Origin of the sequence: Niallia endozanthoxylica (assembly GCF_008710145.1) — a bacterium.
In the GTDB taxonomy this organism is placed as follows: Bacteria; Bacillota; Bacilli; order Bacillales; family Cytobacillaceae; genus Bacillus_BD; species Bacillus_BD endozanthoxylica.
The window spans coordinates 1-115,343 of record NZ_VYKL01000005.1 but is presented as its reverse complement, the minus strand read 5'-3'; the positions used below and the strand labels follow the sequence as shown (position 1 = coordinate 115,343).

The window sequence follows — 115,343 nt, the reverse complement described above, 5'->3', positions numbered from 1 at the left end:
CACTTAGGATGAAGGAGCAGTCTTCCAACGCAAAAAAGTTAGCTGAAGCGCTTCGCAGTCATTCATTAGTAAAGCATGTCTATTATCCCTTTGAGCACGGGGAAAATGGGTTTGGTGCCATCGTTACGATTGAACTTCAGGAAACGGTTGACATTAATGAATTTTTCCGCGGGTTATCATGGGTAAAAATTGCGCCAACGTTGGCAGGGGTTCAAACCATTGTCACTCATCCTTTAACCACTTCACACAGGGCGTTGCCAAAGGAAGCGCAGGAAGAACTGGGGATAACGATGGGACTCGTCCGTATCTCTGTTGGAATTGAAGCGGCTGATGATATTATTAATATATTTACACAGGCATTGGGAAAAGCTTAATAAACACATAAATTTGTCACTTGAAACTAAGGAGAAATCCTTAGTTTTTTTCTATTCGAAAAAGGTCTGAACTCGTCTCAGCCTCAAGACCTACTTGAAAATACATTTCGAGTTCGTTATAGGAAGTTCGTGAAAAAGGTAAGATGTAATCAAGAAAGGAGGCAACAAAACATGAAAAAATTTGGGTTGCTTTTAGCTGGAGGTATCGCAGCAATTGTGTTACTGCATAATATTGGACCGATGGTAGGGTTGGTGATTAGTTTAGCGATTTTCTACTTTGTCGTCAAACAATTTTTAAAAACAGATTCTATCTTAATGAAAATTGGCTGGGGTATTCTTGGATTCGTTGCTTTAATGGCATCAGCCTCAAATGTCCCTGCTATTCTAGGAATTGCAGCTGCATATGTGCTATACGTTGTATATAAAAATTGGAATAAACCAAAAGACATCATTGAAGAAAGTGATGACCCATTTGTCAATTTCGAAAAGCAATGGTCACAGTTAAATAAATATTAAACAAAACAGACTCTGATGCTTTAATCAGACAGTATCCATTCCTATCCAATTGTAAAACAACTATAATTAAAGGAGAGAATAAAAAATGGCAAATTTATTTACCCGTTTTAAAAATACGATTATGGCAGATTTACATGAAGCGATTGATCATAAGGAGCAAAAAAATCCAATCGCGTTGTTAAATCATTATTTACGTCAATGTGAGCAGGAAACTGAAAAGGTCCGTAAGCTTTTGGAAAGACAGTATCGCTTAAAAGACGAATTTAACCGTGAATATCAACATGCCGCTGAGATGGCATCTAAACGTAAACATCAAGCAGAAGTTGCTTCCCAGGCAGGTGAAATGGAATTATACCAATTTGCTTCCAATGAACAGCAGCATTTTGAGGAGCGTGCAGCCCGCATACATGACTTGATGGTTCAAGCAAATACTCAGCTTTCAGACTTAGAGCAAAAATATGAGCTAATGAAGCACAAGCTTAAGGATATGAATATCCGCCGTCTAGAATTAATGGGAAGGGAAAATGTAACGCGTGCCCAGCACAAAATGAATCAGGTTCTTGATAATCAAGCGTATTCTACTAACTCCTATTCTCGTTTTCAGGAAATCGAAACATACCTTGATCGCTTAGAGCAAGATGTGAATCGTTCGTACTATCAAAACACAATCGATGAAAGAATTGCTCAATTAGAAAAGCAAAATCAGGCATTGAAGCTAGATAAAGAAGAAACAAGTTCAATTTCATAATGGAAACTGTTATGCTAAAAAGGCGCAGGCTTCTGCGCCTTTTTAGGAATAGAATGGCTCATTTAAAGATTTTATGAAAAGCGTTCTTCGCTTTTCTATTTGTCTAGTTGCGGCTCCTAGGGACTCGGATCATAAGCCAATCACTTCGGAAGGCAAAGAGCGCCTTCTGTCAGTGCTTGTCTTATGCCTGTCGTCCCTGGACAGTCGCCTCCACATTTCATTTTTCCTATCATAACAAGAAGGGAGGAATACGGTTTGCTGCAAAAATTAAAAAGTGACTATCTCAGCTGGATTGTCTTAATTGGTGCCTTTTTTGTTTTATTAGATGTATTTTTCTTTAACCGTGGTTTAATTTTCTCCCTTATTGTTGCGATAGGAATGGTGTATATCGGGAGAAAAAGGACGCCGAAAAAGACCGGTACACTTCTTTTTTGGGCAGGAATTTTTCTGCTTTTTGTGAATGTCATTAATATGATGGCCGTTAAGTTTTTCCTGCTCGCACTGCTTTGTTTTCTTATTTTTCAGTATGCGAATCGAAAGCAGAAGCTGAACACAATCATTCCGATGATTCATGAACAAAATGAAGATGCCGGCTTTCATGGTCAAACGATTATAAAGGAACAGACGCTCTTTCAAAACCGCTTATTTGGCCATCAACAAACACCTGATCATGTGTATGAATGGCATGACGTGAATATACAGTGTGGTGTGGGTGATAGTTTGATTGATCTAAGCAATACGGTTTTGCCTAAAGGCGAGTCCATCATCTTTATCCGAAACATTATGGGGAAAGTAACGGTTCTCATTCCATATGATGTAGAGGTAAGTATTCAACATTCGGTTCTTTTTGGATCAGCGAGGATTTTAGATTTCTACGAAACCTCTTTAATTAATCGTTTAATAAAAGTGGAAACGGGTAATTATGAACAAACAGACCAGAAGGTGAAAATCTTCACTTCAATGATGATTGGTGATATTGAGGTGAAACGTGTATGAGTATCATTTTACGACATGTTCTCATCGGTACATGCCTGTCCTTATTGATTTTTATCTTTGTGGCGGGTGAAACCTTTACTGTTTTTCCACTATTAAACTTAAGTGATCTTTGGGAAAAAGAAGTCTTGGATATTCCCTATATATTATTTGTTCCAAGCGTCAGCATGGTGATTGGTATTGTATTTGGTACTTTTTCAGGGCTTTTTTGGAAAAAGCAGCTGCAGTCTATTGATGAAAAGCTCCATCTGATTGAGGAAGGAAGACCATTAGAAAAGGAACGTTCTGCATCTTCAGCTGAATTAGCATCCATAACAAAGCGGATGAGTAAAATTCAAAAACAAATGGCCGAACAGGCAAAAGTATCACAAAGGTTAGCAACTGAGGCTGCAGAAGAGCAGGAAAGCCGAATTCAAGAAATTATTTCTCAGGAACGCAACCGCCTTGCCCGTGAATTGCATGATTCGGTCAGCCAGCAGCTGTTTGGCGCTTCGATGCTGATGTCTGCCATTAATGAAGGAAAGACAAACGAGGATGACCGTGAAACAAAGCAGCTGAAAATAGTAGAGGAAATGATTCATCAATCACAGCTCGAGATGAGGGCTTTGCTTCTGCATTTACGTCCTGTGGCATTAAAAGGAAAATCGCTTCAGGAAGGAATAGAAGAACTACTTATTGAATTAACTCAAAAAGTGAGTATGAACATAAAATGGAAAATAGAAGATTTTACAGTAGAAAAGGGTGTTGAGGACCACTTATTTCGAATTTTACAAGAATCCGTTTCCAATACGCTTCGCCATGCAAAAGCCAGTGGCCTTGAGGTACTGCTGATTCGAAGAGATGGATTTATTATTTTAAGAGTGTCTGATGATGGTATTGGGTTCGATATTGATGAAGACAAGGCTGGCTCCTACGGTTTGCAGAATATGCATGACCGGGCTGTTGAAATTGGAGGCAATTTAAAAATCGTCTCGTTAAAACAGAAAGGGACTCGACTTGAAGTCAAAATTCCTGTAATTGAAGGTGAGGATAATGATTAGAGTATTGTTTGTGGATGATCATGAAATGGTAAGGATTGGAGTTTCATCCTATTTGGCTGCCCAGCCTGATATGGAAGTGGTTGGGGAAGCGGATAATGGAAAAACAGCGATTGAACTGGCACTCTCTCTTAAACCGGATATTATCTTAATGGATTTAGTGATGAAGGAAATGGACGGAATAGAGGCAACAAGGCAGATTATTGCCAAATGGCCGGAAGCGAAAGTTATTATTGTTACAAGTTTTTTAGATGACGAAAAGGTTTATCCTGCCCTTGAAGCAGGTGCTACAAGCTATATGCTGAAAACATCTAAAGCAAGTGAGATTGCTAATGCTGTCCGCTCTACATACAGTGGTCAATCCATTCTAGAACCAGAAGTAACCGGGAAAATGATGATGAAAATGCGGCAGAAAAATCACTATGAACCTCATGAGGATTTAACAAGCAGGGAAATGGAAATTCTTCTCCTCATGACGGAAGGGAAAAGTAACCAAGAAATTGCAGACGAGCTTTTTATCGCTTTAAAAACTGTCAAGACCCATGTAAGTAATATTCTCAGCAAACTTCAAGTACAGGACCGGACACAAGCTGTCATCTATGCGTTTAAACATTCTCTTGTTAAATAAAGGGCTGCCATTAGGGCAGTCTTTTTTATTCATTGGCTATGTTTATTTCTCACGGATGGTTCAAAAATCTTATCAACATGATTCGTTAATATAGCCTACTAATTAAAATCCATTGAAATTTTCTATAGATTATGTCTCATTTTTGAATACAATTTGGCATATTTGTGAACATGTGAACAAATGTAGAAAAGTGTGACGAACCTCACAAATTTTTTAAGGAGAAAACCATTAATATATAAACATAAAGAAAATATTGTGATTAAGTGAGCAAATTAAATAGGAGGTTGTAACAATGAATAAGAAATTAGTGATGATTGGTAACGGTATGGCAGGAATTAGAACATTAGAGGAGCTTCTAAAACTAGCTCCAAATACGTATGAAATAACTGTATTTGGGAAAGAACCTCATCCGAATTATAACCGGATTCAATTATCTACTGTTCTTCAAGGTGATACAACCATTAATGATATTATTATGAATGATTGGAACTGGTATAGTGACAACGGCATTACGCTTTATACCAATGAAGAAGTTGTGAAAATAGATACAGTAAATAAACAAGTAGTTTCAGATCAAGGGCGGGTAAGTCATTATGATGAATTAATTATTGCTACTGGTTCAAACTCATTTATATTGCCAATCCCTGGTGCAGAAAAATTAGGTGTTACTGGTTTCCGTGATATTAAGGATTGCGAAACAATGATTGAAACAGCCAAAATACATAAGAAAGCTGTTGTTATTGGCGGAGGATTATTGGGTCTTGAAGCAGCTCGCGGCTTATTAAATCTTGGCATGGAAGTGGATGTTGTTCATTTAATGCCCTATTTAATGGAAAGACAGCTAGATCCTGTTGCTTCAAAGATGCTTGAAAAAGAGCTGGAAGCACAAGGCATGAATTTCCTAATGGAAAAAGCAACAGCTGAAATACTTGGTGATGAACGAGTAACAGGACTTCGCTTTCAGGATGGCACGACTGTATCAGCAGACCTGGTTGTCATGGCGGTCGGGATTAAACCAAACGTTAGTCTCGCAAAAGAAAGTGGGATAAGGGTTAACCGCGGAATCATGGTAAATGATTTTATGGAAACAAGTGTGGCAAATGTGTATGCAGTAGGAGAATGTGCTGAGCATCGTGAAATCGTCTACGGATTAGTTGCACCATTATATGAACAAGGAAAGGTACTGGCCGAATTCTTGGCAGGGAAAATGCCTGAGCCATACCAAGGTTCTGTTGTTGGCACACAATTAAAGGTAGCTGGCGTTGATTTATTTTCAGCTGGTGAAATTATGGATGACGACTCAACAAAGGCAATTAAAGTCCATAATGAATTTGACGGCGTGTACAAAAAAGTATTAATTCGGGATAATCATATCGCAGGTGTCGTTCTTTATGGTGATACAAAGGACAGCACCCGATTATTCCGTATGCTGAATAAAAAAGAAGATATCAGCGGCTTAACAAGTGTTTCTATTCTGTCCTCAGGCTGTGAAGGGCATGCATCCAACGATGTAGCGACAATGGCTGATGATGATCTTGTCTGTGGCTGTAATGGCGTTTCAAAGGGTACGATTGTCAATGCCATTCAAGCGAATGGCCTAACAACAGTGGAAGAAGTGGGAAGCTGTACAAATGCAGGCCGTTCCTGCGGGCGCTGTAAGTCGCTTATTTCTGATATTTTAGCTTATACGCTTGGTGATAATTATGATAAATCTGCGAAGAAAGCCGGCATTTGCGGCTGTACACATTTAAGCAGAGATGAAGTAGTGGCTGAAATCAAAGAAAAAGGCTTAACAAGCGTCAAAGAAGTAATGAATGTTCTAGGCTGGAGAAATGACGAAGGCTGCTCCAAATGCCGTCCGGCCATTAACTATTATCTTGGAATGATAAATATTGAAAATCATCAGGATGATCGTGATTCTCGTCTTGTTAATGAGAAGATGCATGCTAATATTCAAAAAGATGGCACGTATACTGTCGTTCCAAGAATGTATGGCGGTGTCACAAGTGCGAAGGATTTGAAAACAATTGCTGAAGCAGCAGAAAAGTATGATGTGCCGCTAGTAAAATTAACAGGCGGTCAGCGAATTGGTTTATTTGGAGTGAAGAAGGAAGACCTTCCAAATATTTGGGCAGACCTTGGAATGCCTTCAGGATATGCATACGGTAAAACACTTAGAACAGTCAAAACATGTGTTGGTGCGAAATTCTGCCGTTATGGTACACAGGATTCAATGGGACTAGGTATTGAATTGGAGAAGAAGTTCGAACGCTTGGACACACCGCATAAGGTGAAAATGGGTGTATCCGGTTGTCCACGTAACTGTGCAGAAGCAGGAATTAAAGATATCGGCTTTGTCGGCGTTGACGGCGGATGGGAAATATATGTCGGCGGTAATGGAGGAACGGACCTTCGTGCTGGTGATTTACTAGGCAAGGTGGAGACGGAAGCAGAAGTAATGGAACTTACTGGTGCTTACCTGCAATACTATCGCGAAACGGCAGAGTACTTAGAGCGTACATCTAAATGGCTTGAACGTGTAGGGCTGGACCATATCAAAGAAGTGCTGGCTGATGGAGACACACGAAAAGCATTAAATGAGCGTATGGATAAAACACTCCAACGATATATTGAACCATGGCAAGAAGCGATTCAAAGCAAAGAAATTTTAGACAAGTATTACTCAAAGCAGGAAGTGGCTGTTCCGGTAAGATAATAATCGAAGTGAAAGAATGACAAAATATAAGTAATAAGGTGGACAAAAGACTATGACGAATAAAATTGAACTAGCAAATTATTCCACTCTTCCAGAAAGAATAGGTCAGGTATTCTCAATTGCTGGAAAGGAAATTGTTCTTTTTAAACTAACAAATGGTGATGTGCGTGCGATTGAAAACCGCAGTCCGCATCCAAAGGGCGGTACGCTCTCAGACGGTTTAGTAAGTGGAGAATATGTATTCTGCCCTATATATGACTGGAAAATCTCGCTTAAGGATGGACAGGTTCAAGCACCTGATACTGGTCAGGTAAACGTTTATCCTTTAGAAGTTTCTGATGACAAAGTTTATATTATTGTATAATGTAAAAGGAGTATAAAAGAGTAGTGCCTGACACCACAAAAAGACAGTTGTCTTTTTGTGGTGTCAGGCACCTTTGTATCATTGTTTTTGGAAGGATGACCGTATATGAACAAAGGAAAAGTGTTTTTAGTTGGCGCAGGACCGGGAGATATCGGGTTAATTACGGTAAAAGGGTTAGATGCGATTAAACAGGCAGAGGTTATTTTATATGACCGTCTGGCAAATCCGAAATTATTAGATTTCGCGCCATTTGGCTGTGAACTTATCTATTGCGGCAAACTGCCTGATCGTCATACATTAAGGCAGGAAGGGATTAATAGCCTTTTAGTCGATAAAGCATTGGAAGGAAAAAGGGTTGTCCGTTTAAAAGGAGGCGATCCCGGTGTTTTTGGACGTGTGGGTGAAGAAGCTGAGGCCTTAGCGAACGCAGGCATTGAATTTGAAATGGTTCCGGGGATATCTTCGGGAATGGCTGCACCGCTTTATGCCGGGATTCCAGTTACGCATAGACAATTTGGTGAAACGTTTGCAGTGGTGACCGCTCACGATCAATCAAAAGAGGGGAAGCCTGTTCTTGATTGGAAAGCACTCGCCAGCGGAATTGATACCATTGCTTTTTATATGGGAGTAAAAAACCTTCCTTATATTTGCCAATGCTTGATAGAGCATGGCAAATCACCGGAGACCCCAGTTATTCTTATTCAATGGGGTACTTTTAGCAGACAAAAGACATTAGAAGGAACGCTGGAAACAATCGCAGAATTAGCAGAAAAGCAGAAATTTAGCAATCCTGCGATTACGCTTGTTGGAGAAATTGTTTCATTGCGTAATAAAATTAACTGGTTTGAGAAAAAGCCGTTATTTGGACGTCAAATATTACTTGCTAGAACAGGCTTTCAATCAAGTGGACTAGCACAGGCCTTGACAGAACAAGGGGCAGATGTGGTTGAATTTCCTAAATGGAAAAATGCAGAAATACCTGTAAACTATGATATTTTAGAAAAACTTGCTCATTACGAAGAAATCTTGTTTACTTCGGTTGAAAGTGTAGAAGAGTTTTTTCAGCTTTTGAAGAAGGAACAAATCGATATTCGCAGTTTATCGGCTGATATATATGGATTATCAAAGAAAACGGCCACCGCCTTGCAGGAGCGCGGTTTACTGGCTGATATCACCGATCATCTCTTTCAAAAAGAAACTCTTCTTGTTGTAGGTGACAGCCGGGTGGCCCATAAATATAGAAATTGTGATTTGTTAATCACAAGTGAAAAAGTAGTGGATGCGGCGTATTTACCGATTTTACAAAGAATACTTACCGAGGCTAGACCAGATAGTATCGTATTCCCAAGTGCGCAATCCGTCAAAATGTTTTTCGAAGAGGAATTGGTTGTACAGCTTTTTCCAGAGGAATTCCTGAAGGATGTAAAGGTCATTTGCATGGGAGAAAAGTCGGCTATGGCAGCACAGTTTTACGGAGCAGAGCCGAATGCAACAGCAGAAACACCGACACGAGAAGCTTTAATAGATACCATCAAAGGTTTGTCCATAAATGGATAAAAATCGCAGGTGATTAGATGAATTACTATCCAATTTATCTCAATTTGATGGATAAAAGGGCTGTAGTAATTGGTGGAGGAAAGGTGGCTGAACGGAAGATACAAGGACTGATGGAAGCAAGAGCTTTAATCACAGTTGTCAGTCCTGAGCTGACAGAGAAACTTCATCAATACTATAAGGCTGGCAATATTACCTGGAAGAAAAAGACCTTTTCTGCTGAAGACATTAAGGACGCTTTTTTAATTATTGCAGCTGCAAATGATCCTGAAGTAAGTTTTGCTGTGAAAAAGGCAGCTGCACCAAACCAATTATTGAATCTTGCCGATAATCCGGAGGAATCAAACTTTATTCTTCCATCTGTATATAAGCAAGGGAAGCTGAGCATGACAGTCTCTACTTCTGGTGCAAGCCCGACCCTTGCAAAAAAGATTAAACAGAATCTTGCCAGTCAATATGGCCCGGAATACAGGGATTATGTAGATTTTTTATATGATTGCCGGAAATGGATTCTACAGGAAATAACGGATTCAAAATTAAAAAAGTACTTATTATCGGCTATTACTGAACGAGAATTTGTAACAAGCACAAACCGACAAAAGGACTTCAAGGATTTGTTGGATAAGTGGAACCAATCATAAAACGGTGCCTGACACCCTAAAAGGACAATGGTCTTTTTAGGGTGTCAGGCACCGTTTTTATTAATATCCTGAGAACTTGTCTCATATGCTGTAAAGAATACAAGTTTGAACTTATAAGTCTGCACTCTTACAAACAGGTGTAGTGTATTTCATATTTTGGAGTCAGATTAAAGGAGCGTTATATGAATTCATTTTTTAAAGGAACTCTTTTACTAATTGCTGCAGCCTGTATCGGGGAAGTTGTAGAATTTATTATTAATATGGTATTGGCAAGGGAGCTTGGTGAAAAAGGACTCGGTATGTATATGGCTATCCTTCCAACTGTATTTTTAATTGTGCTTCTCGCCAGCTTTGAAATGCCTGTCTCTATTTCAAAGTTTATTGCTGAACGGGACCAAAGAATTCATCACAGTATGTTAAGTCATGTCCTTAAATGGACCATTATTATGACTGCTATTCTAATGGTAGTGGTGTCAATCGTTCTTCCATTCATTCCTGCTTTTGATCAATATCACCCCATTTTCAGGTGGTTGGTCCTGATTCTCGTTCCCATTATTTCATTTACTTCGATTGCCAGAGGTTATTTTATGGGAAAATCTGATATGGGGAAGATTGCCCTTGCTAATTTTCTGCGTAAGTTAGTGCAGCTTCTCTTGCTAGTCTATTTATTCCATCTATTCGATTTTGAACTCAGTTCCGCAGTGCTTATTGCCTTTTGTACACTTGTCGGCAGTGACTTGGTTGTATTTTTATATTTGTTTCACGTCTTCATGATTCAATATAATTATATGAAAAAACAGCCTTCTAAAAGGCTGCATAGTAAAGTGGTTATGAAAAATTTAATGGAAGTTTCGGTTCCAACAACTGCCTTACGGGTATTTCATGCTTTTACTTCTGCATTGGAGCCGTTCTTAATTACAGGGGCGCTCTTTTATGCGGGTGTCAGTAAGGGTTTAGCGACAGAGCAGTTTGGAATGGTAGCAGGGATTGCGATGGTCATTGGTTCTTTTCCTACGTTCATTTCACATTCATTAATGATTATGCTAATTCCAACGATCTCTAAGGCAAATGCAGAGAGAAATATCTTCTATCTGCAAAAGCTGCTAAAGCAGGTCATGCTTGGGACTTTTGCCTATGGAATTCCAGCTGTTCTAATATGTTACTTTTTTGCCGAAGAATTAACTACTACATTCTTCCACTCTGAAGGTTCTGCACGATATTTGCAGTTGTTATGGCCATGCTTTCTCTTCCGTTTTTTTATCATGCCGCTTCAGGCTTATTTAATTGGTCTCGGACTCATGAAGGAAGCATTTCTTCATGCGGTTTGGGCAACGATAACAGCGTTTGTGATTATCTATTTTCTTGGCTCGAAAGAAAGTTTCCAAATGGATGGCGTCATCATTGGTATTAATGCTGAAGCGATTTTATTGATGCTGCTGCATTATGTAGCTGTTTGTAAGAAAATTGGCGTTTCCGTCTTCATGCTGCCGCTTAATCGGGTCAAATCTTCATGAAAATTTATTTTCTAAGCAGGAAGGAACGAAGGGTATTCTGTCTAATATAAAATATAAGCTAGACAAAAGACCAGTTTAGGAGGCGAAAATATTAATCCGATGCTTACCCAGCCTGTTGTCGATTCTGTTAAAGAGATAACTTTTGATGAAATTGTTCGTGAATACGGATTAAGTGTTTTTAGATATTTATACTCAATCGTTGGACATAGGGAGTTAGCAGAGGATTTGTATCAAGAAGTTTTACTTTCAGCCTATATGGGCTTTTCAGCTTTACAAGACAAAGCAAAAGTAAAAAGCTGGTTATGTAAAATTGCTATGAATAAATGCCGTGATTATTGGCGGAAAGAAATGTCAGCTAAAACGTTTTGGGAAGAAAAGGTTCATTTGTATTGTAAACTTGAATTTTATGAGCCTCCAGCTCCAGAGGAAAGATTGCTCCGCAAATATGCAAAAGAAGAACTTGTAAAGGCAGTTTGCGAGCTGCCGGAACGATATCGGGAGCCGCTTTTTTTATTTTATTTCAGCGGAAGATCATTGGCAGAAATTAGTGAATATACGAGGCTTCCGTTATCGACTGTAAAGACAAGAATGAAACGGGCAAAAGACCAGCTGCGAAATAAAGTCAATAGTTTACTATAAGCACACCACCTATCGATCTTTGACAGGTGGTTCTTTTTCTCTTAGTATTTTCCAATATTTTATAAACCTTCAAAGTTTGGTATGATTGGATAAAACAGTTATGAACAAAAAAGGAGTACGAATATGGAAAATAAGAAATATTGCCGGGAGTCATTGGCTGTTAAAACAAGTCTTGTTTCACCTCCGGATACAAACATACATGGAACCATGTTTGGCGGAAAACTGATGGCGTACATTGACGACATAGCTGCAATAGCCGCTATGCGCCATGCTCGAAAGTCTTGCGTGACTGCATCTAGTGATTCAGTTGATTTTCTTCATCCAATAAATGAAGGGAATTCAGTTTGTTTAGAAGCTTATGTTACATACACGGGACGAACATCTATGGAAGTGTTTGTAAAGGTAGTATCAGAAAACATACTTACTGGTGAGCGGCATGTGTGTGCCATTTCTTTTTTAACATTTGTTGCTTTAGATGAAAATGGAAAACCTACTGAAGTTCCACAAGTTGTTCCCCAAACGGAAGAAGAAAAGCTTTTACACGAGACCGCAAAGGAACGTCAGGAAATTCGTAAAAAGCGAAGAAAAGACAGTGCAGAACGTGCGAAGATATTTGGATCATCATATCCTTGGTAATTAAATAAGACCAATAAAAAGGGAATCCTTTATTGGTCTTATTTTCTATTCGTTTTTCCCTTCTGTACGAGAAATAGCCGTTTGATTTTCTTTTAATAAATCACGTATTTCAGCTAATAATTCTTCCGTTTTATTAATGACAGCAGCAGCTTCGGCCGTCTCTTCCTTTTTCTTAAAGCGGCTTAAGAAACGGATAAAAAGGAAAATGGAAAGAGAAATGATTAAAAAATCAACAACTGTTTGTAAAAATGCCCCATATTTAATCGTGGCATCCAAGAAGGTATATTCTTGTTTTGAAAAATCTATCCCCCCTAGTAAAATACCCACTAAGGGCATGATTAAGTCGTTTACTAGTGAAGTGACAATTTTCCCGAAGGCGCCGCCAATAATAACCCCAACGGCTAAATCTAATACATTTCCCTTTAACGCGAATTTTTTGAACTCAGACCACATATCATGAATCTCCTTTTTCTAAAGTAGTATTATCATTGATGGAATAAGCCTGTGATGTGTAATAAATTTCTACAGATATCACAGGCTTCTTATAGGCAATCGTTTGATTATCTGCTGAGGTTCATTGGTTCTGAAATATTTCCAGTTAGTACTTAATTGTAAATGAATTGAAGTTTTCAGATGCTTCACTTTCAGTTATTTTCATATCACTGATTTTAGAAAAGGGGTTTCCAATACGAAGTTCCTCTACAAAAGGATCAAGCTGGTCCTTACTCCCTACAGCTGTAATTTCAACTGAACCGTCCGCTAAATTTTTTGCCCAACCTGTTACCCCATATTGGACAGCTTTCATTTGTGAAAAGTAACGATAGCCTACGCCCTGTACTTTTCCAGATACAATAATATGCAACTGGATCATTCTTACCCCTCCGGTTTACTTTTACGCTCTTACTATTATCCTCCCATAGATCGACATATCTTGCAATATATTGCTTGTTTTTTTCCTATTATAATAATAGAAATGAATAAATCGCTTAAAAAGCCCAGTTACCGTTTCTAAATACAGCTTCTGTTTTTCCATCAGTCGTAATGCCATCAATATTCATTTGTTCTGAACCAATCATAAAATCAACATGTGTGATACTGTGGTTTAAGCCATTCTCCTGCAATTCTTCCTGTGACATGGTTTTCCCGCCTTCAAGACAAAAAGCATAGGCGCTGCCGATGGCCAAATGGTTCGAAGCATTTTCATCAAATAATGTATTAAAAAATAGGATATTTGATTCTGAAATAGGTGAGTGATAAGGAACAAGCGCCACTTCTCCTAAGTAATGGGACCCTTCATCAGTAGCGACAAGCTGTTTTAGAATCTCTTCCCCTTCTTTTGCTTTCACGTCAATAATTTTTCCATTCTCAAAGGTCAGCGTAAATTCATCAATAATGTTTCCGCCATAGCTTAATGGTTTAGTACTTGAAACCGTACCATTCACACCTGTTTTGACCGGAACGGTAAATACCTCTTCTGTCGGCATATTCGCCATAAATTCAAAGCCTTTTTCATTAATGCTTCCAGCTCCGCACCATATATGTTTTTCAGGAAGCTCAATGGTTAAATCGGTTCCAGGCGCAGTATAGTGAAGTTTCTTGTATTTTTTGGCATTTAGATAGTCTACTTTTGTATGTAATGTTTCATCATGGTGTTTCCAGGCAGCAATAGGGTCTTCTGTATCAGCCCGTACGGTTCTAAAGATGGCATCCCAAAGTTTTTCCACTCTTGTTTCCTCAGGTTCATTCGGGAATACCATATCTGCCCAGCCTTGGGACGGTGCAGCAATAACAGTCCAACTGATTTTATCTGATTGAACGTATTGACGGTACTGTTTAAGGGCTGTTCCGGCAGCCTTTTGGTAATTAGCGATTCTTTCCGGGTTCACACCTTTTAATAAGGCAGGACTGGAAGATAGGATGGACATGAAAGCTGCTCCGCTTTCAGCAAGTGCTGTCTGCTCTTTAGCACGAAATTCTGGATATTCTAAGAAAACCTCATTCGGTGCCATGTCATATTTTAATCTGGATATAACATCATCGCTCCAATTGACAATGACATCCTTTGCCCCGGTTTCATATGCCTTTTTAACAATCAATCGTACAAATTCTCTAGAATCTAAATTGGCATTGATGACAAGTGTCTGTCCTTTTTGGATATTAACACCAACTTTAACTGCCAGTTCTGCATACTTTTCTAACTTTTGTTGGAATTCACTCATCTAATCCAGCTCCCTTACTATTAATATGGTTACCTTCATTGTAGCCTTTCTACTCTCTAAAATAAAATAAGAAGGCTAACGAATAACAGAAAAAAGACTGAACGGTTAAACCAATCAGTCTATAGACAGTCTATTAAGCTTCGCTGTCATCAGAGTACGAAGCTACAACAGCAGCCATTGCTTTCGCACTAATGATAAGGCTTTTTTCATTGATATCAAATTTGGGATGATGGTGCGGGTACGCTTCACCTGACTCAGGAATAGCACCGACATAGAAGAAACATCCTGGTACTTTTTGAAGGTAGTAAGCAAAATCTTCAGAAGGCGGCTGCGGCGGTGTTTCTAATACGGATTCGACTTCTGGTATGGCTGCTTGTTCAAGCGCTTTCCGTACATGTTCAGTTACTTCCGGATCATTATAGAGGACAGGATAGTCATTGTGATATTCAAATATAGATTTTACACCATATGATTTTTCCAGCCCTTCCGAAAACGCGCGCACCTCTGTTTCTACGAGTTCTCGAGTCTCAGGAGACATGGTTCGAACATCCCCTTCGATGGTAACGGAATCTTTAATGACATTAAATGAACCTTTTCCATCAAAATTACCAATTGTAATCGAAGCCATATCAAATGGGTTGATACGGCGGCTGACGATGGTTTGTAAATTCATGACGAAGGAACAGGCTGCCACGATCGCATCATTTGCTAAATGCGGTGATGATCCATGCCCGCCTCTGCCTTGAACAACTAATTTAAAATAGGATCTTCCTGTTTGCGTATTCCCGCTTCTGTAATAAATATGACCGGTTTTCATATTGCTCATGACGTGAATGCCAATGATTGCATCAACGCCATTAAGAACACCTGCTTTAATCATCCCAATTGCCCCGCCGGGAGGAGTTTCTTCTGCTGGTTGATGAATCACTCGAACCGTCCCTTTTAATTGCTCTTTGTACTCAGCTAATGTTTCAGCTAACACCAACATATAGGCGGTATGTCCATCATGACCGCAGGCATGCATCACGCCTTCGTTTTTTGAGGCAAATGGCAGCCCTGTTTCTTCTTTAATGGGTAAGGCGTCAAAATCAGCTCGTATCGCAATCGTTTTTCCTGGCTTCGAACCTTTAATGGTTACAACGATGCCACGCTCTCCACCAAAGTTTGTCTCAACTGAATCAACAGGGACCTCTTTATAAAAGTCGGCAATATATTTTGCTGTTTCTTCTTCTTGAAAGGAAAGTTCCGGATGTTCATGAAGATAGCGGCGAATGTCAATAATCCGGTCTTTTTTTTCATCAATTTTTTTCATTAATTCATCTAATAACATCATTGGACACTCCCTGCTTTTATTCGGAATGAATTCTAATGACTAGGCTCTGGCTCTCTTTGACTAGAAGTTGGGGTCCGTCGTTGTCCTGAAACCTCTTTCGTTTTTATTTTTCCTTCATCTCTAGGAACCATCATCATAATGGAAAGTATCGAAAGAATGCCGAATATTACATTAGTAATAATCCCAGCTGTTGCAGCTGTTTCTAGGCTTGCAATGGTAGAAATTGAACTATATATCGTAGCTGAAATGGCAACCCCGAATGCCCCGCCAAGTGAACTTGCCATTTTGTAAATCCCGGCAGCTTCTCCAACCTTGTTTGAAGGTGCATTAGATACTGATGTATCTGTCGACGGAGTGGCATAAATTCCTAGTCCAAGACCAAATAAAGCAAACCCGATAAAAACAACAACGGTATAAGCAAAGTCAGCTAAGAAAGTCAATCCCATCATGGCTACACCAACCGTTGCAATGAGAGCGCCCCAAATCATCGGTGATTTCGCACCTGCTTTTTGTAAAATTTTCTCTCCAACACGAATCATGGCTAACACGGCGACTAAATAACCTAACGATAACATTCCTGATTGAAATGCATTAAATCCTCTGCCAACTTGGACATAAGTGTTTGCCACAACAAGAGTACCCGCAATCGCGTTTAACAAAAAATTAGAGAAAGTGGCACCAGAATAGGGTTTATTTTTAAATAAAGAAAAGTCAATAAGGACAATTTCTTTGCTTTTTTCCACTTTGAAGAAAACAATTGCTCCAATAATTGTCACAACGGCAAGGGCGATTGTAATCAAGCTTGTCCAGCCTAAATCCGCACCGAAATTAATAAAGATATTTAATGCGAGCATGGTGATGATGAATATAACTAAACCAGCGTAATCGAATTTAAAAGCACCAGTAGATTCGCCTTTACTCTCCGGAGTATCTTTAATCAGCCATATACCGAGTAAAGAGAAGATAATGGAAAAGATGAAAATCCATTTCCATCCTAAATAAGTGGCAATCGCACCACCTGCAAAGGAAGCAACGCCTGATCCACCCCAAGACCCAATAGACCAGAAACTAAGGGCTCGCTGACGTTCGGCGCCTTCAAAATAAGCCTTCATTAAAGCAATGGTTGCAGGCATAATACATGCTGCTGAAAGCCCTTGAATGACACGGCCGATGATGAGCAGTACCGATCCTTGTGCTAAGACAAGGCAAAGAGAGCCGATAATACTTAAGATTAATCCGATATTTGTCATTTTTTTTCGGCCAATTTTATCTGCTAATCCGCCGGCAGCCACGATAAACATTCCTGAGAATAACGCCGTTAAACTTATTGCAATATTTAAGGTGCCAAGTGAAATTCCTAAATCCTTCTGAACCGCAGGAACAACATTGACCATTGCTTGAGCAAAGAGCCAAAATGTGATAACCCCGAACACAATACCAGTAATCATCTTATTCGTACCTTTATAATTTGTTGTTTCCATCGTTAGCCTCCAAGTTGATGAATTAGGTAATAAATTGTGTTAATATTTATCAGTTATCCATGTGATAAAACGACTTATTAAAAGTGTTTGAATAATACTTACCTACTATTCCTAGGAATCTTTGGAGTAACTGAATCCATTGCGGTCATATGTTATACTTTAATTTCATTCAGCATTTATCTTCCACTTTTAAAGTTAATGGATGGATACAAAAAGCTCTCCGATTCATTGGAGGTTCAAACCCCTGCTGAATAAAATTAAGCCTCCGGCGGATGTCTCGGATTTTTATCGAGCGAGCTCGATAAAAATCCGGACACAAATTCGAGGGGCGAATTTGATTTTACTGGAAATTTGAAAGGATGTTTTAACAATGGCAAAAAGTGTGGTAATTGCTGAAAAACCTTCTGTTGCACGTGATATTGCACGAGTACTAAATTGTAATAAAAAAGGCAATGGTTATCTTGAAGGTGATAAATATATCGTTACGTGGGCGCTGGGACACCTCGTTACACTTGCTGACCCGGAAAGCTATGATGTGAAATATAAAACATGGAAATTAGAAGATCTTCCTATGCTGCCGGAGCATTTGAAGTTGACAGTTATTAAGCAGACAGGAAAACAGTTTCAATCCGTGAAAAGCCAGCTGATTAGAAAGGATGTCAATGAAATTATTGTGGCTACGGACGCAGGCAGAGAGGGAGAATTAGTCGCACGCTGGATTATTGATAAAGCAAAGGTTACGAAACCGATTAAACGGCTTTGGATTTCCTCTGTAACCGATAAAGCGATTAAAGACGGATTTAGAAGCTTGAAGCCTGGTAAAGCCTATGATAATTTATATGCCTCAGCTGTCGCTCGTTCAGAAGCTGACTGGTATATTGGTCTTAATGCAACACGTGCATTAACGACCCGCTTTAATGCCCAGTTAAACTGCGGTCGTGTCCAAACACCGACTCTTGCTATTATTGCCGCACGCGAGGAAGAAATCAAACATTTTAAGGCTCAGAATTATTATGGCATTGAAGCTCAAACAACGGACAAATTAAAGCTGACCTGGCAGGATGCAAAGGGTAACAGCCGCAGCTTTGATAAGGAGAAAATCGAGAACAAGGTTAAAAAACTGGGCAAACAAAATGCTGTTGTTACGGAAATTGAGAAAAAGGCTAAGAAGTCTTTTTCTCCAGGTCTTTATGACTTAACAGAGCTGCAGCGGGATGCGAATAAAATTTTTGGTTATTCAGCAAAGGAAACGTTAAACATTATGCAAAAGCTGTACGAGCAGCATAAAGTGTTAACCTATCCACGTACGGATTCCCGTTATCTCTCTTCTGACATTGTTGGAACGCTTCCAGAGCGTTTGAAAGCGTGCGGAGCAGGAGAATATCGTCCGTTAGCTAATAAAATCTTAAAAAAGCCGATAAAAACTTCAAAAGCCTTCGTTGATGACAGCAAAGTGTCAGATCACCATGCCATTATCCCGACAGAAGGTTATGTAAACTTTTCAGCCTTTACTGATAAAGAGCGTAAAATTTATGACTTGGTTGTAAAAAGATTTTTGGCTGTGTTATTTCCGCCTTTTGAATATGAGCAATTAACGCTTCGTGCAAAAATTGGAGATGAGAACTTTGTTGCAAGAGGCAAAACGATTCTATCAGCCGGATGGAAAGAGGTTTATGATAATCGCTTTGAGGATGAAGATTCGGTAGACGATTTGAAAGAACAGATTTTACCCCATATTGAAAAGGGAGATCTATTAACCATTCAACTAATCGCACAAACAACGGGTCAAACAAAGCCGCCGGCACATTTTAATGAGGCGACATTACTTTCTGCAATGGAAAACCCTGTGAAGTATATGGAAGCAGGGGATAAACAATTAGCTGATACGTTAAAATCAACCGGCGGATTAGGTACGGTTGCTACCCGTGCAGATATTATTGAAAAGCTATTCAATTCGTTCTTAATCGAAAAGCGCGGCAAAGATATTCATATAACTTCTAAAGGGCGCCAATTATTAGATCTAGTACCTGAAGAACTGAAATCTCCTGCACTCACTGCCCAGTGGGAACAGAAGCTTGAACAGATTGCTTATGGAAAGTTAAAAAAAGAAGTATTTATTGGTCAAATGAAAAACTATACAAAAGAAATCGTTGCTGAAATAAAATCCAGCAATAAAAAATACAAACATGATAACATTTCAACTAAAAATTGCCCAGATTGTGGAAAACCAATGCTTGAAGTGAACGGTAAAAAAGGGAAAATGCTCGTATGTCAAGACCGTGAATGCGGGCACCGTAAAAACGTCTCACGTGTCACAAATGCAAGATGTCCACAATGCCACAAAAAATTAGAACTTCGCGGTGAAGGGGAAGGGCAAATCTTTGCATGTAAATGCGGGCATCGTGAAAAACTATCTGCTTTCCAGGCGCGCCGTGAAAAGGACTCTCGTGGAAAAGTAGATAAACGTACGGTACAAAAGTATTTAAAAAACCAGCAGAAAAATGAAGAACCTTTAAATAATGCTTTAGCAGAGGCATTAAAGGGATTAAAGTTTGATTAACAAATAAAAAAGACGAGTCCTGCACTGCTGGTCAGCAGAGAAGGACTCGTCCTTTTTAGATATATAATTTCAGGTTTATTTTGCGTTATTGAGTTTCTTCAGGATCTAACCGGTTTTTAAAGGCTTCTTGAGTAACAATAAGCTCTTCGTCTTCTTGAGCTTCTGTTGTATGTCTTTCAACTAGGTGTTCTGGAAATTTTCCAGGATGATTTTTCTTTTTGTGATCAAAACTTTTGCCGCGTCCCATTATTGCACACTCCTTTCTGATTCTTCGATAGTTTTTGTTGGTAAAACAATATTTATTCTATTGAAAATGAAGGGAGGATGATAAAAGTTTAAATCGTGAAATTTTTCACAAAAAGTCCATAGATTTTTTAACTCCAACATTATATAATAAAAATGTTCAAATATTCACATGATAAATGTTTGAACCCCTCCCCCTAATTATTAGTTGAATAGAAAACAACCCTAAGGTGATGCTCTTGCCCCAAGAGCATCATTTTTTTTATACTCTTCAATTAAAATCATGATTAATTCTGCAAAATCTAAAATAGCTTTACATTTTTTCTATCAATTTTAAAAAGTATCTAAAGAAGTTTCAAGTTTTGTCGAAATAAATAGTAACGATAATAGTATGAGATAGGTGAGATAGATGGATTTAGCTACAATAGTTGGAATTATATTAGGAATCATTGCAATCGGGGTTGGGATGGTATTAAAGGGAGTAGCTATATCTGCGTTGGCTAATCCGGCCGCGTTCCTGATTATCATTTTGGGAACCATTGCATCAGTTGTCATCGCCTTTCCGATGGCAGAAATAAAAAGAATTCCCAAGTTGTTTGGAATTCTTTTTACTGAGAAAAAGACAGCTAGTTACACCGATTTAATTCAGTCGTTTTCTGATTTAGCCCAACTGGCTAGAAAGGAAGGGCTGCTCGCTCTTGAGACAAAGATAAATGAGGTGGACGACCCCTTCTTAAAAAATGGATTATCACTTGCAGTTGACGGTCAATCAGCTGATTATATCCGTGATGTGCTGACGGAGGAAATAGAAGCAATGGAGGAAAGGCATGAATCCGGAGCTTTAATATTTTCTCAGGCAGGGACATATGCCCCTACTCTTGGCGTATTAGGAGCTGTAATAGGCTTGATTGCCGCGCTAGGAAATATGAAAGATACGGATGCATTAGGTCATGCCATTGCTGCAGCCTTTATTGCAACCATGATTGGGATTTTCACCGGATATGTGTTATGGCACCCATTTTCCAATAAATTAAAAAGAAAGTCAAAAATTGAGTCACAGCAAAAATATATGATGATTGAGGGGATTTTATCTATTTTGGAAGGAGAGGCGCCAAGAGTCATAGAACAAAAGCTGGCTTCCTATCTTCCTGCAGGTGAAAGAAGAAAATTTCTTGAAGGCAGTGTGAATAATAATGAGCAGACGTAAAAAAAAGAAAAAAAAAGGCGAGGAACATATTGATGAATCGTGGCTTCTTCCATACTCTGATTTACAAACCTTGCTAGTCGCTTTATTTATTGTTCTATTTGCAAGCAGTACAGTTAGTGAGCAAAAGCTCATCGTTTTTTCTCAAGCTTTTAGCAGTGAATTGTTAACCGGAGGTACAGGAGTTTTCGACTATCCTGGTCCAATTCCTACTAAGGATCGGGGCTTAACCGAAGTAGATGATAAAAATCAATCTCAGGAGCAAGTTCCAGAGGACGTGGAGGAAACAGATGAACAACGAGCTGAACATGAGCGACTGGAGGCCATTCAAGATAAAGTTAATTCCTATATAGAAGAAAATGGGCTGGGAGAGCAGTTAGACACTTCATTAACCGTAGCTGGGTTATCTGTTAGAATTAGAGATAATGTTCTCTTTGACTCAGGAGTTGCAGAAGTCCGAGCAGAAAATATTAGTATCGCCAATGAAATTTCGAAATTATTGGAGATGGACGTGCCAAGAAGTGTAATTGTAAGCGGCCATACAGACAATGTACCAATCAAAAATGCTCGCTTTGATTCAAACTGGGAACTAAGCGTTATGCGAGCTGTTAATTTTATGAAGCTAATGCTGGAAAATCCAAACCTTAATCCGCAGCTATTTAGTGCAAAAGGATATGGAGAGTTCCAGCCTATTGCAGCAAATGATACAGCAGAAGGCAGAGCTCAAAATAGGCGTGTTGAAATATTAATCCTGCCAAGAAGCGATGAAACTATTCAATGATGAAAGAGAGGGTGCTGAATCCTCTCTTTCATCTTAGGTCATTTTATGTTTAATGCTGGTTTTTGAATTTAATAAATTCTAAGTAAAGAGAGAAATCCTTCTTCGTTATTCCCTGATTTATGGCTTCAGTAAATAGTTCAATCCATTCCTCGTCTAAGTGGTTCACTTCTTTTTTTGAATGTTGATTTTCCTCAAGTAAATCTTCTACCGTTGTACCTAAAGAGTTAGCAAGCTTTGAAAGAATAAACAGGGATGGGTTCTGTTGAATTCCTCTTTCAATATAGCTTAAGTATGATTTAGAAATACCAGCTTTCAATGAAAGTTCATTTATAGAATATCCTCTTAATTTTCGTAACTGTTTAATTCTATTCCGCATCATGAATATTTCTCCTAATCAATAAATGAAAGAATGTCTATTTATACATTATAAAGAACGATTGGTTCAATAAAAAGTACAATCCATAAAAATCATACATTGTGACTAGGTGATAAAAGAGCATTTAGTATAAAGAATAAAAATGACAGAATAGAGACCTATTATAAAAGTAGTATGATATTATGAGTGGGAAAACAGCAGATTACACATCATAACAACTTCATAGTTAGGAGTAAAGATTCAGTTTGGTTCGATTATATTGATTTTTTAAAAAATTGGCAATAAAATTAAAAGTACATGACAAATAGTGACAGTTTTTATTGATGTGATAAGTTAAAATAAAAAACACAAACCAGAAAATTTTGCTCGGAAAATGCAGAGTGTAATAGGTGGATTATATCTAAGATGGTTACCATGCAATCAAAGCTGTTTGGGAGGCTATTAATGTGAGCGAGGGGAAGGAACAGAACACAAAATACGACATCGAGTGGATCCAACTGATGACAGAAGCAAAAAGTCTAGGTATTGATATTGAAGAAATTAGGGATTTCTTACATAATCAAATACATAGATAGTCTATAGTTTTATAATAGGAAATCCGCCGTTTATATTAATGGTTTAGTGTTTCTCCACTGAGAAACGCTTTTTTTTATATATTTTATCCCACTCCTACTGCCTGTATAAGGTCCATTTGTGGAATCACAGACTGTGGGCTTTAACTAAACCATCAGTGGGGAATGAAGAAAACCCCAACTGATAGAAGTTTCACTGTACCAGCAGGGGAATAAACTCCTTGATGTTCTTATTGCTTCAGGAAATAAGAACATCAAGGAGTTTATGGTTATTTAAAGTCTATTCATGCTGACCAGAAAGATTAAAGCTATCCAAGCTTATTTCTTCTGACTTTCTTTCCATTTGTTGTATTCGAGGAAATCACGGAACTGCTCTTTTGATACACCTGATTCCATTGCCTCTTGAACAAGCTTCATCCATTCTGAATCCAATTCGTCCTTTTTAGGCTGTTCAAGGATTAGACTGTCTACAGGCACCCCAAGTACTGTGGAAATCTTTTCTAAAAATTGTATAGAAGGATTTGTTTGTAAATTTCGTTCAAGAGAACTTAAGTAGGACTTTGCTACTCCTGCTTTGAGAGCGAGTTCCGATAATGATATTTTCTTTTCCTGCCGAATTTTTTTTACGCGATCACCAATCATTTAATTCACTCACTTTATTGTATTGTCTAGTTAATATCACTGTAGAATGTTTTTGTAAACCTCTTACAAAAGGTGAGGTTAAGCAAACGCTTGCATTCTCCATTGTCTATATTAATATAATAACAGAAACAGACAATTTGTTCTATATAAAGAACGAACTATATAATCTAAATTACTATTTACTCACATTTTGCCATATTTTAAGGCGAAATAGTAGTCTAAATTTAGAAGTTTTTTTTATTTGGATAGAATAATGTAATAAAAATACATGAAAAGATAGTATTTCTTCTATTTAAACTAATTTATATGAAACGTTTGGTTTTTGCAAGATGCCTTGAAAATCACTACAATGAATGTAGAATAATGAGTAGTTTACCGAATGGAAGAGAGGATATATAAATGATTATTTTAAAATCAGAGAGAGAAATTGAAAAAATGAAGAAGGCTGGTGAAATCCTAGCTTCTGTACATAAGCAGTTGGCAAAAATGATTAAACCAGGAGTGACTACATGGGAAATTGAAGAATTTGTAGATAAATATTTAAAAAGACAAGGAGCTGCGCCTGAACAAAAAGGATATAGAGGTTATCAATATGCTACATGTGCCAGCATTAACGATGAAATTTGTCATGGATTTCCTAGAAAAGAGCCACTAAAAACAGGTGATATTGTGACAATTGATATGGTTGTGAATTTCAATGGTGCGCTGGCGGATTCAGCTTGGTCCTATGCAGTTGGACAAGTATCTGAAGAGAACCAAAAATTATTGGATGTAACAAAAAAAGCACTTTATATTGGAATAGAGCAGGCAAAGGTCGGTAATCGAATCGGTGACATCGGACATGCCATTCAAACCTATGTAGAGGGTGAGGGTTTTTCTGTTGTACGTGATTTCATTGGTCATGGAATTGGCAATGTTATTCATGAAAAACCAGACGTTCCACACTACGGTCTTCCAGGAAAAGGTCCTCGTATTAAAGAGGGGATGGTGTTCACAATCGAACCAATGGTCAATATTGGAACTTATAGAATGAAGATGGATAATAATGGGTGGACATCAAGGACAGAAGATGGAAAGAATTCTGCACAATATGAGCATACCATTGCTATTACAAAAAATGGTCCAATGATTATAACGAATCAAGATTAAGCTTCCTATCATGGATTCACCCATGAGGAATGAATCCTCATGGGTGAATCAAAAGTTTATCCCACTCTTAACGGGCAGTAAGACCCCCACCTCAAGATTCTGAGTATAGAAAAGAAGATAGGTGGGGGATCAACTGCCCGTAAAGGTCCGATTGGTTCAACTAACCATCAGTGGGGGATGAAGAAAACCCCCACTGATGGAAGTTTCACTTTATCTTATTGCTTTCTTAAACTGCCAAGTTCTTCAACAATCGCTTGCATTTCATTTGGACTAAAGGAGTTTTTCTTCATCACTAATTCATAAATTTCCTTTAGCTCTTCATACATATTCTCGTCAAAATGGGAAGGCTTAATAGCTCCAAAATTTAGTACATTTAATTTTTCTTTTATTTTCTCGATCATATACTCCACATTTTCAACTGACTTTTCTGCTAAGTTCATAGTACTCATCCTCTCGTTTTATCTTTGCCATACATACTGTATAAGTATAGGTACTGATGTTTGCTAATAGAGCAACGGCAAGGATAATCTTTCTTTTCATCTTTCCATGTTCATATAAAAATGTCAATAATATTAAAACGGTGAAGAGAGATTATTCGGTACTAAAATAGGTTTGAACATGTCAATTATGATAAAGTAGTGAGTAATAAAAAATGGAAAGGAGAGGAAAGAATAGTATGATACGTGTGTTATTTGTTTGTCTGGGGAATATTTGCAGGTCACCAATGGCAGAGGCATTGTTCCGTGATCTTGTTAAAAAGGAGGGGCTTGCGGATATAATTAAAATTGACTCTGCTGGAACAGGAGATTGGCATATCGGCAATCCTCCTCATCAAGGTACAAGAGAAATTCTTAAGAAATATCAAATATCTGATGAAGGATTAAAGGCCCGCCAAATGACGAGTGCTGATTTAACCTTTGATTATATTATTGGAATGGATTCTGAGAATATCAAGAACATAAAAAAGCTAGGTACTTTACCTTCAAATGTCAAGGTCAAACGTCTCCTTGATTTTGTAGTGAATAAACAAGAGATGGACGTTCCGGATCCTTATTACAGTGGTAATTTTGAGGAAGTGTATGAACTTGTAAAAGAAGGCACAGAAAACCTTTTAATGGAAATAAAGAAAGACTTACAGGAAAAAGGAGTAATCAAATGAGCAGCTCTAAGTTTTGGAAAGGTGTCATCATTGGTGCTGTTGCTGGCGGAGTCATTAGTTTATTGGATCGGGCAACAAGAGACTCTGTGTTGGAGAACTGTCATAAAGTTACCGGGAAGGTATCTCATTATGTGAAACATCCCGGAGAAGTAGTTGAATATGTCAAAGAATCTACTGGTAAAATACGTTCAACGATTGAAGAGGTTGGGGAAGAGGTATCTTTTATTGCTGAAAAAATTGAGGAGCTCAGAGAGATTACTCCACAGGTTGTAGATGTAGTAATGGATACGAAAGAGGCGTTTGTTGATAAAGAAAATGATTTGGAAAGGGAAAGATAGGCTGATCCAACTTTCCCTTTGATAGGAAGGAGGTATGAAAAAATAATGACATTGGTAAAGCATATATATAGAAACCTAATGGACGATGATGTTTTTGGTATTGCTGCACAATTATCATACTTTTTTCTGCTTTCATTATTCCCGCTTCTTATTTTTTTGATGACCTTATTTCCTTACATACCCGTTACCCAAGAAGATTTGCTTAATCTGTTTCGTGACTTTGCTCCTAGCGGGACGATGGAATTAATAGAATCCAATTTAAATCAAGTGTCACAAAAAAATGGTGCCCTTTTATCATTTGGGATTATTGGAACAGTATGGTCTGCATCAAATGGAATCAATGCGATTGTCAAGGCATTTAACAAGGCGTATGGAGTAAAGGAAGGGCGATCCTTTCTTAGGGCGAGATTTATGTCAATCATCTTAACCTTTGCTATGATTTTGGTGATCGTGGTAGCGCTTATTCTTCCTGTATTTGGGAAACATATCGGTACGTTTCTTTTCGCACAATTAGAGTTGTCAGCTCAATTTATTGCTGTCTGGAATGCTTTGCGCTGGTTGGTTAGTTCGATTATTATTTTTGTCATATTTATTGGGTTATATTGGCTTGCTCCAAGTAAGAAGTTTGCTTGCAGAAGTGCTATTCCTGGGGCGGCATTTGCTACCATTGGCTGGATTTTAACTTCATTTGCCTTTTCCTACTATGTGAGTAATTTTGGCAATTACTCGGCTACCTATGGCAGTATCGGTGCCATTATTGTATTAATGGTATGGTTTTATATTTCGGGAATTATTATTATTATCGGCGGAGAGGTAAATGCTTTTTTCAGCAATCGTGTAAAGGATTGTTAAACTTCCTCCAATTCCCTATAGTATTTCTTCTATTGCTGTTAAAAATAGAACAGGGGAACCTTATTACCCAGTATCATTTAGGAGGCATAACCATGACTAAACATACAAAAAAAGATGGCAGTACAAAGCAGCAAAAAAGTAAAAATCAATCAACTAAAAAATCATCCAGCTCAGCTAACGGTTCAAATGGATATCACTAAAACAAAAGGTCTGGAATTTTCCAGACCTTTTTACTTAGATGCTCTAGTGTCCATGGAAGACATAGGCACGTGGTGATTATGAATATAGATGTTCTGCTCTACTATTTAAATCGCAATAATCTTAAGCCGTTTAATATGACTAGAATGGTACTTCCTTCATGGCCGATGACACCCAATGGCAGATTGACAGCCTGTAAAAAGTTAGATGAAATGAGCAGCATGATAACACTGATAGAGAAGATGACATTCTGTTTGACAATTTTGTTCATTCTTTGTGAAAGGCGAATGGCTTCTGAAATTCGCGGCAAATCATTTTTCATCAGTACAATGTCCGCCGTCTCAAGAGCAACATCGGTTCCGCCGCCCATCGCAATTCCAACATTAGCTGTGGCAAGTGCAGGAGCATCATTAATCCCGTCACCAACCATGGCAACATTTCCATACTTTTCTTTTAATTTTTTGACATGCTCTACTTTATTTTCAGGCAGACATTCTGCAATGTATTCATCTACATGACATTCAGCGGAAATCGCTTGTGCCGTGCTTGAACTGTCACCGGTTAACATGATGGTATAAATCCCTTGTGCTTTTAATTGGTCAATTGCTTTTTTCGTTTCTTCACGAACATTATCTTTTAAAGCGATTATCCCAGCCAGCTTATTTCCCTTTTGGACATAGACAATCGTTTTTCCTTCTGATTCCAGCTTTTTTATCGTTTGCTCCATATCTTGATTAATAGTAGCATCTTCAACAAATCCTGCTTTACCAATCTTCCACTCCTCACTATGAATGACTGCTTTCACTCCCCATCCGGGTACATCTTCAATGCCGTCAGGGTGAAGGAGGTCTAATGTTAGTTTTTCCTTCGCATACTTAACGATGGCGCTTGCGAGAGGATGATTGGAATGACTTTCAATTGAGGCGGCAATAAGCAACACTTCTTTTTCATCAAGTCCCTTATTGATAACAAAGTCCGTTACTTCAGGTTTTCCTTTTGTTAATGTTCCTGTCTTATCAAAAGCAATTGCCTTAATATGATTTAAATTTTCTAAATGAATTCCGCCTTTAAAAAGAATTCCATGTCTGGCTCCATTTGAAATGGCTGCTAAGGTCGCAGGCATAATAGAAGATACAAGTGCGCACGGTGAAGCGACTACAAGCAATACCATTGCACGGTAGAAGGTTTCATTCCAGCTCCAACCTAGTAAGAAGTGAGGAAGAAACATCATTAATAAGACTGTTGCCAGTACAATTTTTACATAATTCCCTTCAAAGCGTTCAATAAAAAGCTGGGAAGGAGATTTTTCACTTTGTGCAGATTGGACTAACTCTATAATCTTTTGGAATAATGTTTCATTGGCAGGCTTGGTGATCTCCACTGTAATGGAGCCGTTTAAATTCACAGTGCCTGCGAAAATATCATCCTGACTTTGTTTGGTAACTGGAATGGATTCTCCAGTGATAGCAGCTTCATCAATTGTCGTAATACCCTTCAGTATCTTCCCATCGGAAGGGACTCTTTCTCCCGGCTTAATGAGAATATGGTCGCCTATGTTTAGTTCAGCAACACTTACTCGCTCTTCCCTTCCGTTCGTTACACGTAATGCTTCCTCGGGCTGAAGCTCCATTAAGGAAGATATTTCTTTGTGGCTTTTGTTCATTGTATAGGTCTCTAATGCACCGCTTAAGGCAAAAATAAAAATTAATATCGCACCTTCAGTCCAATAGCCAATGATAGCAGATCCAATCGCTGCCAGAATCATCAGCATCTCTACATTGAGCTCTTTATTCTCAATGGTCGCTTCAATTCCTTCCTTTGCTTTAGCGAAGCCTCCAATGATAAATGCAGCAATATATAATATCATGGAAAGTGTTCCACTTTCGTTTCGATCTAGTAACCAGCCAAGCAAAATAAATAATCCACATACAATGGCCGCAATTAATTCCAAATTAATTTTAGCCTTTTCCCAAAGACTTTCTTGTGAAATAATCTCTTTGCTTTCTAAGACTTGAACCTTTGTCTCCATTTTATTTCCCCCTTTTTATATTTTTTACTATTTTCATACTATAAACTTCTTAATTGAGAAGAATAATCACAATCAATACCCTTAAAAAACACGAAAGCTGCCACCATGATGGTGACAGCAAAAAAGGATTATTTTTATATTATCTCAACTTTACCATACACAAGGTGTTTAAGAAAAGAAAGATGACTTATGATTTAATATAGAAATTTTCTGGATATTATATGATGCTGCATGTATGTTTGGTTACAGGTATATTTAGAATTTGAAAGGCTTTAGATAAAGAAAATGACCTAAAATAATCTTCCTATGGATAATCTCGTATAACTCCGAAAACAATATACTATGTGTTATTCAGCCTGTAATATTGAAAGGAGTTCTTTAGCGTGAAGAAAAAACTAATTTATGCGATTATCGGACTAGTTGTCATGCTTTCCTTCCTGCCATTTGCTAAAGCGGAAAAGCAGCAGGAGAAAGCAGAACAGCCTCCTAAACAAACGATTTCGGTTCCGAGTTCAGTTATGAATATCGCAAAAGATAATACATATCCAAATCCACATGTCGATATGCCGAGATTAGAACCTAGTGATTTGACAAAAGAACTTATTGAATCATCTAAAGTAAAAATTGAAAATCCTGATCTTATCCGCATGCTGAACGAAACGACTGTGAACAGTACACCTTTTGCTCTTGGCTATCGCGCGATTGTGTATCTTGGGCAATGGCCTTTAAATTATGAATCTGTTGAAACGGCTCCTAATTGGGAGTATCAAAAAATTAATACAAACTATTTTGATAATCGTGGTGGAAATTCTCCATATCAGATTCATTATGTACAGGAAGCGCAGAAAATTATCCGAGGCGGCTTAACGGCAAAGGTAGCCAATACGGAGGAAGTGAAAAATATGATGATGATAAAGGCCATGCAAAAGTCTGGACTGCCGTTATCATTTGAAACAATTATTGGAGGGGGGACGAAAAAGGATCAAATTTATAATGTTCCGCCGAAAATGCTTGGATACTTACATGCGTATGCACCAGCAGTAAATGAGAAGGGAAAAGTAACCTACGGTGAAGTGTACTTGATGTTAAAAGGCGGCAAGAAAATGATTGTGATTAAAAATGTCACTTCACAAGGAATCAGTGCTTGGATTCCAATCCAAGACCATGTTTCATTCGGATTTATGGCTAGCGAACACCCGCGTTAAAAAGCTGTCATTAAAAGGTGTCAGGCACCGCCAAAAGACAAAATGCTATGATTTGTCCATATGCGGTGCCTGACACTAATTCTTTTAGAGTAATGATTTTCTGTTTTGAAAGTCTAATTCTTTATAGTAGCTGTTTTTCACTAACACATTTGGACCAAGACAGCGAACTTCCGGGCAATGGCAGTTAAGAGATGAGGCTAATTTTGTACTAAGCCAGTGGTCAAACACATCGACTAGACGGTCGTTCTGAATATTGCCAAGCGGCGGAGTATCACCGAAATCGGTCACAATGACATCCCCTGTGAAAATATTAATATTCAGGCGGGAGCGGCCGTCGGGATCGTTTCGAACGGTAACATTTTTTTCCTCAGATAGTCTTTTTAGCAGATGTAAATCTTCTTCATTACCTATGCAGGAATAGAAAGGCAGAGTTCCAAACAGCATCCAGGTGTCCTTATCACGGATGTCTAAAAGCTGATGAATACTGGCGCGAATTTCATCTAAACTAAGAGTTTCTAATGATGAGGCGAAATCAGATGGGTACATCGGATGTATTTCAATCCTCTGGCATTTCATTTCATGGACAATTTGGTTATGAATATGCTCAAGGTGCGGCAGTGTCCTCTTGTTCAACATCGTTTCAGCCGAAACCATCACACCGCTATCTGCTAATAGACGACTGTTTTGAATCATTCTATGAAACATCTGTTTTCGTTGCTCTTTTGTTGGTTTACGCTCCATTCTAGCAAAGCCGCCTTCAATAAAATCCTCCTCCGTACCCCAATTATGTGAAATATGGAGGACATCTAAATAAGGGATAATGGGCGCATAACGTTCTATATCAAGGGTTAAATTAGAATTAATCTGTGTACGCACACCTCGGTCAGAAGCATATTTCAATAATGGTACAACATATTGCGCTACTGATTTACTTGAAAGAATCGGTTCTCCTCCCGTAATACTCAGCGAACGTAAATGTGGGATTTCCTCAAGCCGTCTCAGTAACAGTTCTAGAGGAAGACCTTCATCATCCTTCGCCTTTAGTGTATAACCAACAGCACAATGCTCACATCGCATATTGCATAAGTTTGTTGTAGTAAACTCGATATTTGAGAGAGTCAGTTTTCCATGCTCTGTTATATCCATGTAGGCTTCCCACGGATCATATTTAGGTGTTAGTTTTTGTTTTTCAGAGAGCATTTTTTTCTCCTTCCCGAAATTCCTATATTTTTCTGGTACATTTTTCAACATAGTCATTATTCATTTTTAACGAAACGGTGTCAATACAGATTCATATGAAGGAAAAGAGATTTCATGAATTAATTATCCAGTTGTGTTATTAATATTGAATGGAAATAATAATAGTAGTTTTTTCAGGAAACTTATTTCTTCATGGTATTGCTTAATAGGTAAATTTTCGATAGGATGAATACGATAGTGAAAGGAGCGAGTTTTTTTGGGTAGTCCGACACATGATAAAAATAAGCAGGTTTCCTTTTTAAAGCAGCGTCTGAACATGTTTATGGATGTTTTAGATGCGATTGATCCAGAGGAAACCGATATTGATGATATTGACCGTTTAATTGAGATGATTGATGATATTGAATCAAAATGCCGCGAATTTAATAACCGGGAAGAAAAGAGTCATATTTAATTGACTCTTTTTTCTTTTTAAATCCACTGTATACGAGTATAATTAAAGGTGTCAAAATTATCGAAAAATAAGGTTATGTTTCAGGAGAGAGGAGAAATCATTCATGAATATTGAAAAATTTCAAGAGAGTATGTACAAGCTGATTGTTGAAACATCAACCCAGCTTCCTAAAGATGTTCGCCGAGCGATTCAGGCAGCAAAGGAAAAGGAAAATGCCGGTACAAGATCAGCGATGGCTCTCGGAACCATTACGAATAATATTAAAATGGCTGATGATAATATATCACCGATTTGTCAGGATACAGGTCTTCCAACATTTAAAATTAAAACTCCTGTTGGAGCGAACCAAATCGAAATGAAAAAGGCAATCTATAATGCCATTGCAGAAGCAACGAAGAATGGGAAGCTTCGTCCTAACTCTGTAGATTCATTAACAGGTAAGAACAGCGGAAATAATCTTGGTCTTGGCGTCCCGGTTATTAAATTTGATCAATGGGAAAAGGATTATATTGATGTTCGCCTAATCTTAAAAGGCGGCGGCTGTGAAAATAAAAACATTCAATACAGCCTTCCTTGTGAGTTAGAAGGTTTAGGCCGCGCAGGACGTGACCTAGATGGAATTCGCAAGTGTATTCTTCATTCTGTATATCAGGCTCAAGGACAAGGCTGCAGCGCAGGGTTTATTGGAGTGGGTATCGGGGGAGACCGTTCCAGCGGCTATGATTTAGCAAAAGAACAGCTTTTCCGTTCAAATGATGATGTGAACCCAATTGAAGAACTGCGTCAGTTAGAAGAATATATCATGGATAACGCCAATACATTAGGAATTGGAACAATGGGATTCGGCGGTGAAACGACTCTTTTAGGCTGTAAAATTGGTGTGATGGACCGTATTCCAGCCAGCTTCTTTGTGTCCGTTGCGTATAACTGCTGGGCATTCCGCCGTTTAGGTGTTGCCGTAAATCCGGAAACAGGCGATATTAATGAGTGGATGTACCAAGAAGGTGAAAAAATTGACTTTGGTGCTGAAGCGGAAAAGGAAAGTGCAGCAGCTTCAGAAACAACTGTAAATGTTGTTGAATTACAAGCACCTATTACGGAAGAACAAATCCGTCAATTAAAAGTGGGGGATGTTGTTCGTATTAATGGAAGAATGTACACAGGCCGTGACGCAATTCATAAATATCTATCCGATAATGATTCACCAGTTGACTTAAATGGACAAATTATCTATCACTGTGGTCCTGTTATGTTAAAAGATGAAGATGGAAATTGGCATGTAAAAGCAGCTGGTCCAACTACAAGCATTCGTGAGGAGCCTTATCAAGGCGACATCATGAAACGTTTTGGTATTCGTGCGGTTATTGGTAAAGGCGGAATGGGTCCAAAAACATTGGCTGCTTTACAAGAGCATGGCGGAGTTTATTTGAACGCTATCGGCGGTGCAGCACAGTACTATGCAGACTGTATTAAATCCGTAGATGGTGTTGATTTAACACAATTTGGTATTCCGGAAGCCATGTGGCACCTGCAAGTTGAAGGCTTTACGGCTGTTGTAACAATGGATTCTCATGGAAACAGTCTTCACAAGGACGTCGACCAATCTTCACTAGATAAATTAGCTCAATTTAAAGAGCCGGTATTTAAATAAGAATTAATTGATTTCTTAAAAAGGATGAACGCTTTTGTTCATCCTTTTTTCTTTTTATTGGAAAGATAAAAGCCGCATGATTCTGCTACACTCAGAAACAATAAAAACAACAAGAATAACCCGATAAGGAGAAGTGTACATGAAGAGATTAATGAAACAATTGATCATTGCGGGTGTATTACTTTTTGTTTCTGTTTCGAGTGTTTCGGCAGAAAGTTATCCAAACCGTCCGATTCACTGGGGCTTTAAAAAAGCATCAGATGGTATTCCAGCAGAAGCGGGACAAGAATGGGATGATATACTCAAAAGGCATGGGGCTTACTATAAAGGAGACCCAAATAAAAAGGATATTTATTTAACCTTTGATAATGGATATGAAAATGGGTATACAGAGAAAGTACTAAATGTTCTAAAAAAGGAAAAAGTACCAGCCACTTTTTTTGTTACAGGGCATTATTTAGAAACAGAACCGAAACTTGTTAAAAGAATGGTAAAGGAAGGGCATATTGTTGGGAATCATTCATGGCATCATCCTGATTTAACGCAGGTAAGCGATGAACGGTTAAAGGAAGAGCTTGAAAAGGTAAAAGAGAAAACGGAAGAACTGACAGGCGTGAAAACAATGAACTATATTCGCCCTCCTCGGGGGATATTTAGCGAAAGGACAATGGCGTTAGCAAATGACGAGGGTTATACTCATGTATTCTGGTCATTAGCCTTTAAGGATTGGCAAACCGACCAGCAAAAAGGCGCTCAATATTCATATGATAATATTATGAGGCAGATCCATCCAGGTGCGGTTCTTCTTCTTCACACGGTTTCAAAGGATAATGCAGAAGCACTAGAAAGTGTAATAAAAGACCTAAAAAAGCAAGGCTATACATTCAAAAGCCTTGATGACCTAACAAAGAAAAATACCAAAGATAGAAAAACAAAGAAACAAAAGCAAAAAAAGAAGGATTAATTTAACGCGTTGAAGTGCTGGGGGAGACCCCAGCACTTCAACGCGTTATAGTTATAGATAAAAACGGAACATGAATTATTCAACAATCCAAGGGGTGAAATTAAAATTGAATAAAACATGAACCACAGTTCAAGTATTACATCGATTCTAATTAGTGTCAATAAAAATGAACTTTGGTTCAGCTTTTCTTCTGTGGTACTATTAAGCAGAGGTGATTGTATGTCTGAGCATGAAGACCGGCAGCTCGTTGGGGCTTTTCCTTATGTACCCCAACAGAAAAGGGCCCAGCAAAAAAGGAATTCATTGCTTGAGAGTGGTCGTGAATTGTTTATTAAGAATGGCTATGAGCCCACAACGGCTAAGGAAATTGCCACACATGCCGGGGTGGCAATTGGCACCTTTTACCGATATTTTTCCGATAAACGCCAGCTGCTATTATCATTATTACAAAATCAATTAGATAAAATGCTTCCCCCGGAACCTAAATGGGTTATGGCGAATCCTGAACGATTCCTTGCCTCCATTCTAGAAAGTCATTTCAAACAGCTCGAACAAATAGGTCTGCACCAAGTGCTGCCTGAATTAATCATTCGGGACCCTGAATTAGCTGAAGTATTAATACAATCAAGAAAAAATTGGCATGCGAGGATCCTAACGGGACTCCAGCAAGCAAAAGAAAAGGGGTTAACATGGCCTGATTTAGAACTGGAAATGGTAGCTTGGTCCATTTTGGTTATACTGGAAAATATACCAAAGAAAGAAAAAGAGAGCGGGCTGAAGACGGATTGTGTCGAATTGGCAAAAATTATTTGCCGTATGGTTTTCCCGCCAAAAGGGATGACACCTTAAACCGTCAATCGTACATATTTCATGGATACTGTAAATAATGGAGTGAACATAAACATGCAGAAAGAACAAGATGTCCAAATTGAGTTAAATCAAACCTTTCCATTAACAATCAAACGACTTGGAATTAATGGGGAAGGCGTAGGTTATTTTAAAAGAAAAGTGGTCTTTGTCCCTGGAGCCTTACCTGGAGAAGAGGTTGTAGTAGAAGCAACAAAGGTTCATCCTAAATTTACAGAGGCAAGGATTAAGAACATTCGCAAATCATCTGAATTTCGTGTGCAGCCCCAGTGTCCTGTATATGAGGAATGCGGCGGATGTCAGCTGCAGCATCTTCAATACGACCAGCAGCTAAAAGAAAAACGAGATATTGTGATTCAGTCTATCGAGCGGCATACAAAGTTACCAATTGAACAATTGGATATAAGAGAGACAATGGGGATGGAGAATCCTTGGAATTACAGAAATAAAAGTCAATTTCAAGTTGGTCACAAAGATGGAAAAGTCCTTGCCGGCTTGTACGGTATGAATTCCCATAGTCTCATAAATATAGATCAGTGCGTGGTGCAGCATCCAAAAACGAATAAGGCGATTGGAACCGTAAAAAAAGTCCTCCAAAAACTACAGATTCCCATTTATAATGAAAGATCTGGCAAGGGGATTGTCAGAACCATTGTTGCAAGGGTAGGAATTCAAACAGGTGAACTGCAAATCGTCTTGATTACGGCAAAATCAGAGCTTCCAAAGAAAGAGCTTTTGATTGAAGAGATTAAGAAAAGACTCCCGAATGTGAAATCAATTATGCAAAATATTAATGGTCAAAAGACATCCCTCATTTTTGGTGAAAAGACTGTTAATCTGGAAGGAAAAGATTTTATTCAAGAGACATTGGGCGATTTAAACTTTGAACTATCGGCAAGAACGTTTTTTCAGCTCAACCCAGAACAAACGGTAAATCTGTACAATGAAGTAAAAAAGGCAGCAAATCTTACTGGAAGCGAAAAAGTAGTGGATGCTTATTGCGGTGTAGGAACTATTGGTCTATGGGTGGCTGATAAAGCAGCAGAAATTCGCGGCATGGATGTGATCCCAGAATCCATTGAAGATGCTAAGAAGAATGCTGCCCGCCATGGAATCAAACATGCAAAATATGTAACGGGAAAGGCAGAGGTTATTTTACCAAAATGGGTTAAAGAAGGCTGGAAACCAGATGCCATTATCGTAGACCCGCCAAGAACAGGACTTGACCAGCAGTTATTACAGACGATTTTGAAAGTCAAACCAAAAAAGCTCATTTACGTTTCCTGTAATCCATCCACTTTAGCTAAGGATATCAATGTATTAGCAGCAAAATACAAGGTTGAATACATTCAGCCAGTTGATATGTTTCCGCAGACCTCACATGTGGAGTGTGTTGCGCAACTTATATTAAAGTAAACCATTCATTTGCAAGGATTAGGTGAATGAATTAACATTTTTATGGACGATACAATTGAAAAAATATTAGAATGGGTTAAGGTAAATAAGATTCTGCTTATGAGTATTTAAATAATGAATCTATAATGCAAAGTAAAGAAAAGATAGAATTGGAGAGAGCGTTGTGAGTAATCTAATTAAAGTAGGAATTGTAGGCTATGGTAATCTTGGTAGAGGAACGATTGAAGCAATCAAGCAATGTCCAGATATGGAGCTTGTGGCTATTTTTACAAGAAGAGCACCTGAAAATCTTTCAATAAATGAGCCAAATGTAGAGGTTTTGCATATTTCGAGTGCAGAAGAATATAAGGACAAAATTGATGTGATGATCTTATGTGGAGGTTCAGCAACAGATCTTCCAGATCAAGGACCATATTTTGCCAGACTGTTTAACACAATCGATAGTTATGATACACATGCAAAGATTCCTGAATATTTTAGTGTAGTGAATCAAGCAGCTAAAGAAAGTGGAAAGACTAGTATTATTTCTGTTGGCTGGGACCCTGGTTTATTCTCTCTGAATCGTTTAATGGCTGAATCCATTTTACCAACTGGTGAAACTTATACCTTCTGGGGAAAAGGACTGAGCCAGGGGCATTCAGACGCTATTCGTAGAGTCGAGGGTGTAGTAGGTGGCGTTCAGTATACAGTACCGATTGATGAAGCGATAGAGAAGGTTAAAAGTGGAGTAAATCCTGAATTATCTACAGGTGAAAAACACCGACGTGTTTGTTATGTGGTAGCAGAAGAAGGATATGACCAGGCAAAAATTGAACAAGACATTAAAACAATGCCTAACTACTTTGCTGACTATGATACAGAAGTAAACTTTATTACAGCAGAAGAATTAAAAGAAAACCATTCAAAATTGCCACATGGTGGATTTGTCATTCGAAGCGGAAAAACAGGAGAAGACAATAACCAAATTATTGAATTCTCGCTGAACTTAGATAGTAACCCTGAATTTACAGCTAGTGTACTAGTGGCATATGCAAGAGCAGCTTATCGTTTAAATAAAGAAGGACAAGCTGGTGCAAAAACGGTTTTTGATGTTGCACCTGGTTATCTGTCTCCAAAATCTGCAGAAGATTTGAGAAGAGACCTATTGTAATAGAGACTCCCGGCCCCCAGTACGTCAATGATTTGATGCTTCGGGGCTCAGGAAACGTGAATATAGATTGATTTTGTTTTTAATGATAAAAACTCACCAACATCCCATGTGTTGCCGCATACACTCCGGACATGTCGGGTGTGTGGCGCAACTCGTTTTAAACGTGTAACCTTAAAAATAAGCTTTTGCTAATCCGGCCTTGATTTCGTTAAAGAATACTTTTGCGATTTCGAGGTCTTTTTCCTGTTAAACTCATGTCAACCCAGTGTTCTTCCCATTTTCTTTTCAGTCTTTTTAGCAAAACTTTATTTTTCATTCGAACAGTGGAATGCATGGTTCATGGGGTGGATTTTAGCAGGAGATTATTTTTGCGATTGTGAAGTTAAAATAAAAATTTCTGACACAAACCCAGATTTGGTGAAAATAAATATTTCCAATCAGTTTGATAAAAAGTGCTTAGGCATGGTATAAGTGTAAAGGAAGCAGGGACATTCTGCTTTTTAATTTTGGGAGAACGGTTGACCTAGTATCTCATAATGAGAGGATTTGAATGTAAAGATGATAGATAATTTTTGGCGTGATTTACCACGACCTTTTTTTATACTGGCACCAATGGAAGAAGTGACGGATGTTGTTTTTCGCCATGTAGTGAGTGAAGCAGCCAGACCTGATGTGTTTTTTACAGAGTTTACAAACAGTGAGAGTTATTGTCACCCGGAGGGAATCAAGAGTGTACGCGGGCGTTTGACTTTTACGGAGGATGAACAGCCAATAGTAGCCCATATATGGGGAGATAGGCCTGAAAACTTTAGGCAGATGAGTATTGGTATGGCTGAACTAGGATTCCGGGGTGTGGATATCAATATGGGCTGTCCGGTACCTAATGTGACACAGAACGGGAAGGGAAGCGGCCTTATCCGTCGTCCAGAAGTGGCAGCAGATTTAATACAAGCAGCCAAAGCGGGAGGATTGCCCGTAAGTGTAAAGACAAGGCTTGGTTACAGTGATGTAGACGAATGGCAGGGCTGGCTGACACACATATTGAAACAAGATATTGTTAATCTTTCTATTCATCTGCGTACAAGAAATGAAATGAGCAAAGTGGATGCTCATTGGGAACTAATCCCGGAGATTAAGAAACTTCGTGACCAAGTGGCACCAGATACACTTTTGACGATTAATGGAGATATTCCTGACCGTCAAACTGGCTTGAAGCTTGCTCAACAATATGGTGTGGATGGAGTGATGATTGGGCGTGGTATTTTCAATAATCCATTTGCCTTTGAAAAAGAGCCGAAAGATCATAGCAGTAAAGAATTGCTTGATTTGTTAAGATTACATCTGGATCTTCATGATAAATATTCAAGTTTAGGGCTGCGTTCGTTCAAGGCTCTTCATCGCTTTTTTAAGATATATGTCAAGGGATTCCGAGGGGCAAGTGAATTAAGAAATCAATTAATGAGCACAGAGTCAACAGATGAAGTGCGCACATTGCTTGATAACTTTGCGTCAAAGAATTTTGATAGTGAGTAAAGAGCCGCTCCTTTGGACAGGCTCATATTTTTAAAAAGATAAAATGGAATTATATTTAAATGCCTTTCATCAGTTTATCTGAACTGATGGGAGGCATTTTTGCGTTCTATGAATAAAAATATCTATGGTTGTGTTAAATGGCTAACACAGCAGAATTTCCTTTACTCCCATGTCCGCTTCTACTAACTCGTGAGTGGTATGTTAATAAGGTTCTTTTTAATAAAGCCAGGAATAAACATTTAGGAGAGAAAAAAAGAAGGTGTTAAGGATGCACGAGATGTCACTTATGTTGGAGATAATTAAAATAGTTTCTGAAGATGCTAGATTACATGGTCTTAGTAAAGTAGATAAAATAGATGTGATTGTTGGTGATTTATCAAATGTACTGCCTGATGCACTAGAGTTAGCGTTTTTCCATTTTCAAAAACAAGGATTAGGCATTCTTGATGAACATACGAAATTCGAAATTATACGTGAAGCGGCGAAAGCAAAATGTCAAACCTGTTTGTTTGAGTTTACACCCGACTATAGAATGGCGCTATGTCCAAAGTGCAGGCTGCCAAATTGTTTACTCGTTTCCGGTGAAACCTTTAGGGTTGAATCATACGAAGGAAGTGATGAGCGGTGAAAATCAAGCTGCAAGAAGATGTGTTAAAAAATCAACACTTGGCTGCTGCATTCAATAGAGAAACATTCAAAAAGAATCATACTCTTGTCATTAACTTAATGAGCTCTCCAGGAGCGGGCAAAACGACTTTACTAGAAGAAACGATTAAAGCCTTAATGAATGAGTTTCATATGGCTGTGATTGAAGGTGATTTAGCAACGGAACTGGATGCAGAAAGATTACGTTCACTAGGAGTCAAAACAGTTCAGATTAATACAGTAGGAGGATGTCACCTTGATGCAAGGATGATTGCGAAAACATTACCAGATTTTGAACTAGATACGATTGATATTCTCTTTATTGAAAACATTGGGAACTTAGTTTGTCCGTCTAGTTATGATTTAGGACAAGATTATAAAGTGGTCGTTTTAAGTGTTCCCGAAGGCAACGATAAAATTCCGAAATATCCCGTCATGTTTAGACGTACAGATATAACCATCATCAATAAAATCGACCTACTTCCCTTTGTATCTTTCAATTTAGAAGAAGCGAAAAAAAACTTAAAAGAAATTAATCCACAAGCGCAATTCAAAGCATTATCAGCCAAAACAGGTGAAGGGATGGAGGAATGGATTCATTGGATAAAGGATGCCCAGCGTCAATGTACAAAGCCATAAAAATAATCGTGAAAGGAAAGGTACAGGGAGTTGGTTTTCGTCCATTTATCTACGCTCTTTCAAAAAAATATCATTTCAATGGAACGGTCCAAAATAATCTTGATGGTGTCATTATTTTGGCTGAAGGAGAGGAAGGGCAGTTAGAGAAGATGTTGGACGAAATCAAAAGGTACCCACCTAAATTAGCAAAAATTAATGAGGTAACCATTCATCAAATTCCGCTAGCCCAATACAAAGAATTTACGATTATTCCTAGTCAGGAAAATGGAAGGTCTATTCCCTGGATACCTAGTGATGCCGCAATTTGTGAGAATTGTTTAGAAGAAATGAAGGACCCATCTAATAGACGTTTTCAATATCCATTTATTAATTGCACTCAATGCGGACCGCGCTATACGATTATCAATCGTCTTCCGTATGATCGTTCAAATACGACAATGAAGGTATTTACGATGTGCCATGATTGCCAAGTAGAGTATGAAAATCCAACCAATCGAAGGCACCATGCTCAGCCTATTTGTTGTTCAGTTTGTGGACCTACTGTTACGCTCTATAACCAACGTGGGGAATCTTTGGCTGAAAACCAATCAGCCATCATCCAAACAGTTAATCTAATCAAACAAGGAAAGATTGTTGCAATAAAAGGAATAGGCGGTTTCCATTTAGCATGTGATGCTTACCAAGAGAAGGTAGTTGACCAATTAAGGCTTAAAAAGAAGCGACCACAGAAACCACTGGCTATTATGGCCAAGTCTTTAGAAGTGGTAAGAAAACTTTGTTTTATTTCCAGTTATGAAGAAGATATCCTTACTAGCTCCGAAATGCCAATCGTTATTTTACAAAGAAAAAGTGAGGGAATATTACCATCAAATATTTCTCCAGGTTTATCGACTATTGGAGTGATGCTGCCTTATACCCCATTACATCATCTTTTATTTGAAAATAAAAAGTTGGAATGTATCATAATGACGAGTGCGAATCCATCTGGTCTGCCAATTTTATATCGTGATGACCATTTAGAATACTTACAAAACATATGTGATTATATCTTAACTCATAACCGTAAAATCAATTTTCCCATTGATGATTCAGTTGTTCAATATGATGGAAAAAATACGATATTTGTACGGCGTGCGAGAGGCTTTTTTCCAGTGCCACGTAAAACAACATCCAATGTGGACCAAATTATTGCATTAGGTGGTAATCAAAAGAATACATTCTCTGTCGGAAAAAAGAATAGCATTGTCATGAGTTCTCATATAGGTGATTTAGAAAATGAAGAAATGATTGATTCCTTCAAAAAACAACTCCATCATTATCAAGCATTTCTAGGGGTTAAAGAAGTGAATGTGGCCGTCGACAAGCATCCGCTATACGCTTCCACTTCTATTGTAAAAGAACTTGATTGTAACATCATATCCATTCAACACCACCATGCACACCATGTATCTTGTATGGAAGACAACGGTTTTAACGAGCCTTGTTTAGGCATTATATTAGATGGTACAGGATATGGGGAAGACGGAAATATTTGGGGATTTGAATTTCTATATGGAGATGCAAAATCTTTTGAACGACTGGCTCACCTGAAATACACTCCTCTTCCAGGTGGAGAAAAGGCCGTGAAAGAACCGTGGAGAAATGCAGTTGGGATGTTGCTTTATTACTGGCCGCAAGAGGGGAAAGAATTATGTATGAAACTTTTTCCTGAGAGATTAAAAGAAATAAACATGATGGAACAAATGATAGTCCATCAGATGAATACACCTATGGCTGGAACATGCGGCCGCTTATTTGATGCCATTAGTGCCATTCTCGGAATTTGTTCAATTTCAACGTATGAAGGAGAGGCAGCGATTAAATTATCTGATTATATGAATAAAACTGTGCTTGAAAGTACAGATGAGAAATATTCATTTCATATAAAAACAAATACTCCAAACCTACTACAACTAGACTTATCTCCTATGATTTATCAAATTATTCAGGACAAACTTCAACAACAATCCATTACCGCAATCATACAGAAATTTCATATGACATTAGTGTCTTGCGGTATACAGGTGGTTTCAAAACTATTGAGGAACAGACCGGAATTAAATAGAACAGTCGTACTCTCAGGAGGATCCTTCCAAAATGTTTTTCTAGCCAGCGAGATTCAAAAAGGTCTTGAAAAAGAAGGATTTAACGTCTATACACACAGAAATGTCCCATGTAACGATGGAGGTTTGTCATTAGGACAAATCATTATTGCTGCTCATCAGTTGTAAGGTTGATAAAAGAATGAAGGTGGTGAATGGATTTGTGCCTAGGAGTACCGGCTAAAGTCATTGAAATAGAAGGGCAACGAGCTTTAGTAGATGTGATGGGTTCGAGGATGTATGTAGGGACTGTTTTTGTTCCAGAGGTCAGGATTGATGATTATGTTTTACTCCATGCGGGGCAGGCCATGACTGTAGTGGATGAGGAATTTGCTAAAGAAAGTATTGAAGAATGGAGGAATGTGTTAGATGACAAACATGGACCTTTTTTCAGATCCGGTCTTAACTCGTGATTCAGTTGAAGCGGTTATCGATTTAGCGAAGAGATTTAAAGAAGAAAAAGGCAGAATTCCAGTATTTATGGAGGTATGTGGTTCACATACGATGGCATTAGCCAAAACGGGAATAAAAACGAGATTGAAAGATTATGTACAGTTGATTGCTGGGCCGGGATGTCCTGTATGTGTCACAGATCAAAAGTCCATTGATGCAATGATCCAATTATCGGAAGAACCTAACACCATACTTTGTACATTTGGTGATATGATGCGTGTTCCGGGCTCGAAGTCTACCTTAATGAAAGCGAAAACAGACGGAAAGGATATCAGAGTCATATACTCTCCATTAGATAGTGTGAAAATAGCAGAGGAAAATCCTGATAAGGAAGTCATTTTTTTAGGAATTGGATTTGAAACAACCATTCCAATTCTCGCTCTTGCTGTTCGTGATGCAGTAAGTAGGGACTTAAAAAACTATTCGATATGGATGACAACCAAATTGGTGGAGCCTGTTTTAAGAGCCCTTCTTTGCTCAGGAGAAGTAAAACTTGATGGATTTCTTTTGCCTGGTCATGTTTCCGTTGTTTTAGGAAAACAGAGCTACCGTTATTTAGCAGAAGAATATGCTATTTCGGGTGTCATTACTGGTTTTGAACCGGTTCAGTTACTCAGTGGGATTTATAAGCTCCTGCATCTTCAGTTGGAAAAAAAGGTTAAAATCATCAATGATTATACATATGTTGTAAGAGATGAAGGAAATACAGCTGCTCAATGTTTAATGGAAGAATATTTAGAAGCGGATGACGAAGCATGGAGAGGGATGGGTACGATTCCCAAAAGCGGATTAGTTCTCAAAGAAAAATATGCGCAGTACGATGCGAAAAAGAAGTTTAACATATTGGTCGGGGAGCCGAGAGTTACCAAATGCCGCTGTGGTGAGATTGTTCGGGGGTTGATTACACCAGAAGAGTGTGTGCTGTTCAATAAAGGTTGTACTCCCACTCACCCAATTGGACCTTGTATGGTATCAACAGAAGGAACCTGTGCGGCACATTATCAATTCATGAGGGAGGTGTAACCTTGGTGCAGCGAATTAGTTTAGCCCATGGAGAAGGTGGAGAGTTAACTCATCAACTGATACAAGAGGTCTTTATCCAATCATTTGGACATTCAGAGCAAACACAGTTTGATTCTGCGATTCTACCTATTCCTTCACAAACCATTGCTATAACAACAGATAGCTACGTGGTAAAGCCTATTTTCTTTCCAGGTGGTAATATAGGGAAGCTTGCGATAACAGGAACAGTGAACGATTTAGCTGTAAGTGGTGCGATTCCTCACGTGATAACTGCTGGATTTATGATTGAAGAAGGGTTTCCAATAAAAAATCTTAAAGAGATTGTTCACTCTATGGCAGGGGAAGCAGAAAAATCCGGGGTGAATATTGTTGCCGGTGATACAAAAGTAGTTGAAAAGGGGAGTGTGGACGGTCTATTTATTAATACGACAGGAATCGGTGTAATCCAAGAAGAGCATCGATTGAAACCTGAAATGGTTCAAGAAGGAGACTCTGTCATCGTTAGCGGTACAATTGGGGATCATGGAATCGCTATCCTGAGTGCACGCCAGGAGCTTGGGCTGCTCACCGATGTTAAGAGTGATTGTGCATCATTAAACCACCTGATTCATGAACTTTTAGCAGAAATCAAAGGAATTCGGATTATGCGGGATCCGACAAGGGGTGGATTAGCTACAACACTAGTAGAGCTATGTGAAGACTTTCATTTTACAGTTGAAATAGATGAAGCTTCTGTTCCGGTACGTAAGGATGTTCAAGGTGCATGTGATATTTTAGGTTATGATCCTCTTTATCTAGCAAATGAAGGAAAAGTAGTGATGATTGTTGATTCAAATGATAAACAAAAGGCACTTGATATCTTGAAGAATCATGAGTTGGGAAGGAATGCAAGTGTGATTGGTCAAATTACATCCTCTCATGCTCAATCTGGGAAACTACTTTTAAAAACGGCTGTCGGTACAACAAGAAGGCTTAATCGCCTATCTGGCCAGATTTTGCCTAGAATTTGTTAAATCATTTTGATATGGAAGCATAGGATAGGGGGAAATCGCCTAAAGGGGAGAACATCATGCAAAACATCGAAATGATTAGAATGCAAATCAATTATCTTGTTACACAAGCACGTCATGATATCTATACATTATCTACATTGAGTGATACTTCCATGAAGCCGCAAATTCTTCAACGGTTATGGGATGCACTATCAACAATTCAGTTTCTTAGTGAATATCTGGCAAATCAAGCGAAGACTAGTTATCCTATTTTACCTTCGCAACCATTTATTCCAGTTTCTTCAGGGAATTTAAATCAGTCACAAATTCCACCCATGACTCCTTTACCCACTCCACCTATATCACAGTCGAATCAACGAACGTTTACAATTGGGGAATTGGCCACATTTAATGGGAAAAATGGGAGGCCTGCTTATGTTGCGGTCAATGGCATTGTCTATGATGTGACAAACAACAGAGCCTGGGCTGCGGCTACCCACTTTGGCTTAATTGCAGGCAAAGATTATACGCAGGAATTTGCTTCTTGTCATGCAGGGCAACAATCAATCTTAGCTACATTACCCGTTGTAGGGAGGTTAGTTTAATGGAAGGACAAATCTTGCCCCCAGAGTCTTTAACAAATGAAGCCATTGCCCAAAGGTTAACAAGTACGGCGCTGGAGAGCCTCAAAAAGGGGATAATCAAGAAAAGAAACCTCATTTATTTAGAATTAAATGGTTGTTCCGGTAATATCATTTCCTTGTTAAACGGGCAGAATCCTGATTTTGAGTACACGTTAAATTCAATGGTTGATCTTAAGTATTCCAATAGTTTAATGGCTGCTGAAGGAGAGCGTGCCATCGAGAAACTAATAAAAACGATGGACGAAGAGTATATTTTGGCAGTTGAAGGAGCTGTGGCTTTAAAAAATAATGGTTTATACAATATTATCGGCAGCTGGCAAGGGAAGCCTCTTACAGGCCTTCAAGCAGCACAGATGCTCGGAGAAAAGGCTTCACATATTTTTGCAGTGGGGGCTTGTGCCACACATGGAGGGGTATCAGCAGCAAAACCCAATCCATCCCAATCTGTTGGGCTGCAACAGGTCCTGCCAAACAAAAAGATGATTAAACTTCCCGGATGTCCTGTTCATCCAGACTGGTTTTTAGGGACATTAGCACATCTTTTATTATATGGAGAGCCGGAAACAGATAACCTAGACCGGCCTTTAATGTTTTATAGCACGCTTATCCATGATCGTTGTCCAAGAAGACCGTTTTTTGACCGTGGGATTTTTGCTGAAAAATTGGGGGATAAAACCTGTTTGTTTAAGCTTGGATGCCGAGGCCCTGTGACGAGAGTGGATTGTCCAACAAGACAATGGAATGGTCATGTGAATTGGCCGATTGGAGATGATACCCCATGCATTGGCTGTGCTCAGTTTGGTTTTCCAGATGCCATGGCGCCGTTCATTAGCTATGACACGACAAGGGTGGTGAAGAATGAGTAAGAGAATCGTGATTAATCCGTTGACACGAATTAGCGGTTTTATGGAAATTGATGTGGTGATCGATCAGAATCAAGTTGTTGATGTCAAAACAAAAGGAAATTTATTTCGCGGCTTTGAGCAAATGTTAGTAGGCAGAAGTCCGTTCGATGCTGTTTATTTTACTCAGCGAATATGCGGCATTTGCTCTGCAGCTCACTCAATGGCGTCATCCCGTGCTTTAGAGGATGCTTTAAACATTGAACCAATGGAACAAGGAAAATATTTACGAGACATCATCCATTGTTGTGAGTTTTTACAAAATCATATCCGCCACTTTTATCAATATACTGTTCCTGACTTTGTAAAGATTGAACAAAATTCTCTTTTCCAGTCAGACCATGACGATTTTCGATTACCTAAAAACATGAATGACCGGATTTCACAGCATTACTTTGATTCCCTCAAGTTTAGTCGTCTTGCTCACGAGATGTTAGCCGTTTTAGGGGGTAAAGCTCCCCATAATCATGGGGTTTTTATTGGAGGGATTACAACACAGGCAACAGCCGAGAAAGTGGTTCATATCGATTCTATATTAGGGAAAATTACCAGATTTATAGATGAAAAAATGATTCCGGATGTGTATGACATTGCGCGCTTTTATGCAGATTATTTTCGATTAGGCGGAGGGTATGGCAATCTTTTAACCTACGGTGCTTTTAATCATTATAAGGAGTTAGGCACACTATATGTAGATCCGCTTGTATCCACAATGGAATCTGTTGAATCATTTGATGAAAGTAAAATTCAAGAAAAAATAGATTACTCCTATTTCAAATCACTAACCAACAGCAATCAACCGAATGAAGAAGTGACAGAGCCCGATATGGACAAAGAAAATGCTTATTCCTGGGTGAAGGCACCAAGATATAATGGTCTCCCTTTTGAGGTCGGACCGCTGGCAAGATTAATATTAAGTGGAGCGTATAACAATGGAATCTCCGCTATGGATCGAACAATTGCCAGAGCATTAGAAGCAAAGAAAATCACAGAAATTATGAAAATATTACTTCAGCAAATCATTCCAGGAGTAGATGTGCAAAAAAAATATGAACTTCCAGAATTAGCATCTGGAAGGGGGTTAGTGGATACAACGAGAGGGGCACTAGGCCATTGGCTAAAGATTCGAGATAAGAAAATCTCCTTCTATCAAATCATTACTCCTTCTACATGGGATTTTTCAACTAGGGATGATAATGGCTATAGAGGTACTGCTGAAGAAGCTTTAGTCGGTACACCCATTCAGAATCCAGATAAACCTGCGGAAATTGGCAGAATTCTTCGTTCTTTTGATCCGTGTATGTCATGTGCGACTCATGTATATAGTCCAGGTAAACAAGTAAAAACGATAAAGGTGTTTTAATGGAAAAAATACTTGTTTTAGGTATTGGCAATATATTAATGATGGATGATGGAATTGGAATTTATCTAATTGAGCAACTATCCCAAATGAATCGTACACCTCATGTATCTTTTTTGATTGGAGAATCAGATATTGATTACTGCATGGATCAAATAATGAACGCTACATTTGTCATCATTGTGGATGCTGTATTTTCAGGAAACGAACCAGGGGAGTTTACCGTTTATCCACTTGCCAATTTACATGAATATCAAACTTTAGACATCTCAGTGCATAACTTTCATTTGTTTCAATTATTGTATCAACAGAAAGAATCAATAAAGGGGTATCTTATAGGAGTGGAGCCTTATGAGATAATGTTCCATATTGGATTAAGCAAAATTTTAGGAGAAAAATGGAATAGGATTTTACAAGATGTATCACAGACCATTGATAGGTTGATTGCTAAGAATTGAGTGTGGTTGTATAAACCTTCGGATAATACACCAGATACAAATGGTCAAAATGAGGCAATTCATTTAGCCTATTATGATCAGCTAACTGAACTTCCCAATGGTTGTATGAGGCAAAAAGAAAAGTAAAAAATCAATATTGTTTTTTTGAAGAATTAAGAATCAGTTGATCGTCTAAAGTTTCTGATTATAAAGAATGAGGGAAGCTTATTATACGCTAGATTAACTATATAGGTAATGTAACTTTAGAAAGACTGCTGCTTAAAAGATAAGCGACAAATAGCCCCAACCCTTATGAAGGTGGGGCTATTTGTCGCTTATCTTTTGTGATTAAAATCTATGGTATATTCTTCAAACTATGATAGATTGTTATACTATAAAGAAATATATTTATGGTACTATTGTAGTGGTTTAAATATATCGAAATATTATGAATTGATTCTCCTGTTTACTAAATATGAAATTTGTTTGTAGTTATATGAATCCCTATGAACGATTCTTTAGATTTAAAAGCCTAACGTAAAAGAAGTTTATGGAACCAATACATATGAAATCACTTTAGGGAGAGAAGAACATTTTGTTATTTAGCAATATTTTTAATCGCTTAGGTATTGTAAGTTTAAAGGGAAGACTAAAATCTTGGTTTTTATGTTTTATTGCACTGATGGTGTTAATGGCATCTATTCCTTTTGTATTTCTTGGAAAACAACAGAAACGGGAGGATGCTAATGTTACCATTGAAAAGACGATTCAGTTACAACAAGTGGTCATAAACAATTGGTTTGAAGAGCAAATGGCGAACATTCAGGCTCTTTCTGAACTTCCGATTGTGAAAGCCTTTGATTTGGAACTCATGGCAAAATCATTAGAATCGTTTGATCAAAGCCATTCCGAATTTAATGGGGTCGTGTATATCAATGAAGAGGGAATGACAGAAATTGATACAAGTGGGCCGACAGGAATTGATTTATCTGATCGAGAATACTTTAAGCAAGCAAAGAAAGGGAAGTCCTTTGTAACAGATGTGTTAATAGGGAGACAGTCTCATTCGCAAATTATTATATTCTCTAACCCTATATATGACTCAAATGGCAGTTTTAGAGGATTAATATTCGGAGCAGTTCCACTAGTTACTATTAATAACGTCATGAATCAATTTCATGACGAGTCAAGTGAAACGTATTTAGTTGATCGAAATGGGATGTTAATAACGGAATCGCGTCAAGGTGAAATTGGAGAGTATATTAGTACAAAAATATATAAAGAAGCAATAGCAGGAAAACCTATTACTCATTTATACGAAACTAAAAATGGGGAAAGAGTTTTAGGTAATTATCGGTGGGTACATAATAATCAATGGCTAATCATAGGGGAAATCATAGAAAGCAAAATCTACGAGCCGTTTTATCATATGGCATTTATGTTTTCAATCGTTGTTTTACTTGGAAGTCTTATAGGGTACATACTGCTTATACTGGTATCTACTCAAATCGAGAGCCCCATTCGGAAAGTGTTAGAAGGAACAAGAAGAATTGGCGAGCGTAATTTTAATTATCGCTTAGATAAGCATGTATATGAAAAAGAAGCAATTGAATTTCAGGAACTATGTGATAATTTTAATCAAATGAATGAAATTATAGAAAATTATATTGTGACATTAGAAAAAAGTGAAGAAAGATTTCGTATGATTGCGGAGTATTCCACTGATATGATCACCATACATGACTCTTCTGGAAAATACTTATATGTCTCGCCTGCGGGAAAAGAAATATTACAATATGAAGACAATGAAGTGATTGGGTATGACGGCTATCTATTTATTCATCCGGATGATTTAGAAATGATTAGAGGGAACCATGAAATTTTATTAAAGAATGGTTATGTCGTTTCTACGTATCGAATCCGTAGAAAAGATGGGGTGTACATTTGGTTTGAATCCTCGTTTAAATGTTTGGAAGGTAAAAAGCCAGATGAACCGCAGTTGATAGGTATTTCACGAAACATAACAGAAAGGAAACTGGTCGAACAAACACTTGAAGAGACGAATAGAGTCTTGCAAGAACTTTCTACAAAAGATGGATTGACAGGAGTCTGGAATCGTAGAACGTTTGATGAACGGTTAGAAATGGAATGGAGTTTTGGTTTAAGAAACTCCGCTGCCCTTTCACTTATTATGCTTGATATTGATTATTTTAAAAAGTTTAACGATACGTATGGTCACCAGGCAGGGGATGATTGTTTAATAAAAGTAGCAAATGCGATTGATGTGACTGCAAAGAAAACAAGAGGCATGGTGTTTAGATATGGCGGAGAAGAGTTTGGTGTCATCCTTCCTGAAACCGAACGTGCGGAAGCGGAACTTACAGCTGAAATGATTCGTAAAGCGGTTGAAAGTCAAAATATCCTACATTCAGGTTCGGCAGTTAGTCAATATGTGACGGTTAGCTTAGGCGTGAACACCATAATCCCTAATGAGGAACAGACGATTGACCAATTTATTGTTGAAGCAGATAAAGCTCTTTATCAAGCGAAACAAAAAGGGAGAAATTGTTCTAATTCTTTCATTGAACAGTAGGCCGAATGTATTTCGGCTTTTTTTATTTAAAATAATCCAATTTAACTTAATATTGACAAATAATAAAATAGGCTGTTATTGTTTATTTGATAATGATTCTCATTATCGATTTGGTGTGTGTGAAGTAAAAGGAGAGAGAAAAATGTTTGTACAAATTCGTAAATGGACAGTTACAGAAGGAAATTCTGATAAAGTTATTGAACGTTTTAAAAAGAAGCCAGGTCAAGGGCCATCATTAATAGAACAGAGAGAAGGCTTTCTAGGTCGTGAATTACTGGTAAAAAATGTTCGTCACGGTGAAGAAGAGGTATTAGTAATTGTTCGCTGGGAGTCAGAAGAGGCTTGGAAAGCATGGGAAAAAAGCCCAGAGCATATTGCAGGACATAAAAATAAAATGAAAGAGCACGGAGGCAAACCGCCTAAGCCTGAATATGTCATCTCTACAGAGCATGGAAGATATAAAGTAGTTGAATAGATTTAAGAAAAGCCATACCGAGACATCTGATCTCAGTATGGCTTTTTTACATGTAAAGCTGGCAATGTTCTTTTTTCGCCTCGTTAACTAATAAGCCCAAAAGCTGCGTAATAACCATAGTGTAGGAAAAATTCAAAAAAGTAATGACATAACGTCTAATGTTAGTATTTTTACGTAAGAATATAATTAGTTGTATTGATAATAAGAAGGGAGAAAAGTACATGTTTCTAAGAGGATTGGCAAAAGACGGTGTAATTACCATTAATTATTACAAGGACGGACTAACACAGACATGTAAAGGTCATGTTTGCAACCTTAATATAAATCAACAAACACTTTCTTTGAAAGGAGAGAACCAACAGGTATACTCCATTCGCTTTTCTCAAATTAAGGAAATTTGTTAACCGCTTACTTAGCTGGCTATAAAACAAAAGTGACTCAAAAGGGAAAAACCTTTGAGTCACTTTATTTATAGCTAGAAATCCAATAGGTTATGGTCACTTAACCACGAGTGAACACAATCCATAAATTTTTTTGTGGCAGGTGACATATTAGGTTTTGTAGCAATCCCAATAATACGGAAAAAATCGTTTTCTAAATTAAGAATTCGAACGTTATCGGGAATATGAGCTAAAGTCATTTTAGGCCTTATGCTGATACCTAAATTTTCTTGTACCATAGACTTGATGGCTTGGTCATCGGATACCCTGAATTTTATATTTGGTTTTATATTGTTTTCTCTAAAAATCTGCTGTATCTCGTTGTCCCAGCCTTCTTTGGGCAAAATCATGGGTTCTGCTTGTATTTGTTTAAAGGATATTTGTTCTTGTGAATGAAGTGGGTGCTGATCTGATAAGATGCAAAGCATTTTATCCTTTTTTAAAGGATGAAATTCAAGGGATTTTGGAGTAGGTAAGGTGAGAAACCCACAGTCAATGACTCCTTGTAAAACCCACTCTTCTAGTGTTGAATAGTCACCTTCAAATAATTTTAGGGTTATTCCGGGATAATCATGTTCAAACCGATTAATAATATGGGGCAGCCATTGTGATGCAACACTTGTAAAGGTACCTATTTTCACTATACCAATATCTAAACCATTTATGGCTGCCACTTCTTGTTTCATTCTTTCATCTATGAGGAGGACCTCACGAATATATGTAATGATACGTTCCCCGTTACTCGTTAGCTGAATGCCTGATCTCCCTCGGGTTAGTAAAGAAAAACCAAATTCATTTTCGAGACTAGTAATGGCATGGCTAACACCTGATTGAGTTAATTTTAATAGTTCCCCTGCTTTTGTTAGACTTCCTGATTCAACAACCGTAAAGAAAATTTCGTATCTGCTAAGTGTCATGGTCTTTATTCCTCATTTATTAGTTATTCTCATGTATTATATTATAAACATTCATTTTACTCATGTATATGATTAAGATATACTTAGATTAATCGCAAAGTTAAAAAGATTTGGAATATTGTCTAAAGTAACTACATTTTTCTAAAATAATAAAGATTGCCATATATTATTTTTTTGAATAATAAATAAAGCGGTTACATCTAGTTCTTACATTTTGTGTAACAATCAATGATTAATTAATAAAATGACATCAAGAGGAACGGGGGAGTTGCAGTGAAATTTGAAGTGAAATTATCCGTGCAAGAAATTATGCAGAATAAGCATTTTAAACATGCAAAAGTATTAGCAGGGAAATCAGGTCTTGATCGACATGTCCGATGGGTTCATATTCTAGAATTAACATCCATAGAAAATCTATTAAATGGGAATGAATTGATTCTTTCTACAGGAATTGGATGGGAAGGGAATAATCAAACTTTTCTTTCTATCGTTCAACAGTCTATCGATTCCAATGCCGCTGGACTCTGTATTGAATTGGGACGATATATATCTGAAATCCCTCAAGAAGTAATCAAACTAGCTGATACTCATCATTTCCCAATCATTGTTTTCCCGAAGAAAGTACGGTTCATTGACATCACGCAAGAAATTCATAGTCTTTTAATTAAGAAAAATTATCAAATTCTTTCCGATTTAGAGGAATATTCCAATAGTCTGAATCAATTGCTCCTTTCCTCTAATTCACAGCAAAGAATCCTGCAGCTTTTACATGATCATATCAAAATGACCGTATTCTATATTTCAAACCAAGGCAAGGTGCAAGTCATATCTAAGAAAACCCCGGCAGAACAAGAGAAACTATTTCAACTCTTGAATGATAATAACAGATCTAAACATATGAATATTGCTCATCAATCTGTACAAGCGATGGACCATACTTTTGCGGATGTATTCATCATATCAGAGTCTGAAACCATTACAGAATATGAATCTTTAATTTTAGACCGCAGTGCAACAGCATTAGCGCAGAGCCTTTTGCGTGAGCTATATGTAGAAGAGCAAAGAAAGGCAAAAGAAGCAGAATGGGTAAGCTGTTGGCTAGAAGGCGAGTATAGTAATGAACAAATCAATCGTCATCTTTTAGAAATTGAACCGAATCTAAAGTCAAATGGATGCACTGTTTTACTCTGCAAAGTTGATAATCTAGAAGAAGCGATTCCAGAATTCAATTATTTATTGGTCTACCTTCGATCGATTTTTGAACAACGGGGGATTTTCCTGTTATCCCACCTACAAAAAAACCAAATGGTATTTATTCTCATTAATAAATGGAAAACAAATGATATGAAGAAAAGGGTATCGGATGGCATTGACTGCTTTAAGAAATCTGAATTTATGAAGAAGGTAAAGGAATCAAACACGTACTTAGGTGTTGGAAAAATGGTCAGTCAATTACATTTCATTAAAAACAGCTATGATACAGCAAAAGAAACACTGAAATTCCGTGAAAAAATGTCAAATAAACTTAGCAGCTATTTCTATGAGGATTTATATATTTTTCGATTAGTATTAACAGCAAACGAAAAGGGAGTTCTAAATGATTTTATATCAGATTATTTAGGACCTATATTAGGGTATGACCAAAAGAAAAATGGTGAGCTGTTAAAAACATTGAAAATTTATTTGCAATGTAAAGGTGCTAAAAAAGAAACAGCAGAGCAGCTTCATATTGTTCGTCAAACACTTTATCATCGACTAGATAAAATAGTTGAACTGATTGGTGATGACTTCATGGAAGCTTATAAACGTCAAGCTATTGAGGTAGCTATTTCTGCTTATGAATATATATCTGAAACGGTTTCAGATATAACATACCAAATGAAATCATCCTAAGTTTTTTCGAAGCCCGCATATGGGCTTCTTTTTTTGCTCATATGTAAATGGCTTCATGGAAAATAGACCCTTATTGCAGAAAATATTCAAACGATATTTTACACATTGTCTAATGATTGTCGTTAGGCTGCTTATTATAATTAGCTCAAGAAATGAAACATTAGGAGGATTTATCATGGAATTAATTAAAGAGGTCCAAACATTAAAGAACTTTATTGGAGGACAATGGGTAGAATCAGCAACTGAAAAAATTGAGGAAGTTCCTAATCCGGCAACTGGAGAGGTGATTGCTCGTCTGCCGATTTCTACTCGTGAGGATTTAGATCAGGCTGTTGCCGTTGCAAAGGAAGCATTCAAAATGTGGAGTAAAGTGGCAGTGCCTCGCCGGGCACGTATTTTATTCCGCTATCAACAATTGTTAGTCGAGAACTGGGATGAATTAGCTAAATTAGTAACCTTAGAAAATGGTAAAAGTTATGCGGAAGCGTACGGAGAAGTCCAACGGGGAATCGAGTGTGTTGAATTTGCCGCAGGTATCCCAACGTTAATGATGGGAGAGCAGCTGCCGGATATCGCTACTGGTGTTGAATCAGGAATGTATCGTTATCCAATTGGGGTAATCGGAGGAATCTCACCGTTTAACTTTCCGATGATGGTTCCATGCTGGATGTTCCCACTCGCGATTGCTTGTGGAAATACTTTTGTCTTAAAACCATCTGAAAGAACGCCGTTACTAGCGAATCGTTTAGCAGAATTGTTTAAAGAAGCAGGCCTGCCTGATGGAGTATTTAATATCGTACATGGTGCACATGACGTAGTGAATGGCATTTTGGAAAATGAAGATGTAAAGGCTGTGTCCTTTGTAGGATCTCAACCTGTAGCTGAGTATATCTACAAAACAGCAGCGGCAAATGGCAAACGTGTCCAAGCTCTTGCAGGAGCAAAGAATCATTCCATCGTTATGCCGGATGCTGATTTAGATAACGCAGTCACAAATATTATTGGAGCTGCATTTGGATCCGCGGGTGAACGCTGCATGGCTGCCTCTGTTGTAGTTGCAGTAGGAAATGTTGCTGACGAATTAGTAAGTCGTCTAAAGAAAGCAGCAGATGAAATTACCATTGGAAACGGTATGGATGAAGGTGTATTCCTTGGGCCGGTTATTCGTGAATCCCATAAGGCACGAACAATAAATTATATTGAAATTGGTGAAAGTGAAGGCGCTTCTCTCATTCGCGATGGAAGAAAAGATGCAGCAGCAAGTGAAGACGGGTACTTTGTTGGCCCTACTCTCTTTGATAACGTACAAACAGAAATGAAAATTTGGCAGGATGAAATCTTTGCTCCAGTATTATCTATTGTTCGTGTAGATACATTAGATGAAGCAATTGAACTGACGAACAAGTCCGAATTTGCCAACGGTGCATGCTTATATACAGATAGTGCAAATGCTGTTCGTACATTCCGGGAAGACATTGATGCGGGTATGCTTGGTGTCAATCTTGGAGTTCCTGCTCCAATGGCGTTCTTCCCATTCTCTGGTTATAAGAAATCCTTCTATGGCGATCTTCATGCAAATGGAAAAGATGGCGTAGAATTCTATACGCGTAAGAAAATGCTTACTGCTCGTTATTAAAAAGAATCAAATTCGTATCGGTGAATTTGTACCAGGAATTTCGTCGAGTTTTCTCCATGAAATTTCCTTAATAACTAAAAAAATAGAATGGAGTTGATGACAATGCAAACAACAGAACAAAATTTACAGCAAACAGATGAAAAATACCTTTGGCATGCGATGAGAGGGGCTAATCCTAATCAAGCTAATTTAATTGCTAAGGAAGCAGAAGGAGCTTGGGTGACGGATATTGATGGAAAACGATATTTAGATGGAATGTCTGGTCTTTGGTGTGTAAATGTAGGGTACGGACGAAAAGAACTAGCTCAAGCAGCCTACGAACAACTAGTGGAAATGCCATATTTTCCATTGTCCCAAAGCCATGTTCCAGCAATTAAATTAGCAGAAAAGCTAAATGAGTGGCTTGGTGATGATTACGTCATTTTCTTCTCGAATAGCGGATCGGAAGCGAATGAAACAGCTTTTAAAATTGCTCGTCAATATCACCAACAAAAAGGTGATCATAATCGTATTAAGTTTATTTCACGCTACCGCGCTTATCACGGGAATTCAATGGGAGCGCTAGCTGCAACGGGTCAAGCACAGCGTAAGTATAAGTATGAGCCATTAGGTCAAGGATTCCTACATGTAGCGCCACCAGACACGTACCGTAATCCAGATGATGTTCATACACTGCAAAGTGCCGAAGAAATTGATCGTGTTATGACATGGGAATTAAGCCAAACCATAGCGGGTGTTATTATGGAGCCAATTATTACTGGTGGAGGCATTTTAATGCCACCTGATGGCTATATGGCAAAAGTGAAAGAAATTTGTGAGAAGCATGGTGCGCTACTAATCTGTGATGAGGTCATTTGTGGATTTGGCCGAACAGGTAAACCATTTGGATTTATGAACTATGGAGTGAAGCCGGATATTATTACAATGGCGAAAGGTCTGACAAGTGCATATCTTCCTCTTTCAGCAACAGCTGTGAAAAGGGAAATTTATGAAGCCTATGTAGGTAATGATGAATATGACCGTTTACGTCATGTCAATACATTTGGCGGGAGCCCTGCGTCTTGTGCCGTAGCGTTAAAGAATTTGGAAATTTTAGAAAATGAAAACCTGGTTGAACGTTCTAAGGAACTAGGTGAACGCCTATTACTAGAACTAGAAGAGATTAAGCAACATCCAAACGTAGGCGATGTCCGTGGAAAAGGTCTTCTATTAGGGATTGAACTAGTAGAAGATAAGCAAACAAAAGAGCCAATTAAGATTGAAAAAATAAACAAAGTAATGGCAATTTGCAAAGAAAAAGGTCTCATCGTTGGTAAAAACGGAGATACCGTTGCAGGATATAATAATATTTTACAACTTTCACCTCCATTAAGCATTACAGAAGATGATTTTACTTTTATTGTTAATACGTTAAAGGAAAGTATTAATCAATTGTAATAACCAACCTATAATCGAAGTTTAGTTGATTTTAACCAAAGGATATGTAAAAAAGTATAAATATATAAGTGATAGAAAAGAATCTGTAAATTAGAGTACTTTCTATTTCAAGTTGGGACGTCCCTATCCACCCAGGGACGTCCCTATTATATTTGGGGTGTGAATTTTAGAGCAAGATACAAAATAATATCGTGAAATATCGGAGGTTATGATGAGAAAACTACCTGTAAACACATTATGGTTTGTTTGTTCTATTATGTTAAATGCTTTAGGAAATAGTTTTATGATCATAGCCAACCTAGGAAGCGCCCCTTGGGCAGCTGCTGGTGAAAATCTGGCGTCTATATTACCGTTTTCGATTGGTGTCTGCATTATTTTTTTGAATTTCTGTTCGTTTATGCTTAGTTATTTGATGAAAATAAAATTTACCTTCTTGATGATTATCAAAAGTATAGTTCTTACCTTCGTTTTTGGAATGCTAATTGATATTTTTGTGTACATACATCAAATAATGTATGTACCAGAGAATATATGGATTCGTTGTTTATATATATTAATCGGGCTCAACCTTATGGCAGTAGCTATAAGTATTTATTTTCAATCAAGCACAGTGTATTTGCCGTCTGATTATTTGTTGAAGGCATTTGGGAAGCTAATGAACAATTATACATTAGGAAGTATTATTTGTACGTTCATTCCGTTATCCATCAGTCTACCTATAATAATTTTTCAAAAGCACGTAATTGGTCTAGGTCTAGGCACGATATTGTATTTGTTTGGAATCGGAATTTTTATTAATCAATATAATCGCTGGATTGTGACTCATAAAGAAGTTCCAAAACAAAATATATACTTAGTAAAATAAAGTATGTGCAATCAACTGGATAGTATTTGAGGGGAAGAGTTTTCTATGGGAATCAATGACATAATCGTTTATATCATGGTGTTTTTTCTTTGTTTAGGGGCTATCGACAAATGTATAGGGAACCGTATGGGCTTAGGCCAAAAATTTAGTGAGGGTTTCATGGCGATGGGGACATTAACGCTGTCAATGGTTGGCGTTATATCCTTAGCTCCTGTTCTAGCTGGTTTGTTAATTCCTGTCATTGCACCCATCTATGCTCTTATGGGTGCTGATCCGTCATCGTTTGCTAACACAATATTAGCCTTGGATATGGGGGGATATGCATTAGCAAAGGAAATGGCGTTGAGTCCTGAAGCAGAGCTGTTTTCTTGGGTATTTTTAGGGACTATGATGGGACCAACGATTGTCTTTACCATCCCCGTTGCCTTAGGGATCATTGAAAAGGAAGATTATCCATACTTTGCGAAAGGGATTCTGTTAGGTATTATTACAGTTCCCTTTGGTTGTTTTGTTGGCGGAATCGTGGCCAATATAAGTTTAAACATCATCATAGCCAACCTTATTCCGACTACCATCTTTTCGGTCGTCATTGCGATAGGCCTTTGGAAAGCAGCAGATAAGATGATTAAAGGATTTCATTTCTTTGGTAAGGGTATTGAAATCTTAGCTATTTTAAGTCTTACAGCTATTATTATTGAGACATTAACAGGGTTGATCATTATCCCTCATATGACGCCCATATCGGAAGGGATACAAATAGTGGGGATGATTGCGATTGTCCTTGCTGGAGCCTTTCCAATGGTGGCGTTCATAACGAAAATGTTTCATAAACATTTAGGGAAATTGGGCAATTTTTTCGGAATAAATAGTACGGCTACAACAGGTCTTGTCGCTTCACTTGCCCATCATATTCCTATGCTTACTATGCTAAAGAATATGGATCCAAGAGGAAAGGTGGTCAATATCGCCTTTGCTGTCAGCGGTGCTTTTGTTTTTGGAAGCCATTTGGGTTTTGTGGCAGGGGTGAATAAGGAAATGGTATTTGCTATGATAGTTGGAAAGCTGGCAGGAGGAATGTCAGCTATATTCTTAGCGATTATTACTACCCCTAAGTCAGTCGCTTAAATGTCTTTCCAAATAAATACCATCTTAACTACTGATTACGGTTATCATTCTTTTTTGGGAAGATGCCGTTTTCTTTTTTTTGAGTTTATTACTTAACTTAGAAAAATCTTGATTGTTTTGTATAGGCTTCCAACATTTATCTATTCAATATATATAATGAATCGTTCATAATACCAATATATGATATTACATAATGATTAGAGAACTTAAAAAAGAACTCTAAATCGGGGATGGAGTTAGGCATGCAGGAAATAATAAATGGGTTAAATGGAATCGTATGGTGTACTGCACTTGTTTTTCTTTTTCTTGCAGCAGGATTGTTTTTTTCTATTGCTACTCGTTTTCCCCAGCTAAGGCATCTTAAGGATATAAGAAGTTTAATTTTTGAAAAAGGTGATTCTAAATCCGAAGTATCTGCATTTCAAGGATTAACGATGACGCTTGCCAGCAGAGTCGGGATAGGGAATATCGCGGGTGTTGCAGCAGCCATTGCGTACGGGGGACCAGGTGCTCTTTTTTGGATGTGGGTCATGGCATTTTTTGGAGCTGCCACATCATTTGTTGAAACAACGCTTGCGCAGGTATATAAGGAAAAAGACATGGGGGAATTACGTGGAGGGCCTCCATTTTATATTGAAAAAGGGTTGAAGTTAAGATGGCTGGCAGTATTATATGCTGCGGTTACCGTCATTGCACAAGGAATCCTCTTACCTCCCTTACAGGCAAACACGGTTACTGCTGGAATTGAAAATGCATTCGGGATTCAACCTTCCATAACAGGTGGAATATTGGTACTTGTTTTGGCGGCTATTATTTTTGGCGGTGTGACACGAATTGCTAAATTTGCAGAGATTATTGTTCCCTTTATGGCAATCGGATATATAGTAGTTTGTTTTATTGTTTTGGGGGCAAATGTTTCTGAAATCCCGCAGATGTTTGTGCTAATCATTAGAAGTGCTTTAGGTATGGATGCAACATACGGTGCCATGATAGGCTATGCCATTTCTTGGGGAATCCAAAGAGGTCTATATTCAAATGCAGCTGGTGTAGGAAGTGAAATTTTCGGAGCAGCAGCGGTAGAAGTGTCCCACCCTGCAAAGCAAGGATTAGTTCAATCTTTTGCCGTTTATGTGGATACGTTAATAGTTTGTTCAGCTACTGGTTTTATGATTCTTATTACAGGAATGTACGATATTATTCCCAATGGAACAACACCTCTAATAACGAATCTAGGGGATGTCGAACCAGGTGCCGTTTATACTCAAAGAGCCATTGAGTCTGTATTACCAGGCTTTGGTTCTCCTTTTATTGCGATAGCTGTATTATTCTTTGCCTTTACGACAATAGTTGCCTATTATTACAGCGCAGAAACCTGTCTTGCTTATATTCTAGGGGAAAAGAAGAAAATCTGGATGAGAAATATATTAGGGTTACTCGTATTAGGTGCTGTTTACTATGGCAGTGTTAACACGGCTGAAATTGGGTGGGGATTAGGTGATCTAGGAATAGGAAGTATGGGTTGGATCAATATCATCGTTATTTTGTTCCTATCAAAGAAAGCGTTTAAACTATTAAAAGATTATGAGATTCAGAAGAAAAAGGGAAAAAATCCGGTATTTGATCCTGTTGAATTAGGTATTGCAGATGCTGATTATTGGGAAAAGGAATATAAAAACATAGAACAGAATAATTGTATTAAGAATCAAGAACAGTAAAAGAGTAGAGTGGCCGCGTAAATGGTCGCCCTACTCTTTTTTATCTAAAGGGTCGTCTAATTTACATAAACTTAATGTAAAAGTAGTAGTTAACAATATTTAACAAGGATTGGTGCAGGCGTTCTCGGTAGATATTGATACATTGGTCATTTGTTCTGCAACAGCATTCATAATTTTAATTACAGGTATGTATAATGTAGAATCACCAGATGGAATGGTTATTTTAAATAATATAGGTGAGACCGAAGCAGGCTCTAGTAATGCACAACTAGCTATAGAAACAGTTGAAAAAACTATATCACTTTAGCTAGCTGCTATTTTTAAAATAATAATAGATTCAGATTGAGCAGACGTTTAGAAGCAATCTGCTCCTTTTTTAATGGTTTTAATGTAAAAGTAATCGTTATGAATGTTTAACAATATGTCTAATGATAGTGTTCGGAAAATATATTATTTTTAGATAAAGGGAAGCGATTCAATCATCTATTTTAGAAAATTTCTAGAAATATCGTATACCGAAAAATATTCAATAGAATGTATGAACTGGAGGAGATAAGAGGTTAGATCACAACTACCATGGGATCATTATGTAAGATTATAGGGAAATATAGAGTAATAAGATAAAATATCAGAATATTATTAATATTATGGTGATAGTGCACTCTTATCAAGGAGGAATTTGATGAATGAAATAATTAATTGGTTAAATAGTGTCGTGTGGAGTTCAGCATTGGTTTATCTTATTATTGGAGTGGGGCTATTTTATAGTATTGCTACACGCTTTTTTCAAATAAGGCTGCTAAAGGACATGATCAAGTTAACATTTAGTGGAAATAGTTCGGCAGAAGGGGTATCGTCTTTTCAGGCAATATCTATGTCAATTGGAAGCAGAGTGGGTATTGGTAATATTGCGGGCGTAGCAACGGCCATCACTTTGGGTGGACCAGGCGCGGTATTTTGGATGTGGGTAATGGCACTTTTTTCTGCTAGTACTTCCTTTGTTGAAACAACACTTGCGCAGGTTTATAAGAGTAAACAAGATGGTCAATATCGAGGGGGAACCCCGTATTATATTGGTAAGGGTCTAAAATTAGAATGGTACGCTGTTTTGTTTGCCATTATTACAATGATTTCAATGACCATTCTTGTACCTGGTATACAAGTAAATACCATTGCCATCTCAATGAAAAGCGCTTTCGGTATTTCTCCTGTCATTACTGGAGGCATACTTGTTCTTTTACTTAGTGTTGTTATTTTTGGCGGAATTAGGAGAATTGCGAAAGCTGCCGAAATCATCGTACCGTTTATGGCGATTGGGTATATACTCGTTTGTCTCTACATACTACTCACTAATTTTTCACAATTACCTAGTGTTATTTCCCTTATTTTTTCAAGTGCATTCAGTACTCATGCAACCTTTGGCGGCTTAATTGGTTCGGCCATTGCTTGGGGGGTGCAGCGAGGGGCCTTTTCTAATGCGGCAGGATTCGGGAGTGAAACGTTTGAATCAGGAGCTGCAGAAGTATCTCATCCTGCTAAACAAGGCTTGGTACAAGCATTCTCAGTATATATAGTCACGTTAATCCTTTGTTCTGCAACAGCGTTCATGATTTTAGTTACAGGTATGTATAATGTAGAATCTCCAAGTGGCGAAAGTCTTGTAAATAATATAGGTAAGGTTGAAGCAGGGGCAGTTAACGCACAACTGGCAGTAGAATCCGTTTTACCTGGATTAGGTGCTCCTTTTGTAGCCATTTCTATTTTCTTCTTTGCGTTTACAAGTCTCATTACCTATTCTTATAAGGCTGAAACCAGTCTTGCTTATATTAATCGTAATAGAAAAGTAAAAGTAACTTGGCCATTAACGGTTTTAAAAGTTGCACTATTAGTTGGTGTTTTCTACAATTGTACGAATTCGGCGGAATTTGCATGGGGACTGGGTGATTTAGGATTTGGGGTAATGACTTGGTTAAACTTCGCGGCAATTTTATTATTAACAAAACCTGCATTAAAAGTATTAAAAGATTATGAAAGGCAGAAAAAGGTCGGGATTGATCCTGTCTTTAATCCTACTAAACTAGGAATTAAGGGAGCTGACTTCTGGGAAGAAGAATACCAGCAGAGAGAAACCAAGGAAAAAGAATATGCGCAAATCAATTATTATCCTTCAAAAGAAGAAAAAACCCAATCACTATAATATTTTGAAGTTATTCTAATATAAAGAGTAGACCTTTTAAAAAGTTCTGCTCTTTTTTGATTTTATCATTATTTACTTGGGTTTTATCAATGTAAAATACTTAATCATGAAGATTTAACAGTTTGTCTAATGTTAATATTCAGAATTTACTTTAAATTCAATATATCAATTAATAACCAATTTTCTACAAAACATAAATAACTTTTTCAATGTTTATTAAGTTTACTAATCATCTTGAGAAAGTCAATTTATTTATGCTTTGTAGAATGCTTGGTTTTATTTTCAAAGGAGATTGAAAGTGCTTTCAAATTGAGGTTGAAAGACGCTCAAAAAACGGGGAGGTAGAAAGAGTATTCATCTAAATCATTTGTTTTTGACATCTTGTAGAACAAATCATAACTGACTAAAAAATAATTAGGGGGAATTCAGGAATGGGTGAAATAGTCAATTGGTTAAATGGATATATATGGAGTTCAGCACTCGTATATTTAATTCTTGGAATTGGATTACTATACACAATTCTTACACGATTTGTTCAAGTAAGGTTTTTTAAAGAGATGATTAAACTTACTTTTGAAAGAAAAGACTCTGATACAGGAGTTTCCTCTTTTCAGGCATTAACGATGTCACTAGGAAGTCGGGTAGGAACTGGGAATATAGCGGGTGTTGCAACTGCGATTGCATTAGGTGGTCCAGGAGCTGTTTTCTGGATGTGGGTGACAGCATTTTTAGCATCTTCCACTTCATTTATCGAAATTACGCTTACACAAGTTTATAAAAGTAAAATAAATGGTGAATACAGAGGGGGAACTCCCTTTTACATTGAAAAAGGGTTAAAGGTCAAATGGTTTGCCATTTTTTCAGCAATCTTAACTTTGTTTGTCATGAGTTGTTTGTGGCCAAGTATCCAAACCAATACAATGGCATTAGCAATGGATAATGCTTTCGGTATTTCACCGGCGATCACTGGAGCTATCATCGTAGTTCTCTTAGCAATCATTATTTTTGGAGGGGTTAAAAGAATTGCTAAGGCAGCTGAAGTAATGGTTCCATTTATGGCGATTGGCTATCTTGCCGTTTGTATCATCGTCCTTGTCTTAAATGCATCACAAATACCAGGTGTTATCTCTCTCATTTTTACAAGTGCTTTTGATTTAAACGCTACTTTTGGAGGATTACTTGGTTCAGCCATTGCCTGGGGAGTTCAAAGAGGGGTTTATTCAAATGCTGCCGGCATGGGGAGTGAGACATTTGAATCCGGTGCAGCAGAAGTATCTCATCCTGCGAAACAAGGATTAGTCCAGGCCTTCTCAGTTTATATTGATACTTTAGTGATCTGCTCGGCAACAGCCTTTATGATTTTGATAACGGGTATGTATAATGTACAACCTGAGGGAATGGATCCGATTGTGAATAATGTTGGAGATGTTGAACCATCTCTTTACACGCAGCATGCGATTGAATCCGTTATCCCTGGTTTCGGAGCAGCCTTTCTAGCGATTGCTCTATTATTCTTCTGTTTTACAACGATTGTTTCATACTATTACAAAGCTGAGACAAACCTTGTATTCTTGTTTAAAAACACTAAACTAAATTCTAACTGGTTAAATCATTTATTAAAAGTGTTTATGTTAGGGACTGCTTTCTATGGTGCGGTTAAAACGGCAGACACTGCATGGGCGATGGGAGATTTAGGCATGGGTACAATGGCTTGGGTGAACTCAATAGCCATTTTCTCCCTAACGAAGACAGCTTTAATTGTGTTAAAAGACTATGAACGTCAAAGAAAACAAGGAATAGATCCTGTCTTTAATCCGACTGCTCTGGGGATTAAGGGAGCAGACTTCTGGGAGAATGATTATAACCAAGGAGAATATAAAGAACAAGTACATTTTGGTCAAGCTGCTGCATCGAAGGAAGGGAAAATGTAATAGAGCTAACAATAAAAGTTTTTGGCACTGCTTTTTGGACAATTTTTTAATAACAGTTTCTAATAACTCGTTATTTTAATAGATCCCTCAGATCCAATTGCATATGGTCATAAAGTAAGTGATATTTGGTTTTAGATCCTATTAAGTAGATTCATAAAGTGCAGGTGTTTTGTCAATAACGCGTTCTCTTTTAGGGTGCAAAATATACTTTTAGTGCCCTAACAAAAATTATATATTGCAACATTATTAGAAGCCTAATAAATATTGATTTATCAGGCTTCTAATAATGTAGTCGTATAAATTACATAGCAAAATACTACTAAATAGCCAGTTGATAACAAAAATTCCCAATATGATAATTCGTGTGCTAAAGTGGATGTTGTTTTGGGGCTTAACTAATATTGATCATTCGAACAAACTCTAGCGGGGAATCATCATTTATCGAGCGAATACTGCCTTGATTCGGACAACTAAATAAATGGATGAAAAGAAAGGAGGCCAGGATGAAAAGACTACATGACAATCAGCTATGGTATGTTTGTTCCATTGTTTTAAATGCCCTGGGGAATAGTTTTATGATTATAGCAAATCTAGGAAGTTCCCCGTGGGCAGCTGCTGGGGAGAATTTATCGACTGTACTCCCTTTTTCCATTGGTGTCTGTATTATTCTTTTAAACTTTTTTTCGTTTATGCTTAGTTATTTGATGAAAGTTCCATTTACTGTTGGGATCATTATCAAAAGTATGGCTCTTACCCTCGTTTTTGGAATCATGATTGATGTGTTTTTGTACTTCCATCATATCTTATTTGTACCGGAGAGTATATGGATTCGTTGTATATATATATTTATAGGACTCAATTTGATGGCTGCAGCTGTAAGCATTTATTTTCGAACAAGTACAGTTTACATACCGTCTGACTATTTGATCAAGGCGTTTGGGAGACTCATGAAAAATTATACAATCGGAACCATTCTGTGTACGTTGATTCCGATATCGATTAGTTTGGTTATCATCCTTTTTCAACAGCATGTAACCGGGCTTGGGATTGGAACGCTGACGTACTTATTTGGAATTGGATTTTTAATTGATCAATATAATCGTTGGATTGTCATTCATGAAGTTCCAAAACAAAATATGCTCTCTATATAAAAAATTTAAAAGGAGATGGAATGATGAATCAAAATGTTGTCATTACAGGTGCAGGAAGTGGGTTAGGTGCTTCATTAGCTAGAAAGTACTCTAATCTAGGTTACCATGTATGTTTATTAGGGCGAACTCAAGAAAAATTAATTCAAACTGCGAATAGATGTAAGAATAGCTATTCCATATATGAAGTGGATGTTTCTTCAATGAATGAAGTAACAAAGGTTTTTCGGTTAATAAAAGAAGAAGTAGGTCAAATCGATCTCCTCATTAATAACGCTGGAGTCGGTGTATTTGATTTAACGGAAAATCTATCACTAGAATCGATTGATAGAATGATTGATATTAATTTAAAAGGAACCATTTTTTGTACGCAAGCCGTATTAGAAGATATGAAACAAAAAGATCAAGGCGCGATTGTCAATATTGTATCCCTATCAGGCAAAAGGGGAAAAGCATTGGAATCTGTTTATAGTGCAAGTAAATTTGGGGTAAGGGGCTTTACGGAAAGTTTAATGGATGAACTAAAGGAGTCAAACATTAAGTTATTTGCGGCCTATATGGGCAATATGAAAACGGAGCTTTGGGGAGATGGAGAAGGAGAAGAAACCTATATTCATCCCGATGATGTGGCAGATATCATCATTGATATGATGAAACCAAGGAAATATGCTGCTGTTGATGAAGTAATGATTCGAAATAACAGATAATAGAGTGAGAATAACATAGGTAATAGGGAGTGGACATTAAAGTTATTTTAAAATACGGATTAGATGAATTAAATGGCAGAATCGTTTAGACGATTCTGCTCTTTTTTTCAATGACGAACAATTTCATATTAACGAACAAAAAGACATTTTGACCAATAAAAACAGAGTTAGACAAAATGTGTTAAATAGATTTGATGATATATTTGACAGATTGTCCAATGAACTAAATTTCGACCTCTTGTAATATGTAATCAACAAGTAATTATAAAATTCTTAATTTTATAATTTGAATATTATATAAAGAGGTGGCAGCAATGATAGTAGAAAAGGCAGAAATTGAATCCGTTTTAATAAGCAATAATACCACTCAAAAAATGTACATAAATGGTGAGTGGGTACTAAGTGAATCAGGTCAAACGAGAGACATTATAAACCCTGCTAACGGGGAAATCATTGGGACAGTTACTGAAGGATCAACAGAGGATGCGAAAAAGGCCATTGAGGCGGCTAAAAATGCATTCTATAAAAACGGATGGATAAATAGCAGAGCAAGAGACCGAGCAGAGCTGCTCCTTCAAGTCTCCAATAAATTAGAAGAAAGAAAAGAAGAGTTTGCTTACCTTGATACATTAAATAACGGAAAAACGTTAAGAGAGTCATTGGGTGACGTAGAAGATGCGGTCAACCAATTACGCTATTATGCAGGATTAGCTACAAAGCCACATGGACAAACCTACGATGTTCCAGATGACATTCAAGCCATGGTTGTTCGCGAAGCAATCGGGGTGGTTGGAATTATCGTTCCATGGAACTATCCATTAGTAATGGCCAACCAAAAAATAGCGGCAGCTCTTGCGGCAGGTTGTACAGTCATCGTCAAACCAGCCCAGCAGACACCACTTTCTGTTATTCGCTTGTTTGAAATCATTGATGAAGTAGGTTTTCCACCAGGTGTTGTGAATTTAGTGTTAGGGTCTGGAAGTAAAGTGGGATCCGAATTAGTGTCAAATCCTGATGTTGACAAAATTTCCTTTACCGGTGGGACGGATACAGGAATTATGTTAATGAAATCAGCTGCGGATACCGTGAAAAATATTAGTTTAGAATTAGGTGGAAAATCTCCAAATATCGTGTTTGCGGATGCGGATTTCGAAACGGCCGTTACTTATGCATTAGACGCTATATTTGCAAACCAAGGACAAGTATGTTCAGCAGGTTCACGATTAGTGTTAGAAGAAAGCCTATACGATACGTTTGTACCTGAATTAGTCAAGCGTGCAAAGAAAATTAAAGTTGGTCCAGGATGGCAAGAAGGCGTTGAAATGGGACCACTTGTTTCTGAAGACCATATGAATACAGTCCTGAACTATATCGAGATTGGTAAAAACGAGGGAGCTACATTACTTTGTGGAGGCAATCGTATTCTTGATGGTGATTTGGCAAACGGCTATTTTGTTGAACCGACCATCTTTGGGGATACAACACCAAATATGAGAATCGTTCAGGAAGAGATCTTTGGTCCGGTGTTAGTGATTCAAACCTTTAAGACAGAAGAGGAAGCGCTTGAATTAGCGAATGGAACCGTGTTTGGTTTAGCAGGTGCCGTTTTCACAAACGACGGAGCAAAAGCCCAACGTGTGATTCGCGGCTTACGTGCTGGTATTACATGGATCAATACGTATCATCCAACATTCAATGAAGCTCCTTGGGCTGGCTATAAGCAAAGTGGAATTGGGGCTGATTTAGGAACTTATGGTTTTGAAGAATATCTTCTAACCAAGCAAATCAACATCAGTCTCAACGTTCAACCATCAGACTTTTTTGAAGGGAAATAGAGTAATAAAAACGATTTTTACTCAAGAGGAGGTGCAGATATGAATAGCTTTGATGTAATTGTCATAGGTGCTGGTGTAATCGGTTCTAGCGTTGCCTATCACCTAGCGAAAAAAGGTTTAGAGGTTGCCTTAATTGAAAAAGGCGGTGTCGCATCAGGAACATCAAGTAGATGTGACGCAGTTGCCTTAATTTGTGATAAAAAGCCAGGCATTGATACAGAAATCGGCTATGCAAGTATTCAGCTTTTTAAGCAATTGGCAAAAGAATTTTCAGTTGATTTTGAATTTTCTTCTCGAGGAAGTCTATATGTTTGTGAAACGGATCAAGAGCTGCAAATTGCTAAAGATTATGTTTCACAGCAAGCCAAAGATGGTTATGATATGCGAATGGTCGATAGAAATCAATTACAAGAGATAGAACCCTATCTAGCAGATGATTTAGCTGGAGGAATTTGGACAGAAGTCGATTCGTCAATGAACCCATATAAACTATGCTATGCGTTTGTGGAAGAAGGAAAAAAGCTAGGATTACAAGTTTTTGATTATCATACGGTAAAAGAGATTAAACTGGACGCTAAAGGAAGAGTAGAAAGTGTCGTAACCGACCGTGGATCATTTAAAACAAAGCGGATTGTCAATTGTGCGGGTGTTTGGTCGCCAAAAATTGCAGAAATGGTCGGCATTCATATTCCGATTAAGCCGAGAAAAGGCATGGTATTAATTTCTGAAAAAACACCGTTACAGGTTGTAAACCAAAAAGTTCATGAATTTGGGTATATGCTATCAAAATTCGAAGATATTCAATTTAAAAGAAATGTTAGTGAACTAGTTGAGAAGCATAATGTCGCTTTCACGATTGAACCTACTGATGCACATAACTATTTAGTAGGAGGCCATAGAGCTTTTAAAGGGTATGACATTGCTGCAGAAATTGAAGTGATGCATGCCATAGCAGAAAGAGCCACACGCTTTTTACCAATATTAAAAGAGATTAATTGTATAAGAGCTTATGCAGGAGTCAGACCATGGGTAGAAGATCATCTTCCAATTGTGTCAGAGGTAGAAGAAGTTCCGGGTTACTATATTGCTAGTGGACATGAAGGAGATGGAATCAGTATGTCTCCTATCACCGGAAGAATGGTAGCTCAGCTTATTGCAGGTGAACCAACAGATTTTAATATTGATAAATTAAATTTTTCTAGATACAAGAAGAAAAAACAGGCTGCACACGCCTAATAAATAATAAAACCAACAAATAATCGGTTAATAATAGGAGGAATAAATAATGACTACAGCACCTAAAGGAATTTTCGTACCATTAATTACACCATTCAATGAGGATGAAACAATTGATTTCCAATCTTATAAGAAAGTAATTGACTTTCAAATTGAAAATGGAGTTCATGGCCTGCTAGTAGGAGGCACAACTGGAGAATACCATGTGATGTCCGTAGAGGAACGTAAAAGTTTAATCAAAGCTGGTTGCGAATATGCAGCTGGAAGAGTACCTGTTATGGCGGGTGTTGGCTGCGTTACTGCTGAGGAAACCATTGAACTTGCGAATTTTGCTGCAGAATGTGGTGCAACATGGGGACTAGTACTTGCTCCGTATTATCATAAAACAAGTGAAGAAGGAATCCGTGAATTCTTCAAGGAAATCGCTGCAAAATCAAATGTTGGTATCGTGATTTACAATTATCCGGGAGCAACAAGTGTTGAACTTTCGCCTGAACTCATTTATGAGTTAGCACAGGAAGAAAACATTGTATCTGTTAAGGAATCTGCAGATTTTGGACACCTATGTCAGGTATTAACTTTAACGAGAGATGTTGAAAACTTTACCGTATTTACGGGTGAGGAACACTTCATTCTTCCTACATTCTCCATTGGCGGGCAAGGCGCTTTTGGAATCCTTGTCAATTTGCTTCCTAAAGAGCTTGTATCATTATATAAGCTTGCAGTTGAGAAGAGTGATTTAGAGGCTGCGCGTGAATTGAATGCGAAACTATCAGGCATTTATGGATTAATGGAAGCGGAAGGCAATCCATACCCAGGTCCGGTAAAAGCAGGTATGGACATGATCGGTATCAAAGGCGGCAAAGTGAGAAAACCTTTAACACAACCTACTGAGGATTTAAAAGCATTGATTGCTGAACAGCTAGTAAAGTTAGGATATGAAGTGAATTCACTAGTATAAAAAATATAAGATTATAACTAGTTTCAGAGAATACAAAAGTATTCTCTGAAACTTTAAGGAGGATTTACATTGAGTTCTAAAGTATCGACGAATGAACGGGAGTATGGATATTTGGGCAAGGAAAATGAAAGCACTATCATTACGATGAAAAAAGGTCAGTATATAGCGGGATATTCTGTAGGAATCCTTTATTTGGATGAATGCTGGTACCCAGTATTACCTGGAAACGTGGCAAATTTAAGTACGTATGATTTCCCAGTGAGGCTGAAAGTGGTACCTAATTGCACGCAGGAAAGAATTCATGTAGGCGATCCTACATTACTGGATGATATTATCAAAGCCGCAAAGGAATTTGAAGCAGAAGGCGCACGTGCTATCTGTGCAGCCTGCGGATTTTTTGGCAACTTCCAGGATAAGGTGGCAGCAGCTGTAGATATTCCAGTTTATCTTTCAAGTGTTGTTCAAGTACCTTGGATTAAAACCGGGTTAAAGCCTACTCAAAAAATTGGTATGTTAACAGCAGATGCACACGGAATTACTCCGGAACTTTTTAAAAGCTGTGGGATAGAGGATCCAAGTATTTGTGTAGTGAGAGATTTAGGAAGGTTACCTGAATTTTCCGCTATTATTGAGAGCAGAGGATCTTTTGATAATGAAAAGGTAAGAAAAGAAGTTGTAGATGCAGCTGTAAAGATGGTCAATGAAAATCCTGATATTGGAGCGATTCTATTAGAATGTAGTGATTTGCCTCCATATGCAGCGGATATACAGAGAGCGGTTAAATTGCCGGTATTTGATTTCATTACCATGATCAGATGGGCTCATTTTGCAACTAGTCAAAAGCCATATTATGGATTTATTTAAATATATATTCTAGAAGTAAGGGGGAGAAAGTGATGAGCGAAGACCAAACCGTTATATGCAGATGTGAAGAAGTAACAATCCAAGAAATTAAAGAAACGGTTAAGCAGTATCATTGTTCTGCACGTGAGGTAAAATTAAGAACACGTGCGGGAATGGGGCCATGTGGCGGACGGACATGTCGTTGTATGATCGATAAAATAGTAGAACAATTGGGTGGACCTTCTGTCTCTAACGAAGTATCACTTAGCTATCGTCCTCCAGTTAGACCCGTTTCATTTGGCGTATTAGGGGGGCAGTAACATATGAATTCTATGAGAGTTGATCAGCACCCTGTTCTCGGAAATATGGGTCAAAGAGAGAAAATTACGTTTGTATTTGAAGGACAGCAATTCACAGCATATAAAGGAGATACCATTGCCTCCGCTTTGCTTGCCTCTGGGGTTCGGACTTTGCGTCGTCATGAGGACAGAGGTACACCAAAGGGAATTTATTGCAACATTGGTCATTGTTTTGAATGCCGGGTAAGAGTAAATGGACAAAATTCCGTTCGTGCTTGTTTAACTCCGGTTGAAAACAATATGATCGTTGAATCAAATGTGTCTCATACAACTACATCACGAGGAGGAGGTAAGGTATGATTGATTTAGCGATTGTCGGTGCCGGTCCTGCTGGTTTAAGTGCAGCCATTTCAGCAGCTGAAAATGGCTTAAAAGTAACTATTATAGATGAATTTGTCAAGCCTGGCGGACGCTTATTGGGACAGCTGCATGAGGAGCCAGATGGTAAATGGGTGAACGGAATTACCGAGGCGGAAAAGCTGTTTAAACGTGCTACTCAACTCGGAGTCACAATTAAATGTGGAGTATCCGTATATGATTTAGTGCAGTTAGACAATGGATGGTGTTTATATACGACGGGATCGATCATCAAGACTAAATCGCTCCTTCTTGCTACAGGTGCATCCGAGACTGCTATACCTATTCCTGGATGGACTCTTCCTGGTGTTATGTCTGTAGGAGCTGCACAGGTAATGGGAAATGTACATCGTGTGAAACCTGGCGAGAACGGGATGATTATTGGTGTTAACGTATTATCAGTAGCGATTGCAAGAGAACTTCAATTATGCGGTGTGAACATTAAAGGAATTATCCTTCCGCAGCCGAGTCTTATTTCTGGTGATGCTTCTAACCCGGAGAAAAACATGGAATCTCTTTTACGATTAGCACACTTAGCTCCATCGCCGTTAATACGTTTTGGTGGAAAATTGGTAAACCCAAAACTTGGTGCACGTTTGTATCCGAAGAATGGATTTAAAATGTGGGGTATTCCTATTCAACTTCGGAAAACTGCAATTGAAATACTTGGAGATACTCAAGTAGATGGTGTACGTATAGCAGATATAACGGCAACAGGTGAGATTGTTCCTGGGACAGAAAAAGTAGTACCTGTTGATTTTGTCTGTATTGCAGGCGGTCTACAACCACTGTCTGAACTGGCGGCAGTTGCTGGCTGCTCTTTTAAGCATATTCCTCAGTTAGGAGGACACATTCCTTTACATAATGAAAGGATGCAGACCAACCTTAAGGGATTATACGTTGCAGGCAACATCACAGGGGTGGAAAGTGCAAAGGTAGCGATGGCACAAGGAAAAGTAGCAGGTTTATCGATTGCAGCCGAACGGAAGACGTTATCCAATCGTATGAATCATCAAATTCAAGAAGCGATTGAAAATGTGAAGGAAACGAGACGTAAAGCACTTATCCAGTTTCAGCCTGGTATTGAAGACTCAAGAACGCAATTATATAATAACTTTAATAAATTTTCTGAAGTGAAAGTCTCTATCTAAGGTTGATTGATTATTGTATATCAGGATTTTATTAAGCGTAATCTATTTAAAATAAACCCCCGTATTAGAATAAATGACTAATACGGGCATTTTCATGCATTTATATAGAGTAAAGTGATTTGATGTAAAAATGAACGGTAAAAAATTTATTCATGGAGGTTAGATAAATGAAAGTTTTAGTTATTGTAGCCCATCCCAATATTGAAGAATCTGTTGTAAATAGAACATGGCTGGAAGAACTAAAGAAGCATCCGAATATAACCATAAATGAACTATATAAAGAATATCCAGATGAAAGAATTGATGTTGAAAGAGAGCAAAGATTATGTGAAGAACATGATCGGATTGTTTGGCAATTCCCATTTTATTGGTATAGCTCACCACCGCTGCTTAAAAAATGGCTGGATGAGGTTCTTACACATAATTGGGCATATGGTTCAAAAGGTGATAAATTGCATGGTAAAGAGTTAATTTTAGCTGTATCAACGGGCAGTGCAAAAGAAAGATATCAAGCTGGCGGCAGAAACCAATATTCGATGAGTGAGCTGTTAAAACCTTTCCAAGCAACGAGTAATTTAATAGGTACGAAGTTTTTACCTGCCTTTATTTTTAACGGAACCTATACCGCTATTGATGAAGAAATTAAAGAAAGCGCGCAGGCCTATGTCAATCATATCTTTTCTAGGGATATTTTTGAGTGATTCCGCAATTCTTTCCGTAACTACTCCCCCCTCTTTCTTGAGGGGGGAGTAGTTTTTTGATTTTAACTTTCCAAACTGCTCGTAATCGTATGTTCTTTCTCAGCGCTTTCAACCTTTGGCTTGAATATGAAATACGAGGCTATGATGACGGCGGTAATTAACCCTGTTATAAATTGGTGCGGGCTTGTTTATTGGGAGTGGGGCTGTTATTCACGCAGTTTTTTTAATTATTAAGCTTTGTTAAAGCATAATATTGGTTTTTTTAGCAGGTTGATTGTAGTGGAAGGTACGAAGACTCCCGCGGGAGAAGCGAGGCAGTCGAGACCCCGCAGACACGCAGTGTCGAGGAGGCTCGGCGGTCGCCCGCAGGAAAGCGAAGTGCCTGGAACGAAAATCAACAACTATGTTTAACAGAGCCAACTTTAAAAAAATATAAAGGTTTGTCACATAAATAACCAAAATGTAGCTTAACTTCTAGTAAGTGTTTTACAGAGTGTCTAATGATGTATAAAAAGCGAATGAGTATACTTCAGATATAGAAAGTTACTTAATTAGGAGGTAATAAAATGATTATTGGAGTACCTAAAGAAATTAAAAATAACGAAAACCGTGTGGCGCTTACGCCGGCTGGAGTAGTATCTTTTGTAAATACTGGACATAAAGTAATTGTTGAAAGTGAGGCTGGAGTTGGAAGTGGTTTTACAAATGAGGACTACGCTAATGCTGGAGCAGACATTATTGAAAATGCTGCAGATGTATGGGCTCAAGCAGAAATGATTATGAAAGTAAAAGAACCTCTTCCAAGCGAGTACGATTACTTCCGTGAAGGGCTAATTTTATTCACTTACTTACACTTAGCGGCTGAACCAGCCTTAGCGCAGGCTCTTAAAGATAAAGGAGTTATTGCTATCGCATATGAAACCGTTACAGTTAACCGCACTCTTCCACTTCTTACGCCAATGAGTGAGGTAGCTGGTCGTATGGCTGCACAAATTGGCTCTCAATTCTTACAAAAGTCCAATGGCGGTAAAGGAATCCTTCTTGCAGGTGTTCCTGGTGTGAGCCGTGGTAAAGTGACGATCATTGGCGGCGGTGTTGTTGGAACAAACGCTGCAAAGATGGCCATTGGTTTAGGCGCAGATGTTACAATTATTGATTTAAGTGCAGAGCGCTTACGTCAATTAGATGATATCTTTGGCAACCAGATTAAAACGTTAATTTCTAATCCATTTAACATTGCCGAAGCGGTAGCTGAATCTGATTTGTTGATTGGAGCAGTATTAATTCCTGGAGCAAAAGCTCCTAAACTAGTAACAGAAGAAATGATAAAGGCTATGAAACCAGGTTCCGTTGTTGTAGATGTAGCGATTGACCAAGGTGGTGTGGTAGAAACAATCGATCACATTACTACACATGATAATCCAACCTATGAAAAACACGGTGTGATTCACTATGCAGTAGCGAACATGCCTGGAGCCGTTCCAAGAACGTCTACAATCGCTTTAACGAATGTAACCGTTCCTTATGCTTTACAAATTGCGAATAAAGGTGTATTTAAAGCGATTTCTGAAAATGGAGCGTTAAAAAGTGGTGTTAATGTAGCAAAAGGAGAAATCACGTATGAAGCAGTGGCTAAAGATTTAGGTTATAGCTACACAAACGTTGAAGATGCGTTGAAAAAGGAATTAACTAGTATTTAATTAAGGCGCTTAGGTAAGAGAATAAAAAATGGCATCCATTAGGACGTCATTTTTTATTTTTTCGGAATTATATTGTTCAAAAATCATAAACTGCTTTTATTTTATTATCATATTACTCATAAACATAAGGAAACGATGCGAACATGGATCTTGTTACAAAAGAATTGCTTATTAATTTTCTATTTATACTATTAGCTCTCTGTTTATTACAAATCCTGTATATTGCTACCTATGCTTACCGTTCAAAAGAAGTAAAGAGTTGGGAAATCGCTTTATTCCCTATTATCTCTTTAGCGTTATGTATGGTATTTCCGGTATATTCAGACGAGGAGAATATTTGGAGTTTATGCTATGTTCCATTTATTTTAGGTGGTCTATATGGCGGTTATAAACTAGGGTTGGCACAATTAAGTATTGTTCTTCTTATCCGTTACGTATTGGGAGGGATGGGTTTTTATACAGGGTCTGCAGCGATTATCACTATCGGAATTGCCATTTGTGTCCTTTCAAAATATTATTTAAAACTGAATTTAAAACAAAAGCTTTTACTTTCAGTGACAATACTAGTCATAGGGATTACCGTATCCCAAGTATTGGAAGCTATTTTTTTCTCGGAGCATATAACAAGCTTGTTTCTCTTTGAGTACTATAGCATTAATATCATTGGAATAATTATTGCAACAATCCTATGGGAAGCCATTCGTATGTATTCTAGTATATTGCAAAACTTGATTAAGGCAGAAAAATTACAAATGGTTAGCCATTTGGCGGCTAGTATTTCACATGAGGTTCGAAATCCACTAACAGTGAGCAGAGGTTTTATGCAATTATTATCTGAAGATCTTTCACCGGAAAAAAGCAAAGAATTCGTTCATATTGCATTAAAAGAATTAGATCGAGCAACGGATATCATTAATGATTATTTAACCTTTGCCAAACCGGCTGTAGAAAAAAATGAAAAGATTAATATTAACGAAGAAATACAACAAGCGATCAATGTCATTAATCCTTTAGCAACAATGAACGGCGTTGAAATAGAGCAAACAATATACGGTCCAGAGCACAATCCATTTATGACGATTGGAGAAAGAAAAAAGTTCCAACAATGTTTAATCAATATTATGAAGAACGGAATTGAATCGATGACGTCAAAAGGGGGAAAGCTTCATATTCACTTGTCTGGTTTCCAGAATACAGTCAAAATTGATATTTGTGACCAAGGTATTGGAATGTCACAAGAACAAATCAATCGTCTTGGTGAACCATATTTTACAACGAAAGAAAAAGGTACAGGCTTAGGGATGATGGTTTCTTACAGTATCATTAAAGGAATGAATGGGACCATTCATGTAAATAGTGAACTCCGTAAAGGTACATCTTTTAAACTAGTTCTTCCAGCTTTTCCGCTATAAAACGGTCAATAAATAATAAATTTTAACCTTTCCGACAGCAAACAAGCCTTAACAAAAAAACCATTGAATTTTAATATTTTCTTGTTATAATTCATGTATATTATTCCTTGCTAAGGAGATTATTATGGGAAAAACATGTAGATTTATCGTAAATGCCGTCGGAAAAGGCGGGGAAACCTACTATACTCATTTTAGTACGAAACAAGAATTGGATAAATGGGTTTCAGAAAACCAAGACAAATTATCAATGGATGAATTGAAGATTGTTGATAAAAATAAGCAAAGGAATCCACTATTGAGATTGTTCAACCTATAAAATATAAAGAAGAAACGCCATTCTTAGGGAATGGCGTTATTATTTTACTTTTGGCTGAAGACGAGCCATGTCCTTTACTTCTTTGTTCAGCGATTTTAACAGACTGACTGTCATCAGTATCATGATGACGGAAAATGGCAAGGCGGCAATGATCATGGTATTTTGCAGTGCCAGTAGTCCTCCTGAATATAAAAGTACCAAAGCCGTAGCAGTTAGTAAGATGCCCCAGGTAACTTTTAATCTATTTGATGGGTTTTGGGAACCGTTTGAGGACATCATTGCCAATACATAGGTACCTGAGTCTGCTGATGTGATAAAAAAGAAAGCAACTAGGATCATTGCTACAATGGACATGACGGTTCCTAGTGGATAATTTGCAAATACCCCGAATAAGGATTCTTCCAACGCTAACGCTGAAACGGCTGCATTCCCTTTGGCCTCTATTGCGATGGCTGAACCTCCAAACGATGCAAACCAAAAAAAGCCGATAATGGATGGGATAAGCAAGACGCAAAAAACAAATTCTCTTATACTTCTTCCTTTTGATACTCTGGCGATAAAGATTCCGACAAAAGGGGACCAGGCAATCCACCATGCCCAATAAAAAATCGTCCAGGCATTAATCCAGGCTCGATTTTCTTGATTAAGAGGAGCAAGTCTAAAACTCATTTTAGGAAGATTTTGTAAATATTCTCCTATTGTATCCGTAAATATATTTAATATAAATAATGATGGACCGACAGTAAACATAATCAGCAACAGCAGAAACGCCAGAATCATGTTGGCATTGGATAAGATTTTTATGCCTTTGCCAAGTCCCGATAATGCTGAAGTAAGAAACAGGACGGTAACAACTGAAATGATAATGACCTGGGTTAAAAAATTCGATGGAACGCCAAAGAGATAGGAAAGACCTCCGTTAATTTGGGCTGCACCAAACCCAAGGGTTGTTGCAACGCCGAAAATCGTTGAGAGAATAGCAAGGATATCAATGAGTTTACCTGTTTTCCCTTTTGCGCGCTCCCCAATGATAGGTTTTAAGGTTGCACTGATTAATCCAGGTTCATTTTTTCGAAAACTAAAGTAAGCCAGAATGAGACCGACGATGCCATAAATTGCCCATGCATGCAGTCCCCAATGAAAGTACGTAAAACGTAAGGAATCCTTTATGGCTTGTGCTGTACCAGTTTCACCGGTAGGAGAACTGACAGCATAATGACTAAGAGGTTCTGCTGATCCATAAAAGACAAGGCCAATCCCCATTCCAGCGCTAAAAAGCATAGCAATCCAAGAGGTCCTTGTGAATTCTGGTTTATCATCCTGCTTACCTAATTTAATGCGGCCGACAGGTGTGATAAATAAATACAAACAAACTAAAAGAAATACTGTAACAATAATTAAATAATACCAGCCAAAAGCGGTTGAAATAAATGACTGCATGTTGGCTGTTACAGTTTCAAGTGTATTGGGAGCAACAATTCCAATAACAACAAGTAAAAATAGTATGGCTGCTGAGTAGATGAATACGGGTGTAAGTTTTTTCATCGTTCAATAAACTCCTATCTGGACTCTTCTCAAAAAAGTACATTTCTAGTATGTAACAATCGTTAAAACATATTCTAATTCTTGTTTTTGAAGGTCTAATGGCGACCTAATCATATCTATATTAATAATCCTATGTATTTAATGTAAACGCTTCATAAATGTTTAAGAAATGTTCACATGGAAAGAGGCAAAAATAAGATACAATGACTATATTGAAAGTTATTGTGAAATATTACACAAAATTTCTTTTTAATCATACTATTAAGCTTAACTTGGACATTTATTTTTCATCTCAAAAGAGAAAGGTTGAAGTTAAGCCTAGATTAGGAAAGGTGACATATTATGACTGAACTGTCTATTAGTGCACTACTCATACGATTTACTCTGGGAGGATTAGCTGTAGTAATATCCACGCTGGTAGCTAGAAAGCTAGGCGAAAAAGCCGGAGGTATTTTTGCGGCATTCCCGGCCGTTTACTTAGCAGCATTATTGACTGCAAGCCTGGATTTTGGCGGTGCTGAACTTGTTGATTATTCCATCTTATTGTCTAAGGGTGCTATTGTCGGTATGGCAATAAACATCATCATTGCTATTATTGCAGGATATCTTTTACCTCGAAAAGGCTGGAAGAAAGGCTTAGCTCAAGCAGTCGGCTGTTGGTTTATCATCTCGATGGCAGTAGTAGTGTTAACCTCCTATTGATAAGGGTGACAATAGTAAAATAATTGCATGTATTGTAAAAGAAAAGGTGTGTGTGTATGAATACTAAAGATTTGTTCATTCGTTTCTTATTAGGCGGAGCTGCGGTTATGTTGAGCTATTTGGTCACCGTTATTTCTCCTTGGAAAATTCTTGCCGGTATTTTTGCAGCATTCCCAGCGGTCATGATTACTGCTGTATTAATGATGGGAATCGTGTCAGGTTCAAAAAATGCTGCAAAAGTAGCGAATGGTTCGGTATATGGTATGATTGGAGGGGTTGTTTGTGTAGCTACCGTATGGGTTACACTAACAATCAGCAATAATTGGTTATTTAGTATCTTTCTAGGTCTGGTTTTATGGCTTGTCAGTTCTATTGCTGTTTCCGTAACCAGAGAGCGAATGAAGAATGTTCATTTGAAATATGCTAAAAACATGGTTGGACAAATGAGAGAAGCACAAATTCGTCATAATAAATAATAAAGAAGGTGCCTAGTATCAGGCACCTTCTTTATTAATGTAATTGCAGCACTAAATCATTACTATAGTTGAGCGAAAACTGTTGGAATGCTTCTGTGGCAGGGCAAAGATAACGATTTTTAACACAGGCCATACAAACAGCAGGGTTGGCTAATGGATGGTTAATGGATAATACCTTGAGGTTATTATTGTTGAGCAATAAGGATTTCGGCATTATGGCTATGCCGAAATTAATAGCTGCTAGACCAGCGATTACATCTGCTTCATCCATTTCACAAGATATTTGAGGGATAACTCCCGCGCTTTCAAATAATTTGTCTATGATACGGCGCATATCACTGCTTTGATTAAATAATATAAAAGGATAGGGCGCAGTATCTTTCATATCAATACTGTCATAACGTGCAAGAGGGTGATCATAGGACGCGACAGCAACCATTTCCTGTTTAAATAATGGTATAAACTCAATTTCCGGTTCGTCATCATCCATTAATGTAAAGGCAATATCTACCTTTCCTGTCTTTAAATCTTGGAAGATCTTTTTAGTTGATCCTTGACTTAACGTAAATCTGACATTTTTATATTCATTCTTTCGAGAAAAGGCTTGAATCATGTTTGGAATCATCTGAGGTCCAAGATGATACATAAATGCTACATCAACTACGCCTCTTGAAGGGCAAGTAATGTCGTGTAATTTCTTTTCTCCCTTTTCTAGTTCATCCAAGGAACGTTCCACATATTGGAGAAAAAAACGGCCGTATTTAGTTAGACGAATATTTCGTCCGTGCTTTTCGAATAAATAGGTTCCCAATTCCTTTTCTAATTCTGAGATTGCATGGCTCAGACTTGGCTGTGTAATCGATAACTGCTCAGCTGCCTTAGTAAAATGTTCATATCCTGCAAGTACCCGAAAATATTGAAGCTGCTTCAAGTTCATTCCTGCCACGTCCTTTCATTATTTAGAAAAAAGTATGACGTTTAGTTGTTTGAATGTATGGAAGAAAAGTAAAAAAGACATGATTTAAACAATAGTTGCTGGCTATTAATTACAGACATGATATAGGAAAATAGATACACTATATAACTAGATATTACCACTCCTTACACAATAAAATAGTGTCTAAAAACAAAAAGTTTTGTTTTATTTGTGAAGAAGGTAACAATCGGAAATTAATTGATACTCCTCTTGTGATAGGGATTGCTAAATAGGAAGATAATGTGATGAGATAATGAAGGTAATTGAATAATTTTCCTATTAATGATAAAATTAACATAAACAATATATAGTCTAATAGAGGGAGTAACTGCCTGTCATTTCAGGATTCATAGCCGTCAAACTGGATAATATCCCGGCTTTGAAAACTTTTTTCGTTAAGTGAGACTCTATAGCTGAGAGAATTTCTGGCTATAGGGTCTTTTTTGTAGGATAAATTTGATTGAATACTATTTTGTACTCTAGTAATAAAAGGAAGGAGAAATGAATGAGTCATTATTATCGTAAAACAGCTGAAGAAGTTATAGAAGCCTTAGGCGTAACTAATCAAGGTTTAAGCTCATCTGAAGTAGAGAAGAAAAGAACACAATATGGATTTAATGAGCTGCAGGAGGGAAAAAGAAAAAGTACTTTTCAGGTATTTCTCGAACAATTTAAAGATTTTCTTGTCATCATTCTGCTTGTAGCTGCAATTATTTCGGCTTTTCTAGGCGAAGTAGAAAGTACAATTGTCATTATGGTTGTGGTTATATTAAATGCTATTCTTGGCACTATTCAGCATGTGAAGGCAGAACAGTCTCTCAATAGTTTAAAGGCTCTGTCTTCTCCAACAGCAAAAGTATTAAGAGATGGACAGAAGGTTGAAATTCCTTCGAGGGAAGTAATGGTAGGAGATATTCTTACTTTAGATGCGGGTGACTTTGTGCCTGCAGATGGAAGAATTATTGAGAATTACAGCCTGCAGGTAAATGAAAGCTCTCTAACAGGCGAGTCACTGGCTGTTGTAAAAGAGCTGGATGTGATTGATAAAGAAGAAGTTCCTATTGGTGATAAAAAGAATATGGTATTTTCCGGGAGTTTTATTACAAACGGCCGCGGGGTTGCTGTAATTACAGATATTGGAATGAACACAGAGATTGGAAAAATTGCTAATCTGCTAGACTCAGCTCAGGAGAAAAAAACACCGTTACAGGTTACACTTGATCACTTTGGAAAACGATTAGCCGTTATTATTATCATCATTGCGTTCATCATATTTGGACTAGATATTTTCAGAGGACGTGAGATTGGCGATTCCTTCATGTTTGCTGTATCTCTAGCCGTTGCGGCTATTCCTGAAGCCTTAAGCTCTATTGTAACCATCGTTCTTGCTTTTGGAACACAGAAGATGGCAAAGGAAAACGCAATTATGCGTAAACTGCATGCAGTAGAAAGTCTAGGCAGAATTTCTGTTATCTGCTCGGATAAAACTGGAACGCTAACGCAAAACAAAATGACGGTTCAGCAAGTATATGTTGATCAAAAGATTATCCCGCATGACCAGTTAAATCAGGAAAAGCCATTAGAAAAAAATCTCTTGTTAATGGCTTTATTGTGCAATGATTCCGTTACAATAGACAAAAAAGAAATCGGTGATCCGACAGAAGTAGCTTTAACAAACTTAGGTGAAGTGTATGGCCTTGATGAACTTGTTATCAGAAATCAATATAAAAGGGCTGGAGAACTTCCATTTGATTCAGATCGAAAGCTGATGAGTACCGTTAATATAATAGATAATAAATATATAATGGTTACAAAAGGAGCGCTGGATGTTTTATTATCTAGAGTGAAGAAAATAGAAACATCTAAAGGCATTCTGGATTTTTCTAAAAACCATCGAAAAGAAATAGAAAAAATAAATAAAGATTTTTCTATTCAAGGCTTACGTGTTCTAGGCTTTGCATACAAAGAATTATCCGACGGCCAGGCGGTTAGTTTTGAAGATGAAAATGATTTAATATTTGTCGGTTTAACAGCTATGATGGATCCGCCGAGACCTGAATCAAAGAAGGCTGTAGAAAATTGTATTGCTGCTGGAATTAAGCCGGTCATGATAACAGGTGACCATAAAATTACAGCTTCAGCGATAGCTAAACAAATAGGCATCCTAAAGAACGAGTCTGAAGCGATTGAAGGTGTTGAAATAGAAAAACTGTCAGATGAGGAATTGAAAGAAAAAGTCAGGGACCTTTCCGTTTATGCCCGTGTTTCACCTGAACATAAAATTCGTATCGTCAGAGCCTGGCAGGAAAAAGGCAATAATGTAGCTATGACAGGTGACGGGGTAAATGATGGACCTGCCTTAAAACAAGCAGATATTGGAATTGCCATGGGAATTACAGGTACGGAGGTGGCAAAGGATGCATCGGCTATGATTTTAACGGATGATAACTTCTCAACTATCGTAAAAGCAGTCTCAAACGGAAGAAGTATTTACGCTAATATTAATAACTCCATTCGTTTTTTACTTGCTGGTAATACTGCCGGTATCTTATCTGTACTATATGCATCATTACTGGCTTTACCAGTGCCGTTTGCACCGGTCCATCTTTTATTTATTAACTTATTGACTGACAGTCTGCCTGCCATTGCTCTTGGACTTGAACCGCATAATAAAAATATAATGAAAGAAAAGCCTAGAGATATTCATGAGCCATTATTAAATAAGCGATTTGCTACTCTAGTTGGGATTGGAGGCTTGTTAATTGCCATTTCAACCTTAACCGCCTTCCATATTGGATTAGAAACAGGAGATGAAGTAGTCGCAAGTACAATGGCTTTTGCTACATTATGTTTAGCCAGATTATTTCATGGTTTTAATGTAAGAGCGAAGCAATCGATTTTTCAGATTGGCGTGTTTACTAATAAATATCTCTGGTTTTCTATTATCGGAGGCATCTTTTTATTACAGATTGTCTTAATGCTACCGCCGCTTATGGGGATATTTGAAGTGGCCCCGTTAACAGGAGCTCAGTTTGGCTGGATTTATGGGCTGGCTTTCATGCCGTTAATCGTCAGCCAAATATTTAAATTACTTTTTATTAAAGCATAATGGTCCTATTTAAAGAAAAAGAATAGGGAAGAAAGAGTTGAAGAAAGCTTGCAGCTGCTTTCGTTCGACTCTTTCTTTTTTTACTTTGTTTACTAACATTGTTAATTTCTCACAGATGAGTTAAAAATCAGGCTTATCAACATTGTTTGCTAACAAAGCTTTTTTTAAAGAATGAATTCTACAGTTAATAGGGAATTCTAGAACAAACGGGGTCTAGTTGGGTTATTAAGAAAAGAGTGATAAGCTGTATTGGGAAATTTCTAAAATAAGTTGTTTTAGTTTTTAACTTCATTCAGCAGAAGTCCTCCATTTCTAAAGTTAAGAGGTGAATGCAAAAAGTTCTCTAATTCAGTGGGGTTCAAAACCCCAGCTGAATGAAGTCAAGCCTCCGGCGGATGCCTCGGATTTTTTAGGGGTAGTTTATCGAGCAAGCTCGATAAAAATCCGGGCGCAAATTCGACGGGGCGAATTTGATTTACTTATTTATTTGGAGGTGGGTCCTCGTTGCTAATGGAAATATTTGTACTTATCGTACTAATCCTCTTAAATGCATTTTTTGCTGCATCTGAAATTGCGTTAATTTCTTTAAATGACAATAAAGTAAAAATGATGGCTGACTCAGGAGATAAGAAATCCGTTATGCTTCATAAATTAATTTCTGAACCGAGTCGTTTTCTGGCAACCATCCAAATCGGTATCACATTAGCAGGATTTCTAGCGAGTGCTTTTGCAGCAGAAAGCTTTGCAGGTAGACTAGCTGACGTCTTATATGAATTAGGTGTGCCAATTTCAAAAAGTCTGCTTGGATCGATATCTGTTGTTGTGATTACATTGTTATTATCTTATTTCACATTAGTTTTTGGCGAGCTTGTTCCGAAACAGCTTGCGATGACAAAAGCGGAGCCAATCTCGATGTTTGCTGTTACACCGCTGACCCTTTTGTCAAAGCTGACAGCTCCTTTTGTCAAATTATTAACTCTATCTATGAATGTGACAGTGAGGATGTTTGGCGTTGATCCGAATGCTGAGGATGATAATGTAACAGAAGAAGAAATACGTATGATGGTTGATGTTGGGGAAGAAAGAGGGACCATTCAATTAACCGAGAAAGAAATGATTAATAATATTTTTGATTTCGATAATAAGACGGTATCAGATATTATGACACATCGAACCAATATTAGTGCCATTCCGATTGAGTCCAGCTTAAGGGATACCATCCGTTTAGTGAATTTGGTAAAATACACAAGATATCCCGTTTATTCGGAGGACATCGATCATATTGTCGGTATATTTAATTCTAAAGACTTGCTTGAGTTTTTAGAGGAAACGGATGCAAAACCAAAGGAATATAATTTGCAAGAGATGATCCGGGATCCCTATTTTGTTTTAGAATCAACGAAAATTGATCATTTATTTCATGATATGCAGAAGAATAATGTTCATATGGCCATCGTGATTGATGAATATGGCGGAACTGATGGGATTGTTACGATTGAGGATTTAATTGAAGAGATAGTCGGGAATATTTTTGATGAATATGATGAACCTGATGAAGGTGAACCAGTTATTACGAAGCTTGATGATCATACATACATTATGGATGGAACGGTCAGTTTGGATGATGTCGAGGATATTCTAAAGAAGGATTTGCCAATAGAAGAATACGACACCTTAAGTGGATTTGTGATTAGTCTGCTTGGATATATTCCAATTGGCGAGGAGACACCAAGTGTGGAATACGAGGATGTTATGTTTACTTCACTTGAAACAAATGATCGACGAATTATGAAGGTAAAAGTTAACTTCATTCAGCAGAATTCCGCTACTTCTATAAGTGAGGATGAAAGCAAAAAGCTCTCCGATTCAGAGGTGCTCTGAATGAAGTTAAGCCTCCGGCGAGTCTTGCGATTTTTTTTAAGGTAATTTATCGAGCTCGATAAAAATCCGGACGCAAATTCGACGGGCGAATTTGATTGTAAAGAAGCAGTTGAGATTGAAGAGGTGTAATAGTGACGGAAACGGTTGTTAAAATTAAAGCGCAATACAGTCAAAAAATGAAAAAAGGAAATCCGATTGTCTTGAAGGATGCCATCGTAAGTACTGACCATTTAGAAGCTGAGGGAATGATTATCAGGCTTGTGGATGAACAAAATCAATTTATTGGAAAAGGCTACTATGGAAAGCAGAATAAAGGCTTTGGGTGGATACTGACAAGAAAAGAAAATGAGCCGATTAATCATGAGTTTTTTCATAACAAAATTATGAAAGCAGTCCAATATAGAAAGCCTTTTTTTCAAGATAAGGAAACCACGGCCTTTCGCGTGTTTAATGGCGAAGGAGACGGAATTGGCGGGCTGACCATTGATTATTATGACGGATATTATGTGATCAGTTGGTACAGCCTTGGAATTTACCAGTTTAAAGAGGCTATTATAGAAGCATTAACGAATCTCGTTCCATATAAAGGGATTTATCAGAAGAAGCGCTTTGCTGAAGATGGTATGTACGTCGAAGAGGATGACTTTGTTACTGGGGAACGGGGACAGTTTCCTCTTATTGTAAAAGAGAATGGAGCGAACTTTGCTGTTTATTTAAATGAAGGCGCTATGGTCGGTGTATTTTTGGATCAGAGGGAAGTAAGGAAAGCCATTCGGGATCAATATGCAAAAGGGAAGAATGTATTAAATACCTTTTCCTACACCGGAGCTTTTTCCGTTTTCGCTGCTTTAGGCGGAGCGGTAAAGACTACAAGTGTCGACCTCGCCAACCGAAGCCGAAGTAAAACCATTGAACAGTTCAGTATTAACGGAATTGATTATGAGGCTCAAGACATCGTTGTCGAAGATGTGTTTCATTATTTTAAGTATGCTGTCAAAAAGCAATTGCTATTTGATTTAGTTATATTAGACCCGCCAAGTTTTGCAAGGTCCAAAAAGGTAACCTTTAGCGCTGCAAAGGATTACACCAAATTATTGCAGCAGGCGATTTCCATAACAGCAGATGACGGGGTAATCGTTGCCTCTACCAACAGCGCATCCTTTGATATGAAAAAATTCAAAGGTTTTATTGATAAGGCCTTTCGCGATAGCAACAAAAAATACAAAATCTTGGAAGAATATACTCTTCCAGATGATTTCAAAACGATTAAAGAATATGAAGAGGGGAACTATTTAAAAGTTGTATTTGTAAAAAAGGTTAAATAATAACTGAAGGCACCATAAATGGACAAGTGCTGAGCAAATGTCCATTTGTGGTGCCTAGTGTTTTAAAAGGAGAATAAACTTTAATGCATATCTTGGGAAATCATTGTCAAATCAGTCGCAGAAACGGCAACTTCCTTAAAGGCTGAGCCCAAATCATTTGTTCGATTGACAAATGATTGGAGCTCTTGCTCGATTTTTTGATTTTGAATTTTGGTTTCATCCAAGGCCACTAATATTTGCTGGAAGTAGTACTCGGTTTCCTGCATGGTATTATTTTCTTCGCTAACAGCGGTCTTGATCATTTCTAGTGATTGATTTAATTTTTCAATTTGAGTATTTGTATTTAACGTAAGGGAAGATACATTTGTAACGGATTTCTTTGTTTCTTCGGATAATTTTCTTACCTCATCAGCGACGATAGAAAAACCTCGGCCATGCTCTCCTGCTCTGGCTGCTTCAATGGCTGCGTTTAGTGATAGTAAATTGGTTTGGTCCGCGATTCCTGTAACAATTTCAACAATTTCCTGTGTTTGTTTCGAAATATTTAATAGAACTTGAACATCACTTGAGATATTGTTAACTGATTTATGAATATTAGATAAATGAACCGTTTGTTTATGCAGCTGTTCTTTTCCTTTCAGAGCTCGTTCCTCTGCTAAAGCGGATAACTCTGAACCCTTATTAGCAATGGAAACAATATCATTAGATTGGGTACATAAATGTTGAAAGGAAGTATCTGTTTCTTTAGAAACAGCAGCTAGATTAATAGATGCATTTGCAACAGATTCTCGAATGGACCTTTTTTCTTCTTCTGCTTCTATATTCTTACGGTTAACCTCTGCTTCGTAAGCTTCCAATACCAGCTGTTGTTCAAAATTTATTATTTTCGTGGCTGCTTGAATGGCCATAAGACGGTCATCTGTATTGGTGAGATTTTCAACAATGATGGTAATAATAGAAAGCAGCAGATTTTGAAAGGCTGCCATATACCATTTAGTCGGCAGCCCGATTTTAACATGCATATGGGCAATCCGTATCCGCTTTTCAATAAATTCCTCATTTATAGTACCTGTAAACATCTCAAGGAGATGCTGCTTAAGGGTTCTTTTTAAACGGTCTGTTGTACTGTTATCCTGGATAATCTTTAATAAAGAAGGTTCTTGTTCGAGATCCCTATAATATTGATTGGCTATCATATCTAGTTTTTCTTTGATAAATGGCTGCAAAGCATGGATGACGTCTAAATCTTTTGATGTCAGTCCAATCATTTCCAACTGTTTCTTGGTATCGTTTCCATCGGATAGTTCTATTTTGCCGATTCCTTTTGCTAGATCCCATGTCTGTTTCGTTTGCTTTTGTTTAATAAAAAACATCTAACTCCCACCACCTAGCAATATATTATGAATAAATCATATCATATCTTAGGGGGTTTTTCTTTTTTTTATTAGGTAAATATCCTTATTATTTAAGCGAGGTTAATACAAAAGTCTTATTTAAAAATAGAAAAGAATGGGAGTACGATGATCAGTAAACAGAGACAAAGGGTGGCTAGGGCACCAAATCTTTGCTTCTCCTTCCACAAAGCGATGGCGAAGCCAAAGGTATAGAGTGTTATGATAAGTAAAATAGTAGCAATGATGAGATTCAAATTAATCCTCCTGGTTATTAAGCACTTTTTTTTGAACGCCATAGTCCTCGATTTCAATATCTGTCTTTATGGTAACATCCGCTTTAGGATATGACTTTACCCAATTAAACCGTTCAAATTCCTGATAGGTTTTAAAATATTTTCTTGCATACACAGATAAAGGGTATGGGGATCCTTTTAGTTCGGTTTGTGTTTTTTCTTGAACCATTTCAAATAGGGATGCTGTATCTTTTACTATAAATTCTTTCAAGAATTGTTGCTTCTTTGGGTCTTCTGCATAGTTGACCATGGATGGATTTGACATGATTGCCAGGGTCAGTGGGACTGTTATCTCAATCTTTGGTCTAATTCCTTTCAAATTCATCTTGATTTTATTATTATTTGTTTTCGTCACTTTGGCTGCTAGTTGTTTATGACTTTCTGAAAAAGGATCTCGTATATTGACTAATACATCTTTTATATCAGTTGTATCGTCAAGAATATTAATGATGCGTGTTTCCACTCCATTCAATTGATCAACCATGACGCCGTTTTTGAAGACGGCTGAACCGGAAAATTGTGTGTTATCAAATTCCCCTGATACATTCAGTTGTCCTGCTGTGTACTGATCCTCCTGCTGAAATTTGGGATTCTTTTCTCGTTCTGTAGTTGTATACATGGCTAGAAAGAGGTCTGTTCCTCTATCTACCGCCGAAAAATATCGAAACAGTGTAGAATCAGGGATTAACCCATTATTAATTCCATTTTCAATCATAAATTGAAAATACTTATGTGGTCTTGTTTCCATTTTTGGGTGATTTTCCTGAAAATATTCGGATGCCTTTTCTTTACATACAGCTAAATAACTATCCATACGAATTTCCTTGTCTTTTAGTGTAGAAGATATGACAGAGCGAAAATCTTGATCCTTCGCTAATTCCTCTGAAACGATAATCACTTTTAATAGTTCATAGCTAATGTCACGAGAGATGATGGTATTGGCTGTCGCTTTTGCGGCAATGAAGTCATTGGCATCAAAGGAGATAATTTCTCGCGGTTTCTCCGTTGAACCGCCGCCTCCTTGTACACTTCCGACTTCGGGATTGGCAATTAACATGGTTACTTTAATTTTTCCTTTGCGTTTTGAACGGTCAATCCCCAGTCCAATGACATATGCGTTTTCTTCCAATTCCTCCCGGTCCCAACAGCCTGTTAATGAAAGAATGAGGGTTATAATAATCAACAGTTTACATACCTTTTTTATTTGTTGCATGATTGAATTCTCCTTTTAACAGAGCGACTATCCATAATAGCAAGGAAAGGGCAGCAAATGTCGGACCGGCTATTAATCGAACTTTAGCTTTGAATAAAAGACCTACGTCAAGAGGTGTTTCCGGAATCATACCGGTCAGCCAATAAATGGTAGCTAGTGCTGGAATCAAGTAATCAGCCTCTTTAATGCGAAAGATATGAGCAAATATCTTTGTACATATGTACAATAAAGCGGCAAAACGTATAAAAGTGGCCATTAGCCAGATTGGAAGAAATAGCGTTTCTACATTAGTAAGGAATTTTCCAAATGAGAAATAACGAATAGCTGTATGAAATGGATAACCAAGTCCCGCTAAGGACCGATCAAACAGAAAAATAAAAATAAAAATTGCGGCGCTTAGATGAATGGTGTTTAAAATAAAAGCAATCCATGTTCCTTTTGTAAAATCTTTAGTAGATGACATGTTCGATATTATGGCTGTTAGGATAAATAGGTCCGCAAAAAGGGTTGTTCCAGATATACTTGATTTCGTAATATCCTGTATTCCGGACCCCAAAATTGGGTAGATGGCTTGTATATTGCCATCCATGATGCTTAGTATCATGGCAAGTACAAACGAAAAAATGATATACCAAACCATAATATAGGAAATGGATCCAATATGCTGAATCCCCTTTTTCGCCCCATAGACACAAACAAATATGAAAATAGCATATAAGACTACCAGTGGTGTCGTTCGAAAATAGAATGAATGAATGATGTCTGAAGCCATTCTCGAATCAAATGAAAATGCAAATGAACTGATGATAAATATAGATAGAAGAACAAAAAATCCGATATATTTACCCAGTAATCGCTGAACGATGGCAAACAGGTCTTTTCCTTGAAACAAAGAGAATGTTTTTAATAATAGGAACAGCGGAATAAGAAAGAGTCCTGCTGAGATGAGTGGGATCATCCATGCTGCACTTTGAACAGCATTGTATAATGCGGCAGGAGTATTTTCAGTTGCCTTTGTACCGACCATTAAAACCGCGATAGAGGTATATTCACGGATTCCTAGTTTTCCCTGTTGCTGCTTCATATGGATTTATCCCTTTCCTTTTTTGCCCATATCCTTTGGTTTTAAATAGCCAGGACGGAATCTTTCTTTCATTGGGATATGGCGAATAATTAAGTCCTTTGATGAGACAAAGCTTGGTGTCATAGGTGCAAAGTACGGTATGCCAAATGATTTCAATGATACTAAGTAAAAAAGCCCGACAATAAATAAAGCTGAGACTCCATAGATGCCGATAAACCCGGCTGAAAAAATAAACAGAAAACGGGTTATCCGGATGGCAAAATTCATGCTTGTATCACTGATGATAAAAGAACTTAAACCGCTCAAGGCGATGACGATAATGACAATCGGACTAATAATATTTGCTTGTACGGCTGCCTGTCCCAAAATTAACGCACCGACAATCCCAATCGTTGGTCCAATTGGGGATGGCACGCGTAGTCCCGCTTCCCGAATCAGTTCAAAGGCTATTTCCATCATAATCACTTCAAACAGGGCAGGGAAGGGGACACGTTCCCTTGTTCCAGCAATCGCCATTAATAAATCAGGCGGGAGCATTCCAACGTGAAAGTTTGTTACAGCAACATAAAAGGAAGATGTAAACATGGCGATGAACAGGGCAAGAAACCGTAATATCCTGATGAAATTTCCATATGGTGTACGCAAATAATGATCTTCCGGTGAATGGATTAATGCCCAAAAAGTAGTTGGAAGAATCAGGCTGCTGGGCGAATTTTCCATTAATAGGATAATATGGCCTTCTTCAATGAATGAAGCAGCCCGGTCAGGCCGCTCGCTATATAAAATGGTTGGATATAACGAGCGTGGCCGTTCCTCTATATATTGCTCAAGTATACTTAAATCCACGATTGATTCGACATCAAGGGAATGTAATTTGTCTTTCACGTTTTGGAGTAATTCTCCATTGACAAGATCCTTTTGATAAACAAGGTATACGTTATTTTTCGATCGTTTTGCAATTATCATCGTCTCTATGATCAGGTTTTCATTTTTTAACTTTTTTCGGATTAAGGAAATGTTTGTGATGACTTTTTCGTTAAAAGATTCTTTGGGCCCTTTGACAATGACTTCAGTGTCAGGTTTGCCAATGGCCCTTCCTTGAATGTTCGGTGTATCAAATAAATAACATTGTTCATCACCATCTACGAAAAGAGCTGTATTTCCTCCATTTATTGAATCAAGAATTTTCTCGATGGTAGTCTCTGTTGTAAAGAAAGGCGCAGTGCAGAGATCGGGAATTTCTTTGTTCGGGATGTTGCTTCTAATTAATTTTTCTGTTATATCTTCTTGAATGACCCTTGCATCTGAAATGGAACTAATAAAGATAATAAAGGCACGCTGATTAGTGGAAAGAATGGTAAACTCCCGTACTTTCACATCCATATTATCAGGGACACTATAAAGGGTCTTAAATGTTGATAAGTTTTGCTCGTAATCAACACTGATTGCTTGTTTTTTTAATTCAGCTACGTCTGCATTTGACTTATCCTTAGATTCTGGGTTTTTACGTGTCTTAAATAAAGTGTTTAGTACATTCTTTTTCATCGTAAATTCCTCGAACATTTTTTTAGTAGTATTTCATACATAGTGAATTATTATGTAAGAAAATGGTTTACTGCATTAAAGCGGCGGGGGACTGTCCCCCGCCGCTTTAATGCAGTAAATTTTAGTTCCTTTTATTCAATTATTACCTTTAACTCATATGAAACTATTATTTTATTGTTTTCGTTTATAATAGTAATAAGTCAATGAGGAAAGGATAAAAGTTTTGAAAAAGAAATGGCTAGGTAGTTCAATGAGTATATTCGTTCTTGTATTTATGGCTGTCGTTTTATATGTTCAATATTTGATGCTGCCGGATAAGGACTCAGAAATAAATCCGAATGCTCCGATGCCGGATGGTCTTCACCCAATTGTTGAAGAAAAGACCAATCAATTGATACAGCATTCAGCAGAAAAGGGAATATCTATTGTTATAACTGATGGTTTTCGCAGTGCAGAAGATCAGGATAAATTATATGAAAAAGGTCGTGCAACAGAAGGTACAATTGTCACATATGCAAGGGGAGGAGAGTCTTATCATAATTTTGGCCTTGCTGTTGATTTTGCAATAAAGATCCCATCAGGAGAGGTCATTTGGGATATGACGTATGATGGAAATGGAAACAGTATCTCTGATTGGACAGAAGTCGTTTCACTTGCCAAAGGTCTCGGTTTTGAATGGGGAGGAGATTGGGTGCGTTTTAAAGATTATCCTCATTTGCAAATGGATTTCGGTCTTTCGATAGCTGCGCTGCAAAGAGGAGAAAGGCCGGAAGAACAGCCGTCAGCCGACAGCTGACAAGAGCTCCGACAGTCATATCTGTCCGGAGCTTTTTTATCTGCAATAACTTGTGTAAAGAATGATTGCAAATGGTCTTTTCGGGTAACCTAATCTGTAAAAGCGGGGTGGTTATTTTGAAGGATAAAAGGTATGAGATTGCTCATAAGGAAGCGATTATTGGTGTTATACTAGTCATTTTTAATTTCCTTTGGTGGTATGGCTTTGCTTATGGATTAGGTTCAGGTGATCCTCAAAAATATCAATATATTATGGGGCTGCCGGCATGGTTTTTTTATAGCTGTGTAGTTGGCACAATTATTATGATAATCCTTGTTTACTTGTGTATTACATTTATTTTTAAAGAGGTTCCGTTTGAAGAGGAAGAGGGGAACAGAAAATGAACATGGCTGTTATTGTCCCATTACTCCTTTTTCTCATTTTTTATTTCCTGATTGGCGTTTGGGCTAATCGATATGTAAAAACATCTAATAATTTTCTTCAAGAATATTTTCTTGGAGGCAGAGAGCTAGGAGGCTTTGTACTGGCTATGACGCTGATTGCTACATATGGAAGTGCAAGCAGCTTTATTGGCGGTCCTGGTGTAGCGTATACAACTGGTTTAGGCTGGGTACTGCTATCCATGGCCCAACTCCCTACCGGCTACTTTGTCTTAATGGTTTTGGGGAAAAAATTTGCCATTATCGCAAGAAAAAATAATTACATAACGATCATTGATTTTCTAAAAGATCGCTATAAAAGCAATATCATTGTTCTTATCTCTGCCTTAAGCATTATTATTTTTCTTTTCTCATCGATGATTGCACAATGGGTAGGCGGAGGAAGATTAATTGAATCTTTAACCGGATTATCGTATCAAACGTCTTTATTAATCTTTGCTGTCACCGTGTTAGTGTATGTCTTAATCGGTGGATTTAGGGCGGTTGTTTTAACCGATACGGCACAAGGAATTGTCATGTTAATCGGGACCATTGTATTACTGATAGCAACCATTATGGCTGGCGGTGGTCTGCAATCAATTATGTCAAAATTAACGGCCGAAAATCCTAATTTTATCTCGCCGTATGGAGCAAATCGTCAATTAACCTCTCTTTATGTGTCTACTTTTTGGATTTTGGTTGGTGTGGGGGTTATTGGACTTCCACAGATGGCAGTTAGAGCAATGTCTTACAAAGACTCCAAGTCAATGCACCGAGCAATCATCATTGGTACTGCTGTTATTGGAACAATTATGTTTGGCATGCACTTAATCGGTGTACTAGCCCGCGGAATTCTTCCTGGGATTGAGATTGGGGATAAGGTCATGCCGATGCTTACATTAGAGGTATTGTCACCCGTTTTGGCAGGTTTTGTCCTTTCAGCTCCGATGGCTGCCATTATGTCTACCATTTCTTCTTTATTAATTCTTGTCAGTTCAACGGTTGTGAAGGATATATATTTAAATTTTATTAAACCAAATGCAACTGAAAAGCAAATAAAACAGACAAGCTTTTGGGTAACAACGTTAATTGGAGCAGCAGTGATTTTGTTTGCTTTGAATCCTCCTGATCTATTAGTATGGTTGAATCTTTTTTCATTTGGAGGACTTGAATCTGTCTTTATTTGGCCAATCGTTTTAGGGCTCTATTGGGGGAAAGGGAATAAGTATGGTGCGATTTCGTCCATGATTATCGGAATGAGTTCCTATATTCTATTCGACCGTTTATACCCAAGTGCACTTGGGATGCATACCGTTGTATTGCCTATTCTTTTTTCCTTGATTACCTTTATTCTTGTCAGTCTGGCAGTCCCGTCTGTAGGTAAGAGAGGGACTGCGGGATAATAGATATGGCATGCTTTTTTCATACAAATAAAAGAGCCGGGGATTGTGTTCCCGGCTTTTCGAAATTTATTAAGTAAAAGTTAATCACACATATACAATAAGTTATCAACAGTGAAAATCTATATATATCCATATTTCCACAGGTTTATCCACATTGTCCACAAAAAATACACGTAATTCTAGGGACTTTATTCACAGTGATAAACTAAATGTAGAGCTGTTATCATCATATCTGTGCAAGTTATCCACGTTGTTAACGATTATGTGGATAACTTTATTCACAGTGCAGTCCTACTTATTTTTTCGTTTTGCCGCCCGTTGATTAGCAGCATCGGCTCTAGCTTGAGCCTCTAAATCGTCCTTGTCAGCCAGTTCCATTGAGAATTCTTCATCAACGCCATCTGATTTAAGGTTATTTTGGTAATTATTTTGTTTAGCCATGTTCATATACTCCTTCCTATCTAGAGAAATAGGAGGCCCATCAGTTTGAGGCCTCGTTTATTTTAATTAACCATTATTTCCTTGATTTCTTTGATTAGCGGCATTTGCTAATGCTTGCTCTTCTCTGCTAATTTGATTATTTAATTCTTGAGCATACTCTTCACTCATACGATCATATTTCATATTTTTAGGAACTTGAGGAAGTGAGCTTTTATTTCTGTCACGTGTTTTATGCCCTTGAGCGCGGCCCATAAACAAAACCCCTTTCAATAAATAAAGTATGAAGCATTGCTCCATACTTTATTATGCTCATGCATCAATGGACTATGAAAGGTAAGTTGTTACAAGCCTAACCAGTTGTAACAGGTGAAAATATAGGCCTGCAGCTTACTTTCTACCTTTACGGTCCATAAAACCACCGGCACGGTCTGCCATTTTAAAGTCACGCTGATAAGTTACAGCCTGCATACTTGTTAAAGCACTTTTTTCTTTGTCCGTTTTCTTCGCCATTAGAATCCTTCCTTTCATGAAAGTATCTTCCATATTTTCCCCTTATTAAAAACGATTCATACTATGGGGGAAATAGTAAAAAAAGTAAAATTATTCAACTTATTTTCTTGCTTCTGTTTATTCAAATGTTACTGCGGGTTATGCTACATTTAGATAAGAGGTGAAATTGATGCCGATTATATCGAAAATTACAACCCAGCAAAAAAATAAAGAACGCTATAATATTTTTCTCGATGAAGGAAAAGGAGAACAATATGCTTTTAGTGTAGATGAAGCTGTTTTAGTGAAGTATGGGCTAAAAAAAGGCATGGAGCTAGATGACTTTTTCATTACTGAAATTCATTATGAAGATGATATTCGAAAAGCGTACAATTTAGCTCTTCATCATTTAACAAGAAGAATCAGATCAGAGGCAGAGGTTCGCTCTTATCTTGGAGAAAAGGAAATGGATGAAGCAATCATTCAAGAGGTCATCATTAAACTGTACGAATACCAATTTCTCAACGATGAACAGTATGCTAAGGCTTACGTGAGAACGCAAATGAATACGACTGATAAAGGAACCATTTTAATAAGAAGTGAGCTGAAAGAAAAAGGGATTAATGAAAAGAATATTGAACTGGCTCTTAACGAATATCCGTATGAATTACAGCTTGAAAAAGCAAAAACACTGAGTGAAAAAACAACTCAGAAAAATCAAAAGGATTCTGAAAGGGTGCTTAAGGCTAAGCTTGAACAAAAGTTAACTCGAAAAGGCTTTAGCTTTAATATTATAGCCGATGCAATCAACAGCATAAATTTGAAAAGAAAAGATAATGGCATGGAAGCCTTGCGTTATCAAGCTGAAAAATTACAGAGAAAATATGCAAAGGAATCAGGATATACGTACGAGCAAAAAATGAAAAGTGCACTTTATCGAAAAGGCTTTTCCCTTGAACAAATTGAAAAATATCTCAACCAACAAGATTGGAATGAATAGGAAATACACTTTCCTTTCTTATTAAATACTTTTTCATTATACTAAAATATAGACATAGGTTCGCGAAAGAAAAGGGGATGGATTCATGCAATCACAAGAAAAGAGATACAGCGAATTATCAAAATATGAATTGCAGCAAGAGATTGCCAAATTACATGAAAAGGCAAGAAAAGCAGAACAAATGGGAATGGTAAATGAGTTTGCTGTATTAGAACGAAAAGCAGTCATGGCCAAAGCCTATTTATTAGATCCAAATGATTTTATTCCTGGGGAAATCTATCGTATTGAAGGAGATCCTGGTGCGTATTTTAAAATAAATTATTTAAACGGTGTTTTTGCATGGGGGCATCGTCTGAGAAATGGGCAGGAAGAAGAAGCATTGCCGATTTCTATGCTAGTTAAGCTTCAGTAAGAAGGGGCTGACTCCTTACTGAAGCAAGGTAGGTCGAATAGGTACGCAGGTCATGGCATTCTTAGACTGCGTTCCGCTTTCCTAGAACAAATTAGATGTATCAATATCTCTGTTGGAAGATGCACGCATTCTTTCCTGCGGATGTGTATTAATGGTTCCGTCTGCTCTTTTTGAAGCATATTCCGCTTTAGCACGAGGTTCTCCCTCTAATTTATTGTTACTCAGATTAGGGAAACCTTTTTCTTTATTACGCATATAAAAACCTCCTAATGCGGGATAAGAACAGTGATAATGAAGGTTGACTCTCCATCATCACTTAACATTAGTATGTTCAGATTACTAGCCGCTATGAGGCTTTTATCTGCTTAATTTATGGAAAAGTGATAATTGGAAATAAAACGAATGCAGAATGGATAAAAAAAGCGATGTCTTTTTTATGACATCGCTTTAACTTGGAATAATATCCAGCTTTTTTCGAAGTTTTTCTTCGCTGAAAATCCAGCCGGTATATGAAGTTGTGATGTTTAAATCAAGGTCCAGGTGGACAACCGCCACGAAGGGATAATAATCCTTGCTTCGATAGCGTAAGTCAATAAAGCGAACTTCATAGTGATCATCATATTCATCCACTTCCCAACGATATACAGGTGAGAAGGAGAGAAAAGCCGCTAAATTTTCATCTTCCTTTGCTGCCTCTAAAACTGGAGTTTCAGGAACCTCAACACGATTGAACTGATCTAATATTTGTACTTGTCTATTTACGGCCCGACCGACAAAGAACTGATGTTGATTCATCACGGCAATTTTCCAGTGGTGAAATCTCATAGTTGGAGCTATGATAATCTCAGTCGCATCTGGAATTCTTTGCAGAACCTTTCTATAAACATTTTGTCTTTCGATAAAGCGGATAATGTAGTAGATAATCAAAATCGCATATATTACAGCAAAGGTATATCCAGGATCAGTGCCTAACCCCCATAAGATTAAGCCTATTACGTGTATGCCGAAAATAAACGGGTCAAAGGTATTGATAACACCCAGTGCCACCCACTTTGCTGAAAACGGACGCAATGCTTGAGTGCCGTAAGCGTTAAAAATATCGACAAAGACATGAAGAAAAACAGCCAGAAATGTCCAGAGCCATAAGTGTAATAAATTAGCGGTTGGGAAAAAAGGATAGACAACGGCGACTATTCCTAACGGCCATAAAAGAACAGCAGGTATGGAATGGGTAATTCCACGATGATTACGGATATAGATCGCATTGTTTCTAAGTTTTAATACTGTATCAATATCAGGGGCTTGTGAGCCAACTATGACTGAAATTAAGACACTTGTTGTGGTTGCTGAACTCTCAGCTACAACGGGGTCAAGCGTTGCCAGACCGCCTAAGGCTAACCCCATTACTACATGTGTACCTGTATCCAAGGAAGAAACCTCCTTAATTCGGTATTTAGTGGGGAAATCATATGTCATAACAGCTGTATCCCATGCCAGATGCAAAACGAAAACGTAGCAACTTATGTGAAGGAATAACAGCTTTCTATATATTAAGTGTATCAGAATATCATTGCTTTGACAGAGGAAAATATGTATTTTATTTAAAAATTACATGTTTTCAAATTAAATAAATTTACTCAATAATAATCTGCATTAATAATTATTACCCAATTTTATATGTTTAACATCCTGGAGGAAGAAAAGTGACGAAAAATAAATTGAAAACGTTGGAGATGATTGATAAACAGGAGTTTCGTCAAGATTTGATTGGCTGGTTTGAGGAAGAGATGCGTGATCTTCCCTGGAGAAAAGATCAGGATCCTTATAAAATCTGGGTTTCGGAAATCATGCTCCAGCAGACAAGAGTTGATACAGTCATTCCTTACTTTAACCGTTTCATGGAGCAGTTCCCTACGATTGAAGCATTGTCTGGGGCGGAAGAGGAAAAGGTATTAAAAGCATGGGAAGGTCTCGGTTATTATTCGAGAGCCCGGAACTTACACTCTGCGGTTAAAGAGGTTCATGAAAAGTATGACGGGAGAGTCCCTGATACTCCAAAGGAAATATCTGCTTTAAAAGGAGTTGGTCCTTATACAGCAGGCGCCATTTTAAGCCAAGCCTATGGGATTCCAGAGCCTGCTGTAGATGGAAATGTCATGCGTGTTTTATCCCGTATATTATTAATTGAAGATGATATCGCTAAAGCTTCATCACGAAAAGTGTTTGAAAAGGCTGTTAGGGAGTTAATTTCCCATGAGAATCCATCCTATTTTAATCAAGCATTAATGGAGCTTGGAGCAATTGTTTGTACCCCAACCTCTCCTTCCTGCTTGCTGTGTCCTGTTCGGGAGCATTGTACCGCTTTTCATGAAGGGGTTCAACATGAATTGCCAATAAAGACAAAGAATAAAAAACAGCGTGAAGTACACTTAGCTGCAGCTGTATTAAAAGATGATACCGGACGAACCCTTATTCATAAAAGGGCTGAAAAGGGCTTGCTGGCAAATTTATGGGAGTTTCCTAATATTGAAATTCATCTGCCATATAAAACAGAAAAAGAGCAGTTAAGGGAAGCGTTGAAATTAGAATTCGGAGCAGATATAGCACTAGGTGAAATGATTGGTACGATAGAACATGTATTTTCCCATTTAACATGGAATATTCACGTTTATGAAGGAACGTTGATAGAGCTAAAAGAAGAAAAACCTGATTTAAAAGTGGTATCTCCTGAAGAAATAGAGGTTTTTCCATTTCCGGTATCCCATCAAAAAATGATAAAACAGTTCTATAAATAAATGGGTGTCAGGCACCACGAATGGACATTTTCTAGATATTTGTCCTTTTGAGGTGCCTGACACTGATTAATCGAAGGTTACGCTAGTGCCGTGTGTATAATCAGCTTCATTGCGTTTAAAGCTGTTTCGATTATGCATTTCTTCAATAACTTCCCTGTAGATGCTTTGACCTTCCGCATTTAGATAAGGCAAGATTTGTTGAAACGATTGATGGAAAAAGGCGAGCTCGCTGTCTTTCCATTCGGATTTTGACATCATCGAAAGCTCGGTCATATCCCTGCCAACATACATACTCGTTCATCCTTTCCTAGTTATATTTAATTTGAATCTAATTCTATTGTCCTTAACCTCATTGCCATCTATACATGAAAAAGCTAAAATAAAGGAAATAATTACATAGAATAGAATCTATTTATAAAAAAGGGGTAAAATGATGACACAAAAAGTAGCTCTGGTAACAGGCAGCAGTAGAGGTATTGGAAAAGCAACAGCCATAAGACTTGCGAAAGAAGGATATGATCTCGTTATCAACTATGCCCGCAGTAAAACAGGTGCTCTTGAAACCGCTGCTGAAATCGAAGCATTAGGAAGAAAAGCGTTAGTTGTTAAAGCAAATGTTGGAGATGTTGACAAAATAAAACAGCTGTTTGAAACGATTAAAAGTGAGTATGGACGTCTTGATGTTTTTGTCAATAATGCTGCATCCGGTGTGCAGCGGCCTATAATGGAGCTTGAAGAATCCCATTGGGATTGGACGATGAATATAAACAGTAAAGCCTTGTTATTTTGTGCTCAAGAAGCTGCTAAGTTGATGGACCAAGGCGGAAAAATAGTCAGTATCAGCTCGCTAGGCTCCATCCGTTATTTGAAAAACTATACGGTGGTAGGAGTCTCGAAAGCAGCCCTTGAAGCATTGACTCGGTATTTAGCTGTTGAACTGGCAGAGAAAAATATCATTGTAAATGCTGTTTCCGGAGGGGCCGTTGATACAGAAGCCCTAAAGCATTTTCCTAATCGAGAGGAGCTTCTAAATGAGGCAAAGGAAAAAACACCTGCTGGAAGAATGGTTGAAATTGATGATATGGTGAATGCGATTATGTTTTTGTTATCTGACCAATCCAGTATGATTCGAGGACAAACGATTATCGTAGATGGCGGTATTTCTTTATTAGTGTAGGCTTCTGCTTAGGGCAGTTAATCCCGAATAAAAAAATGTTTTTTATTTAGGATAGTTTTCTCCATGCTTGGTTACATTAAAGAGCGTGGAGGTGATTACAATGGCAAACAGACCAAATCAAACTCAATCTGGAACAAATATCCAGCAAGTTAGACAACAAAATGCACAGTCTGCTTCTGGCCAAGGTCAATTCGGTACTGAATTTGCATCTGAAACAGATGTTCAAGAAGTAAGACAACGAAATGCTCAAGCTGAAGCGAACAAAGCGAAAAATTCAGGCCAATTTGGCGGTCAAAACAGCTAATACTTATGAATGAAAGAAAAGACACTCTTTAGTCGGTAAGAGTGTCTTTTCATGTTCACATATTCGACAAAATTTCTTTGCATTCAGCACAACTAGTCAAAGGAATGAAGCAATAAAGAACGAATACATAAGGAAGTAGAAAAAGACCCACGGAATCTTTCGTTCTAGTGGAAATTAAATAGGCGGGTGGTAAGTGTGAAAGAATTCAACCGTTTAGTAACAGAACAAATGAAAACAATGGACCGGCTATTATTTTTACAAAGTGAGCTGGAACGATGCCAAGAAATTGAAGAGCAATTAAAGGAAATTCAGCTGGGAACAAGGCTTGAAAGTGTTCAAAGTGATATCAAGAAGATGGAGGAAGAATTGAAGGAAATTCAGCGGATATTTGAACAGCAGACAGAGGAAGTTATTCGTTCCTATCAAGAAATAAATGTAACTGCAGGGTAGAATTGATAAATTATTGATAAAAATTGTATAAAAATGAAAAAATAAACAGTCATTGATGAATTTCAATGACTGTTTTGTTTTAAATTCTTTTGGAAACCGTTATAATAGTAGAAAATAGGAATTGTTCTTTGTTACCTGTATATTTAAATTTAAAAAGTATATACGTGAAAAACATTTGAAAGGTTGCAAAGCGTCCGTAACGAAAGTAGGGGAAATAATGGGCGTACCCATCGAAGGTGAACCAGTACAAATTCATAGCTTTAAGCATAATGGGCACATCCATCGCGTATGGGACGAAACAACTGTATTAAAAGGATCGCAAAACTTGGTTATTGGCGGAAATGATCGTACGATTGTAACGGAATCGGATGGAAGAACCTGGGTAACAAGAGAACCCGCCATTACATATTTTCATTCACAGCATTGGTTTAATATCATTGGAATGCTACGAGAAGATGGAATTTACTACTATTGTAATTTAAGCTCCCCGTTTATCTATGATGGAGAGGCAATCAAATACATCGACTACGATTTAGATATTAAAGTATTTCCTGATATGACCTTTCACTTACTAGATGAAGATGAGTATGAGCGGCATCGAAAAGAAATGAATTATCCGGATGTAATCGATCAAATCTTAAAAGCCAATGTCGATACATTGATTCAGTGGATTCGTCAGCGCAAGGGACCGTTTGCTGCAGATTTTATTGATACATGGTATGAGCGTTATTTAACGTACAGAAGATAATATAAGTTGAAAACCACCTGTTGATTCAATCAGCAGGTTTTTATGTGAAAGTCTTTGCTAACTTTGTTGATAACTAGACTTTTGATTATCATTGTAATATGAAGGTTTAACATCATATTAGGAACGTAACAACAGAGAATATCATATAAGGTGGGGGAAACTTGGGCAGTATACGACGTTATTTGCATTTTGTAAAACCTTACAGCCTCCAAATCATCGGAACGATTTTTATTGGCATTATCAAATTTGCTATTCCATTAATGATACCGCTGCTTATTAAGTATGTGTTAGACGATATTGTTGCTAACGATACAATGACAAAAGCAGATAAGATTGATCAATTATTAATCATTATGGCTGTTATGATTGTCATTTTTGTGATTCTTCGTCCACCAGTAGAGTATTATCGTCAATATTTTGCTCAATGGACGTCAAGCAAAATCCTCTATGATATCCGTGATCGGTTATTTACTCATATCCAAAAGCTTAGCTTTAAATATTACTCGAATACAAGAACGGGTGAAGTCATCTCAAGGGTAATCAATGATGTAGAACAAACGAAAACCTTTGTTGTGACAGGGCTGATGAATTTATGGCTGGATTTGGCCACTATTATTATCGCCATAGCTATTATGTTTACAATGGATGTTACACTAACACTTGTATCCATTATTTTATTTCCATTCTATGCTTTTTCGGTTAAATATTTCTTTGGGAATTTAAGGGCATTAACAAGGAAGCGCTCACAAGCGCTAGCAGAGGTTCAAAGTTATTTGCATGAACGTGTTCAAGGGATGCCGGTTATCAAAAGCTTTGCCATTGAAGATTTTGAACAAACCAAGTTTGATGAACAGAATAGGAACTTTTTAGAAAAAGCGATTGATCATACAAAATGGAATGCAAAGGCCTTTGCGGTTGTCAATACAATTACCGATGTTGCACCTCTCCTTGTGATTGGCGTTTCAGGTTATCAGGTAATAAATGGGGACCTGACAGTTGGTTCGATGGTGGCTTTTATTGCATATATTGACAGGCTTTATAATCCGCTGCGGCGTTTAGTTAACTCCTCAACTACGCTGACACAATCATTTGCTTCCATGGATCGTGTCTTTGAATTTATGGATGAAAAGTATGATATTGAAGACCGGCCTGATTCAATTGAGTGTAAACACGTAAAAGGCCACATTGTTTTTGAACATATTGATTTTTCATATAGTGATAATCAACAAGATGAAGCGGTTCTTAAGGACATCACCTTAGATGTTCAAAGGGGAGAAACGATCGCTTTTGTTGGGATGAGCGGCGGCGGAAAGTCGTCCTTGGTCAGCTTAATTCCCCGCTTTTATGATGTAACAAAAGGGAGGATTCTTCTGGACGGCGTTGATATTCGCTCGTTTAAAGTACGTTCGTTACGTGATAAGATAGGGATGGTGCACCAAGACAATATTCTTTTTAGTGAATCTGTGAAAGAAAATATTCTGCTGGGAAATCCACTTGCAACGGATGAAGAGGTAATCCTAGCGGCCAAAGCAGCCAATGCGCATGAATTCATTATGAATTTACCCGAGGGATACGATACAAAAGTGGGTGAACGAGGGGTAAAGTTATCAGGAGGGCAAAAACAGAGGGTTGCGATAGCACGGGTATTTTTGAAAAATCCGCCTATTCTAGTGCTTGATGAGGCAACATCTGCACTTGATTTAGAAAGTGAGCACCAGATTCAAGAAACGCTTGATAAATTGGCCAAAGACCGCACGACCTTTGTTGTTGCTCACCGCCTATCAACAATCACGCATGCGAATCGAATTGTACTAATTGAACATGGGAAAATTGTTGAAATCGGCAGTCATGAAGAGCTAATGGCCTTGCGGGGGCATTATTATAAGCTGTTTCAAGTACAGCAACTTGAACAATAGATCATGATATAAGAAAATACAAAAAGCAGCTGGTTACATCAGCTGCTTTTTGGTTGTGTCGATTATTACATTTCATCTTCTGTTAAAGTAAGTGCTTTATCATCTTTGTGATAGGATTGATAGCTTGTAATCAAAACATCCAGATGCTCAATATATTCATCGTAATCTACGATAGCAGAAATCACCTGCATAAGATGGTAGTTCGTATCTTCGTCCTCTTTTGTTGCTTGCAGCTGGTAGGTCAAAAAGATATTAAAAAGTTCTTTTCGGTTTAAGCGGATATCTCCTTCATCAAAAATTACATTCGGCCGCACCTTGCTGATGAATTTAAGCATGACATGTTCATGATGGTGAATGAGACAATCCAGCTGCTGCTGAATAATATTTTGGAGATCGTCCGGAAGACCGGCTATTTCATTTTCAAAGCGATGGAGCCTCTTTAATGTATCCAATGCCCGTTTTAGAGTATTAATCATTTGACGGTATATAACGAGCTTCCTTGTTTTTAGCAGATGATGTTTCTTTAAATTTCGTTCTTCTTTATACATCTTATAAAGCTGTTCAATTTTAAGCATAGATTCTTTCAGTTTTTCAATGTCATTCTTGAGTAATTTATGCTCTGATGCTCCTCGAATATTGAGTCGAATCCATTTTGTTAGTTCTGTAGTCGAATGAGAAATCTGAAGATAGAGCTTTGTTTCATATTTAGGCGGCAGGAATATTAGGTTGACTAAAAAAGCGGATAAGACTCCTAGCATAATGGTCAAGAAGCGAATCAAGGCAAATTCGATAAACGTATCCCCAGGCGTTTCCATGATGGCAACAAGGGTTACTAAGGAGAGCCCGATGGCATTTTCCAGTTTGAGCTTTAATGTAATGATAATGACGATGACAGCGGCCAGCCCAATAATAAAAACATGGTTGCCAAACAGCAATACGAAGACGACTGCTAGTAAGGCGCCAATTGTATTTCCTTGAATTTGTTCAAGGATTGATAAATAAGAACGGTAAATAGTGGGCTGTACGGCGAAAATAGCTGCAATACCTGCGAAGACAGGTGATGGCAGTCCAATCAATTGAGCAAAAAGTAAAGATAAGATAATTGCGATTCCCGTTTTTAATATGCGGGCGCCTAACTTCATATGTGACGATTTCCTTTCTGATGGTGATGATGTTATTCTACTTAATTAAATCACGTTGCTGACTATGAAACAATTGAAACGATAATGTTTAAAGCGGAATTTCTCTTCTATCATTATAGTGCACTAAAACGAATGTTCCTTGCATTTACATACGATAATTAATTATGCTAAAGCAGGCCATTAAAAAACCGCTCGTAATTAGAACGAACGGTTTATACTTTTGCGGGAGATGATAATTAACTGCCAGCTAGTTCTGAAAAAGCGTTTTCGACGGCAAATATCGTAGCATCAATATCCTCTTCTGTATGAGCGATGGTTAAAAACCAAGCTTCATATTTTGAAGGAGCCAAATGAATGCCTTGCTTTAACATTAATTTGAAAAACTTTGCGAACATTTCACTATCAGCATTTTGTGCTTGCTCATAATTTTTAACTTTTTCATCAGTGAAGTAAACGGTTAGTGCACCTTTTAACCGGTTTATTGTAATCGTAATGTCGTGTTCTTTCGCTGCGTAAAGTATACCTTCTTCAAGCTTTGCACCTAATCTATCTAAATAATCATAAACACCATCTTGTTTTAATACTTCAAGACAAGCAATGCCGGCCAAAATAGATGCAGGATTTCCGGCCATGGTACCTGCTTGATAGGCAGGTCCTAATGGAGCAACATGTTCCATAATATCCTGTCTGCCTCCATAAGCACCAATTGGCAGGCCGCCACCAATAATTTTCCCCATAGCTGTTAAATCAGGTGTCACTCCAAGCAAGTCCTGTGCTCCTCCATATGTAAAACGAAAAGCTGTAATGACTTCATCGTAAATGACAAGAGCGCCTGCTTCGTGTGTTAGCTCATTTATTTTTTCCAGGAAGCCAGGGTTTGGTTCAACAATACCGAAGTTTCCGACAATCGGTTCCACTAATACAGCAGCAATTTCACTGCCCCATTTTTCCAATGCCTGTTTAAATGGTTCAATTTCATTGAAAGGAACCGTAATAACTTCCTGAGCAATGCTCTTTGGTACTCCTGCTGAATCCGGCGTACCAAGTGTGGAAGGCCCCGACCCTGCAGCGACAAGCACAAGGTCTGAGTGACCGTGGTAGCAGCCGGCAAATTTAATAATCTTATCCCTTCCAGTATAAGCACGAGCCACACGTATAGTTGTCATGACTGCTTCTGTACCCGAATTAACGAACCTTACTTTCTCTAGGGCTGGCATGGCTTCTTTAAGCATCTTGGCGAATGTAACTTCATGCGGTGTAGGAGTTCCGAATAATACGCCGGTTTCAGCGGCTTTCTTAATCGCCTCTGTAATATGCGGATGGGCATGGCCGGTGATAATTGGTCCATAAGCGGCTAAATAATCGATATATTGGTTCCCGTCCACATCGTAGAAATAGGCCCCTTGTCCTCTTTCCATTACAACTGGAGCACCGCCTCCAACGGCTTTGTAGGAACGTGAAGGACTGTTCACCCCGCCGACAATATGTTTGAGGGCTTCGTTATGTAATCGTTCAGAATTAGTAAAATACATGGTTTAAAACCTCCTATTTAGTCTGCTTCTACATTTTAACACTCTTGGTAATGATATTCGTTTTTTTAACAATTTTGACAATAGATGCTAATCTTAATAATTCTTTTCTGTTGGTTATATAGGTTGTTTACCTGAAAATACCTGCATATAAATAGAAGCAGGCCTTTTTAATTCTAATTTTGAGAGTGGCAGGAAAAGAGGGTAAGCATGATTTATTTCGTTACACTTGCCTTCACGATTTATTGTATCGTGATGAGTTTACGTACAATCTTTATACCAAACACCATTAAAGGCAAAATTGTGTCTGTTGAAAACTTTATTTATTTAACCTTTGTTTATATTACGATTTTGATTGGTTTTGGATTGGTTTATATTGTACTTGAAACGAAAGGCTATCAAATTATGATTGAACAGTATCCCATGCCGACTGAGAACTTTGTAGAACGGTTTGGAACCTATCTCTATTTTAGTGCTGTAACGCTGTTTTCTGTTGGTTATGGGGATATTGCGCCCATTGGAATCGGACGTTTTATTGCAATGGTAGAAGCATTGATTGGTTATACTATTCCGGCCGCCTTTGTAGCAAAGGCAGTATACGGACGTGAGCGGAAGTGAGATAAGAGTTGTCTTAAGATTAGGAATAAGATAATCTGTATATAGAACATAAATTTGTACAGATAGGAGGAATGTTTTAATGTCAACACCGATAGGGCAAGTGGCGCCGGATATTGCTTTACCTGCAAGCAACGGACAAACCATTCAATTGTCTGATTTCCGTGGAAAGAATATTGTACTTTATTTCTATCCAAAAGATATGACACCAGGCTGTACAACAGAGGCATGTGATTTTCGCGATCGCCATGAGGATTTTTCAAAAATAAATACGGTGATTCTTGGCGTTAGTCCTGATCCTATATCAAGGCATGAAAAATTTATTGAAAAGCATGGCTTGCCTTTTATCTTGCTTTCGGATGAAGAGCAGGAATTAGCTAAGGCATTTGATGTATGGAAGCTCAAGAAAAACTTCGGTAAAGAATATATGGGAATCGAGCGCAGCACCTTTATTGTTGATTCCGAAGGAAAAGTAGTGAAAGAATGGCGTAAAGTCAAAGTAAAAGACCATACAAATGAAGTATATCAATTCATTCAAGAAAATTTAGCGTAAGATCAAATCCTAATAAAAAGAGCCCTGTTACATGATGTAAAAGGGTCTTTTTTTTAGGATTCATAATCATTTTGTTTATTTTTCTTAATAATTAACATTAAATTGCAGTCTTTATTCTTTTTTCATTCGTCTATAGTGTATAGCAGTGAATAAAAATCATTAATTGTGTATGGTGATCAAATGAATGAAAGAAATATTTATCTCCTTCTAACGGACACGGGTACATGGTTTTCAAGAATGATTAAATTATACACAAAAGCCCCCTATAATCATGCGTCCATTTCACTTGATGAACATCTTAAAGAGTTATATAGCTTTGGCAGAAAGGTTTATTTCAATCCTCTTTCCGCTGGATTTATAAAAGAAGGGGTTGACAGAGGCGTATTCTTATATAAGAAAAATACGAAATGTATTGTGTATAAGATGGTTGTCAGCGAACGTCAGTATAATGAGATTTTAAGAAAAATTGCCCAATTCAAGTACTTTGAAGATCAATACCGCTATAATTTACTTGGTGTGATGGCAATAGCGATGAATAAACGGATTAAAAGAAAAAATGCCTTTACTTGTTCCCAGTTCGTAGCATCCATATTAGATGCAAGTAACATTCATGTCTTTGATAAGTATATTGAGCTGATTACACCTAATGATATTACAAAAATTCCGCAATTGCAGTTAATTTACGAAGGAAAGCTTTGTGATTATCATCAAGAAAGAGCATCAGTATTTGATTCGGTTATTTCTGATTGGAATCAGTATAAAGCAGATTTTTGAACGGCCATTGAACTTATATATATTTTTTTTAAAAGCCTATTTTTATTAGAAAAGGCAACTGTCCATTCATTTATTCATGTGCTGAATATCTTTATATTAGGGCATACCTCCTCAGATAGTTTTTAGCAGGTTGAAGCAATCAGCCTGCTTTTTTTATTTTTTTATTTAATAAATAATAGGGGAAAGGAGACTGAAATGCTTATTGTTTCATCTATTTTTCCGAATCAGCAGCTTCAAATGGAATTACGAAAGGAATTTCCAGATGTTACATTTGAATTTTATGAGGGTATGAAAGCAGCGGAAAAGTCATTTTATGAAGCAGAAGTATTGATAACGTATGGAGAAGATTTGACTGAAAAACATATAAAGCAGCATAAGGGGTTAAAGTGGATTATGCTGATGACTGCCGGTTTTGATAAATTGCCGTTAAAGGCGGTTAAAGAAAAGGGGATTATGGTAACAAATGTTCACGGGATTCATAAGATTCCAATGGCCGAATTTACAATTGGAACGATGCTGCAATATGTCAAACAAACAAAAATATTAATGAGTAATGAAAGTCAGCTAGTTTGGGATCGAAATATTCACTTGGAGGAACTTTGTCATAAGACCATTTTGATTCTTGGAGTTGGAGCTATTGGCGGAGAAATTGCACGGCTTGCTAAAGCCTTTAGAATGAAAACATTGGGAGTAAACCGAAGCGGCAGAGCGGTTGAAAATATTGATGAGTTGTATCATTTCAATCAAATGATACATGCATTGCCTAAAGCTGACTTTATCGTTTCAATTTTACCAAGTACACCTGAAACAAGGTATTTATTAAAAAAGGAACATTTCAACGCAATGAAGCAATCGGCTGTTTTTATCAATATTGGACGGGGAGATATTGTTGCTGAGAGCACTTTAATTGAAGCAATGAGACAACGTGAAATCGCTCATGCCTATTTAGATGTGTTTGAACAAGAACCATTAGAGCCAAATCATCCATTTTGGCTTATGGATAACGTGACCATTTCTCCTCATCTATCCAGTTTAAGCGGGAGATATTTACCAAGATCATTCGCGATATTTAAACATAACTTAAAGACGTATTTAAATAAAAAAAACGAATATATTAATTTAGTTGATTTGCAAAAGGGATACTGACAATAATCGCTAATATAGAAAAAGATTTTATAAATAAGTGATGAAATTTATTATGAAAGTGATAGTAAACCACGTTAATAGGGTAGTTATATTGACAAAAGTACTAAAAATTTGTACACTAATTATAACAATTATAAATTAATAATATTTTTGAAAAGAGGTGTATGACGGTGGAACACAATCATTTAAAGGAAGCTCTAGAAACCTTAAAGGAAACGCGAGTTCGTATTACACCACAACGTCATGCGATACTCGAATATTTAATAAACTCAATGTCACACCCAACAGCAGATGATATTTATAAGGCCTTAGAAGGAAAATTCCCAAATATGAGTGTAGCAACAGTTTATAATAATCTGAGAGTATTTCGTGAGGTTGGTCTCGTGAAGGAATTGACTTATGGGGATTCATCTAGTCGTTTTGACTTTGTTACAACACAGCATTATCATGTCATTTGCGAGAGCTGTGGAAAAATAGTCGATTTTCATTATCCTGGATTGGATGAGGTAGAGCAGCTTGCAAGCTCTGTAACTGGATTTAAAATCAGTCATCATCGTATGGAAATCTATGGTTCATGCCCTGATTGTACGATGAAAGAAGTACATTAAAAATAGGGAAAAAATCTGCTGATAGTTTACTGGGCTATCGGCTTTTTTGTTTTTTTGAATTTAATCGTAAAGACTATGTTAACGAACAATGTCGATAAGTCAGATTTTTGACTCATAAGTGAGCAATGGCTATTTCTCACTTATCTAAACAAAGCTATAATAAAAAGAGGGTGTCCAATCCAGATGGACACCCTCTTTTTATTATTTTAGTTATTAGAGCTGTTTTTTTCGATTCAGTTTTTCATCAAATGCTTTACCTTCTAAGGTTGGATCAAGTGTGAGCGGTTCATTGCAATACATACACATGTCAACTCTGCCAAGCATTTTTGTATGTCGGCTGCAGTTCGGACAGACGACCTGAACGGTTTTAGTCGACAGCATTCCTATCCAAAAGTAAACGACTGTACTTGCAATAATAAATAACAAACCAAGCAGCATAAAAATAGTCATTAGAATAGGAGAGTTTTTAAAAAATATACCAAAATACATTACAACAAATCCAATGAAAATTAAACTAAGAGCAAAAGTACGTATTTTATTAATTTTACTAGAATACTTTTTTGCCATACAAATCCCCTCCTAAAAGTAAACTATATAATATATTTTCAAAAAAATGAATTATTTTGTTTATTAGAAATCAGATATTTTCAAATTTATAGAAGGTTAACGAATGGATTATCATAGAATAAACGAGTTTTATGATATATTTTGACGAAAGTTTGAAGGAAAACATCTTTTTTCGTCGAAAATATAAAGGCTATGAGTTAGTAAGAGCTGTAGTTAAGGTTCCATAACAATTGGAATGTATAGGGGGAATCAAGGTGGAAGACATTCTTCGTCCGATCTATCAGGAACGTGCAAGTCAAACAAATACCTTGGGTGTATTAATTATTGAGAAGCGTGAAAAGTCTATTCCGTTTACAGATACCTTTGATGCTATATTGCTTATTGTTGTAAAGGATGCGGAACAACCAATATTTATCAAACATTACTCTTATCAAAATAAAAAAGCGGCCATGCATATCGTAACAAAAGAGCAGCTGAATGAATGGCTTCAAATCGGTAGTAATCGCAAAATTGTAGAGTGGCTTTATTCAGGCAGGATCTTATTCGATCGAAATGAATTTCTTCATAATCTTAGAGCTGAACTGAACGAATTTCCATTCAATGGACGGAAACTTAAAATGGGATTAGAATTTGCTAAGCTTATTCGCCGTTACATGGACGGAAAATCCTTCTTCAAAAATAATCAGTATTTAGACGCATATAACCATATTGTTCACTCCTTACATCATCTTGGCAGATTGGCTTTAATAGAAAATGGATTTCATCCGGAAGTGACTGTATGGAAACAGGTTAAGCAAATTGAGCCTGAAATTTTTCTACTATATAATGAATTAGTAACAAGTGATGAAGAATTGGGTAAACGACTAGAGCTATTGTTTTTAGCTAGTGACTTTCTGATTCACTCCAGAACGGAGATGGGAATTAGTCATTTAATCGAAATATTGAAGACGAAGGAATATTGGTCAATTAATGAGATTGCATTACACCCTGAACTTAAGCTATATTCTGTTGATTTAGAGGTGCTTTTCGAATATTTAGTAGAGAAACACTTTATCGAAATTGTCACAATGGAAACGAAGGGACAAGGGATTTTCCATAGAAATTATAAAGCAGCGGATAGATTTATAATTAAAGAGTAATAAAAGGATTGACCAAAATAAAAATAACTGTTATATTAATAACCGTCGCTGTGAAACTTATTAAAAATCCTTTCGCAGCTGACGGAAAAGTATTGACATATTAAAAGTGATATGTTAAATTAATTTAGTCGCTTCTGGATGGATGTGGCAGATTGTTCTTTGAAAACTAAACAAACAAAAACGTCAACGTTAATTCAGGTTGCTATATGGCAACATTATTTATGAGCAGTCAAACGATTCTTTTGGAGAGTTTGA

The 115,343-nt window shown here is 37.6% G+C and carries 113 protein-coding genes (1 of these 113 running past the window's edge); 86 read left to right on the top strand and 27 right to left on the bottom strand.

What is annotated here, in order from left to right; genetic code table 11:
- The 13 genes from F4V44_RS01930 to F4V44_RS01870 all read left to right on the top strand — a co-directional run.
- Positions 1–374: the final stretch of a trans-sulfuration enzyme family protein gene (locus tag F4V44_RS01930; protein WP_150438296.1), read on the top strand. It extends 757 nt beyond the left edge of the window; only the last 374 of its 1,131 coding nucleotides appear in the window; the start codon falls outside the window, past its left edge; its stop codon occupies positions 372–374.
- Between the two features lie 171 nt (positions 375–545).
- A complete protein-coding gene (locus F4V44_RS01925) occupies positions 546–890 on the top strand; it encodes a lmo0954 family membrane protein (protein WP_150438295.1) in 345 nt (114 codons plus the stop codon).
- An 85-nt stretch (positions 891–975) separates the two neighbouring features.
- Positions 976–1,638 (top strand): PspA/IM30 family protein, encoded by a 663-nt coding sequence (locus F4V44_RS01920; RefSeq protein WP_150438294.1) that lies wholly within the window; start codon positions 976–978, stop codon positions 1,636–1,638.
- A 255-nt stretch (positions 1,639–1,893) separates the two neighbouring features.
- Positions 1,894–2,634 carry a cell wall-active antibiotics response protein LiaF gene (gene liaF, locus F4V44_RS01915; protein ID WP_191090522.1) on the top strand — a complete coding sequence of 247 codons (741 nt, stop codon included), beginning with the start codon at positions 1,894–1,896 and terminating at the stop codon, positions 2,632–2,634.
- Positions 2,631–3,671, top strand: coding sequence for a sensor histidine kinase (locus tag F4V44_RS01910; protein WP_150438292.1), 1,041 nt, complete (start codon positions 2,631–2,633; stop codon positions 3,669–3,671). The genes liaF and F4V44_RS01910 overlap by 4 nt, the downstream gene beginning before the upstream one ends.
- Positions 3,664–4,296, top strand: coding sequence for a response regulator transcription factor (locus tag F4V44_RS01905; protein WP_150438291.1), 633 nt, complete (start codon positions 3,664–3,666; stop codon positions 4,294–4,296). Before F4V44_RS01910 ends, F4V44_RS01905 begins: the two co-directional genes overlap by 8 nt.
- Before the next feature lie 292 nt (positions 4,297–4,588).
- Positions 4,589–7,012, top strand: coding sequence for a nitrite reductase large subunit NirB (gene nirB / locus F4V44_RS01900; protein ID WP_150438290.1), 2,424 nt, complete (start codon positions 4,589–4,591; stop codon positions 7,010–7,012).
- A 52-nt stretch (positions 7,013–7,064) separates the two neighbouring features.
- Complete coding sequence (gene nirD, locus F4V44_RS01895; RefSeq protein WP_150438289.1) at positions 7,065–7,376, top strand: nitrite reductase small subunit NirD; 312 nt, start codon at positions 7,065–7,067, stop codon at positions 7,374–7,376.
- Positions 7,377–7,481: 105 nt separating this feature from the next.
- Positions 7,482–8,933 (top strand): uroporphyrinogen-III C-methyltransferase, encoded by a 1,452-nt coding sequence (gene cobA, locus F4V44_RS01890; protein WP_150438288.1) that lies wholly within the window; start codon positions 7,482–7,484, stop codon positions 8,931–8,933.
- Between the two features lie 17 nt (positions 8,934–8,950).
- The gene (locus F4V44_RS01885) at positions 8,951–9,571 is read left to right on the top strand and encodes an NAD(P)-binding protein (protein WP_150438287.1); all 621 of its coding nucleotides are present in this window, start codon (positions 8,951–8,953) and stop codon (positions 9,569–9,571) included.
- A 182-nt stretch (positions 9,572–9,753) separates the two neighbouring features.
- Complete coding sequence (locus tag F4V44_RS01880; RefSeq protein WP_150438286.1) at positions 9,754–11,085, top strand: oligosaccharide flippase family protein; 1,332 nt, start codon at positions 9,754–9,756, stop codon at positions 11,083–11,085.
- Between the two features lie 99 nt (positions 11,086–11,184).
- Complete coding sequence (locus F4V44_RS01875; protein ID WP_223881754.1) at positions 11,185–11,724, top strand: RNA polymerase sigma factor; 540 nt, start codon at positions 11,185–11,187, stop codon at positions 11,722–11,724.
- Between the two features lie 123 nt (positions 11,725–11,847).
- Positions 11,848–12,360 (top strand): acyl-CoA thioesterase, encoded by a 513-nt coding sequence (locus tag F4V44_RS01870; RefSeq protein ID WP_150438284.1) that lies wholly within the window; start codon positions 11,848–11,850, stop codon positions 12,358–12,360.
- A 45-nt stretch (positions 12,361–12,405) separates the two neighbouring features.
- Here the strand turns inward: F4V44_RS01870 and mscL are convergent, their stop codons facing one another.
- The 5 genes from mscL to F4V44_RS01845 form a co-directional block, all read right to left on the bottom strand.
- Entirely contained in the window at positions 12,406–12,813 is a 408-nt protein-coding gene (mscL, locus tag F4V44_RS01865; protein WP_150438283.1) for a large conductance mechanosensitive channel protein MscL, read from the bottom strand.
- A gap of 145 nt (positions 12,814–12,958) precedes the next feature.
- Positions 12,959–13,231 carry an acylphosphatase gene (locus F4V44_RS01860; RefSeq protein WP_150438282.1) on the bottom strand — a complete coding sequence of 91 codons (273 nt, stop codon included), beginning with the start codon at positions 13,229–13,231 and terminating at the stop codon, positions 12,959–12,961.
- A 115-nt stretch (positions 13,232–13,346) separates the two neighbouring features.
- Positions 13,347–14,579, bottom strand: a complete 1,233-nt coding sequence (locus tag F4V44_RS01855) for an aminopeptidase (RefSeq protein WP_150438281.1) — start codon at positions 14,577–14,579, stop codon at positions 13,347–13,349.
- Between the two features lie 133 nt (positions 14,580–14,712).
- Positions 14,713–15,909 carry a M20 family metallopeptidase gene (locus F4V44_RS01850; protein ID WP_150438326.1) on the bottom strand — a complete coding sequence of 399 codons (1,197 nt, stop codon included), beginning with the start codon at positions 15,907–15,909 and terminating at the stop codon, positions 14,713–14,715.
- Positions 15,910–15,944: 35 nt separating this feature from the next.
- Positions 15,945–17,393, bottom strand: coding sequence for an MFS transporter (locus tag F4V44_RS01845; RefSeq protein WP_150438280.1), 1,449 nt, complete (start codon positions 17,391–17,393; stop codon positions 15,945–15,947).
- A gap of 370 nt (positions 17,394–17,763) precedes the next feature.
- Between F4V44_RS01845 and F4V44_RS01840 the strand changes: the two genes are divergently transcribed.
- A complete protein-coding gene (locus tag F4V44_RS01840; RefSeq protein WP_150438279.1) occupies positions 17,764–19,953 on the top strand; it encodes a DNA topoisomerase III in 2,190 nt (729 codons plus the stop codon).
- 85 nt (positions 19,954–20,038) lie between these two features.
- Here the strand turns inward: F4V44_RS01840 and F4V44_RS27150 are convergent, their stop codons facing one another.
- On the bottom strand, positions 20,039–20,200 hold the full coding sequence (locus F4V44_RS27150) for a hypothetical protein (RefSeq protein ID WP_191090521.1): 162 nt from the start codon (positions 20,198–20,200) through the stop codon (positions 20,039–20,041).
- A gap of 405 nt (positions 20,201–20,605) precedes the next feature.
- Here F4V44_RS27150 and motA point away from each other — a divergent pair, with 405 nt between their 5' ends.
- Both motA and motB read left to right on the top strand, forming a co-directional pair.
- The gene (gene motA / locus F4V44_RS01835; protein WP_150438278.1) at positions 20,606–21,403 is read left to right on the top strand and encodes a flagellar motor stator protein MotA; all 798 of its coding nucleotides are present in this window, start codon (positions 20,606–20,608) and stop codon (positions 21,401–21,403) included.
- Entirely contained in the window at positions 21,390–22,181 is a 792-nt protein-coding gene (gene motB / locus F4V44_RS01830) for a flagellar motor protein MotB (RefSeq protein WP_150438277.1), read from the top strand. Before motA ends, motB begins: the two co-directional genes overlap by 14 nt.
- 49 nt (positions 22,182–22,230) lie before the next feature.
- Here motB and F4V44_RS01825 read toward each other — a convergent pair whose 3' ends face one another.
- Entirely contained in the window at positions 22,231–22,560 is a 330-nt protein-coding gene (locus F4V44_RS01825; RefSeq protein WP_150438276.1) for a helix-turn-helix domain-containing protein, read from the bottom strand.
- A gap of 443 nt (positions 22,561–23,003) precedes the next feature.
- Between F4V44_RS01825 and F4V44_RS01820 the strand changes: the two genes are divergently transcribed.
- Positions 23,004–23,132, top strand: coding sequence for an anti-repressor SinI family protein (locus F4V44_RS01820; RefSeq protein WP_150438275.1), 129 nt, complete (start codon positions 23,004–23,006; stop codon positions 23,130–23,132).
- 315 nt (positions 23,133–23,447) lie between these two features.
- Here the strand turns inward: F4V44_RS01820 and F4V44_RS01815 are convergent, their stop codons facing one another.
- Positions 23,448–23,771, bottom strand: a complete 324-nt coding sequence (locus F4V44_RS01815) for a helix-turn-helix domain-containing protein (protein ID WP_150438274.1) — start codon at positions 23,769–23,771, stop codon at positions 23,448–23,450.
- A 399-nt stretch (positions 23,772–24,170) separates the two neighbouring features.
- Between F4V44_RS01815 and map the strand changes: the two genes are divergently transcribed.
- Entirely contained in the window at positions 24,171–24,920 is a 750-nt protein-coding gene (gene map, locus F4V44_RS01810; RefSeq protein ID WP_150438273.1) for a type I methionyl aminopeptidase, read from the top strand.
- A 215-nt stretch (positions 24,921–25,135) separates the two neighbouring features.
- Here map and F4V44_RS01805 read toward each other — a convergent pair whose 3' ends face one another.
- Positions 25,136–25,360, bottom strand: coding sequence for a DUF1128 domain-containing protein (locus tag F4V44_RS01805; RefSeq protein ID WP_150438272.1), 225 nt, complete (start codon positions 25,358–25,360; stop codon positions 25,136–25,138).
- A 236-nt stretch (positions 25,361–25,596) separates the two neighbouring features.
- Here F4V44_RS01805 and F4V44_RS01800 point away from each other — a divergent pair, with 236 nt between their 5' ends.
- The 3 genes from F4V44_RS01800 to F4V44_RS01790 are packed head-to-tail and all read left to right on the top strand — an operon-like array spanning position 25,597 to position 27,269.
- On the top strand, positions 25,597–26,079 hold the full coding sequence (locus F4V44_RS01800) for a low molecular weight protein-tyrosine-phosphatase (protein WP_150438271.1): 483 nt from the start codon (positions 25,597–25,599) through the stop codon (positions 26,077–26,079).
- Positions 26,076–26,417: a YtxH domain-containing protein gene (locus F4V44_RS01795; RefSeq protein WP_150438270.1), complete on the top strand. Its 342-nt coding sequence runs from the start codon at positions 26,076–26,078 to the stop codon at positions 26,415–26,417. Before F4V44_RS01800 ends, F4V44_RS01795 begins: the two co-directional genes overlap by 4 nt.
- Positions 26,418–26,462: 45 nt before the next feature.
- A complete protein-coding gene (locus F4V44_RS01790) occupies positions 26,463–27,269 on the top strand; it encodes a YihY/virulence factor BrkB family protein (RefSeq protein WP_150438269.1) in 807 nt (268 codons plus the stop codon).
- A gap of 301 nt (positions 27,270–27,570) precedes the next feature.
- Here the strand turns inward: F4V44_RS01790 and F4V44_RS01785 are convergent, their stop codons facing one another.
- Entirely contained in the window at positions 27,571–29,496 is a 1,926-nt protein-coding gene (locus tag F4V44_RS01785) for a heavy metal translocating P-type ATPase (RefSeq protein WP_150438268.1), read from the bottom strand.
- Between the two features lie 425 nt (positions 29,497–29,921).
- Between F4V44_RS01785 and F4V44_RS01780 the strand changes: the two genes are divergently transcribed.
- Positions 29,922–30,701, top strand: a complete 780-nt coding sequence (locus F4V44_RS01780) for a YfkD famly protein (RefSeq protein ID WP_150438325.1) — start codon at positions 29,922–29,924, stop codon at positions 30,699–30,701.
- 84 nt (positions 30,702–30,785) lie between these two features.
- On the opposite strand, the gene yfkAB is transcribed toward F4V44_RS01780, so the two are convergent.
- A complete protein-coding gene (yfkAB, locus tag F4V44_RS01775; RefSeq protein WP_150438267.1) occupies positions 30,786–31,901 on the bottom strand; it encodes a radical SAM/CxCxxxxC motif protein YfkAB in 1,116 nt (371 codons plus the stop codon).
- A gap of 256 nt (positions 31,902–32,157) precedes the next feature.
- On the opposite strand from yfkAB, the gene F4V44_RS01770 reads away from it, so the two are divergent.
- From F4V44_RS01770 to F4V44_RS01675, 20 genes are all read left to right on the top strand, one after another.
- Positions 32,158–32,355, top strand: coding sequence for an SE1561 family protein (locus F4V44_RS01770; protein WP_150438266.1), 198 nt, complete (start codon positions 32,158–32,160; stop codon positions 32,353–32,355).
- A gap of 103 nt (positions 32,356–32,458) precedes the next feature.
- A complete protein-coding gene (locus F4V44_RS01765; protein WP_150438265.1) occupies positions 32,459–34,006 on the top strand; it encodes a fumarate hydratase in 1,548 nt (515 codons plus the stop codon).
- Positions 34,007–34,145: 139 nt separating this feature from the next.
- Positions 34,146–34,970: a delta-lactam-biosynthetic de-N-acetylase gene (gene pdaA, locus F4V44_RS01760; RefSeq protein WP_150438264.1), complete on the top strand. Its 825-nt coding sequence runs from the start codon at positions 34,146–34,148 to the stop codon at positions 34,968–34,970.
- Positions 34,971–35,189: 219 nt separating this feature from the next.
- Entirely contained in the window at positions 35,190–35,819 is a 630-nt protein-coding gene (locus F4V44_RS01755; RefSeq protein ID WP_150438263.1) for a TetR/AcrR family transcriptional regulator, read from the top strand.
- A gap of 54 nt (positions 35,820–35,873) precedes the next feature.
- Positions 35,874–37,253, top strand: coding sequence for a 23S rRNA (uracil(1939)-C(5))-methyltransferase RlmD (rlmD, locus tag F4V44_RS01750; RefSeq protein WP_150438262.1), 1,380 nt, complete (start codon positions 35,874–35,876; stop codon positions 37,251–37,253).
- Between the two features lie 163 nt (positions 37,254–37,416).
- Positions 37,417–38,403: a diaminopimelate dehydrogenase gene (locus tag F4V44_RS01745; protein WP_150438261.1), complete on the top strand. Its 987-nt coding sequence runs from the start codon at positions 37,417–37,419 to the stop codon at positions 38,401–38,403.
- Between the two features lie 558 nt (positions 38,404–38,961).
- Positions 38,962–39,936 (top strand): tRNA dihydrouridine synthase, encoded by a 975-nt coding sequence (locus F4V44_RS01740; RefSeq protein WP_150438260.1) that lies wholly within the window; start codon positions 38,962–38,964, stop codon positions 39,934–39,936.
- 277 nt (positions 39,937–40,213) lie between these two features.
- Positions 40,214–40,564, top strand: coding sequence for a hydrogenase maturation nickel metallochaperone HypA/HybF (locus F4V44_RS01735; protein WP_223881753.1), 351 nt, complete (start codon positions 40,214–40,216; stop codon positions 40,562–40,564).
- Positions 40,561–41,220, top strand: a complete 660-nt coding sequence (hypB, locus tag F4V44_RS01730) for a hydrogenase nickel incorporation protein HypB (protein WP_150438258.1) — start codon at positions 40,561–40,563, stop codon at positions 41,218–41,220. Before F4V44_RS01735 ends, hypB begins: the two co-directional genes overlap by 4 nt.
- Complete coding sequence (gene hypF / locus F4V44_RS01725) at positions 41,205–43,490, top strand: carbamoyltransferase HypF (RefSeq protein ID WP_150438257.1); 2,286 nt, start codon at positions 41,205–41,207, stop codon at positions 43,488–43,490. Before hypB ends, hypF begins: the two co-directional genes overlap by 16 nt.
- A gap of 32 nt (positions 43,491–43,522) precedes the next feature.
- Positions 43,523–43,774 (top strand): HypC/HybG/HupF family hydrogenase formation chaperone, encoded by a 252-nt coding sequence (locus tag F4V44_RS01720; protein WP_150438324.1) that lies wholly within the window; start codon positions 43,523–43,525, stop codon positions 43,772–43,774.
- The gene (gene hypD, locus F4V44_RS01715) at positions 43,731–44,837 is read left to right on the top strand and encodes a hydrogenase formation protein HypD (RefSeq protein WP_150438256.1); all 1,107 of its coding nucleotides are present in this window, start codon (positions 43,731–43,733) and stop codon (positions 44,835–44,837) included. The genes F4V44_RS01720 and hypD overlap by 44 nt, the downstream gene beginning before the upstream one ends.
- A gap of 2 nt (positions 44,838–44,839) precedes the next feature.
- Entirely contained in the window at positions 44,840–45,850 is a 1,011-nt protein-coding gene (gene hypE / locus F4V44_RS01710; RefSeq protein WP_191090520.1) for a hydrogenase expression/formation protein HypE, read from the top strand.
- A gap of 56 nt (positions 45,851–45,906) precedes the next feature.
- Complete coding sequence (locus F4V44_RS01705) at positions 45,907–46,434, top strand: cytochrome b5 domain-containing protein (RefSeq protein ID WP_150438255.1); 528 nt, start codon at positions 45,907–45,909, stop codon at positions 46,432–46,434.
- The gene (locus F4V44_RS01700; RefSeq protein ID WP_150438254.1) at positions 46,434–47,339 is read left to right on the top strand and encodes a hydrogenase small subunit; all 906 of its coding nucleotides are present in this window, start codon (positions 46,434–46,436) and stop codon (positions 47,337–47,339) included. The genes F4V44_RS01705 and F4V44_RS01700 overlap by 1 nt, the downstream gene beginning before the upstream one ends.
- Entirely contained in the window at positions 47,332–48,738 is a 1,407-nt protein-coding gene (locus tag F4V44_RS01695; protein WP_150438253.1) for a nickel-dependent hydrogenase large subunit, read from the top strand. The genes F4V44_RS01700 and F4V44_RS01695 overlap by 8 nt, the downstream gene beginning before the upstream one ends.
- Positions 48,738–49,193, top strand: a complete 456-nt coding sequence (locus tag F4V44_RS01690) for a hydrogenase maturation protease (protein ID WP_150438252.1) — start codon at positions 48,738–48,740, stop codon at positions 49,191–49,193. Before F4V44_RS01695 ends, F4V44_RS01690 begins: the two co-directional genes overlap by 1 nt.
- A gap of 574 nt (positions 49,194–49,767) precedes the next feature.
- The gene (locus F4V44_RS01685; RefSeq protein WP_150438251.1) at positions 49,768–51,765 is read left to right on the top strand and encodes a diguanylate cyclase domain-containing protein; all 1,998 of its coding nucleotides are present in this window, start codon (positions 49,768–49,770) and stop codon (positions 51,763–51,765) included.
- A gap of 142 nt (positions 51,766–51,907) precedes the next feature.
- Entirely contained in the window at positions 51,908–52,240 is a 333-nt protein-coding gene (locus F4V44_RS01680) for an antibiotic biosynthesis monooxygenase family protein (protein WP_150438250.1), read from the top strand.
- Between the two features lie 158 nt (positions 52,241–52,398).
- Entirely contained in the window at positions 52,399–52,644 is a 246-nt protein-coding gene (locus F4V44_RS01675; protein ID WP_396897467.1) for a YolD-like family protein, read from the top strand.
- Between the two features lie 71 nt (positions 52,645–52,715).
- Here F4V44_RS01675 and F4V44_RS01670 read toward each other — a convergent pair whose 3' ends face one another.
- A complete protein-coding gene (locus F4V44_RS01670) occupies positions 52,716–53,597 on the bottom strand; it encodes a LysR family transcriptional regulator (protein WP_150438248.1) in 882 nt (293 codons plus the stop codon).
- A 273-nt stretch (positions 53,598–53,870) separates the two neighbouring features.
- Between F4V44_RS01670 and F4V44_RS01665 the strand changes: the two genes are divergently transcribed.
- The 22 genes from F4V44_RS01665 (at position 53,871) to F4V44_RS01555 (ending at position 79,122) form a co-directional block, all read left to right on the top strand.
- Positions 53,871–55,490, top strand: a complete 1,620-nt coding sequence (locus F4V44_RS01665) for a PucR family transcriptional regulator (protein ID WP_150438247.1) — start codon at positions 53,871–53,873, stop codon at positions 55,488–55,490.
- Positions 55,491–55,665: 175 nt separating this feature from the next.
- Complete coding sequence (locus F4V44_RS01660; protein WP_150438246.1) at positions 55,666–57,126, top strand: CoA-acylating methylmalonate-semialdehyde dehydrogenase; 1,461 nt, start codon at positions 55,666–55,668, stop codon at positions 57,124–57,126.
- A 102-nt stretch (positions 57,127–57,228) separates the two neighbouring features.
- Positions 57,229–58,563 (top strand): aspartate aminotransferase family protein, encoded by a 1,335-nt coding sequence (locus F4V44_RS01655; RefSeq protein ID WP_150438245.1) that lies wholly within the window; start codon positions 57,229–57,231, stop codon positions 58,561–58,563.
- A 208-nt stretch (positions 58,564–58,771) separates the two neighbouring features.
- Complete coding sequence (locus F4V44_RS01650; RefSeq protein ID WP_223881752.1) at positions 58,772–59,428, top strand: hypothetical protein; 657 nt, start codon at positions 58,772–58,774, stop codon at positions 59,426–59,428.
- A 45-nt stretch (positions 59,429–59,473) separates the two neighbouring features.
- A complete protein-coding gene (eutH, locus tag F4V44_RS01645; RefSeq protein ID WP_150438244.1) occupies positions 59,474–60,553 on the top strand; it encodes an ethanolamine utilization protein EutH in 1,080 nt (359 codons plus the stop codon).
- 242 nt (positions 60,554–60,795) lie between these two features.
- Entirely contained in the window at positions 60,796–62,268 is a 1,473-nt protein-coding gene (locus F4V44_RS01640; RefSeq protein WP_150438243.1) for an alanine/glycine:cation symporter family protein, read from the top strand.
- A gap of 112 nt (positions 62,269–62,380) precedes the next feature.
- Positions 62,381–62,575: an alanine:cation symporter family protein gene (locus tag F4V44_RS01635; RefSeq protein ID WP_223881751.1), complete on the top strand. Its 195-nt coding sequence runs from the start codon at positions 62,381–62,383 to the stop codon at positions 62,573–62,575.
- Positions 62,576–62,950: 375 nt separating this feature from the next.
- The gene (locus tag F4V44_RS01630) at positions 62,951–64,465 is read left to right on the top strand and encodes an alanine/glycine:cation symporter family protein (protein WP_150438241.1); all 1,515 of its coding nucleotides are present in this window, start codon (positions 62,951–62,953) and stop codon (positions 64,463–64,465) included.
- A gap of 431 nt (positions 64,466–64,896) precedes the next feature.
- Positions 64,897–66,396: an alanine/glycine:cation symporter family protein gene (locus tag F4V44_RS01625; RefSeq protein ID WP_150438240.1), complete on the top strand. Its 1,500-nt coding sequence runs from the start codon at positions 64,897–64,899 to the stop codon at positions 66,394–66,396.
- A 503-nt stretch (positions 66,397–66,899) separates the two neighbouring features.
- On the top strand, positions 66,900–67,547 hold the full coding sequence (locus F4V44_RS01620) for a hypothetical protein (protein ID WP_150438239.1): 648 nt from the start codon (positions 66,900–66,902) through the stop codon (positions 67,545–67,547).
- 20 nt (positions 67,548–67,567) lie between these two features.
- Positions 67,568–68,251, top strand: coding sequence for an SDR family oxidoreductase (locus F4V44_RS01615; RefSeq protein WP_150438238.1), 684 nt, complete (start codon positions 67,568–67,570; stop codon positions 68,249–68,251).
- A 314-nt stretch (positions 68,252–68,565) separates the two neighbouring features.
- A complete protein-coding gene (locus F4V44_RS01610) occupies positions 68,566–70,086 on the top strand; it encodes an aldehyde dehydrogenase family protein (protein ID WP_150438237.1) in 1,521 nt (506 codons plus the stop codon).
- Between the two features lie 39 nt (positions 70,087–70,125).
- A complete protein-coding gene (locus F4V44_RS01605; protein WP_150438236.1) occupies positions 70,126–71,322 on the top strand; it encodes an NAD(P)/FAD-dependent oxidoreductase in 1,197 nt (398 codons plus the stop codon).
- A 49-nt stretch (positions 71,323–71,371) separates the two neighbouring features.
- Positions 71,372–72,283 carry a 4-hydroxy-tetrahydrodipicolinate synthase gene (gene dapA / locus F4V44_RS01600; protein ID WP_150438235.1) on the top strand — a complete coding sequence of 304 codons (912 nt, stop codon included), beginning with the start codon at positions 71,372–71,374 and terminating at the stop codon, positions 72,281–72,283.
- A gap of 69 nt (positions 72,284–72,352) precedes the next feature.
- Positions 72,353–73,147, top strand: a complete 795-nt coding sequence (locus tag F4V44_RS01595) for an aspartate/glutamate racemase family protein (RefSeq protein WP_150438234.1) — start codon at positions 72,353–72,355, stop codon at positions 73,145–73,147.
- 32 nt (positions 73,148–73,179) lie between these two features.
- On the top strand, positions 73,180–73,446 hold the full coding sequence (locus F4V44_RS01590) for a (2Fe-2S)-binding protein (RefSeq protein WP_150438233.1): 267 nt from the start codon (positions 73,180–73,182) through the stop codon (positions 73,444–73,446).
- Between the two features lie 12 nt (positions 73,447–73,458).
- Positions 73,459–73,785 (top strand): (2Fe-2S)-binding protein, encoded by a 327-nt coding sequence (locus F4V44_RS01585; protein ID WP_396897468.1) that lies wholly within the window; start codon positions 73,459–73,461, stop codon positions 73,783–73,785.
- The gene (locus F4V44_RS01580; protein WP_150438231.1) at positions 73,782–74,993 is read left to right on the top strand and encodes an NAD(P)/FAD-dependent oxidoreductase; all 1,212 of its coding nucleotides are present in this window, start codon (positions 73,782–73,784) and stop codon (positions 74,991–74,993) included. The genes F4V44_RS01585 and F4V44_RS01580 overlap by 4 nt, the downstream gene beginning before the upstream one ends.
- A gap of 167 nt (positions 74,994–75,160) precedes the next feature.
- The gene (locus F4V44_RS01575) at positions 75,161–75,694 is read left to right on the top strand and encodes an NAD(P)H-dependent oxidoreductase (RefSeq protein ID WP_150438230.1); all 534 of its coding nucleotides are present in this window, start codon (positions 75,161–75,163) and stop codon (positions 75,692–75,694) included.
- A gap of 566 nt (positions 75,695–76,260) precedes the next feature.
- Entirely contained in the window at positions 76,261–77,394 is a 1,134-nt protein-coding gene (ald, locus tag F4V44_RS01565) for an alanine dehydrogenase (protein WP_150438229.1), read from the top strand.
- 143 nt (positions 77,395–77,537) lie between these two features.
- A complete protein-coding gene (locus tag F4V44_RS01560) occupies positions 77,538–78,806 on the top strand; it encodes a sensor histidine kinase (protein WP_150438228.1) in 1,269 nt (422 codons plus the stop codon).
- Positions 78,807–78,930: 124 nt separating this feature from the next.
- On the top strand, positions 78,931–79,122 hold the full coding sequence (locus F4V44_RS01555; RefSeq protein WP_150438227.1) for a hypothetical protein: 192 nt from the start codon (positions 78,931–78,933) through the stop codon (positions 79,120–79,122).
- 39 nt (positions 79,123–79,161) lie between these two features.
- Here F4V44_RS01555 and F4V44_RS01550 read toward each other — a convergent pair whose 3' ends face one another.
- Positions 79,162–80,667 (bottom strand): glycine betaine uptake BCCT transporter, encoded by a 1,506-nt coding sequence (locus F4V44_RS01550; RefSeq protein ID WP_150438226.1) that lies wholly within the window; start codon positions 80,665–80,667, stop codon positions 79,162–79,164.
- Positions 80,668–81,009: 342 nt separating this feature from the next.
- On the opposite strand from F4V44_RS01550, the gene F4V44_RS01545 reads away from it, so the two are divergent.
- Positions 81,010–81,369 carry a DUF3147 family protein gene (locus tag F4V44_RS01545; protein ID WP_150438225.1) on the top strand — a complete coding sequence of 120 codons (360 nt, stop codon included), beginning with the start codon at positions 81,010–81,012 and terminating at the stop codon, positions 81,367–81,369.
- Between the two features lie 56 nt (positions 81,370–81,425).
- Complete coding sequence (locus F4V44_RS01540) at positions 81,426–81,845, top strand: DUF3147 family protein (RefSeq protein ID WP_150438224.1); 420 nt, start codon at positions 81,426–81,428, stop codon at positions 81,843–81,845.
- Between the two features lie 34 nt (positions 81,846–81,879).
- Here F4V44_RS01540 and F4V44_RS01535 read toward each other — a convergent pair whose 3' ends face one another.
- On the bottom strand, positions 81,880–82,782 hold the full coding sequence (locus F4V44_RS01535) for a LysR family transcriptional regulator (protein ID WP_150438223.1): 903 nt from the start codon (positions 82,780–82,782) through the stop codon (positions 81,880–81,882).
- Positions 82,783–83,326: 544 nt separating this feature from the next.
- Here F4V44_RS01535 and F4V44_RS01530 point away from each other — a divergent pair.
- From F4V44_RS01530 to F4V44_RS01520, 3 genes are all read left to right on the top strand, one after another.
- A complete protein-coding gene (locus F4V44_RS01530) occupies positions 83,327–85,930 on the top strand; it encodes a calcium-translocating P-type ATPase, PMCA-type (protein ID WP_150438222.1) in 2,604 nt (867 codons plus the stop codon).
- Positions 85,931–86,440: 510 nt separating this feature from the next.
- Positions 86,441–87,811 carry a hemolysin family protein gene (locus tag F4V44_RS01525; RefSeq protein WP_150438321.1) on the top strand — a complete coding sequence of 457 codons (1,371 nt, stop codon included), beginning with the start codon at positions 86,441–86,443 and terminating at the stop codon, positions 87,809–87,811.
- A gap of 128 nt (positions 87,812–87,939) precedes the next feature.
- Positions 87,940–89,136, top strand: coding sequence for a class I SAM-dependent rRNA methyltransferase (locus tag F4V44_RS01520; protein ID WP_150438221.1), 1,197 nt, complete (start codon positions 87,940–87,942; stop codon positions 89,134–89,136).
- A gap of 80 nt (positions 89,137–89,216) precedes the next feature.
- Here the strand turns inward: F4V44_RS01520 and F4V44_RS28265 are convergent, their stop codons facing one another.
- From F4V44_RS28265 to F4V44_RS01500, 4 genes are all read right to left on the bottom strand, one after another.
- Positions 89,217–90,509 (bottom strand): globin-coupled sensor protein, encoded by a 1,293-nt coding sequence (locus F4V44_RS28265; RefSeq protein WP_150438220.1) that lies wholly within the window; start codon positions 90,507–90,509, stop codon positions 89,217–89,219.
- Between the two features lie 276 nt (positions 90,510–90,785).
- Entirely contained in the window at positions 90,786–92,036 is a 1,251-nt protein-coding gene (locus F4V44_RS01510; protein ID WP_150438219.1) for a Ger(x)C family spore germination protein, read from the bottom strand.
- A complete protein-coding gene (locus F4V44_RS01505) occupies positions 92,011–93,120 on the bottom strand; it encodes a GerAB/ArcD/ProY family transporter (RefSeq protein WP_150438218.1) in 1,110 nt (369 codons plus the stop codon). Before F4V44_RS01505 ends, F4V44_RS01510 begins: the two co-directional genes overlap by 26 nt.
- 6 nt (positions 93,121–93,126) lie before the next feature.
- Entirely contained in the window at positions 93,127–94,665 is a 1,539-nt protein-coding gene (locus tag F4V44_RS01500; protein ID WP_150438217.1) for a spore germination protein, read from the bottom strand.
- Positions 94,666–94,888: 223 nt separating this feature from the next.
- Here F4V44_RS01500 and F4V44_RS01495 point away from each other — a divergent pair, with 223 nt between their 5' ends.
- From F4V44_RS01495 to panF, 3 genes are all read left to right on the top strand, one after another.
- The gene (locus F4V44_RS01495; RefSeq protein ID WP_396897466.1) at positions 94,889–95,461 is read left to right on the top strand and encodes a M15 family metallopeptidase; all 573 of its coding nucleotides are present in this window, start codon (positions 94,889–94,891) and stop codon (positions 95,459–95,461) included.
- Positions 95,462–95,577: 116 nt separating this feature from the next.
- The gene (locus tag F4V44_RS01490; protein WP_150438216.1) at positions 95,578–95,844 is read left to right on the top strand and encodes a YhdT family protein; all 267 of its coding nucleotides are present in this window, start codon (positions 95,578–95,580) and stop codon (positions 95,842–95,844) included.
- Positions 95,841–97,283 carry a sodium/pantothenate symporter gene (panF, locus tag F4V44_RS01485; RefSeq protein WP_150438215.1) on the top strand — a complete coding sequence of 481 codons (1,443 nt, stop codon included), beginning with the start codon at positions 95,841–95,843 and terminating at the stop codon, positions 97,281–97,283. Before F4V44_RS01490 ends, panF begins: the two co-directional genes overlap by 4 nt.
- 291 nt (positions 97,284–97,574) lie before the next feature.
- On the opposite strand, the gene F4V44_RS01480 is transcribed toward panF, so the two are convergent.
- The 3 genes from F4V44_RS01480 to F4V44_RS01470 form a co-directional block, all read right to left on the bottom strand.
- Positions 97,575–97,724, bottom strand: a complete 150-nt coding sequence (locus F4V44_RS01480; RefSeq protein ID WP_223881750.1) for a YfhD family protein — start codon at positions 97,722–97,724, stop codon at positions 97,575–97,577.
- A gap of 66 nt (positions 97,725–97,790) precedes the next feature.
- The gene (locus F4V44_RS01475) at positions 97,791–97,976 is read right to left on the bottom strand and encodes a YfhD family protein (protein WP_150438213.1); all 186 of its coding nucleotides are present in this window, start codon (positions 97,974–97,976) and stop codon (positions 97,791–97,793) included.
- A gap of 135 nt (positions 97,977–98,111) precedes the next feature.
- Positions 98,112–98,234: a YfhE family protein gene (locus tag F4V44_RS01470; RefSeq protein ID WP_150438212.1), complete on the bottom strand. Its 123-nt coding sequence runs from the start codon at positions 98,232–98,234 to the stop codon at positions 98,112–98,114.
- Positions 98,235–98,403: 169 nt separating this feature from the next.
- On the opposite strand from F4V44_RS01470, the gene recX reads away from it, so the two are divergent.
- Positions 98,404–99,213: a recombination regulator RecX gene (recX, locus tag F4V44_RS01465; RefSeq protein WP_150438211.1), complete on the top strand. Its 810-nt coding sequence runs from the start codon at positions 98,404–98,406 to the stop codon at positions 99,211–99,213.
- 85 nt (positions 99,214–99,298) lie between these two features.
- Positions 99,299–99,625 carry a YfhH family protein gene (locus tag F4V44_RS01460; RefSeq protein ID WP_150438210.1) on the top strand — a complete coding sequence of 109 codons (327 nt, stop codon included), beginning with the start codon at positions 99,299–99,301 and terminating at the stop codon, positions 99,623–99,625.
- 81 nt (positions 99,626–99,706) lie between these two features.
- On the opposite strand, the gene F4V44_RS01455 is transcribed toward F4V44_RS01460, so the two are convergent.
- Positions 99,707–99,880, bottom strand: coding sequence for a small, acid-soluble spore protein K (locus F4V44_RS01455; protein ID WP_150438209.1), 174 nt, complete (start codon positions 99,878–99,880; stop codon positions 99,707–99,709).
- Positions 99,881–100,072: 192 nt separating this feature from the next.
- On the bottom strand, positions 100,073–101,053 hold the full coding sequence (locus F4V44_RS01450; protein ID WP_150438319.1) for a metal-dependent hydrolase: 981 nt from the start codon (positions 101,051–101,053) through the stop codon (positions 100,073–100,075).
- Between the two features lie 305 nt (positions 101,054–101,358).
- On the opposite strand from F4V44_RS01450, the gene mutY reads away from it, so the two are divergent.
- Entirely contained in the window at positions 101,359–102,420 is a 1,062-nt protein-coding gene (gene mutY / locus F4V44_RS01445) for an A/G-specific adenine glycosylase (protein ID WP_150438318.1), read from the top strand.
- 66 nt (positions 102,421–102,486) lie between these two features.
- On the opposite strand, the gene F4V44_RS01440 is transcribed toward mutY, so the two are convergent.
- Positions 102,487–102,711 carry a hypothetical protein gene (locus F4V44_RS01440; protein ID WP_150438208.1) on the bottom strand — a complete coding sequence of 75 codons (225 nt, stop codon included), beginning with the start codon at positions 102,709–102,711 and terminating at the stop codon, positions 102,487–102,489.
- Positions 102,712–102,853: 142 nt separating this feature from the next.
- Between F4V44_RS01440 and fabL the strand changes: the two genes are divergently transcribed.
- The 5 genes from fabL to F4V44_RS01415 all read left to right on the top strand — a co-directional run bounded on the left by fabL (position 102,854) and on the right by F4V44_RS01415 (position 107,015).
- Positions 102,854–103,597 carry an enoyl-[acyl-carrier-protein] reductase FabL gene (fabL, locus tag F4V44_RS01435; RefSeq protein ID WP_150438317.1) on the top strand — a complete coding sequence of 248 codons (744 nt, stop codon included), beginning with the start codon at positions 102,854–102,856 and terminating at the stop codon, positions 103,595–103,597.
- A gap of 100 nt (positions 103,598–103,697) precedes the next feature.
- The gene (locus F4V44_RS01430; protein ID WP_150438207.1) at positions 103,698–103,901 is read left to right on the top strand and encodes a gamma-type small acid-soluble spore protein; all 204 of its coding nucleotides are present in this window, start codon (positions 103,698–103,700) and stop codon (positions 103,899–103,901) included.
- 195 nt (positions 103,902–104,096) lie between these two features.
- Positions 104,097–104,351, top strand: a complete 255-nt coding sequence (locus F4V44_RS01425) for a YgaB family protein (protein WP_150438206.1) — start codon at positions 104,097–104,099, stop codon at positions 104,349–104,351.
- Between the two features lie 217 nt (positions 104,352–104,568).
- Positions 104,569–105,099 (top strand): nucleoside tri-diphosphate phosphatase, encoded by a 531-nt coding sequence (gene ntdP, locus F4V44_RS01420; protein WP_150438205.1) that lies wholly within the window; start codon positions 104,569–104,571, stop codon positions 105,097–105,099.
- A gap of 161 nt (positions 105,100–105,260) precedes the next feature.
- A complete protein-coding gene (locus F4V44_RS01415; protein WP_150438204.1) occupies positions 105,261–107,015 on the top strand; it encodes an ABC transporter ATP-binding protein in 1,755 nt (584 codons plus the stop codon).
- A gap of 65 nt (positions 107,016–107,080) precedes the next feature.
- Here the strand turns inward: F4V44_RS01415 and F4V44_RS01410 are convergent, their stop codons facing one another.
- Positions 107,081–108,157: an FUSC family protein gene (locus F4V44_RS01410; RefSeq protein WP_150438203.1), complete on the bottom strand. Its 1,077-nt coding sequence runs from the start codon at positions 108,155–108,157 to the stop codon at positions 107,081–107,083.
- Positions 108,158–108,393: 236 nt separating this feature from the next.
- On the bottom strand, positions 108,394–109,689 hold the full coding sequence (locus tag F4V44_RS01405; protein WP_150438202.1) for a glutamate-1-semialdehyde 2,1-aminomutase: 1,296 nt from the start codon (positions 109,687–109,689) through the stop codon (positions 108,394–108,396).
- A gap of 207 nt (positions 109,690–109,896) precedes the next feature.
- Between F4V44_RS01405 and F4V44_RS01400 the strand changes: the two genes are divergently transcribed.
- From F4V44_RS01400 to perR, 5 genes are all read left to right on the top strand, one after another.
- On the top strand, positions 109,897–110,304 hold the full coding sequence (locus F4V44_RS01400) for a potassium channel family protein (RefSeq protein WP_150438201.1): 408 nt from the start codon (positions 109,897–109,899) through the stop codon (positions 110,302–110,304).
- 79 nt (positions 110,305–110,383) lie between these two features.
- A complete protein-coding gene (bcp, locus tag F4V44_RS01395; protein ID WP_150438200.1) occupies positions 110,384–110,854 on the top strand; it encodes a thioredoxin-dependent thiol peroxidase in 471 nt (156 codons plus the stop codon).
- A 180-nt stretch (positions 110,855–111,034) separates the two neighbouring features.
- Complete coding sequence (locus F4V44_RS01390; RefSeq protein WP_191090515.1) at positions 111,035–111,628, top strand: hypothetical protein; 594 nt, start codon at positions 111,035–111,037, stop codon at positions 111,626–111,628.
- Positions 111,629–111,823: 195 nt separating this feature from the next.
- On the top strand, positions 111,824–112,774 hold the full coding sequence (locus F4V44_RS01385; RefSeq protein WP_150438199.1) for a D-2-hydroxyacid dehydrogenase: 951 nt from the start codon (positions 111,824–111,826) through the stop codon (positions 112,772–112,774).
- 164 nt (positions 112,775–112,938) lie between these two features.
- The gene (perR, locus tag F4V44_RS01380; RefSeq protein ID WP_150438198.1) at positions 112,939–113,382 is read left to right on the top strand and encodes a peroxide-responsive transcriptional repressor PerR; all 444 of its coding nucleotides are present in this window, start codon (positions 112,939–112,941) and stop codon (positions 113,380–113,382) included.
- Between the two features lie 213 nt (positions 113,383–113,595).
- Here perR and F4V44_RS01375 read toward each other — a convergent pair whose 3' ends face one another.
- Positions 113,596–113,949 (bottom strand): YgzB family protein, encoded by a 354-nt coding sequence (locus F4V44_RS01375; RefSeq protein ID WP_150438197.1) that lies wholly within the window; start codon positions 113,947–113,949, stop codon positions 113,596–113,598.
- 254 nt (positions 113,950–114,203) lie between these two features.
- On the opposite strand from F4V44_RS01375, the gene F4V44_RS01370 reads away from it, so the two are divergent.
- A complete protein-coding gene (locus F4V44_RS01370; protein ID WP_150438196.1) occupies positions 114,204–115,088 on the top strand; it encodes a nucleotidyltransferase-like protein in 885 nt (294 codons plus the stop codon).
- The last annotated feature ends 255 nt before the right edge of the window (positions 115,089–115,343 follow it).

Coding starts and splice junctions, on each gene's coding strand:
- F4V44_RS01925 (WP_150438295.1), top strand. CDS start 546: ATGAAAAAATTTGGGTTGCTTTTAGCTGGAGGTATCGCAGCAATTGTG.
- F4V44_RS01920 (WP_150438294.1), top strand. CDS start 976: ATGGCAAATTTATTTACCCGTTTTAAAAATACGATTATGGCAGATTTA.
- F4V44_RS01910 (WP_150438292.1), top strand. CDS start 2,631: ATGAGTATCATTTTACGACATGTTCTCATCGGTACATGCCTGTCCTTA.
- F4V44_RS01905 (WP_150438291.1), top strand. CDS start 3,664: ATGATTAGAGTATTGTTTGTGGATGATCATGAAATGGTAAGGATTGGA.
- nirB (WP_150438290.1), top strand. CDS start 4,589: ATGAATAAGAAATTAGTGATGATTGGTAACGGTATGGCAGGAATTAGA.
- nirD (WP_150438289.1), top strand. CDS start 7,065: ATGACGAATAAAATTGAACTAGCAAATTATTCCACTCTTCCAGAAAGA.
- cobA (WP_150438288.1), top strand. CDS start 7,482: ATGAACAAAGGAAAAGTGTTTTTAGTTGGCGCAGGACCGGGAGATATC.
- F4V44_RS01885 (WP_150438287.1), top strand. CDS start 8,951: ATGAATTACTATCCAATTTATCTCAATTTGATGGATAAAAGGGCTGTA.
- F4V44_RS01880 (WP_150438286.1), top strand. CDS start 9,754: ATGAATTCATTTTTTAAAGGAACTCTTTTACTAATTGCTGCAGCCTGT.
- F4V44_RS01875 (WP_223881754.1), top strand. CDS start 11,185: ATGCTTACCCAGCCTGTTGTCGATTCTGTTAAAGAGATAACTTTTGAT.
- F4V44_RS01870 (WP_150438284.1), top strand. CDS start 11,848: ATGGAAAATAAGAAATATTGCCGGGAGTCATTGGCTGTTAAAACAAGT.
- mscL (WP_150438283.1), bottom strand. CDS start 12,813: ATGTGGTCTGAGTTCAAAAAATTCGCGTTAAAGGGAAATGTATTAGAT.
- F4V44_RS01860 (WP_150438282.1), bottom strand. CDS start 13,231: ATGATCCAGTTGCATATTATTGTATCTGGAAAAGTACAGGGCGTAGGC.
- F4V44_RS01855 (WP_150438281.1), bottom strand. CDS start 14,579: ATGAGTGAATTCCAACAAAAGTTAGAAAAGTATGCAGAACTGGCAGTT.
- F4V44_RS01850 (WP_150438326.1), bottom strand. CDS start 15,909: ATGTTATTAGATGAATTAATGAAAAAAATTGATGAAAAAAAAGACCGG.
- F4V44_RS01845 (WP_150438280.1), bottom strand. CDS start 17,393: ATGGAAACAACAAATTATAAAGGTACGAATAAGATGATTACTGGTATT.
- F4V44_RS01840 (WP_150438279.1), top strand. CDS start 17,764: ATGGCAAAAAGTGTGGTAATTGCTGAAAAACCTTCTGTTGCACGTGAT.
- F4V44_RS27150 (WP_191090521.1), bottom strand. CDS start 20,200: ATGGGACGCGGCAAAAGTTTTGATCACAAAAAGAAAAATCATCCTGGA.
- motA (WP_150438278.1), top strand. CDS start 20,606: ATGGATTTAGCTACAATAGTTGGAATTATATTAGGAATCATTGCAATC.
- motB (WP_150438277.1), top strand. CDS start 21,390: ATGAGCAGACGTAAAAAAAAGAAAAAAAAAGGCGAGGAACATATTGAT.
- F4V44_RS01825 (WP_150438276.1), bottom strand. CDS start 22,560: ATGATGCGGAATAGAATTAAACAGTTACGAAAATTAAGAGGATATTCT.
- F4V44_RS01815 (WP_150438274.1), bottom strand. CDS start 23,771: ATGATTGGTGATCGCGTAAAAAAAATTCGGCAGGAAAAGAAAATATCA.
- map (WP_150438273.1), top strand. CDS start 24,171: ATGATTATTTTAAAATCAGAGAGAGAAATTGAAAAAATGAAGAAGGCT.
- F4V44_RS01805 (WP_150438272.1), bottom strand. CDS start 25,360: ATGAACTTAGCAGAAAAGTCAGTTGAAAATGTGGAGTATATGATCGAG.
- F4V44_RS01800 (WP_150438271.1), top strand. CDS start 25,597: ATGATACGTGTGTTATTTGTTTGTCTGGGGAATATTTGCAGGTCACCA.
- F4V44_RS01795 (WP_150438270.1), top strand. CDS start 26,076: ATGAGCAGCTCTAAGTTTTGGAAAGGTGTCATCATTGGTGCTGTTGCT.
- F4V44_RS01790 (WP_150438269.1), top strand. CDS start 26,463: ATGACATTGGTAAAGCATATATATAGAAACCTAATGGACGATGATGTT.
- F4V44_RS01785 (WP_150438268.1), bottom strand. CDS start 29,496: ATGGAGACAAAGGTTCAAGTCTTAGAAAGCAAAGAGATTATTTCACAA.
- F4V44_RS01780 (WP_150438325.1), top strand. CDS start 29,922: ATGCTTTCCTTCCTGCCATTTGCTAAAGCGGAAAAGCAGCAGGAGAAA.
- yfkAB (WP_150438267.1), bottom strand. CDS start 31,901: ATGCTCTCTGAAAAACAAAAACTAACACCTAAATATGATCCGTGGGAA.
- F4V44_RS01765 (WP_150438265.1), top strand. CDS start 32,459: ATGAATATTGAAAAATTTCAAGAGAGTATGTACAAGCTGATTGTTGAA.
- pdaA (WP_150438264.1), top strand. CDS start 34,146: ATGAAGAGATTAATGAAACAATTGATCATTGCGGGTGTATTACTTTTT.
- F4V44_RS01755 (WP_150438263.1), top strand. CDS start 35,190: ATGTCTGAGCATGAAGACCGGCAGCTCGTTGGGGCTTTTCCTTATGTA.
- rlmD (WP_150438262.1), top strand. CDS start 35,874: ATGCAGAAAGAACAAGATGTCCAAATTGAGTTAAATCAAACCTTTCCA.
- F4V44_RS01740 (WP_150438260.1), top strand. CDS start 38,962: ATGATAGATAATTTTTGGCGTGATTTACCACGACCTTTTTTTATACTG.
- F4V44_RS01735 (WP_223881753.1), top strand. CDS start 40,214: ATGTCACTTATGTTGGAGATAATTAAAATAGTTTCTGAAGATGCTAGA.
- hypF (WP_150438257.1), top strand. CDS start 41,205: ATGTACAAAGCCATAAAAATAATCGTGAAAGGAAAGGTACAGGGAGTT.
- hypD (WP_150438256.1), top strand. CDS start 43,731: ATGACAAACATGGACCTTTTTTCAGATCCGGTCTTAACTCGTGATTCA.
- F4V44_RS01705 (WP_150438255.1), top strand. CDS start 45,907: ATGCAAAACATCGAAATGATTAGAATGCAAATCAATTATCTTGTTACA.
- F4V44_RS01700 (WP_150438254.1), top strand. CDS start 46,434: ATGGAAGGACAAATCTTGCCCCCAGAGTCTTTAACAAATGAAGCCATT.
- F4V44_RS01695 (WP_150438253.1), top strand. CDS start 47,332: ATGAGTAAGAGAATCGTGATTAATCCGTTGACACGAATTAGCGGTTTT.
- F4V44_RS01690 (WP_150438252.1), top strand. CDS start 48,738: ATGGAAAAAATACTTGTTTTAGGTATTGGCAATATATTAATGATGGAT.
- F4V44_RS01680 (WP_150438250.1), top strand. CDS start 51,908: ATGTTTGTACAAATTCGTAAATGGACAGTTACAGAAGGAAATTCTGAT.
- F4V44_RS01675 (WP_396897467.1), top strand. CDS start 52,399: ATGTTAGTATTTTTACGTAAGAATATAATTAGTTGTATTGATAATAAG.
- F4V44_RS01670 (WP_150438248.1), bottom strand. CDS start 53,597: ATGACACTTAGCAGATACGAAATTTTCTTTACGGTTGTTGAATCAGGA.
- F4V44_RS01660 (WP_150438246.1), top strand. CDS start 55,666: ATGGAATTAATTAAAGAGGTCCAAACATTAAAGAACTTTATTGGAGGA.
- F4V44_RS01655 (WP_150438245.1), top strand. CDS start 57,229: ATGCAAACAACAGAACAAAATTTACAGCAAACAGATGAAAAATACCTT.
- F4V44_RS01650 (WP_223881752.1), top strand. CDS start 58,772: ATGATGAGAAAACTACCTGTAAACACATTATGGTTTGTTTGTTCTATT.
- eutH (WP_150438244.1), top strand. CDS start 59,474: ATGGGAATCAATGACATAATCGTTTATATCATGGTGTTTTTTCTTTGT.
- F4V44_RS01640 (WP_150438243.1), top strand. CDS start 60,796: ATGCAGGAAATAATAAATGGGTTAAATGGAATCGTATGGTGTACTGCA.
- F4V44_RS01630 (WP_150438241.1), top strand. CDS start 62,951: ATGAATGAAATAATTAATTGGTTAAATAGTGTCGTGTGGAGTTCAGCA.
- F4V44_RS01625 (WP_150438240.1), top strand. CDS start 64,897: ATGGGTGAAATAGTCAATTGGTTAAATGGATATATATGGAGTTCAGCA.
- F4V44_RS01620 (WP_150438239.1), top strand. CDS start 66,900: ATGAAAAGACTACATGACAATCAGCTATGGTATGTTTGTTCCATTGTT.
- F4V44_RS01615 (WP_150438238.1), top strand. CDS start 67,568: ATGATGAATCAAAATGTTGTCATTACAGGTGCAGGAAGTGGGTTAGGT.
- F4V44_RS01610 (WP_150438237.1), top strand. CDS start 68,566: ATGATAGTAGAAAAGGCAGAAATTGAATCCGTTTTAATAAGCAATAAT.
- F4V44_RS01605 (WP_150438236.1), top strand. CDS start 70,126: ATGAATAGCTTTGATGTAATTGTCATAGGTGCTGGTGTAATCGGTTCT.
- dapA (WP_150438235.1), top strand. CDS start 71,372: ATGACTACAGCACCTAAAGGAATTTTCGTACCATTAATTACACCATTC.
- F4V44_RS01590 (WP_150438233.1), top strand. CDS start 73,180: ATGAGCGAAGACCAAACCGTTATATGCAGATGTGAAGAAGTAACAATC.
- F4V44_RS01585 (WP_396897468.1), top strand. CDS start 73,459: ATGAGAGTTGATCAGCACCCTGTTCTCGGAAATATGGGTCAAAGAGAG.
- F4V44_RS01580 (WP_150438231.1), top strand. CDS start 73,782: ATGATTGATTTAGCGATTGTCGGTGCCGGTCCTGCTGGTTTAAGTGCA.
- F4V44_RS01575 (WP_150438230.1), top strand. CDS start 75,161: ATGAAAGTTTTAGTTATTGTAGCCCATCCCAATATTGAAGAATCTGTT.
- ald (WP_150438229.1), top strand. CDS start 76,261: ATGATTATTGGAGTACCTAAAGAAATTAAAAATAACGAAAACCGTGTG.
- F4V44_RS01560 (WP_150438228.1), top strand. CDS start 77,538: ATGGATCTTGTTACAAAAGAATTGCTTATTAATTTTCTATTTATACTA.
- F4V44_RS01555 (WP_150438227.1), top strand. CDS start 78,931: ATGGGAAAAACATGTAGATTTATCGTAAATGCCGTCGGAAAAGGCGGG.
- F4V44_RS01550 (WP_150438226.1), bottom strand. CDS start 80,667: ATGAAAAAACTTACACCCGTATTCATCTACTCAGCAGCCATACTATTT.
- F4V44_RS01545 (WP_150438225.1), top strand. CDS start 81,010: ATGACTGAACTGTCTATTAGTGCACTACTCATACGATTTACTCTGGGA.
- F4V44_RS01540 (WP_150438224.1), top strand. CDS start 81,426: ATGAATACTAAAGATTTGTTCATTCGTTTCTTATTAGGCGGAGCTGCG.
- F4V44_RS01535 (WP_150438223.1), bottom strand. CDS start 82,782: ATGAACTTGAAGCAGCTTCAATATTTTCGGGTACTTGCAGGATATGAA.
- F4V44_RS01530 (WP_150438222.1), top strand. CDS start 83,327: ATGAGTCATTATTATCGTAAAACAGCTGAAGAAGTTATAGAAGCCTTA.
- F4V44_RS01525 (WP_150438321.1), top strand. CDS start 86,441: ATGGAAATATTTGTACTTATCGTACTAATCCTCTTAAATGCATTTTTT.
- F4V44_RS28265 (WP_150438220.1), bottom strand. CDS start 90,509: ATGTTTTTTATTAAACAAAAGCAAACGAAACAGACATGGGATCTAGCA.
- F4V44_RS01510 (WP_150438219.1), bottom strand. CDS start 92,036: ATGCAACAAATAAAAAAGGTATGTAAACTGTTGATTATTATAACCCTC.
- F4V44_RS01505 (WP_150438218.1), bottom strand. CDS start 93,120: ATGAAGCAGCAACAGGGAAAACTAGGAATCCGTGAATATACCTCTATC.
- F4V44_RS01500 (WP_150438217.1), bottom strand. CDS start 94,665: ATGAAAAAGAATGTACTAAACACTTTATTTAAGACACGTAAAAACCCA.
- panF (WP_150438215.1), top strand. CDS start 95,841: ATGAACATGGCTGTTATTGTCCCATTACTCCTTTTTCTCATTTTTTAT.
- F4V44_RS01480 (WP_223881750.1), bottom strand. CDS start 97,724: ATGGCTAAACAAAATAATTACCAAAATAACCTTAAATCAGATGGCGTT.
- F4V44_RS01475 (WP_150438213.1), bottom strand. CDS start 97,976: ATGGGCCGCGCTCAAGGGCATAAAACACGTGACAGAAATAAAAGCTCA.
- F4V44_RS01470 (WP_150438212.1), bottom strand. CDS start 98,234: ATGGCGAAGAAAACGGACAAAGAAAAAAGTGCTTTAACAAGTATGCAG.
- recX (WP_150438211.1), top strand. CDS start 98,404: ATGCCGATTATATCGAAAATTACAACCCAGCAAAAAAATAAAGAACGC.
- F4V44_RS01460 (WP_150438210.1), top strand. CDS start 99,299: ATGCAATCACAAGAAAAGAGATACAGCGAATTATCAAAATATGAATTG.
- F4V44_RS01455 (WP_150438209.1), bottom strand. CDS start 99,880: ATGCGTAATAAAGAAAAAGGTTTCCCTAATCTGAGTAACAATAAATTA.
- mutY (WP_150438318.1), top strand. CDS start 101,359: ATGATTGATAAACAGGAGTTTCGTCAAGATTTGATTGGCTGGTTTGAG.
- F4V44_RS01440 (WP_150438208.1), bottom strand. CDS start 102,711: ATGTATGTTGGCAGGGATATGACCGAGCTTTCGATGATGTCAAAATCC.
- fabL (WP_150438317.1), top strand. CDS start 102,854: ATGACACAAAAAGTAGCTCTGGTAACAGGCAGCAGTAGAGGTATTGGA.
- F4V44_RS01430 (WP_150438207.1), top strand. CDS start 103,698: ATGGCAAACAGACCAAATCAAACTCAATCTGGAACAAATATCCAGCAA.
- ntdP (WP_150438205.1), top strand. CDS start 104,569: ATGGGCGTACCCATCGAAGGTGAACCAGTACAAATTCATAGCTTTAAG.
- F4V44_RS01410 (WP_150438203.1), bottom strand. CDS start 108,157: ATGAAGTTAGGCGCCCGCATATTAAAAACGGGAATCGCAATTATCTTA.
- F4V44_RS01405 (WP_150438202.1), bottom strand. CDS start 109,689: ATGTATTTTACTAATTCTGAACGATTACATAACGAAGCCCTCAAACAT.
- F4V44_RS01400 (WP_150438201.1), top strand. CDS start 109,897: ATGATTTATTTCGTTACACTTGCCTTCACGATTTATTGTATCGTGATG.
- bcp (WP_150438200.1), top strand. CDS start 110,384: ATGTCAACACCGATAGGGCAAGTGGCGCCGGATATTGCTTTACCTGCA.
- F4V44_RS01390 (WP_191090515.1), top strand. CDS start 111,035: ATGAATGAAAGAAATATTTATCTCCTTCTAACGGACACGGGTACATGG.
- F4V44_RS01385 (WP_150438199.1), top strand. CDS start 111,824: ATGCTTATTGTTTCATCTATTTTTCCGAATCAGCAGCTTCAAATGGAA.
- perR (WP_150438198.1), top strand. CDS start 112,939: ATGACGGTGGAACACAATCATTTAAAGGAAGCTCTAGAAACCTTAAAG.
- F4V44_RS01375 (WP_150438197.1), bottom strand. CDS start 113,949: ATGGCAAAAAAGTATTCTAGTAAAATTAATAAAATACGTACTTTTGCT.